Source organism: Microbacterium halotolerans (genome assembly GCF_003569805.1).
Classification (GTDB): Bacteria; Actinomycetota; Actinomycetes; order Actinomycetales; family Microbacteriaceae; genus Microbacterium; species Microbacterium halotolerans.
In genome coordinates, this window is record NZ_KZ984051.1 from 664,397 (window position 1) to 779,032 (window position 114,636).

The 114,636-nt window shown below is 67.7% G+C and carries 105 protein-coding genes and 3 pseudogenes (2 of these 108 only partly in view); 70 read left to right on the plus strand and 38 right to left on the minus strand.

What is annotated here, in order from left to right; translation table 11 throughout:
• The 6 genes from DZG09_RS03015 to DZG09_RS03040 all read left to right on the plus strand — a co-directional run.
• Nucleotides 1-24: the 3' end of a CCA tRNA nucleotidyltransferase gene (locus DZG09_RS03015; RefSeq protein ID WP_119696219.1), read on the plus strand. 1,404 nt of this gene lie to the left of the window's left edge; only the last 24 of its 1,428 coding nucleotides appear in the window; its start codon lies off the left edge, out of view; its stop codon occupies nt 22-24.
• Nucleotides 25-133: 109 nt separating this feature from the next.
• On the plus strand, nt 134-1,306 hold the full coding sequence (locus tag DZG09_RS03020) for a glycosyltransferase (protein WP_240423647.1): 1,173 nt from the start codon (nt 134-136) through the stop codon (nt 1,304-1,306).
• A 250-nt stretch (nt 1,307-1,556) separates the two neighbouring features.
• Complete coding sequence (locus tag DZG09_RS03025; protein ID WP_119696221.1) at nt 1,557-2,276, plus strand: GntR family transcriptional regulator; 720 nt, start codon at nt 1,557-1,559, stop codon at nt 2,274-2,276.
• A gap of 116 nt (nt 2,277-2,392) precedes the next feature.
• Nucleotides 2,393-3,328, plus strand: a complete 936-nt coding sequence (locus DZG09_RS03030) for a sugar phosphate isomerase/epimerase family protein (protein WP_240423649.1) — start codon at nt 2,393-2,395, stop codon at nt 3,326-3,328.
• Nucleotides 3,329-3,339: 11 nt separating this feature from the next.
• Nucleotides 3,340-4,299, plus strand: coding sequence for a 3-hydroxyacyl-CoA dehydrogenase family protein (locus DZG09_RS03035; protein WP_119696223.1), 960 nt, complete (start codon nt 3,340-3,342; stop codon nt 4,297-4,299).
• 159 nt (nt 4,300-4,458) lie between these two features.
• A complete protein-coding gene (locus tag DZG09_RS03040) occupies nt 4,459-5,673 on the plus strand; it encodes a glycosyltransferase (protein ID WP_119696224.1) in 1,215 nt (404 codons plus the stop codon).
• Between the two features lie 102 nt (nt 5,674-5,775).
• Here DZG09_RS03040 and DZG09_RS03045 read toward each other — a convergent pair whose 3' ends face one another.
• Complete coding sequence (locus DZG09_RS03045; protein WP_119696225.1) at nt 5,776-6,228, minus strand: hypothetical protein; 453 nt, start codon at nt 6,226-6,228, stop codon at nt 5,776-5,778.
• 128 nt (nt 6,229-6,356) lie between these two features.
• On the opposite strand from DZG09_RS03045, the gene DZG09_RS03050 reads away from it, so the two are divergent.
• Nucleotides 6,357-7,385 (plus strand): ArsA family ATPase, encoded by a 1,029-nt coding sequence (locus DZG09_RS03050; protein ID WP_119696226.1) that lies wholly within the window; start codon nt 6,357-6,359, stop codon nt 7,383-7,385.
• A gap of 202 nt (nt 7,386-7,587) precedes the next feature.
• On the opposite strand, the gene DZG09_RS16840 is transcribed toward DZG09_RS03050, so the two are convergent.
• Together DZG09_RS16840 and DZG09_RS17050 are read right to left on the minus strand one after the other, a co-directional pair.
• Nucleotides 7,588-8,205, minus strand: a complete 618-nt coding sequence (locus DZG09_RS16840) for a substrate-binding domain-containing protein (RefSeq protein WP_240423651.1) — start codon at nt 8,203-8,205, stop codon at nt 7,588-7,590.
• Between the two features lie 219 nt (nt 8,206-8,424).
• Nucleotides 8,425-8,607, minus strand: a pseudogene (locus DZG09_RS17050) (LacI family DNA-binding transcriptional regulator); the annotation flags it as partial.
• 121 nt (nt 8,608-8,728) lie between these two features.
• Here DZG09_RS17050 and DZG09_RS03060 point away from each other — a divergent pair.
• The 7 genes from DZG09_RS03060 to DZG09_RS03095 all read left to right on the plus strand — a co-directional run bounded on the left by DZG09_RS03060 (nt 8,729) and on the right by DZG09_RS03095 (nt 18,844).
• Nucleotides 8,729-9,967: an MFS transporter gene (locus DZG09_RS03060; RefSeq protein ID WP_119696228.1), complete on the plus strand. Its 1,239-nt coding sequence runs from the start codon at nt 8,729-8,731 to the stop codon at nt 9,965-9,967.
• Nucleotides 9,964-10,677 (plus strand): alpha/beta fold hydrolase, encoded by a 714-nt coding sequence (locus DZG09_RS03065; protein ID WP_119696229.1) that lies wholly within the window; start codon nt 9,964-9,966, stop codon nt 10,675-10,677. The genes DZG09_RS03060 and DZG09_RS03065 overlap by 4 nt, the downstream gene beginning before the upstream one ends.
• A gap of 319 nt (nt 10,678-10,996) precedes the next feature.
• Entirely contained in the window at nt 10,997-12,115 is a 1,119-nt protein-coding gene (locus DZG09_RS03075) for a Fic family protein (RefSeq protein WP_119696231.1), read from the plus strand.
• Nucleotides 12,116-12,190: 75 nt separating this feature from the next.
• Complete coding sequence (locus tag DZG09_RS03080; protein ID WP_119696232.1) at nt 12,191-13,954, plus strand: GNAT family N-acetyltransferase; 1,764 nt, start codon at nt 12,191-12,193, stop codon at nt 13,952-13,954.
• Between the two features lie 224 nt (nt 13,955-14,178).
• Complete coding sequence (locus DZG09_RS03085; RefSeq protein WP_119696233.1) at nt 14,179-16,314, plus strand: ATP-dependent Clp protease ATP-binding subunit; 2,136 nt, start codon at nt 14,179-14,181, stop codon at nt 16,312-16,314.
• Between the two features lie 67 nt (nt 16,315-16,381).
• On the plus strand, nt 16,382-17,698 hold the full coding sequence (locus DZG09_RS16500; protein WP_162893127.1) for a hypothetical protein: 1,317 nt from the start codon (nt 16,382-16,384) through the stop codon (nt 17,696-17,698).
• Between the two features lie 78 nt (nt 17,699-17,776).
• Complete coding sequence (locus DZG09_RS03095; protein WP_119696235.1) at nt 17,777-18,844, plus strand: hypothetical protein; 1,068 nt, start codon at nt 17,777-17,779, stop codon at nt 18,842-18,844.
• Nucleotides 18,845-18,908: 64 nt separating this feature from the next.
• Here DZG09_RS03095 and DZG09_RS03100 read toward each other — a convergent pair whose 3' ends face one another.
• Nucleotides 18,909-20,009, minus strand: coding sequence for an ABC transporter permease (locus DZG09_RS03100; RefSeq protein ID WP_119696236.1), 1,101 nt, complete (start codon nt 20,007-20,009; stop codon nt 18,909-18,911).
• Complete coding sequence (locus DZG09_RS03105) at nt 20,006-20,890, minus strand: ABC transporter ATP-binding protein (RefSeq protein WP_119696237.1); 885 nt, start codon at nt 20,888-20,890, stop codon at nt 20,006-20,008. The genes DZG09_RS03100 and DZG09_RS03105 overlap by 4 nt, the downstream gene beginning before the upstream one ends.
• A 232-nt stretch (nt 20,891-21,122) precedes the next feature.
• On the opposite strand from DZG09_RS03105, the gene DZG09_RS03110 reads away from it, so the two are divergent.
• On the plus strand, nt 21,123-21,683 hold the full coding sequence (locus tag DZG09_RS03110) for an NADPH-dependent FMN reductase (RefSeq protein WP_119696238.1): 561 nt from the start codon (nt 21,123-21,125) through the stop codon (nt 21,681-21,683).
• 65 nt (nt 21,684-21,748) lie between these two features.
• Here DZG09_RS03110 and DZG09_RS03115 read toward each other — a convergent pair whose 3' ends face one another.
• From DZG09_RS03115 to DZG09_RS03130, 4 genes are all read right to left on the minus strand, one after another.
• Nucleotides 21,749-22,432: a response regulator gene (locus tag DZG09_RS03115; protein WP_119696239.1), complete on the minus strand. Its 684-nt coding sequence runs from the start codon at nt 22,430-22,432 to the stop codon at nt 21,749-21,751.
• On the minus strand, nt 22,429-23,826 hold the full coding sequence (locus DZG09_RS03120) for a sensor histidine kinase (protein WP_119696240.1): 1,398 nt from the start codon (nt 23,824-23,826) through the stop codon (nt 22,429-22,431). Before DZG09_RS03120 ends, DZG09_RS03115 begins: the two co-directional genes overlap by 4 nt.
• A 65-nt stretch (nt 23,827-23,891) precedes the next feature.
• The gene (locus DZG09_RS03125) at nt 23,892-24,731 is read right to left on the minus strand and encodes an exodeoxyribonuclease III (RefSeq protein ID WP_119696241.1); all 840 of its coding nucleotides are present in this window, start codon (nt 24,729-24,731) and stop codon (nt 23,892-23,894) included.
• A 9-nt stretch (nt 24,732-24,740) separates the two neighbouring features.
• A complete protein-coding gene (locus tag DZG09_RS03130) occupies nt 24,741-24,998 on the minus strand; it encodes a hypothetical protein (RefSeq protein WP_119696242.1) in 258 nt (85 codons plus the stop codon).
• Between the two features lie 55 nt (nt 24,999-25,053).
• Here DZG09_RS03130 and pyrE point away from each other — a divergent pair, with 55 nt between their 5' ends.
• Both pyrE and DZG09_RS03140 read left to right on the plus strand, forming a co-directional pair.
• Entirely contained in the window at nt 25,054-25,632 is a 579-nt protein-coding gene (gene pyrE, locus DZG09_RS03135) for an orotate phosphoribosyltransferase (RefSeq protein WP_119697355.1), read from the plus strand.
• An 8-nt stretch (nt 25,633-25,640) separates the two neighbouring features.
• On the plus strand, nt 25,641-26,561 hold the full coding sequence (locus DZG09_RS03140) for an ROK family protein (RefSeq protein WP_119696243.1): 921 nt from the start codon (nt 25,641-25,643) through the stop codon (nt 26,559-26,561).
• Nucleotides 26,562-26,611: 50 nt separating this feature from the next.
• Here DZG09_RS03140 and DZG09_RS03145 read toward each other — a convergent pair whose 3' ends face one another.
• The 3 genes from DZG09_RS03145 to DZG09_RS03155 form a co-directional block, all read right to left on the minus strand.
• Nucleotides 26,612-26,812 (minus strand): hypothetical protein, encoded by a 201-nt coding sequence (locus tag DZG09_RS03145; protein WP_119696244.1) that lies wholly within the window; start codon nt 26,810-26,812, stop codon nt 26,612-26,614.
• Nucleotides 26,813-26,917: 105 nt separating this feature from the next.
• On the minus strand, nt 26,918-27,736 hold the full coding sequence (locus DZG09_RS03150) for an HAD-IIA family hydrolase (protein WP_119696245.1): 819 nt from the start codon (nt 27,734-27,736) through the stop codon (nt 26,918-26,920).
• An 87-nt stretch (nt 27,737-27,823) separates the two neighbouring features.
• Entirely contained in the window at nt 27,824-28,162 is a 339-nt protein-coding gene (locus DZG09_RS03155; RefSeq protein ID WP_119696246.1) for a winged helix-turn-helix transcriptional regulator, read from the minus strand.
• A 77-nt stretch (nt 28,163-28,239) separates the two neighbouring features.
• Between DZG09_RS03155 and DZG09_RS03160 the strand changes: the two genes are divergently transcribed.
• Nucleotides 28,240-28,896, plus strand: coding sequence for an FMN-dependent NADH-azoreductase (locus DZG09_RS03160; RefSeq protein WP_119696247.1), 657 nt, complete (start codon nt 28,240-28,242; stop codon nt 28,894-28,896).
• A gap of 285 nt (nt 28,897-29,181) precedes the next feature.
• Nucleotides 29,182-30,168: an SDR family NAD(P)-dependent oxidoreductase gene (locus DZG09_RS03165; RefSeq protein ID WP_205529038.1), complete on the plus strand. Its 987-nt coding sequence runs from the start codon at nt 29,182-29,184 to the stop codon at nt 30,166-30,168.
• Between the two features lie 67 nt (nt 30,169-30,235).
• Here DZG09_RS03165 and DZG09_RS03170 read toward each other — a convergent pair.
• The 7 genes and pseudogenes from DZG09_RS03170 to DZG09_RS03200 all read right to left on the minus strand — a co-directional run.
• Nucleotides 30,236-30,553: pseudogene (locus DZG09_RS03170) on the minus strand (PTS sugar transporter subunit IIA); the annotation flags it as partial.
• A gap of 85 nt (nt 30,554-30,638) precedes the next feature.
• Complete coding sequence (locus DZG09_RS03175; protein ID WP_119696250.1) at nt 30,639-31,394, minus strand: response regulator transcription factor; 756 nt, start codon at nt 31,392-31,394, stop codon at nt 30,639-30,641.
• A gap of 5 nt (nt 31,395-31,399) precedes the next feature.
• Nucleotides 31,400-32,677 carry a sensor histidine kinase gene (locus tag DZG09_RS03180; protein WP_162893128.1) on the minus strand — a complete coding sequence of 426 codons (1,278 nt, stop codon included), beginning with the start codon at nt 32,675-32,677 and terminating at the stop codon, nt 31,400-31,402.
• Nucleotides 32,678-32,792: 115 nt separating this feature from the next.
• Complete coding sequence (locus DZG09_RS03185; RefSeq protein ID WP_162893129.1) at nt 32,793-33,641, minus strand: ABC transporter permease; 849 nt, start codon at nt 33,639-33,641, stop codon at nt 32,793-32,795.
• Nucleotides 33,642-33,666: 25 nt separating this feature from the next.
• On the minus strand, nt 33,667-34,587 hold the full coding sequence (locus DZG09_RS03190; RefSeq protein WP_119696253.1) for an ABC transporter ATP-binding protein: 921 nt from the start codon (nt 34,585-34,587) through the stop codon (nt 33,667-33,669).
• Between the two features lie 227 nt (nt 34,588-34,814).
• Entirely contained in the window at nt 34,815-35,417 is a 603-nt protein-coding gene (locus tag DZG09_RS03195) for a metal-dependent transcriptional regulator (protein ID WP_119696254.1), read from the minus strand.
• Nucleotides 35,418-35,441: 24 nt separating this feature from the next.
• Nucleotides 35,442-36,881 carry an Nramp family divalent metal transporter gene (locus DZG09_RS03200; protein ID WP_119696255.1) on the minus strand — a complete coding sequence of 480 codons (1,440 nt, stop codon included), beginning with the start codon at nt 36,879-36,881 and terminating at the stop codon, nt 35,442-35,444.
• Nucleotides 36,882-37,084: 203 nt separating this feature from the next.
• Here DZG09_RS03200 and DZG09_RS03205 point away from each other — a divergent pair, with 203 nt between their 5' ends.
• A complete protein-coding gene (locus DZG09_RS03205) occupies nt 37,085-37,714 on the plus strand; it encodes a TrmH family RNA methyltransferase (RefSeq protein ID WP_119696256.1) in 630 nt (209 codons plus the stop codon).
• Nucleotides 37,715-37,747: 33 nt separating this feature from the next.
• On the opposite strand, the gene DZG09_RS03210 is transcribed toward DZG09_RS03205, so the two are convergent.
• Both DZG09_RS03210 and DZG09_RS03215 read right to left on the minus strand, forming a co-directional pair.
• The gene (locus DZG09_RS03210; RefSeq protein WP_119696257.1) at nt 37,748-39,073 is read right to left on the minus strand and encodes an MATE family efflux transporter; all 1,326 of its coding nucleotides are present in this window, start codon (nt 39,071-39,073) and stop codon (nt 37,748-37,750) included.
• A 207-nt stretch (nt 39,074-39,280) separates the two neighbouring features.
• The gene (locus tag DZG09_RS03215) at nt 39,281-40,444 is read right to left on the minus strand and encodes a MarP family serine protease (RefSeq protein WP_119696258.1); all 1,164 of its coding nucleotides are present in this window, start codon (nt 40,442-40,444) and stop codon (nt 39,281-39,283) included.
• Nucleotides 40,445-40,576: 132 nt separating this feature from the next.
• Between DZG09_RS03215 and DZG09_RS03220 the strand changes: the two genes are divergently transcribed.
• The 13 genes from DZG09_RS03220 (at nt 40,577) to DZG09_RS03280 (ending at nt 54,349) form a co-directional block, all read left to right on the plus strand.
• Nucleotides 40,577-42,544 carry a M13 family metallopeptidase gene (locus DZG09_RS03220; protein ID WP_119696259.1) on the plus strand — a complete coding sequence of 656 codons (1,968 nt, stop codon included), beginning with the start codon at nt 40,577-40,579 and terminating at the stop codon, nt 42,542-42,544.
• 159 nt (nt 42,545-42,703) lie between these two features.
• Nucleotides 42,704-43,624, plus strand: a complete 921-nt coding sequence (locus DZG09_RS03225; protein ID WP_240423653.1) for a serine hydrolase — start codon at nt 42,704-42,706, stop codon at nt 43,622-43,624.
• 203 nt (nt 43,625-43,827) lie between these two features.
• Nucleotides 43,828-45,264 carry a dihydropyrimidinase gene (gene hydA / locus DZG09_RS03230; RefSeq protein WP_205529039.1) on the plus strand — a complete coding sequence of 479 codons (1,437 nt, stop codon included), beginning with the start codon at nt 43,828-43,830 and terminating at the stop codon, nt 45,262-45,264.
• Nucleotides 45,261-46,268 (plus strand): LLM class flavin-dependent oxidoreductase, encoded by a 1,008-nt coding sequence (locus DZG09_RS03235; RefSeq protein WP_119696262.1) that lies wholly within the window; start codon nt 45,261-45,263, stop codon nt 46,266-46,268. The genes hydA and DZG09_RS03235 overlap by 4 nt, the downstream gene beginning before the upstream one ends.
• Entirely contained in the window at nt 46,265-47,026 is a 762-nt protein-coding gene (locus DZG09_RS03240; RefSeq protein WP_119696263.1) for an IclR family transcriptional regulator, read from the plus strand. Before DZG09_RS03235 ends, DZG09_RS03240 begins: the two co-directional genes overlap by 4 nt.
• 142 nt (nt 47,027-47,168) lie before the next feature.
• The gene (locus DZG09_RS03245) at nt 47,169-48,104 is read left to right on the plus strand and encodes an ABC transporter permease (protein WP_119696264.1); all 936 of its coding nucleotides are present in this window, start codon (nt 47,169-47,171) and stop codon (nt 48,102-48,104) included.
• Nucleotides 48,101-48,895, plus strand: a complete 795-nt coding sequence (locus DZG09_RS03250; protein ID WP_119696265.1) for an ABC transporter ATP-binding protein — start codon at nt 48,101-48,103, stop codon at nt 48,893-48,895. Before DZG09_RS03245 ends, DZG09_RS03250 begins: the two co-directional genes overlap by 4 nt.
• Nucleotides 48,892-49,689 (plus strand): ABC transporter permease, encoded by a 798-nt coding sequence (locus DZG09_RS03255; RefSeq protein WP_119696266.1) that lies wholly within the window; start codon nt 48,892-48,894, stop codon nt 49,687-49,689. Before DZG09_RS03250 ends, DZG09_RS03255 begins: the two co-directional genes overlap by 4 nt.
• 54 nt (nt 49,690-49,743) lie before the next feature.
• Nucleotides 49,744-50,850 (plus strand): ABC transporter substrate-binding protein, encoded by a 1,107-nt coding sequence (locus tag DZG09_RS03260; RefSeq protein ID WP_240423655.1) that lies wholly within the window; start codon nt 49,744-49,746, stop codon nt 50,848-50,850.
• On the plus strand, nt 50,850-51,704 hold the full coding sequence (locus DZG09_RS03265; RefSeq protein ID WP_119696268.1) for a nitrilase-related carbon-nitrogen hydrolase: 855 nt from the start codon (nt 50,850-50,852) through the stop codon (nt 51,702-51,704). Before DZG09_RS03260 ends, DZG09_RS03265 begins: the two co-directional genes overlap by 1 nt.
• Nucleotides 51,701-53,083: an aminotransferase class III-fold pyridoxal phosphate-dependent enzyme gene (locus DZG09_RS03270; RefSeq protein ID WP_240423657.1), complete on the plus strand. Its 1,383-nt coding sequence runs from the start codon at nt 51,701-51,703 to the stop codon at nt 53,081-53,083. Before DZG09_RS03265 ends, DZG09_RS03270 begins: the two co-directional genes overlap by 4 nt.
• A complete protein-coding gene (locus DZG09_RS03275; protein WP_119696269.1) occupies nt 53,080-53,883 on the plus strand; it encodes a carbon-nitrogen hydrolase family protein in 804 nt (267 codons plus the stop codon). The genes DZG09_RS03270 and DZG09_RS03275 overlap by 4 nt, the downstream gene beginning before the upstream one ends.
• A 25-nt stretch (nt 53,884-53,908) precedes the next feature.
• Nucleotides 53,909-54,349: a carboxymuconolactone decarboxylase family protein gene (locus DZG09_RS03280; RefSeq protein ID WP_119696270.1), complete on the plus strand. Its 441-nt coding sequence runs from the start codon at nt 53,909-53,911 to the stop codon at nt 54,347-54,349.
• A 153-nt stretch (nt 54,350-54,502) separates the two neighbouring features.
• Here the strand turns inward: DZG09_RS03280 and DZG09_RS03285 are convergent, their stop codons facing one another.
• Nucleotides 54,503-54,916 (minus strand): pyridoxamine 5'-phosphate oxidase family protein, encoded by a 414-nt coding sequence (locus DZG09_RS03285; protein WP_119696271.1) that lies wholly within the window; start codon nt 54,914-54,916, stop codon nt 54,503-54,505.
• A 145-nt stretch (nt 54,917-55,061) separates the two neighbouring features.
• Entirely contained in the window at nt 55,062-55,820 is a 759-nt protein-coding gene (locus DZG09_RS03290; RefSeq protein ID WP_119696272.1) for a LysE/ArgO family amino acid transporter, read from the minus strand.
• 74 nt (nt 55,821-55,894) lie between these two features.
• Here DZG09_RS03290 and DZG09_RS03295 point away from each other — a divergent pair, with 74 nt between their 5' ends.
• Nucleotides 55,895-56,812, plus strand: a complete 918-nt coding sequence (locus DZG09_RS03295; RefSeq protein ID WP_119696273.1) for a LysR family transcriptional regulator ArgP — start codon at nt 55,895-55,897, stop codon at nt 56,810-56,812.
• On the opposite strand, the gene DZG09_RS03300 is transcribed toward DZG09_RS03295, so the two are convergent.
• Nucleotides 56,785-57,708 (minus strand): LysR family transcriptional regulator, encoded by a 924-nt coding sequence (locus tag DZG09_RS03300; RefSeq protein WP_119696274.1) that lies wholly within the window; start codon nt 57,706-57,708, stop codon nt 56,785-56,787. The genes DZG09_RS03295 and DZG09_RS03300 overlap by 28 nt on opposite strands.
• A 101-nt stretch (nt 57,709-57,809) precedes the next feature.
• Between DZG09_RS03300 and DZG09_RS03305 the strand changes: the two genes are divergently transcribed.
• Together DZG09_RS03305 and DZG09_RS03310 are read left to right on the plus strand one after the other, a co-directional pair.
• Nucleotides 57,810-58,841: an MBL fold metallo-hydrolase gene (locus DZG09_RS03305; RefSeq protein ID WP_119697357.1), complete on the plus strand. Its 1,032-nt coding sequence runs from the start codon at nt 57,810-57,812 to the stop codon at nt 58,839-58,841.
• Between the two features lie 78 nt (nt 58,842-58,919).
• Nucleotides 58,920-60,299, plus strand: a complete 1,380-nt coding sequence (locus DZG09_RS03310) for an MFS transporter (protein ID WP_119696275.1) — start codon at nt 58,920-58,922, stop codon at nt 60,297-60,299.
• Here the strand turns inward: DZG09_RS03310 and DZG09_RS03315 are convergent.
• The 5 genes from DZG09_RS03315 to DZG09_RS03335 form a co-directional block, all read right to left on the minus strand.
• Nucleotides 60,187-61,035, minus strand: coding sequence for an EI24 domain-containing protein (locus DZG09_RS03315; protein WP_119696276.1), 849 nt, complete (start codon nt 61,033-61,035; stop codon nt 60,187-60,189). The genes DZG09_RS03310 and DZG09_RS03315 overlap by 113 nt on opposite strands.
• Before the next feature lie 113 nt (nt 61,036-61,148).
• Nucleotides 61,149-61,985: an ABC transporter ATP-binding protein gene (locus DZG09_RS03320; protein ID WP_119696277.1), complete on the minus strand. Its 837-nt coding sequence runs from the start codon at nt 61,983-61,985 to the stop codon at nt 61,149-61,151.
• The gene (locus tag DZG09_RS03325) at nt 61,982-63,025 is read right to left on the minus strand and encodes a FecCD family ABC transporter permease (protein ID WP_119696278.1); all 1,044 of its coding nucleotides are present in this window, start codon (nt 63,023-63,025) and stop codon (nt 61,982-61,984) included. The genes DZG09_RS03320 and DZG09_RS03325 overlap by 4 nt, the downstream gene beginning before the upstream one ends.
• Nucleotides 63,022-63,972 (minus strand): iron chelate uptake ABC transporter family permease subunit, encoded by a 951-nt coding sequence (locus DZG09_RS03330; protein WP_240423659.1) that lies wholly within the window; start codon nt 63,970-63,972, stop codon nt 63,022-63,024. Before DZG09_RS03330 ends, DZG09_RS03325 begins: the two co-directional genes overlap by 4 nt.
• Nucleotides 63,973-64,057: 85 nt before the next feature.
• Entirely contained in the window at nt 64,058-64,987 is a 930-nt protein-coding gene (locus DZG09_RS03335) for an ABC transporter substrate-binding protein (RefSeq protein WP_119696280.1), read from the minus strand.
• Between the two features lie 439 nt (nt 64,988-65,426).
• Here DZG09_RS03335 and DZG09_RS03340 point away from each other — a divergent pair, with 439 nt between their 5' ends.
• The 4 genes from DZG09_RS03340 to DZG09_RS03360 all read left to right on the plus strand — a co-directional run bounded on the left by DZG09_RS03340 (nt 65,427) and on the right by DZG09_RS03360 (nt 69,077).
• On the plus strand, nt 65,427-65,735 hold the full coding sequence (locus DZG09_RS03340) for a transposase (protein ID WP_119696281.1): 309 nt from the start codon (nt 65,427-65,429) through the stop codon (nt 65,733-65,735).
• 11 nt (nt 65,736-65,746) lie between these two features.
• Nucleotides 65,747-66,580 carry an IS3 family transposase gene (locus tag DZG09_RS03345; RefSeq protein ID WP_240423831.1) on the plus strand — a complete coding sequence of 278 codons (834 nt, stop codon included), beginning with the start codon at nt 65,747-65,749 and terminating at the stop codon, nt 66,578-66,580.
• A gap of 860 nt (nt 66,581-67,440) precedes the next feature.
• A complete protein-coding gene (locus DZG09_RS03355) occupies nt 67,441-68,439 on the plus strand; it encodes an amidohydrolase family protein (RefSeq protein ID WP_119696284.1) in 999 nt (332 codons plus the stop codon).
• Between the two features lie 5 nt (nt 68,440-68,444).
• Nucleotides 68,445-69,077, plus strand: a complete 633-nt coding sequence (locus DZG09_RS03360; protein WP_240423660.1) for an RraA family protein — start codon at nt 68,445-68,447, stop codon at nt 69,075-69,077.
• A gap of 8 nt (nt 69,078-69,085) precedes the next feature.
• Here the strand turns inward: DZG09_RS03360 and DZG09_RS03365 are convergent, their stop codons facing one another.
• Complete coding sequence (locus DZG09_RS03365; RefSeq protein ID WP_162893130.1) at nt 69,086-69,859, minus strand: IclR family transcriptional regulator; 774 nt, start codon at nt 69,857-69,859, stop codon at nt 69,086-69,088.
• Nucleotides 69,860-70,010: 151 nt separating this feature from the next.
• On the opposite strand from DZG09_RS03365, the gene DZG09_RS03370 reads away from it, so the two are divergent.
• The 7 genes from DZG09_RS03370 to DZG09_RS03400 are packed head-to-tail and all read left to right on the plus strand — an operon-like array spanning nt 70,011 to nt 78,423.
• A complete protein-coding gene (locus DZG09_RS03370; protein ID WP_119696286.1) occupies nt 70,011-71,840 on the plus strand; it encodes an ABC transporter permease in 1,830 nt (609 codons plus the stop codon).
• Nucleotides 71,841-71,859: 19 nt separating this feature from the next.
• Complete coding sequence (locus DZG09_RS03375; protein WP_162893132.1) at nt 71,860-72,978, plus strand: ABC transporter substrate-binding protein; 1,119 nt, start codon at nt 71,860-71,862, stop codon at nt 72,976-72,978.
• A gap of 17 nt (nt 72,979-72,995) precedes the next feature.
• The gene (locus DZG09_RS03380; RefSeq protein WP_119696288.1) at nt 72,996-74,018 is read left to right on the plus strand and encodes a DODA-type extradiol aromatic ring-opening family dioxygenase; all 1,023 of its coding nucleotides are present in this window, start codon (nt 72,996-72,998) and stop codon (nt 74,016-74,018) included.
• Entirely contained in the window at nt 74,015-75,184 is a 1,170-nt protein-coding gene (locus DZG09_RS03385; protein WP_119697359.1) for an ABC transporter ATP-binding protein, read from the plus strand. Before DZG09_RS03380 ends, DZG09_RS03385 begins: the two co-directional genes overlap by 4 nt.
• A gap of 31 nt (nt 75,185-75,215) precedes the next feature.
• A complete protein-coding gene (locus DZG09_RS03390) occupies nt 75,216-77,120 on the plus strand; it encodes an FAD-dependent oxidoreductase (RefSeq protein ID WP_119696289.1) in 1,905 nt (634 codons plus the stop codon).
• Entirely contained in the window at nt 77,117-77,782 is a 666-nt protein-coding gene (locus tag DZG09_RS03395; RefSeq protein WP_119696290.1) for an RraA family protein, read from the plus strand. Before DZG09_RS03390 ends, DZG09_RS03395 begins: the two co-directional genes overlap by 4 nt.
• Nucleotides 77,779-78,423, plus strand: coding sequence for an RraA family protein (locus DZG09_RS03400; protein ID WP_119696291.1), 645 nt, complete (start codon nt 77,779-77,781; stop codon nt 78,421-78,423). The genes DZG09_RS03395 and DZG09_RS03400 overlap by 4 nt, the downstream gene beginning before the upstream one ends.
• A gap of 136 nt (nt 78,424-78,559) precedes the next feature.
• Here DZG09_RS03400 and DZG09_RS03405 read toward each other — a convergent pair whose 3' ends face one another.
• Complete coding sequence (locus DZG09_RS03405) at nt 78,560-79,648, minus strand: amidohydrolase family protein (RefSeq protein WP_119696292.1); 1,089 nt, start codon at nt 79,646-79,648, stop codon at nt 78,560-78,562.
• A 354-nt stretch (nt 79,649-80,002) separates the two neighbouring features.
• Between DZG09_RS03405 and DZG09_RS03410 the strand changes: the two genes are divergently transcribed.
• The 6 genes and pseudogenes from DZG09_RS03410 to DZG09_RS03440 all read left to right on the plus strand — a co-directional run bounded on the left by DZG09_RS03410 (nt 80,003) and on the right by DZG09_RS03440 (nt 86,770).
• Nucleotides 80,003-81,433, plus strand: a complete 1,431-nt coding sequence (locus tag DZG09_RS03410; protein WP_119696293.1) for an NAD-dependent succinate-semialdehyde dehydrogenase — start codon at nt 80,003-80,005, stop codon at nt 81,431-81,433.
• 67 nt (nt 81,434-81,500) lie between these two features.
• Nucleotides 81,501-82,343 carry a p-hydroxycinnamoyl CoA hydratase/lyase gene (locus DZG09_RS03415; protein WP_119696294.1) on the plus strand — a complete coding sequence of 281 codons (843 nt, stop codon included), beginning with the start codon at nt 81,501-81,503 and terminating at the stop codon, nt 82,341-82,343.
• Nucleotides 82,336-84,435, plus strand: coding sequence for an acetate--CoA ligase family protein (locus tag DZG09_RS03420; RefSeq protein ID WP_162893133.1), 2,100 nt, complete (start codon nt 82,336-82,338; stop codon nt 84,433-84,435). Before DZG09_RS03415 ends, DZG09_RS03420 begins: the two co-directional genes overlap by 8 nt.
• A gap of 39 nt (nt 84,436-84,474) precedes the next feature.
• Entirely contained in the window at nt 84,475-85,593 is a 1,119-nt protein-coding gene (locus tag DZG09_RS03425; RefSeq protein WP_119696296.1) for an extracellular solute-binding protein, read from the plus strand.
• Between the two features lie 642 nt (nt 85,594-86,235).
• Nucleotides 86,236-86,337 (plus strand): annotated as a pseudogene (locus DZG09_RS17055) (hypothetical protein); the annotation flags it as partial.
• Between the two features lie 7 nt (nt 86,338-86,344).
• Entirely contained in the window at nt 86,345-86,770 is a 426-nt protein-coding gene (locus tag DZG09_RS03440) for a thiamine pyrophosphate-dependent enzyme (RefSeq protein ID WP_276116163.1), read from the plus strand.
• Nucleotides 86,771-86,783: 13 nt separating this feature from the next.
• Here the strand turns inward: DZG09_RS03440 and DZG09_RS03445 are convergent, their stop codons facing one another.
• The 4 genes from DZG09_RS03445 to DZG09_RS03460 form a co-directional block, all read right to left on the minus strand.
• Nucleotides 86,784-87,371, minus strand: coding sequence for a PadR family transcriptional regulator (locus DZG09_RS03445; RefSeq protein WP_119696298.1), 588 nt, complete (start codon nt 87,369-87,371; stop codon nt 86,784-86,786).
• 145 nt (nt 87,372-87,516) lie between these two features.
• Nucleotides 87,517-88,926, minus strand: coding sequence for a vanillate/3-O-methylgallate O-demethylase (gene ligM, locus DZG09_RS03450; RefSeq protein ID WP_119696299.1), 1,410 nt, complete (start codon nt 88,924-88,926; stop codon nt 87,517-87,519).
• Between the two features lie 39 nt (nt 88,927-88,965).
• Nucleotides 88,966-89,847 (minus strand): formyltetrahydrofolate deformylase, encoded by an 882-nt coding sequence (purU, locus tag DZG09_RS03455; RefSeq protein ID WP_119696300.1) that lies wholly within the window; start codon nt 89,845-89,847, stop codon nt 88,966-88,968.
• Nucleotides 89,848-89,857: 10 nt separating this feature from the next.
• Nucleotides 89,858-90,664: a methylenetetrahydrofolate reductase gene (locus DZG09_RS03460; RefSeq protein WP_119697361.1), complete on the minus strand. Its 807-nt coding sequence runs from the start codon at nt 90,662-90,664 to the stop codon at nt 89,858-89,860.
• A 284-nt stretch (nt 90,665-90,948) separates the two neighbouring features.
• Here DZG09_RS03460 and DZG09_RS03465 point away from each other — a divergent pair, with 284 nt between their 5' ends.
• The 7 genes from DZG09_RS03465 (at nt 90,949) to DZG09_RS03495 (ending at nt 99,203) form a co-directional block, all read left to right on the plus strand.
• On the plus strand, nt 90,949-91,932 hold the full coding sequence (locus DZG09_RS03465) for an ABC transporter substrate-binding protein (RefSeq protein ID WP_119697362.1): 984 nt from the start codon (nt 90,949-90,951) through the stop codon (nt 91,930-91,932).
• 36 nt (nt 91,933-91,968) lie between these two features.
• Complete coding sequence (locus DZG09_RS03470) at nt 91,969-92,745, plus strand: ABC transporter permease (RefSeq protein ID WP_119696301.1); 777 nt, start codon at nt 91,969-91,971, stop codon at nt 92,743-92,745.
• Complete coding sequence (locus tag DZG09_RS03475) at nt 92,742-93,566, plus strand: ABC transporter permease (RefSeq protein ID WP_119696302.1); 825 nt, start codon at nt 92,742-92,744, stop codon at nt 93,564-93,566. Before DZG09_RS03470 ends, DZG09_RS03475 begins: the two co-directional genes overlap by 4 nt.
• Nucleotides 93,559-94,359 carry an ABC transporter ATP-binding protein gene (locus DZG09_RS03480; protein WP_119696303.1) on the plus strand — a complete coding sequence of 267 codons (801 nt, stop codon included), beginning with the start codon at nt 93,559-93,561 and terminating at the stop codon, nt 94,357-94,359. Before DZG09_RS03475 ends, DZG09_RS03480 begins: the two co-directional genes overlap by 8 nt.
• A gap of 11 nt (nt 94,360-94,370) precedes the next feature.
• A complete protein-coding gene (locus tag DZG09_RS03485; protein WP_240423833.1) occupies nt 94,371-95,192 on the plus strand; it encodes a PaaX family transcriptional regulator in 822 nt (273 codons plus the stop codon).
• Nucleotides 95,193-95,351: 159 nt separating this feature from the next.
• Nucleotides 95,352-95,741 carry an SPW repeat domain-containing protein gene (locus tag DZG09_RS03490; protein WP_119696305.1) on the plus strand — a complete coding sequence of 130 codons (390 nt, stop codon included), beginning with the start codon at nt 95,352-95,354 and terminating at the stop codon, nt 95,739-95,741.
• A gap of 375 nt (nt 95,742-96,116) precedes the next feature.
• Nucleotides 96,117-99,203 carry an ATP-binding protein gene (locus DZG09_RS03495; protein ID WP_205529041.1) on the plus strand — a complete coding sequence of 1,029 codons (3,087 nt, stop codon included), beginning with the start codon at nt 96,117-96,119 and terminating at the stop codon, nt 99,201-99,203.
• Between the two features lies 1 nt (nt 99,204).
• On the opposite strand, the gene DZG09_RS03500 is transcribed toward DZG09_RS03495, so the two are convergent.
• On the minus strand, nt 99,205-100,008 hold the full coding sequence (locus DZG09_RS03500; RefSeq protein WP_119696307.1) for an ABC transporter permease: 804 nt from the start codon (nt 100,006-100,008) through the stop codon (nt 99,205-99,207).
• Nucleotides 100,005-101,033: an ATP-binding cassette domain-containing protein gene (locus DZG09_RS03505; protein ID WP_119696308.1), complete on the minus strand. Its 1,029-nt coding sequence runs from the start codon at nt 101,031-101,033 to the stop codon at nt 100,005-100,007. The genes DZG09_RS03500 and DZG09_RS03505 overlap by 4 nt, the downstream gene beginning before the upstream one ends.
• 507 nt (nt 101,034-101,540) lie before the next feature.
• Here DZG09_RS03505 and DZG09_RS03510 point away from each other — a divergent pair.
• The 5 genes from DZG09_RS03510 (at nt 101,541) to DZG09_RS03530 (ending at nt 107,905) form a co-directional block, all read left to right on the plus strand.
• Entirely contained in the window at nt 101,541-102,740 is a 1,200-nt protein-coding gene (locus tag DZG09_RS03510; RefSeq protein ID WP_162893135.1) for an aminotransferase class V-fold PLP-dependent enzyme, read from the plus strand.
• Nucleotides 102,737-103,831 carry an N-methyl-L-tryptophan oxidase gene (gene solA, locus DZG09_RS03515; protein ID WP_162893136.1) on the plus strand — a complete coding sequence of 365 codons (1,095 nt, stop codon included), beginning with the start codon at nt 102,737-102,739 and terminating at the stop codon, nt 103,829-103,831. Before DZG09_RS03510 ends, solA begins: the two co-directional genes overlap by 4 nt.
• 1 nt (nt 103,832) lies before the next feature.
• Complete coding sequence (locus DZG09_RS03520) at nt 103,833-105,335, plus strand: gamma-glutamyltransferase (protein WP_119696310.1); 1,503 nt, start codon at nt 103,833-103,835, stop codon at nt 105,333-105,335.
• Between the two features lie 63 nt (nt 105,336-105,398).
• Nucleotides 105,399-107,354 carry a primary-amine oxidase gene (locus tag DZG09_RS03525; protein ID WP_162893137.1) on the plus strand — a complete coding sequence of 652 codons (1,956 nt, stop codon included), beginning with the start codon at nt 105,399-105,401 and terminating at the stop codon, nt 107,352-107,354.
• The gene (locus DZG09_RS03530; RefSeq protein ID WP_119696312.1) at nt 107,351-107,905 is read left to right on the plus strand and encodes a hypothetical protein; all 555 of its coding nucleotides are present in this window, start codon (nt 107,351-107,353) and stop codon (nt 107,903-107,905) included. Before DZG09_RS03525 ends, DZG09_RS03530 begins: the two co-directional genes overlap by 4 nt.
• A 9-nt stretch (nt 107,906-107,914) precedes the next feature.
• On the opposite strand, the gene DZG09_RS03535 is transcribed toward DZG09_RS03530, so the two are convergent.
• A complete protein-coding gene (locus tag DZG09_RS03535; RefSeq protein ID WP_205529042.1) occupies nt 107,915-108,634 on the minus strand; it encodes a GntR family transcriptional regulator in 720 nt (239 codons plus the stop codon).
• A 142-nt stretch (nt 108,635-108,776) separates the two neighbouring features.
• On the opposite strand from DZG09_RS03535, the gene DZG09_RS03540 reads away from it, so the two are divergent.
• The 5 genes in view from DZG09_RS03540 to DZG09_RS03560 are tightly spaced (at most 52 nt apart) and all read left to right on the plus strand, a layout consistent with a single transcriptional unit that may run on beyond the window.
• On the plus strand, nt 108,777-109,721 hold the full coding sequence (locus tag DZG09_RS03540; RefSeq protein ID WP_205529043.1) for a PDR/VanB family oxidoreductase: 945 nt from the start codon (nt 108,777-108,779) through the stop codon (nt 109,719-109,721).
• A gap of 52 nt (nt 109,722-109,773) precedes the next feature.
• Nucleotides 109,774-111,111 carry a Rieske 2Fe-2S domain-containing protein gene (locus tag DZG09_RS03545; RefSeq protein WP_119696313.1) on the plus strand — a complete coding sequence of 446 codons (1,338 nt, stop codon included), beginning with the start codon at nt 109,774-109,776 and terminating at the stop codon, nt 111,109-111,111.
• The gene (locus DZG09_RS03550) at nt 111,104-112,633 is read left to right on the plus strand and encodes a glutamine synthetase family protein (protein WP_119696314.1); all 1,530 of its coding nucleotides are present in this window, start codon (nt 111,104-111,106) and stop codon (nt 112,631-112,633) included. The genes DZG09_RS03545 and DZG09_RS03550 overlap by 8 nt, the downstream gene beginning before the upstream one ends.
• Before the next feature lie 18 nt (nt 112,634-112,651).
• Nucleotides 112,652-114,118, plus strand: coding sequence for an aldehyde dehydrogenase family protein (locus DZG09_RS03555; RefSeq protein ID WP_205529044.1), 1,467 nt, complete (start codon nt 112,652-112,654; stop codon nt 114,116-114,118).
• Between the two features lie 51 nt (nt 114,119-114,169).
• A protein-coding gene (locus DZG09_RS03560) for a cysteine hydrolase family protein (protein ID WP_119696315.1) crosses the window boundary here: on the plus strand, nt 114,170-114,636 show its 5' portion. The gene runs 247 nt beyond the window's last position; the window shows 467 of its 714 coding nt (coding positions 1-467); the start codon lies at nt 114,170-114,172; the stop codon falls past the right edge of the window.

Below are 114,636 nucleotides of genomic sequence, written 5' to 3' on the forward strand. Positions count from 1 at the left end.
CAGTGGTGGGCCGAGCAGGAGTGACGGCCCCATCCGGACATCCGGGCTCGGTTTCTCTGGCTAACCCCCGTTTTCCCGCCAAATGCTCCGGTGTTGGTGGATATCTCAGATCGCGCCGGTAGCGTCGACTCTCGTGCATACCCACACGCCGAACCGGCCGTTGAAGATCCTCATCGGCTGCGACACGTTCACGCCGGACATCAACGGCGCGGCGCGCTTCGCCGAGCGCCTCGCTGCCGGGCTCGTCGAGCGGGGCCATGAGGTGCACATCGTGGCCCCGAACACCGAGTACCGCAAGAAGGCGCCGGCGATCGAGATCGTCGAGGGCCAGCCCATGACCGTGCATCGGCTGCCGTCGGTGAAGTGGCCCAAGCACGAGTGGCTGCGGTTCGTGTGGCCGTGGCGCTCGAAGCACTACGCGCGGAAGGTCATGGCCGAGGTGCAGCCGGATGTCGTGCACATCCAGTCGCACATCGTGATCGGACGGGGCCTGTCGCGCATCGCGCGCGGGAGGGGAATCCCGATCGTGGCGACCAACCACGTGATGCCGGAGAACATCGTCGACTTCACGATGCTGCCCAAGTCGATGAACAGTCTCGCGGTGAGGCTCGCCTGGGCCGACGCGAAGCGCACGTTCGCGCTCACCAGCGCCGTCACCACGCCGACCCGCAGGGCAGCGGACTTCCTCGAGCAGACGATCGACATCGCCGGCGTCGTCCCGATCAGCTGTGGAATCGACAAGGCGAGCTATACGCCGGATCTCTCGCCCCGCACCGACAATCGGATCGTGTTCGTCGGGCGCATCACGGCGGAGAAGCAGATCGATGTGATCGTGCGGGCGCTGGCGAAGCTCGACCCGGCGCTGAACGCCGTCCTGGACCTCGTCGGCGACGGCGATCAGCGACCCGCGCTGGAGCGGCTCGCGGACGAGCTCGGTGTGCGCGAGCGGATCACGTTCCACGGTCGCACGAGTGACGAGGACCTTCGTGCCGCACTCACCCGCGCGAGCGTCTTCGCGATCGCGTCGATCGCAGAGCTGCAGTCGATCGCGACGATGGAGGCGATGGCGTCGGGGCTCCCGGTCGTCGCGGCTGACGCGGTCGCGCTGCCGCATCTGGTGCATCACGGCGAGAACGGCTACCTCTTCACGCCGGGGGATGCGGATGAACTGGCGGCGCGCCTGACCGACGTGCTCGCCCAGACACCGGATGAGCGGCGCGCGATGCAGCAGGAATCGCTCGACATGGTCGAGCCGCACGACATCCGACGCACACTCGATACGTTCGAGAGTCTGTACCGGGGCTGACCCGGCACAGCCGCGGTTCGCGAACGCCCCGCAGTATCTCTTCATTTCTGGCACATCTCCGGGTGGGCACACCACCGGAGATGTGCCAGAAATGAAGACTTGTCGGCGGGCACAGCTCGGGGCGGTGGCGTCGGATCGGTTCCGGACGGCGGGCGCCGCCCCGCAGATTCGTCGTCGCGTCGATCGCGACGATGGAGGTGATGGCCTCCGACCTGCCGACCGTGGCGCTCGTCGTGACCGATAAGGTGTGATGACACGGCGCCGAGAGCGGGGGTGCGGCATGGCTGGTGGCGACATCTCACGTCGTGCTCTTCGCGATGAGGTCTACGACCGGATTCTGCAGATGCTCCTCGTCGGCGAGCTGTTCGCGGGCGAGCGCGTGTCGATCGACACGATGGCGCGCGAGCTCAAGGTATCGCCGACGCCCGTCAGGGAGGCCCTGGTGCACCTCGAGCGCACGGGGCTCGTCACGCGCGAGGCGCTCAAGGGCTACCGCGTCGCCTCGCCGCTGGACGCCGTGCAGCTCGGCGAGCTGTTCGACGCGCGCCTCGCGCTCGAGGTCGCCGCGGCGCGCCTCGCGGCGCAGCACGGCGGAGACCGGCTGGTGGCCGACCTTGCGGCCGCGCAGGCGGAGCACACCAGGGTGACCGAATCGGTGCTGTCGGCGCACCGCGAGCGGCGCGGGGTTCCGCTGAACCTCACCCAGCGGTACTTCGATGCCGATCATGCCGTGCACCGAGTGTTCTTCGAGCATGCGGACAACCGCTACCTCACTGGGATGTACGAGGATCTCGGCGCGCTCACGCACCGGATGCGCCAGGCCGCACTGCGCGGACCGGAGGATGTGCGCGAGGCGGTCGACGAGCACGAGGCGATCGTGGCTGCGTTCGCGGACGGAGCCGAGGCGGGCATCGCGGCGCTCATAGTCCACATCGAGAACGTGCGAGGGCGTTCGCTGAGCGACAGCTGACGCTGTGCCGTGCGGCCGGCTGTCCGTCATCGGGCCTCTGTGACTCGTGAGGCATCGATTTTCATGTATCCTATAGGATATTGTTCGCGGATCCACCGATGCGCACTGGAGCTGCCATGACGAAGACGTCTCCCTACACTGCCGAGACCTGGCCGATCGCCGCGTGTCTGCACGGCTTCCCCACTGTCGACCCCGACGGCACCGCGCTGCACGACGCGGCGCCCGAGGTGTGGGACGACGTCTTCGGGCAGATCGAGGACGTCGACTTCTCGCTCGTCGAACTGGCCGACAGTCACATCCGGCCCGCCGACCTCGAGCCTTCGCGCCGCGACGAGCTCTTGTCCATCGTCGCCTCACACGGCATCCGAATCCCGAGCGTGCACCTTCAGCGTCAGAGCGTGATCATGCCGGGCCACGAGGAGCGCAACCTCGAGTATGCGCACCGCACGATCGACGCGGCCGCCGAGTGCGGCATGGAGGTGTTCTCGACCGGCCTTCACCAGCCGTTCAACGAGGTGCAGCGCAGGGCGCTGTGGTTCTGGACGGCGCAGGGGCCCAAGGACCCGGACGACCCCGAGGTATGGGCGAAGGCCGTCACCCGGCTGCGCGAGCTCGGTCGGCACGCGGCAGAGGTCGGCCTCAGGATGTCCCTCGAGATGTACGAGGACACCTACGTCGGTTCGGCCGACAGCGCGGTCCGCCTCGTCGAGGAGATCGGCCTCGACAACGTCGGCATCAACCCCGACATCGGCAACCTCATCCGGCTCCACCGTCCGGTCGAGGACTGGCGCGAAGCGTTCGCGAAGACGTTGCCCTACACGAACTACTGGCATGTGAAGAACTACGCCCGCGACGAGGCTGGCGACGGATCCTGGTACACCTCGGTGCCCACCACGATGGAGGCCGGTCTGATCAACTACCGTCAGGTGGTCCGCGATGCGGTGGCCGGCGGCTTCGACGGCATCTTTCTGATGGAGCAGTACGGCGGCGACAGCCTCGGCGTCTGCGCGACCAACCAGAAATACCTCCGCAGCCTCCTCCCCAAGGAATGAAAGGCGAGACAATGACTGTTTACAAGATCGCCGTCGTCGGCTCCGGCTACATGGGAGGCGGCATCGCACAGGTGCTCGCCCTGGCCGGTCACACCGTGCAGATCGCCGATGTCTCGGCGGAGATCGCCGCGTCGAACCTCGACCGCCTCCTGACCGAGGCCGGCCAGTTCGTCGCGGACGGGCTGTTCCCGGACGACGCGGTCACGCGGATCCGGGAGAACGTCACGGCCGCCGAGACCATCGAGGACGCAGTGAAGGACGCGGACGTCATCGAGGAGGCCGTGCCGGAGAAGATCGAGATCAAGCACGCCACGCTCGCGCGCATCTCGGCCGCCGCCGGTCCCGACGCGATCATCGGCTCGAACACGTCGACGATCCTCATCGGCGAGCTCGCCGAGGCCGTCGCGAATCCGGAGCGCTTCATCGGCGTGCACTTCTCGAACCCTGCCCCCTTCATCCCCGGTGTGGAGCTGATCACGCACGACGGCACATCCGAGGAGATCATTCCGGTGGTCGAGGAGATCGTGCGTTCGACCGGCAAGCTCACCGCTCGTGTCGGCGACGCCGTGGGGTTCGCGCTCAACCGGCTGCAGTACGCGCTGTTCCACGAGGCGTCGCAGATCGTCGAGGAGGGCATCGCGACGGCCTCCGACATCGACACGATCGTGCGCACGACCTTCGGTTTCCGGTTGCCGTTCTTCGGCCCGTTCGCGATCGCCGACATGGCGGGGCTCGATGTGTACGCGGCCTGCTACGCCTCGCTGCAGACCCGTTGGCCCGAGCGCTTCGCGACGCCGGGCTCGCTGAAGGAGCTCGTCGACGCGGGCAAGTTCGGCACCAAGTCGGGCGCCGGCTACCTCGACGTCCCCGCCGAGCGCACACCCGAGCTGATCGCCTACCGCAACAGGGCCTACGTCGCGATGCAGAAGCTGATCGACGAGCTCGGCCCCGCCCCCATCCAGGGCGACTGAGCGTCCCGGCGACATCCCCCGCGTCCCCGTCCCCGCGGTATCTCTTCATTTCTGGCACATCTCCGGGTGGGCGCACCACCGGAGATGTGCCAGAAATGAAGGGTTGCGAGCCGTCATAGGTCGGCGCGGTAGCGTCGAGCGGGGAGAGCGGAGGCCGGCATGCACATCGTGATGTTCGCTGATCAGCACGTCGAGACGCTGGGCGGGGCGCAGGTGTCGACGCGCCTGCAGCGCCTCTACCTGGAGCGCGCGGGTCACACCGTGACCGTCGTCGCGCCGCGTAGGTACGGCCCGCGTGCGCGCGTGAACGGCGGCGACACCGCGTACATCGACTTGCCGTCGATCCCGATGACGCCGGATCGCGAGTACTCATTGATCTGGCCGGGATCCGGTGCCGACCGGGTCCTCGATCGGCGCATGTGCGATCGCCCAGCGGCAGACATCGTGCACGTGCAGGCCGACTTCTGGGGTGCGTTCCTCGGATACCGTTTCGCGCACCGCCACGGTCTGCCCGTCGTGCACACGATGCACAACAGGGTCGAGACCGGTATCAGGGCGACTGCGCCGTTCCCCGGTCTGGTGATGCGGGCTCTGAACGCCTGGCGCCGGATGTCCGTGGCGGGCTCGCGGCGCGGAAGAGACGGTTGGGACTACCTGCGCGAACTGTCGCGCGGCGCCGCGGTGGTGACCGCGCCGTCGACGCACTTCGCCCGCAGATTGGAGCAGCACGGTGTGCTCCCGAGGGTCGAGGCGATGTGGAACGGCATGGACGACGAGGCATTGGAACGCGTCGTCGCAGCCGTACCGGCTGAGCGTGTGGACGGACCGCCGCGGTTCGTGTGGATCGGCCGGATGAGCCCGGAGAAGCGCCTGCTGCCTTTCCTCGACGCGGTCGCGCAGTCGGGCGTCGACATGCGGGTCGAGGTGATCGGCGGCGGCGCGCAGATGCGCCGGGCGCGCCGGATGGTCGCCGACCGAGGGATCGACGCTCGAGTGACCTTCCTCGGCGGGCTGCCGTATGAGCTGACGCTGGAGCGGATCGCTCGCGCCGACGCGCTCGTGCAGACGTCGATCGGGTTCGAGACGCAGGGGATGACACCGTTCGAGGCGGCGGCTCTCGGCACCCCCAGCGTGATGAGCGACCCCGACATCGCCGACGAGGTCGGCTCCGGCGTGTGGCAGGTCTCCCCAGGGCCGGACCCCGATCCATCCGTCGACGCGCTCGCGAGCGCCCTGCGCACCGCTGCTGAGGACATCCGGTCGGGCTCGGCGCCCGTGCCGAGCCCGGACATCCGGGAGCGCTTCCGCCAGTCGACTCGCACGGCGGAGATGATCGCGCTGTACGAGCGGGTGCTGGGTCGGACCAACCCGTAGAACAGCGGCATCAGGATGCTGCTGTCCGCGGTCAGTCGCAGCAGAACCTCGCGGTTGAGCGTGCACCGCTCTGCGCACTCAGCACCGTGCGCCGCTCTCGTGTCAGAGCAGCACACCGAACAGGGCCGGCATCAGCAGTGACCCGACGAGCACCGACAGCAGGACGAGCGCATTCGCGCCGAGGCCTGCACCCGCGAGGGCCTTCGATGGGCCGCGCAGAGCGATGCCTGCGAGCACGCCGCCGAGGAGCGAGAACAGCAGCGGCAGCCACACCGCCAGCGCCCCGAGAAGCGTCATTCTGGCCACGGCGTTGGGGTCTCCGCCTTGGGCGAGGACGTTGCCCAGGGTGATGAAGGGGCTGACCAGCACGGTCGATGCGGCCAGAACGATCGCTGTCCAGGCGAGCCCCTTGCCCCCGGATGACGGGCGAGCCTGCGGAGTCTGCATCGGATAACCGGAGGCCTGAAGCGGCGCGCTGTACTGCTGCGGATACGGCTGCTGCGGCTGGCCCTGGGGCGAGTGCGGCGGCTGGTTCGGCTGCTGCGGGGTCGTCATGATGCCAACGGTAGCGGGCGCGGCGCGAGTTGTCTCGGGCGGGTGCGTGGGACGAAGGCTGCGGCAGGGCGGGCGGCCTCGTCATCGAACGTGGGTGTGAGGCGATTTCGCCGAGCACGCCGTATCTCATGCTGCTGAACGACGTCTCCGCGCGACGAGTCGTCTTCGTGGGAGGCAAGGGCGGCGTCGGCAAGACATCGATCGCCTCCTCCCTCGCGCTGGCCCGCGCCCGGCAGGGGGCGCGGGTGCTGGTGGTCTCCACCGACCCCGCGCACAATCTCGGGCACCTCTGGGAGCTGGCTGTCGGTGACGACGTGACGGCGCTGTGGTCGGCGTCGGAGGCCGGGCATCCGGATGGGCGCACCCGCGGAGGCAGCGCAGATGAGCCGGATGACGCACGTGCGGCAGGCAGCAATCCGGATGCCGGGCCGCGGGCGGGCCTGGTCGACGGCGTAGAGATCGACCCGGCCCGCACGGTCGACGAGCACCTGCGGGCCGTGCGAGGAACCATGCAGCGGCTGCTGCCGGAGCGGCTGCATCGCGCCGCGCGCGAGCACCTCGAATCCGCGCGCGATGCGCCCGGCACGCACGAGTCCGCCGTGCTCGAGCGAGTCGCCGAGACGCTCGAGACCGGGCTGGACCGCTACGACCTCGTCGTGTTCGACACCGCACCATCCGGGCACACCCTGCACCTGCTCGCCATGCCCGACCGGATGACCGGATGGACGGAGACGCTGCTCACCAATCGCGACAGGTCGGAGAGGTATGCCGTGGCGTACGGCGCGCTCGGCGGCACCAAGGACACCAGCGACCGCGACGCCGAGCTGCGGAGGGTGCTGCTCAAGCGGCGAGCGCGGTTCGCGCTGATGCGAGACGCCATCACGGACCCGGAGCGGACGGGGTTCGTGCTGGTCACCGTCGCCGAGCCGATGCCGATCGCCGAGAGCCGCGATGTGGCCGCTCAGCTGGACGCGCTCGGCGTCGGGCTGCTCGGCGTCGTGGCCAACCGCCTCTCCCCCGCCGATCTGCTCTCGGCACGTCGCGAGCGCGAGGACGAGCAGCTGGCATCGCTCGACCTGGGCGCACCGATCACGCGCGTCGAGCTGATCGGCCTCCCGGCACTGCGGCGGCTGGCCGACGCGCTCGCTGCGGGCTGACGTCGGCGAGGTGCGAGGCGGGGCCGCGAAACATCGAAGCGTGCTTTGCACACCACTCAAAGTGGCTCTTCACTATGGATGTTGTGGATCGGTTGGTCTGGTGGGCGGGTCTGACTCACGGCTCTTCTGACGCCACCGCGTGGTGGCTGTCCTGTCTGCGACGTGTCGACCGGCTCGACTCACCCAGATAGTCCCGCCTCGACTAGCTTGTTGCGCGTCGTACGATCTGGGGCGGCGGCAGCTCGTGGAGTGACTCGCCCTGTTCGACTGCTGAATCTGCGAGCAGGCTGAGGATGTCTTCCGGGGAGGGCAGTGTGATGTCGATGCTTGTGATCGCGGGGCGCGAGAAGGAGCTTTGGGTTTGGTTGTCTGCGCCGATGATGGCAACGTCGTCCGGCACGTGGATGCCTGCGTCGATGAGGCCGGCGAGAGTGAGCATCGCGTAGTCGTCGTTGAAGGCGGAAATACCGTCGAGTCCTTCCGTTGTGGCCCATGCTGCGATGCGTTCGGTCTCGGACGACGAGAGGTCCACGTCGAGCTGTGCGATATGCGAGTGCGTACCGGTCTGCAGCTCGTACGCCCACCGACGGTCGCTGATGGCGCGCAAGAGCGGGTCACGGGGGGTGACGAGACCAATCCGCTGTCTTCCGGCGGTGGCAAGGTGGGAGACGGAGAGCCTTCCGATTGCGGCATGATCCATGCGAAAGACGTGCGCGCCTGCACGGGCGGTCTCGTCAGTCATGATCACGCTGCGGATGCCGCCGCGGTGGAGGGCTTCGATAGCGTCGTCGCTGAGATCGCGTCCGCCGAGCGTCAGCACGGCCAGTGGCCGAGCACTGATCCATTTCCGCACCGCTTCGACTCCGCCAGAGTATCTGTCGCCGTAAAGCACAACGGTGTAGCCGTGTGATTCGAGGGCGTTCTCGACTTCATCGATCCAGCGTGAGACGAGAGCACCCATCTGCCCGGGCGGGCTCGGGATGAGGATGGCGTCGCTGCGCCCGCGCCGCAACGATGCCGCCTGCGTGTTGGGGACGTACCCGAGCCGAGCGGCAACCTCACGAACGCGCCGACGAGTCGCCTCGGGGATGCTGTGACCTGGCACCTCGTTCAACACCAGGGAAACGGTCGAACGCGATACACCCGCAGCGCGACCTACGTCCGCACTTGTCACCGGACGCGTCGATGAGTCGCGTGCAGTGCCTGTGGTGAAAGAAGACATGTGACAAGTATCGCTCACACGTGCTACTGTCAACTTCGCTCACACGTGTGAGCGAAGTTCGACGGAGGTCAAAGATGACACGCAAGATGCACACGTTCCCCGCGGCAGAGACGAGCAGGAGATGAACGCCGACCAGACCGCGATCGCCGCGCGACCTGCCTACGCACGCGGCGGCGAGCGTGCTCGTCTGATGATCTCGCTGCTGATCGCGAATGCGGTGGTCTACACCGTCAATATCGGTGTGGCCGGGGTGCTGCTGCCGACGCAGATTGCGATGAATGACCCCGAAGGGAAGACGACGACTCTCGGGCTGGTCACAGGCATCGGGGCGGTCGTGGCGACGTTGACGCAGCCGATCGTTGGGTCCCTATCGGACCGGTCAGGTCGGCGCAAACCGTGGATCATCGGAGGTGCGGTGGCGGCGTTGCTGGTTTTCGTGGTCGCCTCGAACGCGACGACGCTGCTATGGATCACGATCGGGTGGGCTGCTGCGCAGATCGCGCTGAACGTGTACCAGGCGGCGGTGACGGCGGTGGTCCCGGATCGGATCGCGCCGGAGAACCGTGGCACGGCGTCAGCACTATTTGGCCTCGGGTTGCCGGTCGGCATCACTGTGGGTGTGGCGGTGGCGTCCAGCTATGCCGCACAGCTGGGCACCGGTTACACGATCTTCGGCATCGTGATCGTCTGCGCTGCGGTGCTGTATACCGTGATGACGCGCGAAAGGCGGATAGCCGCTGAGGCGATCCCGCTGCGGGAGCAGGTGACGGGGTTCGCACAGGCACTGCGGACCCATGATTTCCGTTGGGCGTTCGTTTCCCGAGCGTTGCTGATCCTCGGCTACTTCTCGGTGGTGAACTTCCAGCTGTACATCCTGATGGACTACATCGACCTGCCAGCAGACCTGCCAGCAGTGGCGGCGACGGCGATCGTCACGCCGATCACGGGTGTGGCGACGGTCGTATCGACCTTGGCTGCCGGTTGGATGTCGGACAGGTTCCAGCGCCGCAAGGTGTTCGTGTTCGCTTCCGCCGTGACCTCCGGCGTAGCACTGCTGATGCCACTGCTCATGCCGAACTGGACCGGCATGCTGCTGTTCGGCGCTCTTGTGGGGATCGGGTTCGGCGCGTTCATGGCGGTGGACACCGCGATCGCCACACTCGTCCTCCCCAGCAAGGAGCATGCCGCTCGCGATATGGGGGTGCTGAACATCGCCAGCGCCGCGCCGCAAGCGCTCGCCCCCATGTTGGCGTCACTGGTGATCGGTGCTCTCGGTGGCTACCCCGCGCTGTTCGTCGCTGCGGCCGTGTTCGCCCTGCTCGGCGCCGTCGCGATCCTCCCTGTCAGAGGAGTGCGATGACCTTCCGCCAGACGAGGACAGGAGTGCACACCCGCACGTGGGGTGACGGCCCCCGGCAGGCGCTGCTGGTCCACGGCATCATGTCCAGCGCCGATACCTGGCATTCCGTCGCGCCCCGCCTCGCTGCACATGGGTATCGGGTCACGGCACTGGATCTGGGCGGGCACGGGCTCAGCCACCGTGGCCCGTACAGCCTCCAGGCTTGGGAACAGGATGTGCTCTCGGTCGCACCCGCTCGGTTGGGCCTCGCCATCGGCCATTCGCTGGGGGCGGTGGTGCTCAGCGGCATCATAGACCGACTGCAACCGGCCCGTGCCGTCTACTCGGATCCCGCGTGGCGGGGCGACCCGGCCGGGCCCGGCGCCCGGGAGTTCTTCGCCGGGTTCAAGAACAGTACAGAGGCAGATATCCGCGCTCGCAGCCCGCGCTGGAGCGACCTGGACGTGCACACCGACATCGAGTCCCTGGTGCAGTGGGATCTCGACACGCTCGACGCCATCGAGGATCTGCATAGCGTCGACCGGATGCCCGACTCAGCGAGCGTGCCATCGCTGGTCCAGCTCGGCGGGGACAGTTTCATCCGCACGCCCACGCTGGAGTCGGACGCGCGTGAGCGCGGCTTCGAGGTGCGCGTCCTCGACGGTGCCGGCCATAACATCCACCGCGACGACCTCGACGCGTTCATGGGCTCTCTGGAGGGTTGGCTGTGACCGGATGCGACGAATCCGGGCGTGGCCCCGAGGAGCTGGTTCGCGCGGACACCGCGTCGCGAAGGTGCGACTTCGAGCGCGTCCCCAGACGCAGGTTGCGGCGCTTGACTCGGTACGGAGACGTGCTGAACAGCAGACAGATGCTCAGCGATGTGATCGTCGCCGTCTTCGACGACACGATCACCGCGCTATCGATACACCGCTCTGGCGGACGCAGCCTAGTCCCCTCCTACACGCTCAAATGCGATGAGCCCTCAAACATGTAAAAAAAGTGTCTCATTTTTTACATGTTTGAGTGACGTGCAACTACACTTTGCATATGCCATGGTCGCCGGACGAACCGTACAACGAGTTGCCGCCGCTCCCTCCGGGCGTTGATTTTGAGACGAAGGCGGTGCTTCGCCAGGCGATCCGGGCGCGGGCTGCCCTCGCGGCACTCGACCAGGCCGCGAAACGAATGCAGAACCCCATGGTGCTGGTGCACTCCCTGTCGCTGCTGGAAGCGCAGGCGAGCTCCGAAATCGAGAACATCGTCACGACGACAGATGACCTGTTCCGCTATGCGTACGATCCGTCCGACTCGGCCAGCGCTGAGACGAAGGAGACCCTGCGCTACCGGGCAGCCCTCTTCTCCGGGCTTGAAGCGATCCGCAGCCGGCCGCTGTCAGTGAGCACCGCGGTGGAGGTGTGCACGAACATCCATCGTCGCGAGATGGGCGTCCGTCAGCTTCCGGGCACATTCATCGGCGACCCACAGACGGGCAAGGCGGTCTATACGCCGCCGACAGGAGAGGCGCTCATCCGTGACAAGCTCGACAACTGGGCAGACTTCATCCACTCCGCCGGCGAGATCGATCCGCTCATCGTCATGGCGATCGCGCACTACCAGCTCGAGGCGATCCATCCCTTCGAGGACGGCAACGGTCGGACCGGTCGCATCATCAACGTCTTGCAGCTCGTCGAGGCGGGGCTGCTGAGCGCCCCCATTCTGTATCTGTCCCGATTCATCATCCGGAACAAGGACGAGTACTACCGGCTGCTGCTGGCCGTCACGAGGGACGGGGCCTGGGAGGAGTGGATCTCCTTCGTGCTGCGAGGACTGTATGAGACGGCGACGACGACGCTGCGCAAGATCGATCGCATACACGAACTGCAGGAAGCCATGCGGGCCGAGATCAAGCGCCACACCACCGCGGGCAGCAACTCCGACCTGCTCGATGTGCTCCTCGAGAACCCGTACGCGCGGATCGGAAGCGTGATGGAGAGGTGTGCGGTGTCTCGCCCAACAGCGACGGCATGGCTGAACGCGCTCGTCGACAACGGCACCCTGGCAGACCTGAAGATCGGGCGCGATCGGCTGTTCATCAACACAAGCTTCATGCGGATTCTGACGCGGGACGATCCGCCGGAAGCACCTGCCGAGCAGACGCAGTTCTGACGCATCCCGGCACCGGTCCGCCGTGTGCAACGCGGCTGCCACTGTCCAGAAACACCCGCCGGATACAGTACCGCCATGCGGCTGACCAACATTGCGCACCTCCGGCTGCCGTTCGGGCGGCTGCTGGGATACGACACGTCGGTGCTCGGGCGCGGCGAGACGCTGCCGGTGTCGTTCGATCAGCGCAGGCACGTGGTCGAGGGGAACAGGCCGGGTTCGTGGATGGCGCTGTCGTTCCGGATCGACGGCGCGGTGCCGCTCGATGCTCTCGAGACGGCATGGTTGGCCGTCATCGCGCGCCATGGCACGCTGCGCACCGCGTTCGACCCCGGCGAGAACGGACCGCGGCTGCACGAGATCCGTCTCGGCCCCGGCGGTTGGGCCGAGCATCCGGTCGGCCCAGGCCAGTCATCCGGCGACGCCATCCGGGAGGTGCTCGACCGCGCATGCTCCCCGTACACGGCGCCGTCGCACCGGCTGTGCCTGCTCGAGACCGCCGAGGCGACGACGATCGTGATCGCCGCCGACCACGCCCACGTCGACATGTGGTCGATGCTGGTGATCGCCCGTGATCTGCTCACCGCGCTGGAGAGGGCGAAGGCGGGAGCCGACCCCGATCTGCCCTCCGCACCTGCTTTCGCCGAGCACACCCGCGCGCTGCGCGAGCGCACCGAGGTGCCGGATGAGGTGCGCACGAGGTGGGCGGAGGTGCTGCGGGCCAGCGGCGGCGTGATGCCGCGGTTCCCGCTGCCGCTCGGCGACGACACGGCGCAGCCGGAGCGGGTGGAGGTGCGCGACGTGCTCGGCCTCGACGACAGCGCCGCCTTCGCTGCGCAGGCCCGTGAGGAGGGTGTGTCGACGCTGTCGCTGGCGGTCTCGGTGATGACGGCGGTCACGCGCGAGGTCGCCGATCAGCCGCTGCGCGCGTTGTTCCCCGTGCACAGCAGGCACGACGAGACATGGCACGACGCGGTCGGCTGGTTCATCACGAACTCCGTGCTGGAGTCATCCGATCCGAGCCCGAAAGCCGCCTCGGCTGCCGTGCGAGAAGCGGTCAGGCTGGGGTCGTGGCCGCTCGAGGAGGTGCTGCGGCCCTGGGGCGGCATGCCGGAGGCGCCAGGGATCTTCGCGATCTCGTGGCTCGACCTGCGGCGGCTCCCCGTGCGCATCGACGCCGCCGGCCTCGAAGCGCAGTACGTCGGCGCCTCGATCCGGACCGACGGGGTGATGCTGTGGTTCATCCTCGACGAGCAGGGCATGCACCTGCGCTGCCGCTACCCCGACACCATGGCCGCACGGCGCCATGTGGGCGCATGGCTCGACGCGCTCGTGGCCAGGATGCGTTCGATCGCGCGGTCGTCGGTGAGCACGAGCATCCGGATCGACGAGAGCGTGTTCCGCGTGCAGCGGGCCGTGCGCGCGGACGTGGGCGTGATCATGGCGCTGCTGGGCGACGATGAGGTCGGCGGTGCGACGGAGAGCGCCGAGATCGAGCGCTACGAGCGCGCCTACGACCTCGTCTCGCGTGAGGGCTCGCACTTCCTGGCGGTCGTGCGGGCCGAGGACGATTCCGTCGTGGGAACGATGCAGCTGTCGGTGATGCCGGCGCTCGCCAGAGGCGGCGTCACACGGTTGCAGATCGAGGGCTTCCGCGTTGCGGAGGACGAGCGCTCGCAGGGCCTGGGCGCCGGGATGCTCGCCTGGGCGCACGAGCACGGCCGCCGACACGGTGCGGCCATAGCGCAGGTGGTGATCGACGACCGCTACGGTCGGGCGCTGGCGTTCTACCGCCAGCACGGCTACGAGGCACAGCAGGCTGGCCTGACCCGCGCGCTGTGAGGTGAGGCGTCCTCGCTCGCAGATGCCGCATCAGGTCGATGCGCCGATGCAGAATCCGGGTCATGTCGACGCCGTCGATGTGCTCGTGACAGCAGATCAGGTGGTGCCGATGCCGTCATCTGCTTCCGCGCGCACGCGTATCCTGCTAAACTTGAGCTTGTAAGACTCAAGTTTTCATTCGGATGTGTTGTCCGGAGTTGCGGGAGAAGGGCGCGGGAGGGCTCATGGCAGATCAAGAGGAACAGAAGAGTGCGCTGGAGGAGTTCGGCATCAACCTGACCGAGCTCGCTCGCAGCGGAAAGCTCGACCCGGTGATCGGGCGCGACAGCGAGATCCGTCGCGTGAGCCAGGTGCTCACCAGGCGCACGAAGAACAACCCCGTGCTGATCGGCGAGCCGGGTGTCGGCAAGACCGCCGTGGCAGAAGGGCTCGCGCAGCGCATCGTCGCCGGTGACGTGGCCGAGTCGCTGAAGGGGCGTGAGCTGATCACCCTCGACATCTCGGCGCTCGTCGCCGGCGCGATGTACCGCGGCCAGTTCGAGGAGCGGCTCAAGAACGTGCTGAAGGAGATCACCGAGTCGGAGGGCCGCGTGATCACCTTCATCGACGAACTGCACGTGCTGATGGGCGCAGGCGGCGGCGAGGGCTCAGTGGCTGCGGCGAACATGCTCAAGCCGATGCTGGCCCGCGGCGAGCTGCGGATGATCGGTGCGACGACGCTGAACGAGTACCGCGAGTTCATCGAGAAGGACGCCGCGCTCGAGCGCCGGTTCCAGCAGGTGTACGTCGGCGAGCCGAGCGTCGAAGACACCATCGCGATCCTTCGCGGTCTGAAGGAGCGCTACGAGGCGCACCACAAGGTGACGATCTCCGACGGCGCGCTCGTCGCTGCCGCCTCCCTCTCGCACCGCTATATCCCGTCGCGCCAGCTGCCGGACAAGGCGATCGACCTGATCGATGAGGCGGCGAGTCGGCTGAGGATGGAGATCGATTCCGCGCCGATGGAGATCGACGAGCTGCGTCGTCGCGTCGATCGGCTGAAGCTCGAGGAGCTCGCGCTGAAGAAGGAGAAGGACCCCGCCAGCAAGGAGCGCCTCGCCGCGCTGCGCGAGAACCTCGCCGATCAGGGGGCGGAGCTGACCGCCATGCAGGAACGGTGGGAGGCTGAGCGCAGTTCGCTGAACCGCGTCGGCGACCTGAAGTCGCGCCTCGATGCGGCAAGGAGCGAGGCGGAGCGCGCCCAGCGCGAGGGCAAGCTCGAGCGCGCTTCGCGACTGCTGTACGGCGAGATCCCGGATCTCGAGCAGCAGGTCGCCGAGGCCGAGAAAGCGGATCAGCAGGACGAGCGGATGGTCGGCGACCAGGTCACCGATGAGGCGATCGCCGAGGTGATCGCGGTGTGGACCGGCATTCCCGTGGGCAGGCTGCTGCAGGGCGAGACCGAGAAGCTGCTGCACCTGGAGAGCGAGCTCGGTCGTCGGCTGATCGGCCAGAAGGAGGCCGTCACCGCTGTCAGCGACGCCGTGCGCCGTTCGCGCGCGGGCATCAGCGACCCGAACCGGCCGACCGGATCGTTCCTGTTCCTCGGCCCGACCGGCGTCGGCAAGACGGAGCTGGCCAAGGCGCTGGCGGAGTTCCTCTTCGACGATGAACAGGCCATGGTGCGCGTCGACATGTCGGAGTACGGTGAGAAGCACTCCGTCTCGCGGCTGGTCGGCGCCCCTCCGGGGTACGTCGGATACGACCAGGGCGGCCAGCTCACCGAAGCCGTGCGGCGTCGTCCGTACTCCGTCGTCCTGCTCGACGAGGTCGAGAAGGCGCATCCCGAGGTCTTCGACGTGCTGCTGCAGGTGATGGACGACGGCCGCCTCACCGATGGCCAGGGCCGCACGGTCGATTTCAAGAACGTCATCCTGATCCTGACCAGCAACATCGGTTCGCCGATCCTGATCGACCCGACCGTCGGCGCTGACGACAAGCGCGAGCGGGTGATGCAGCTGGTGCAGGCGTCGTTCAAGCCGGAGTTCGTGAACCGCCTCGATGACATCGTGGTGTTCCACGCGCTCGGGCAGGACGAGCTGGCGCAGATCGTCGAGCTGCAGGTCGACCAGCTGCAGCGTCGACTGTCTGACCGCCGCCTCACGCTGGCGGTCACGCCGGACGCGCGAGCCTGGCTGGCCGAGCGCGGCTACGACCCCGCGTACGGCGCCCGCCCGCTGCGGAGGCTCATCCAGCACGAGATCCAGGATCGTCTCGCTAAGGCGATCCTCGCGGGTGGCGTGCGCGACGGCGACACCGTCCGCGTCTCCGCCTCCCCCGACGCCTCCCAGCTGCAGATCGACTCGGCCTCCGCCGAATAGTTGTCGCGCGGAGCGTGCCGGGCGGTAGCCTCGACGTGAGCACACGCGGTACGGGGAGGGGGCCGGGATGAGCGGCAGCGGCGCGGACGGACCTGGCGGGAACGGATGGCGGCCGCCCGAGGCGATTCAGCCGCCCGCGCTTCCTCCGCTGCCCTGGGAGCAGGAACCGGATGGCGTGCACGGCCTGCCAGCGCCAGGAGCGGTGCAGCCGCCCACGGCTCCCGCTCCTGGGTCGCGCCCGCCGCGTTTGGCGAGCACTCCCCTGTTCCAGCCGCCCGAGGCCCAGAGCTCCGGTGCTCCGCAGGGTGCTGGCGAACCGCAGCGGCTGCCTCCACGCGCCGCGCCGCAGAGCCAGCAGCCTCCGTACGGTCACGCATACGGCGCTCCGGACCAGGGATACGCATCCGGCGCTCAGGGGTATCCGGGGCCTGGCGCGCAGGGGTACGGTCCGCTCGGTGGTCAGGCGTATGCCGCGCCGTCGAGCGGCCAGGCGCCGCAGGCGTACGCGTCCCCCGTCCCTGATGGCGCGAATCCTGCGCCGCAGGGGTATGCCGCTCCCTCGGGTGCCTACGGGAGCACGGCTGCTTACGGCCGGCAGGAAGGCGCTGCACCAGGGACTCTTCCCTACGGCGGCGCGCCTGCCGCGGTGCACCAGGGCAAGCGCGGCTTTCCCGCATGGGCCGGATGGCTGATCGGCGTCGGCGTGGTCGTGCTGATCGCGGCGGTGCTGATCGTCGGCTATGTGATCAGTCTGCTGCCGAGCTTGAGCGCGAGCGGGCCCGCCGATGACCGGTCCGCTCCCGTCGAGGGCGGCGGGGCGGATGACGACCAGGCGCAGGACGACCCGGATGCGGGTGCGAGTGAGGATGCGTCAGACACCGGCGGTGTGCCGGAGGGGGCGATCGCGCTCGACGAGTCGGTGCCAACAGACCTTGAGCTGGGCTGGCTCGCGGTCGAGCCAGGCGGCGACTGGGAGGTGTACTACGACTCCCCGGAGAGCGTCGTCGGCTTCTGGGACGACGGCGAGCACTTCTGCGGCGTCACGGCGTTCTCCTTTTCTCGGTACACGTCGGATGGCGCGTCGGATGACGCCACGGCGACACAGCGCGACCTCGCGGACGAGATCGAGGCGTACGCCGAAGACGGAAAGGAAGCCGGGTCAGAGCAGGTCTCGTCGCTCGCCGTGCCGTTCGACGGCGGAGCGGTGGAGTTCCTCGGCGTCGATGTCATCGTCGACGTCGACGCCGATCTCCGGGCGACGGAGCGATGGTACTGGCGCAGCTTCGCCGAGGCGGAGACGAGGATGTACGTGCAGCTCATCTGCGATCAGGAGCCGACGGCCGACATGGTCGAGCAGAGCGTCGGGCAGCTCCGGATGCAGTAGGCCCGACACAGGGCGTGGCGACGTCATCGGATCCGGGTACGCTTTATCTGAGAATTTTCCCAGGGGGAGGAGTCCGCCATGAGCGGCAACAGCGACGACCGATCGAATCAGGGCGACCAGTCGCCGCCGGACTCCGGCCTTCCACCTGCGCCGAAGCTGCCGCCGCTGCCCTGGGAGGAGGGCGGCGACGCACCACAGCACCCGGCCGCGGCTCCCGGCGACCCGGCGGCGCAGCAGCCGAACCCGTACACCGGCACACCGGATGCCGCCCCGCAGAACTCGTATCCGGGAGCGCCGAGCGCGCAGCAGCCGGCACAGCCCGTCGATCCGTACGCGGCTCGCGCTGCTCAGACTGCTCAGGCAGGGGCGGATCCGTACGCTGCGCAGCAGCCTCCCGCTGGTGCGCAGCAGGGCTATGGTCAGATCGGCGGTCAGCCGGGGTACGGACAGCAGCCGGGCTACGCCCCTCAGCCCGGTTTTCTGCCAGGCCCGCAGCAGCCGCCCAAGCGCAAGCGCGGTTGGATCGGCTGGGCCATCGGCGGCGGCCTGGTCGTCATTCTGGCTGGCGGCTGGTTCATCGCCGACTCGATGCACCTGTTCGACGGGCGGGGCGAGGAGACGGCAGAGGGTGCGGACTTCGCGCTGAGCGATGCGGGGCCCACCGACATCGCCTACGCGTGGAACACAGACGGTGTGACGAGTGGTGAGTGGGAATTCTCCCGGCAGGACGCCACCGCCTTCGAATCGTCGAAGGAAGGCCAGACGTGCTCGTTCGTCGGGTACACCGCACCTGCTGCAGAGCTCAACCTTCCCGACGGCCCGAGCGACGCGGCGAGCGACACCGAGGCGTCCGCGGCCGACTTCAACGCCTATCTCGACTCTCTCGAGGCGAACGACCCCTCCATCGACAGCCAGACGATCGAGGAGGCCGGGACGGTCGCGCTCGAGTCGTCGGCCGGCACAATCGAGTTCCAGGCATACAACGTCGATCTCGACTGGACCGATGACACTGTGTCCGTGACGAAGGAGCGCTGGTACTGGCGCACCTTCGCCGACACGGGCACGACGATGCACGCCTACGTGTCGTGCGGTCTGGACAACATCTCCGACGAGATCGAGTCCATGCGCGAGCTCACGGTCGACTGAAGCGAGAACACGAAGGCGGGCCGGGAGTGCAACCCCACGGCCCGCCTTCGTGCATCCGGAGCCCTCAGCCCTTCAGCGCTTCGCGCACCTTGACTCTGGCGCCCATCTTCAGCAGCGAGCTCTCGTAGATCCGCGCCCCGATGGCGATGATGAGGACGCAGGAGACGGCCAGGATCCCGAGTGAGAGCACCGGCTCCCACCACGCCGCCTCGTTGAAGTAGAGGCGCACCGGCATCGCGGTCGGCGCTGAGAACGGCACATAGCTCATCACGTTCATCACGATCGGGTTGTTGCCGAACAGGATGACGAGGAAGTACGGCAGCATCACCAGATACATCACGGGCATCACCGTCGGCGAGATGTCCTCCTGGCGTGAGACCATCGACCCGGCTGCGGCGAACATCGCCGACAGCAGCAGGAAGCCCAGCGCGAAGAACACCGCGAACCAGGCGATCGGTGCACCGAAGTCGGTCACGTAGTCGCTCTGACCCGTCACCGCGAGGCCGATGATCGAAGCGGTGGCCAGCACCGCGATCTGGCCGAGCGCGAGGATCAGGTTCCCCAGCACCTTTCCTGCCAGGAGCGCACGGGCCGAGACCGTGGAGATCAGGATCTCGACGACGCGGGTCTGCTTCTCCTCCACCACTGCTGTGGCGATCGGCATCGCGAAGGTGAGCGTGATGCCCATGAACAGCACACCGAAGATCAGCCCCAGTATGTAGCGCAGGAAGAACGGCACGGCCGGGTCTTCGAGCAGCGTCACCTCGGGGTGCACGGCGAGAAGCGACATCACGTCGTCAGGCGCCTCGTCGAACGCGACGACTTCGACGCCGGTCACGGAACCGGCGCTGGGCAGCACGAGCGCATCGACTGTGCCGTCGCGGACCAGCGCCTCTCCCGCCGCGGCGTCGGCGACCTCGGTGACCTCGAGGTCCTCGGTGTCGGGGAGCACATCTGCTGAGTCCGCGGTGACGGCGACGGGCGTTCCGGATGTCGTTGCGCTCGAGATCCCCATCCAGACGATGCCGCCCACCGCGATCAGCACCAGAATCAGCGTCGAGATGATGAACGCCTTGCTGCGCAGGCGAGAGAGGATGTCGCGCTCGGCGACGAGCCATGTGGCCTGAGCGGTTGAGATCGAGCGCGCATCGGCTGCGAGAGTCATCGGATGACCTCCTTGAAGATCTGGGCGAGGGATGGCTGCTGGGGGGCGAAGCGAGTGACCTCGCCGTACGAGACCGCGCGCTGCAGCACGCGCTGTGCGGCAGCGGCGTCGTCGGCGTCGAAGAGGGCGTATCCGCCGTCGAAGTCGATCACCTGGATGCCCGGCTCCTCGCGCACCCAGCCGACGTCCTTCGCCGCAGTGAGTTCGAAACGGCTGGTGGCGTGCTCCTCGCGCAGCCGCTCGCGGGAGCCGGAGGTGCGCACCTCTCCTGCGGCGATGATCACCAGATCGTCGCAGAGGCGCTCGACCACGTCGAGCTGGTGAGAGGAGAACAGCACGCTGGCACCGGCAGCGGCACGATCCTGCAGCACACCGGCGACCACCTCGACGGCGAGCGGGTCGAGGCCGCTGAACGGCTCATCGAGGATCAGCACCTCGGGGTCGTGCACGAGAGCTGCGGCGATCTGGGCTCGCTGCTGATTGCCGAGCGAGAGCGCCTCGATGTTGTCGGCGAGTCGTTCGCCCAGCCCGAGCCTGTCAAGGATCGCGGTGGCGCGCTCTGTTGCGTCTGCGCGGCTGAATCCGTGCAGACGGGCCAGGTAGACGATGTGGTCGAGCACCTTCATCTTCGGGTAGAGGCCGCGCTCTTCCGGCATGTAGCCGAAGCGACGACGATCGTCTGTCGTGAGCTCCTGCCGGTCGAGCGTAACGGTGCCGCCGTCCGGTGCGAGCAGCCCCAGGATGATGCGCATCGTGGTGGTCTTCCCCGCCCCGTTTCCGCCGACGAAGCCTGTCAGACGGCCGGGGGCGACATCGAACGTGACGCCGTCGAGGGCGCGGCGTTCGCCGTAGTTCTTCGTGATTCCGCTCAGTCGCAGCATCGGCGGGTTCCCTTTCTCGGTGTGTGCTTCCACACTACGAAGCAGACTGTGCCGCGTGCCTCCCCCGCATGACGGATCTTCGCACTCCGCCGTTGTGCGGAGATGGCGCTGGGGGACGCGCTGGGCGCACAGCATGTATGCATCCGCATGGAATACGATCCGACGGGCGAGCGTTCCCACGCTCGTACGCAAGAACGGCCGCAGCGGCCACCACCCCTGAAGGAGATCATCCGTGCCCACCATCGGCTACATCGTCGGCAGCATCTCGAGCACCTCGCTCAACCGCGCACTCGCCGAGGCTCTCGCGAAGCTCGCACCGGAGGGCGTCGAGTTCGAAGAGATCGCCATCAAGGACCTTCCGTTCTACTCCCCCGACTACGACGCCGAGTTCCCGCAGGTCGGGCTGGACTTCAAGAAGCACATCGAGAATGTCGACGGCATCGTCATCGTCACGCCCGAGTACAACCGCTCGATCCCTGGTGTGCTGAAGAACGCGATCGAATGGGCCAGCCGGCCGTACGGCAACTTCTCGTTCGGCGGCAAGCCGGTCGCTGTGCTGGGCGGCTCGCCCGGAGCGATCGGCACGGCAGCTGCCCAGCAGCACCTCAAGGCCGTGCTCAGCCACGCGAACGCGATCGTGATGGGTCAGCCGGAGGGCTTCGTGCAGGTCACTCCGGGCCTCATCGACGGCGACAGTGACATCACCAACGAGGGCACGAAGGCGTTCCTGCAGTCCTACCTCGACACCTTCCTCGGCCTCATCGCCCGGGTCCAGAAGGCCTACGCAGCCTGAGCATTCTGACTGCGGCATGCGCCTCGGTTCTGCTTCGACGGGCCAAGGCGCATGCGAGCTCTCGACTACGCGTATCCGTGTCGATGCGCCCAGACCACCGCGGCGACGCGGTCGCGGGCGCCGAGCTTGAGCAGCACGTTCGAGACGTGGGTCTTCACTGTGGCATCGCCGATGTAGAGCTCGGCGGCGATCTCGGCGTTGCTCATCGCACGGGCGAGCAGGCGCAGCACGTCGCCCTCCCGCTCGGTCAGGGCGACACCGGTGTGCGCGGGTGACGACGGTGACCGCACCGGACTCGAGTCGGCGTCGGCCCGGTTCTGCGCGGCGAACCGTTCGATGACCCGCCGTGTGACCTCCGGTGCGAGCAGCGCCTCCCCCGATGCGGCGACGTTCGCGGCGTTGACCAGTTCCTCCGGTCCTGCGTTCTTGAGCAGGAACCCGCTCGCACCGGCCTCGAGCGCCGAGAACAGGTAGTCGTCGCGATCGAAGGTCGTCACGATGACGATGCGCGGACCGCTGTCCCCGAGTTCGGCCCGGATGCGGCGGGTCGCCTCGATACCGTCGAGGTCGGGCATCTGCACGTCCATGAAGACGACATCCGGTCGCATGCCGCGAACGGAATGTATCGCCTCCTCCCCCGTCCCGGCCTCACCGGTGACCACGATGCCTGAGGCCTCCAGGATCATCCGGAACCCCATCCGCATCGTGGCATGGTCGTCGACGAGCAGCACGCTGATCGGTTCGTTCACGCGTCGGTCTCCTCGAATGTCTGATTCTCCCGCAGGGGCACGCTGATGCGTACCAGGTACCCGGGGCGCTCCACTGAACCATCTGCATCCGCTTCTCGGTTCCCGAAGTGGAGCAGTCCCCCGATCGAGGTCGCGCGTTCCCTCATCCCGAGCTGGCCCACTCCGGGGCGGGCGCCCGCGCGCACTCTGCCGGTGTTCGTGACCTCCAGTTCGACCCAGTCGTGGCGGTAGCGCAGCCGGATGTCCGCTCGTGCATCAGGTCCAGCGTGCCGACGCGCATTGGTGAGCGCCTCCTGCGCGATCCGGTACAGATTGGTCTCGACGAGGGGCGGAAGCGGCACGGCGTCACCGATCACGGTGAAGGTCGTCGGTGTGCCGGCGGCGGTGACCTGCCGCACCAGCTGCTCTAGGTCATGCAGCTTCAGCGCGGAAGGAGCCTCCTGGTTCTCGCCGGGGTCGCGCAGCGTGTCGAGCAGGTGATGCAGCTCGTCGATCGCGGTGCGTGCGCCCTGCTCGACCTCCCTGAGAACGTCGCCGGCGGCATGCGGATCCGTCGCCATGACCGTGCGCGCGGCACCGGCCTGAACTCCCATCGCCGACACGTGGTGGCCGACGACGTCGTGCAGCTCGCGCGCGATGCGCACTCGATCGAGCGCGACGGCCTGCGCCGCGGAGAGCTCGCGCTCCTCCTCCAGCTGCTCCGCGAGGCCGCGCAGGTCCTGCCGGTTCAGCGCCGCCCTGTAGGCGTGATCGCCCAAGTAGTAGGCGCCGCCGAAGTAGGCGATATTGATCAGCCACTGGATGAGCATGTAGGCGACCAGCGGCGACATCGCGCCGGCGATGACGTCTGCCTCGTCTGCCGCGTTGCCGATCGCGAAGTAGGTGGAGATCAGCAGCCAGATCATCATGGCGACCACGAGGAACGAGCGGCCGAGGACAGCGCGACGGCGGTCGTTCATCCACGCACCGATCGTATAGATGGCGATGAATATCGACACGTTCGAGACGAAGGCCTCCGGAACGTGCAGGGTCACGCCGCAGAAGTACGAGGCGCAGACGATGACCGCGGACGCGATCGGATACCTCCGTCGAACGGCGAGCGGCCACGTGGTGCCGACCGCCAGGGGCAGCACCCAGACGAGGTCCGCCGTCTGCTCGCCGTAGAACTGGGTGATCGATGACAGCGCCCCGCTGATCATCGCCGCGACGAACAGCGCGGCGGCGAGCAAGCAGTCCTGGCGCAGCTCGCGCCGCGTCGGCGCGGCACGGGTGGGGGAGAGGCTCGCTTGTACCGGGGCGAGCTCGCCACCGGTACCGGGGCGGGCAGCCGCGTCGCGGGCGCCCTGGGTGGCGGGCCCGCCACGGAGATCCGCCTGGGCTGCTCGCGTGCTCATACCGCCACGTTACGTCGCACTCCGCGCTGGCGCCTCCGCCGTGAGGCGGAGAACCTCGCGCGGCGTCAGCCGAAGATCATCGGGATGTCCTCGTCCTCGTCGGCGACATCGAGGTCGACCACGACGGGTACGTGGTCGCTGGGCTGCTCGCCCTTGCGTTCATCGCGCTCGATGCTGGCGCCGGAGACCGCGTCGGCGAAGGCCTTCGACCCCAGGATGAAGTCGATCCGGATGCCCTGGTCCTTCGGGAACTTGAGTCGCTGGTAGTCCCAGTAGGTGTAGCCGGTTGGGATCAGCGGTCGCACCGTGTCGGTGACGCCGGCGCCCAGCAGTGCTTGGAACGCTTCGCGCTCTGCGGGGGAGACGTGCGTGGAGACGCCCTCGACGATGTCGGGGTCGCCGTTGTCGGCATCGGTCGGGATGATGTTGAAGTCGCCGACGAGAGCGATCGACAGGTCGGGCTGTGCGGCGAGGGCGTCTGCCGTGTGCTGCCGCAGCGCCTCGAGCCAGCGCAGCTTGTACGCGTAGTGGGGATCGTCGAGCGAGCGGCCGTTCGGCACGTACAGACTCCATACCTTGACGCCGTTCACGGTCGCGCCGATCGCGCGGGCTTCGAGCGGGGCGTCGTCGCCCTCATACCCCTTCTTGAACCCAGGCATTCCGGTGAAAGAATATTCGATGTCCTCGATCGGCTCGCGGCTGGCGATGGCGACGCCGTTCCACTGATTCAGCCCGTGCGCTTCGACGTGGTAGCCGGCTGCCTCGAACGCCGCGTAGGGGAACTGCTCCGGCTTGCACTTGATCTCCTGCATGGCGAGCACGTCGACGTCGGCGCGCTCCGCGAAGCCGACGATCCGGTCCACCCGAGCCCTGACAGAGTTCACATTCCACGTCGCCAACCGCATGGAACCAGCCTAACTGCGAGGATCTGAGCCCCACTTCAGATTGTCGAAGAGGTCGTCGACGGCCTGTCGGTCGTAGGCCTCGGCACGCGGAGCGGCGGGGAAGTCGAGCTTCCGGATCAGGTCGGCGTACTGGCGATTCGTCCGGAGTCTTTCGACCACCTTGTCGGTCACTTCGTCGACGGCGCTGCGGCGATATCCGTCGCGGAAGAGCCCCGGCTTCTTCAGCGGGTGCGATGCGAGCCATTCCTCGATGGGCTGATGTGCCATGGCATCAGCGTATGCCGCTTCGCGCGCCGCCGCGGGCTCTCATATGCTGGCAGTCATGGCCACCGCATCCACGCCGGCGCTCGAAGCCGACCGTCAGAACCTCATCTCCCTCATCCGGGACGAGGCCGTCTTCCACGGCGACTTCACGCTGTCCAGTGGCACGAAGGCCACGTACTACGTCGACATGCGCAAGCTCACGCTCGACCACAGGGCGGCCCCGGCGATCGGCCGGATCATGAGCGACCTCATCGCTGACATCGATGGAGTCGTCGCTGTCGGGGGCCTCACTCTGGGCGCCGACCCGATCGCAAACGCCGTGATGCACGCATCTGCGGGCACCGACGACCCGTTGGACGCGTTCGTCGTGCGCAAGGAGCCGAAGGACCACGGTCGCGGCCGCCAGATCGAGGGCGCGGACGTCGAGGGCAGACGCGTCGTCGTACTGGAGGACACCTCGACCACGGGTCAGTCCGCGCTGAAGGCGGTCGAGGCGCTGCGCAAGGCGGGTGCAGAGGTGGCGGCGGTCGCCGTGATCGTCGATCGCTCGACGGGTGCGCAGGCGGCGATCGAGGCGGAGGGTCTCGAGTGGCGCGCTGCCGTCGATCTCGACGATCTTGGCCTCGCGCCCCAGTAATCGGCGTCATGGTGTCGCAGACCTGCGCCCTCGCGCTCGACCTGGGCGGGACGAAGCTCGAGGGCGCCCTGGTCGACACGTCCGGCGAGATCATCGCAGGCAGCCGCAACCGGGTGCCCACCGGCCCCGACTCGACGCCGGGGTCGCTTGCCGCAGCGTTCGAGCAGGTCGTGCGCACGTCGATGGCGCATGTGCCCGATGGCGTGAGCTTCGTCGGGACCGGCATCGGCAGCGCCGGTCCCATCGATTTCTCATCCGGCGCCATCTACCCGGTGAACATGCGGCGGGCCCACGGGTTCGAGGTCGTCGCTCTGGTGCGCAGCGCGGTCCTGTCCGGGACAGAGGTCTCGCTGCGACTTGACGGCACGTGCCTCGCGCTCGCCGAGGACCGCTGGGGCGCGGCGCAGGGCTCCCGCGCGTCGATGAGCGTCGTCGTCTCGACCGGCATCGGCGGCGGAATCGTGATCGACGGTCGAACGGTCACCGGCCGATCGGGCAACGCTGGTCACATCGGGCAGACTCACGTGTCGACGCATGACCTGCCCGGTGGGCCGGCGGAAGCGGCCACGGTCGAGGAGCTGGCCTCCGGGCCGAACATCGTGCGCTGGGCACGGTCGCGGGGCTGGGTCGGCGAGACGGGCGAAGACCTTGCGCGTTCGGCGGCAGCGGGCGATCAGGCGGCTGCGGCGGCGATCGAGCGATCGGCGACCCTCGTCGGGCGTGCGTTCGCCGATGCCGCCACTCTGCTCGACCTCGAGACGATCGTGGTCGGCGGCGGCTTCTCGCACGTCTCGCCCGACTACGTCGATCTGGTGGGGGAGTCGCTGCGCTCGTGCGCCCCGCTCGACTACGCCCGCCGCGTATCGATCGTGCGCAGCGCGCTGCATGGCGACGGCCCCCTGCTGGGTGCCGCAGCCCTCGCGCTGTGATGGTCGGCGCGCACGGGTGAACGCCGCCTCTTGGATGAGACGGTCGGTGCTCAGCGACGTCCCTGCGCCGGCTGCGCGCGTCGTGCGGCGTTGAGCGCGCACACCAAGGCGACTGCGAAGCAGACCCCGCCGAGCGCCCAGCCGAACGCTGCGAAACCGGTCGGCAGGAGCAGTGCCGACAGAATGAGCGCGGCGCCGAGCAGAGGAAGCGCAACGGCGAGCCGCTTCGCGATGGGACGAGCCTCGGTCATCGGATCACTTCCCGCGCCCGCGCCACCACTGCACGGCGAATGCCACCATCGCACCGGTGATGCACAGGGCGGCCACGGCGAAGACCAGATCGCGCTCCATCCGGATCAGACTCCCGAGGTGAGCTCGGCTTCGCCCTCGCCCTGGGTCTCGGCGTCTATGAGCTCGGCGACGGAGGGGACGACCTCGTCGGGTCGGAACGGGTAGCGCGAGATCGAGGACTCGTCGCTGATGCCGGTCATCACCAGCACGGTGTGCAGTCCGGCCTCGATGCCCGCGACGATGTCGGTGTCCATCCGGTCGCCGATCATCCCCGTCGTCTCGCTGTGTGCGCCGATCCGGTTCAGTGCCGAGCGGAACATCATCGGGTTCGGCTTGCCGACGATGTAGGGCTCGCGGCCGGTGGCCTTCGTGATCAGCGCGTTGATGGCACCCGTCGCCGGCAGCACACCTTGCTTGCTCGGGCCGGTGGCATCCGGGTTCGTCGAGATGAACCTCGCTCCGTCATTGATGAGCCGCACGGCCTTGGTGAGCGCTTCGAACGAGTAGTTGCGGGTCTCGCCGACGACGACGTAGTCGGGGTTCGTCTCAGTCATGATGAACCCCGCCTCGTGCAGTGCCGTGAGGATGCCGGCCTCGCCGATCACGAACGCCGTCCCGCCCGGGTTCTGCTGCTTCAGGAACGCCGCCGTGGCCAGCGCCGAGGTCCAGATGTTCTCCTCCGGCACGTCGATTCCGGATGATCGCAGCCTGGCCGACAGATCGCGCGGGGTGAAGATGGAGTTGTTGGTGAGCACGAGGAACGGGGTGCCAGTCGCGCGCCACTGCTCGAGCAGCGCTGGTGCGCCGGGAATGGCGGATTCCTCGTGCACGAGCACGCCGTCCATGTCGGTGAGCCAGCACTCGATGTCATCGCGTCGCGTCATGCGGCCAGCTTAGAGGTCGTGCAGGCAGCTCGTCTGACCCGTGTGCCGCAGGTGCCGCTTCGGCGGGGCGTTCACGCGGTGAGCATCTCAGAGTTCCGGGCTCTCGAGATTGGCGGAAGCCCAGGAACCGAGCTGGTCGAGGATCGGCAGCAGCCCCTCGCCCCTTGCGGTGAGTGCATAGGACACGGTGACCGGAGGGCCCGGGTCGACGGTGCGTGCGACGAGCCGGGCCTGGCCGAGCTCGGCCAGGCGGTCGGAGAGCACCGTGTCGCTGATGCCGACCACTGCGCGACGCAGCGCGACGAAGGTCGAAGGACCCCCGCCGAGCGAGGAGACGATCATGCCGTTCCAACGCTTGCCTAGAACGCTGAATGCCAGTGTGACCGCTGCGTCACAGGCACGGAACTCTGCGTCATGGTCCGCCATTCCTCCATGCTACTCGTGCTACGCTGATGCGAGCCACTAAGAAAAACAAAGTGACTCCGAAAAAGAAGGGTGAACTCATGTCTCTGTTCCGTCTGGACGCCAGCATCATGCCTGCGACGTCTTCCAGCCGTTCGCTCGCCGACCTGGTCGAAGCGGAGTGGCGCGCCTCTCACCCGGACTCGGCGGTGACCCGTCGTGATCTGGCCGCCGATCCGGTCCCGTCGACGGCGTGGGCGGATGCGGTCACTTCCGGATTCGTCGAGGAGGGTCAGCGCACCGCCGGGCAGAGCGAAGCGCTGGCACTCGCGCGCGGCTTCGCCGACGAGCTCATCGACGCCGACGCGTTGCTCTTCGCCGTTCCGCTGTACAACTACGGCGTCTCCCAGCACTTCAAGACCTGGTTCGACCTCGCCTACACTGATCCGCGCATCGACCCGACCGGAACCGCGCTCCGCGGCAAGCCGGCGACCCTGGTCACCGTGCTCGGTGGAAACTACGCGGCCGGAACGCCCAAGGACGGATGGGACCACTCCACCGGCTGGCTTCGACGCGTGCTCGAAGACGTCTGGGGGCTCGACCTTCGCGTCGTGCAGCGCCCCTTCACTCTGGTGGGTGTGAACCCGGCGCTTGACGCCTTCACCGACACTGCACGCGAACTCAAGGAAGCCGCGGAGGCGTCTGCGCGTGCATACGGTCGTGAGCTTGCGGCCAGGCGGGCTTCGCAGGGCGTCTGAGCCGCATTGATCGAGAACGTCCGTCAGCGGTTCTCGGGATGGAACCGCTGACGGGGTCGGGCGTCCTGTGGCGGGCCCGGGCGTTCTGCGACGGGGCAGTCATCCCCGATCAGAAGAGCACTTTCCGTGCAGGCCGCCGACCTCGACCATCCTGAGGTCGGCGGCACCGGGCTCAAGGGAGGTCCCGCTGGCGAGATCGTGCCGCTGGACCGATCGGCGCTCATTTTATGCGCGTGCGCGCCGTGCCGGGCGGGATTCCGAGAGATTCGGCGATATGGTCAACGCGTGAACCCTCGCCCGCGCCAATCGTGGGATCCGTTGCGCCTTCCCGATCTGAAGGGGCGCACGTACCTCATCACGGGGGCGAACGCGGGTCTGGGGTACTTCGCGAGCGAGCAGCTGGCCCGCGCGGGCGCGCATGTCGTGATGAGCGGGCGGCACCCGAACAGGCTGCACGCGGCGCACGATGCGATCGAGGCTCGTGTGCCAGGCGCATCCGTCGAGACGCTGATCCTCGACGTCGCCAACCCCGGATCGGTGCGTTCGGCGGCCGCGTCGCTGAAGGGCGGCGTCTTCTCTCGACAGAAGCTCGACGGCGTGCTGCTGAACGCTGGCATCGTGCACACCCCGAAGCGACGTCGGATCACGCGCGACGGTCGCGAGCTCGTGCTCGCGACGAACGCGCTCGGTCACTTCGTGCTCGCGGGAGAGCTGCTCACCACGCTTGCGAAGGCGGCGTCCGGATCGCACACCGCCCGGATGGTGTGGCTCGGCAGCATGTCGACTCGGATGGGCGCATACGAGCCGAAGGACATCCAGCTCGAGAAGAACTATGCCGCCTGGAAGGCGTACGTGCAGTCGAAGGTCGTGGTGCAGTCGCTGGCGCTGGAGGCGAATGCTCGTCTTCGTGAAGCGGGCGTCCCGGTCGACAGCGTGCTCGCCCACCCCGGGTACTCGATCGGCGGACGCAGCCCTATGGTCGCCGGTGTGAATCAGCCGAGCCGATGGAAGCGTCTGCGCGACGCGATGCAGGCGCCCGTCGCGCAGAGCAAGCAGCACGGTGCCTGGGCTCCGGTGCGGGCACTGGTCGACCCCGAAGTGACCGGGGGCGAGTTCATCGGACCGAGGTTCCTCACTCGCGGCGCACCCGTACGGGTCAAGCCGTCAGGAACGTCGAACGACCCCGAGGTGCGCGAACGGGTGTGGGAGCGGTGCGAGGAGCTCACCGGTGTGCACTGGCCGTTCGCCAAGGCCGCACGCTCCCGGCGGTAGATCTGCGTCGGCAGCTGAGGCCCGCAGCATCGCCGCGCCGGTCAGGCACGGCCGGTGAGCAGGTGGGTCAGCGCAGGCCGATCACGGCATCCGGGGCGTTCAGCACGACGATGGGCGTCACGGTGGGATGTCCGGCAGCTCGTACCTTGGCGAAGTCGACCTTCACCAGCGGCGTGCCTTCGTCGACGACGTCGCCTTGCACCACCAGGGTCTCGAAGCCGTCGCCTGCCATCTCGACCGTGTCGATTCCGACGTGGATGAGCACCTCGGTGCCGTCGTCGAGCGCGAGCCCGATGGCGTGACCGGTGGGGAACATCGACTCCACGCGCCCGGGACCAGGCGCGACGACTGTGTCTCCGGTGGGTTCGACGGCGATGCCCGGGCCGAGCGTCCTCTGTCCTCACTCAATCCCGTGCGGGAAAGCGCCGCTTGCACTGCGACTTGGCGGCACTTCGTCCCACCTGAGCGGCTCATGCGGGCGCCAGACCGGACTCGTAGGCGAGGATCACGAGGTGCACGCGGTCGCGGGCGTCGAGCTTCTGCAGCAACCGGCCGATGTGGGTCTTGATCGTCGACGACGACAGGAAGAACCGCTCGGCCAGCTCGTCGTTCGACAGTCCCTCGGCGATGGCGACAAGGATCTCCCGTTCGCGGGGCGTGAGCGTATCCAGCCCCTGATGGACAGAACGCAGTCGATCTGCGCCCTGTGGGCCGGAATCGACCGAATCCGGGGTGTTCGGCGTCGATTCGACTGCGTCGTGCTGACGCACCTGTGCGGCCAGTTCGACAGGCCCGCCTGCGAAGCGCTCCATCAGCTTGCGCGTCACGCTCGGCGCGAGCGCCGCGTCGCCGGAATGCACCGACCGGATGGCGCTGAGCAGCTCCTCGGGGCGGGCGTCCTTGAGCAGGAACCCGCTGGCTCCCGCGCGTATGGCTGCGAAAGCATATTCGTCGAGATCGAAAGTCGTCAGCACGAGTATGCGCGGAGCGTCCGGGCGGCCGACGATCTGCTCCGTTGCGGCGATACCGTCCAGGCCGGGCATCCGGACGTCCATCAGGATGACGTCGATCGCTGTCGGGTCGAGGCGCGTCGCCTCTGCACCGTTCTCTGCCTCCGCGACCACCTCGATGTCCGGATGCACGTCGAGCACCATTCTCAGGCCCATCCGGATGAGCTCCTGGTCGTCGGCGAGGGCGACGCGGATCGGACTCGACGGGGCTTCCATGTCATTCACGGCATGTCCTTTCTCAGTACGGCGCGCAGGCGCCAGCCACCGCGCGGCGTGGGGCCGGCCTCGATGGTGCCGCCGTGCAGCGCGGCCCTCTCGCGCGCTCCGATGAGCCCTCGACCGGCACCGCGCATCTCCGGCACAGTGGTCTTCCTGTGATCCGGGCGGCCGTTCTCGATCGTGATGGCGAGCTCGTCGTGGCGGTTGTCGACGGTCACATCGACGCGCGAAGTGCCTGGCGCGTGCCGGAGCACGTTGGTCAGGCCCTCCTGCATGATTCTGTATGCCGCTAGTGGAATGTCGGGTCGGCCACCGTCGTCCGCCGCGAGAGGAGCGCCCGAATGCGTCCAGCGAACCGGCATGCCGGCCTCGCGGAACCCCTCGATCAAGTCGTCCACATCGTTCGCCGTCGGCTGCGGCGCCAGGTCCGCCGGTGCATCCGGATCACGGAGCAGACCGAGCAGGCGGCGCATGTCCGCCAGGGCATCTCTGCCGGCCGAAGCGACCCTGCGCATGGCGGCCGGAGCGCCCTGCGCACCGGCTTCGGCTCGTGCGGCAGCCCCCTCCGACAGAGTGACCATCACCGTGAGACCGTGCGAGACGATGTCGTGCATCTCTCGCGCGACGCGGGCGCGCTCCTCGGTGACGGCGAGCCTGGCGCGCTGATCACGTTCGCGGGCGAGGTCCTCTGCCCTGGCGATGATCGCGGCGATGTAGCGGCGGCGACCGCCGACCGACATGCCGAGCAGGGTGGGCACGAGGTAGAAGACCAGCATCGGGATGCCGACCGCTGCGGGAATGAGAGGGTTCTCGCTGGCGCCGGACTGGGCGATGACGGCCGCGGCGATCGCGCCCAGTGATGCGATGCCGTAGCCGATCCACATCCGGCGGGTCGTCGAGTGCACACCGAGCGAATACAGCAGCACGTACACGTCGATCCAGCCGTTGACGTCGTTCGACAGCGGCAGGAGGGTTCCGATCACGGGCAGGGCCGTGACGGCGATGGTGCCCTCGAGGGGGAGACGTCGGCGGAGAAGCAGGGCGACGAAGCCGACGACCACGGTGAGCAGCGTCCACGTGACGTCGAGTGCGCCCGCGGTTCCGGTCGCAGGCAGCACGATGGCGATGACCAGCAGCGGAGCCTGGCAGGCGACCGCGATCGTCCAGTCGACCGTTCGGGGGTGGCGGTCGAGCCAGCGCTGGATCGCGCCGGGCGGCCGGGGCAGAGCGAGGTCGGCGCCCGGATCATCCGGGGCCTTCGTCTGCTTCGGGTTCGCCATGTCCTCGACCTTAGAGGCTGCGCGGACGGGCCGCCTGGTTCGTCTCCGGTCAGATGCGTGCGCTCCGCGGATCCCTCTCGGGCGTCGGCGGAGCGCACGCATCCGGTGGGCCTGATCAGGCGTCGCGGCCGCTCTCGACGGCCATGCCGAGCCCGAGCGCCGCGACGGGCCATGCGACGGTGAGCGCGAGGTCCGCGGCCAGTTCGCCGGTGAAGCCTGCGAAGGGCGCGGCCAGCTGCGGGCCTGCGCTCGCGAGCAGGTACTCCGCCGTGGTCGGTGCCCAGTCGAACGGCAGCAGCATCAGCACCGTCGGCAGCATCAGCAGATACACGAGCACGAGCAGGATGCCCCACGTCTCGCTGCGCAGCAGCACGGAGACTCCCAGCGCGAACACTGCGCACGCCGCGACGTAGAACGCTCCTCCGAGGATCGGCAGCACGACGCTGTCGAGGAAGGACCCGGTCAGCACGGGGCTGCCGAACCCCGCGTAGACGATCGAGACGGCCGCGAACGACAGCACGAGTGCGACGACCGCGGCGACGAAGGTGCTCACCGCGACGACGACGGCCTTCGCGCCGATCAGAGCGGTGCGGCGGGGAGCGGCGGCGAGCAGCGTGCGATGAGCGCCCGTCGTGTGCTCCTTCGCGTAGTGCGAGACGGCGACGAGCACCGCGACGCACATGGCGACTGTGATGGTGTTCGTGCCCATCGTCGTGAGGTCGGGGAGCGGGGCCGCGCCATCTGACCACTGATTGCTCAGTGAGATCATCAGGCCGAACGCGCCGGCGAGGCCGACGGTGAGGCCGACGCCGAGGAACAGCGAGACGAGAGTGCCTCGCAGGCTCGACAGCGTGATCCACTGTGCACGGACGAGGTGCGGGAAGGTGATGCGCGCGTCGGCATGAGTGCCGCTGCGCGCGGCGGACTGGACGGGAGCTGCGGGCTGTGCGGTTGCGGTAGTCATGTTCATCTCTCCAAGGAAGTCGCGGTCACGCCGCGATCGCGGCCTCGTCGCTGTGGTATTCGGTGGCGTCGCCGGTGAGGGCGAGGTAGGCGTCTTCGAGCGAGGCGCGCATCGGAGTCAGCTCGTGCAGTTCGAGCCCCGCGCCGACCGCCGCGTGCGCGATCTGCGAGGCGGCGAGCCCTGCGACCTCGACGACGTCGGCGCCCGTGGTCGTGACGGCGACGCCGTCGGCCTCCAGCAGGGGAGCCAGGCGCGCCGCGTCCGAGACGCGAACACGGGTGCGCTCGCTGCCCGCACTGCCGATGAACTCGCTCACCGGTGCGTCGGCGAGCACGCGGCCCTTGCCGAGAACGATGATGTGGTCGGCCGTCTGCGCCATCTCGCTCATCAGATGGGAGGAGAGGAAGATGGTGCGCCCCTCCGCTGCGAGCGAGCGCACGAAGCGGCGCACCCAGTGCACGCCCTCCGGGTCGAGGCCGTTGACCGGCTCGTCGAAGATCAGCGTGTGCGGGTCACCGAGCATGGTGGCCGCGATGCCGAGGCGCTGGTGCATGCCGAGCGAGAAGCCGCCGACCCGCTTGCGCGCCACCTGCTCCATGCCCGTCATCTCGAGCACCTCGTGCACGCGTTTGGTGCCGATGCCGTGGGTCGCGGCGAGCATCTTCAGGTGCGATTCAGCCGTGCGCCCCGGATGGAGCGCCTTCGCGTCGAGGAGCGAGCCGACTTCCGTCATCGGGGCGGGGGAGTCGGTGAACTTCCGGCCGGCGACCGTGACGCTGCCAGCGTCGGGTCGATCGAGTCCGACGACCATCCGCATCGTGGTGGACTTGCCTGCGCCGTTCGGCCCCAGGAAGCCGGTGACCTGTCCAGGGCGGGCCACGAAGGTCGCCTGGTCGACCGCCGTCTTCGAACCGAAGCGCTTGGTGAGGTTCTCTGCTGTGATCATGCCTCCGACGCTACGGCGTGCCCGTACGTCGCACATCGGCCCACGGGATGATCCGGATCGGACCTGGGTACTAGGACCGGGATCGATGCCCGGGCAGGCCCGCACGGTGGCGCGGGATCGGACCAGCGCACAGGTCGGTTCGGTCGAAGGGGCGACGCGAGATCAGCACGTGGCTCAGTGACTGGCCTGACGTCGACCCGGCTTTCCACTGAGCACCGGACTCCTGCCTACGCGCTCAGCCAGACAGCGTCCTCAGCGCCGGGCGGCACGGGGTCGCCCGCTCGGTGCTCGGCCCCGACCGTGAGCCCCGACTCCTCGATGGCGCGCAGCAGGTCGGGGTCGCGGTCACTCACACGCAGCACGCGGCCTGTGTGACCGGGGGCGGCGTCGGCGAGCAGAACGAACGGCACCCGCTCGACGTGCCCGGCGGCATCCGGAATCGCGTCGCCGTGCGGGTCGAACCTCGGCCTGCCGAGCCGCTCGTCGATCTTCTCGAGCAGCCGGTCGCTGATCGAATGCTCGAGGATCTCGGCCTCGTCATGCACTTCGTCCCACGAGTAGTCGAACTCGCTCACGAGCCACGTCTCTATCAGGCGATGCCTGCGCGTCATCTCGAGCGCCCGACGTTCGCCCGCCTCGGTCAGCCGCACCGCGCGGTACGGCTCGTGCGCGACGAGGCCCTGCGCGGCGAGCTTCTTGACCATCTCGGTCACGCTCGACGGCGCCACCCCGAGGTTCGCGGCCAGCACCGACGGCGTGATCGACGCGTCCTGCCATTCGGTGTGCGCGTAGATGGTCTTGAGATAGTCGTCGATCGCAGGCGAAGCCACGCCCCAAGGTTACGCGGTCGCCGGTCACGCCCCCGCGAAGGTGAGCACCAGCAGTACGACGTTCAGCGCGATCAGGAAGGCGCTCGACGCCCAACCGAGTGCGGTGGTCCACCAGCGATTGCGGTGTTCGCCGAGCGTGCGCCGCTGCGCGGTGAGCACGACGAGCGGGATCAGCGCGAATGGGATGCCGAACGACAGCACCACCTGGCTGAGCACGAGCGCCTGGGTCGGATCGAAGCCGACGGTGAGGATCACGATCGCCGGGATGAGTGTGATGAGGCGTCGCGCGAGAAGCGGCAGTCGGATGCGCAGCAGTCCCTGCATGATCTCAGCGCCCGCGTATGCGCCGACAGAGGTCGACGCGAGCCCGCTGGCGAGCAGGCCGACGGCGAACAGCGTCGCGATCACCGGGCCGAGCCCCGCGCTCAGTGCGGCGTGCGCGCCCTCGAGCGAGTCGGTGCCCTCCACGCCCGGCAGATTCGCCGCGCCGAGGAGCAGGATCGCGAGGTTGACCGTGCCGGCGATCACAAGCGCGATCGTCACGTCGAGGCGGGTCGCGCGCAGCAGGCGCCGGATGAGGTGGGGCCGAGGGGCGAGCGCGGCGGCGGCAGAGAGGATCCCGGCGCGATGGGGCGGGTCTGTGGAGTGCTCTTCGAGCGCGGCGGCCGGGCCATCCGGCGTTGGAGTCTCTGAGCCGCGGCCTTTTCGCTGAGATGCGGCGATCTCGTGGTGATTCTGCCGCGGTTCGGGGATTGTGCCGCGGCTCGGAACCGCCGTGGACGCGGGGGCCGCGGCCACATCGCCGCCGAAGCGATCGCGGGCGAGCGCGCTGTGCGCGTAGATGGCGTGGGGCATCACAGTGGCGCCGAGTATCGACGCCGCCAGCAGCACCGACTGCGTTCCCTCGAAGCGGGGGAGCAGCCCGGATGCCGCCTCAGCCGGATCGGGCGGCCCGATGAACAGCCCGACGGTGAACCCGAGCGAGATGATCGCGAGCAGGGCGATGATCACCGCCTCGAAGGGTCGCGCCCCGCTGCGCGACTTCACGGCCAGCAGCACCATCGATACGGCGCCCGTGATGAGCCCGCCGACCAGCAGGGGAATGTCGAACAGCAGCCAGAGGGCGACCGCGCCCCCGATGATCTCGGCGATATCGGTGGCCATCGCGATCAGCTCCGCCTGCAGCCAGTACGCACGGCGGGCCCACGGGTTCCGGATGCGCCTCCCGAGCGTCTGCGCGAGGCTCTGCCCGGTGACGACGCCGAGCTTGGCCGAGAGGTACTGGATCAGCCACGCCATCCCGTTGGCGAGCACGACGACCCACACCAGCAGGTACCCGAACTGGGCACCGGCCGACATGTTGACGGCGACGTTGCCGGGGTCGAGATAGGCGACGCCTGCGACCAGCGCGGGACCGAGCAGTGCGATGAGACGCGCGTTTCCTGTGTGTGTGCGGCGCTCCATCCGGCTAGTGTGCCAGAGTTTTAGGTGCACCGAAAAACTGCTTCTGCACTGAGGTTCATCTGTTTGTCTGCGCGGATGCCGGGAGTGCCCGGTGTGCGAGGTGCCGCGCATGCGATAACGGATCGCGCACTGGCGAACATCGTCTGGCCGAGAACGCGCCTTCTGTTGAGCCATGCGCGGCGCCGCCCCGCTACCCTCGATGGGTGACAGACGCAGCCTCAGACCCCGGCAACGAGACGCCGACGCACGGCGTCGGCCCGTGGCAGGGGGAGCGGCCGACCGGCGATCAGTACGATCCCGAGCTGTTGCGCGACGGCGATTCGCGCAATGTCGTCGACCGGTACCGGTACTGGCGGATGGACGCGATCATCGCCGACCTCGACACGAAGCGACACGGGTTCCACGTCGCCATCGAGAACTGGCAGCACGACATGAACATCGGCTCGATCGTGCGCAGCGCCAATGCGTTCCTCGCCGACACGGTGCACATCATCGGGCGCAGGCGCTGGAACCGACGAGGCGCGATGGTCACCGATCGCTACCAGCACGTGATCCATCATCCGGATGTCGCTTCGTTCCGTGAGTGGTGTGAGGGCGAGGGACTGCCGATCGTCGCGGTCGACAATGTCGGGGACGCCGTTCCGGTCGACGTGGCGGAACTGCCCGAGCGCTGTGTGTTCCTGTTCGGACAGGAGGGGCCTGGCGTGAGCGACGAGGCGCTCGCCGCGGCGACCAGCCGCATCGAGATCGCGCAGTACGGCTCGACCCGCTCGATCAACGCGTCGGCCGCCGGTGCCGTCGTCATGTACGAATGGTGTCGGAGGTGGGCGTAGCCCGCCGGAGGCACCCGCTGTGCGGAGCGCGGATCACGCTTCCTGCTGCAGCCACTCCTGGCCTCTGATGCGCCGCGCCAGCGTCACGAACCGCATGCCCATCAGGATGACGAAGAATCCCGCTGCGAGGGCCGCCAGACCCCAGGATCCGGATGGCATCAGCCACGCCAGCAGGGCGAGGTACGGCACGAAGGGGACCAGATTGATCGCCCCGACGATGGCGAGATAGCGCGCGTCGTTCGCACCCATCAGCACGCCGTCGAGCACGTATACGAGTCCTGCGAGCGGCTGCGTGATGCCCATCAGGACGAGCGCGGGCACCAGAAGGCGCGCCACTTCCTCGTCTCCGGTGAACAGCAGGCCGATCACGCCGCTGGTCGCAGCGATCACTGCGCCGCACAGCACGCCGAACCACGCGCCCCACGCCAGCGTGCGCCGCACCACCTGTCGCACATGGCGTTCGTCGCCTTCGCCGAGGGACTTGCCGATGAGCGCCTGGGCGGCGATCGCAAGCGCGTCCATCGCGAAGGCGGCGGTCGACGAGATCGTGAAGACGATCTGCCACCCCGCCAGCTCGTCGGTGCCGAGCATGGTCGCCACCCCGACCGTGAGCAGCAGGCTCGCCCGCAGACTGACGGTGCGCAGGAACAGCCAGCCGCCCGAGCGCGCCGAGCTGCGCACGGCGCCGGGCTGCGGGGCGATCGCGGCGCTGTGTCTGCGCGCGAGGCGCGCGACGATGGCGACGTACACGGCCACCATGCCCCACTGTGCGACGACCGTTCCCATCGCCGATCCCGCGATGCCCCAGTCGAGGCCGTACATGAACACCCAGTTCAGCCCGGCATTCGCGGCGAAGCCCAGCACCGCGATCCACAGCGGCGTGACTGTGTCCTGCAGACCGCGCAGCAGGCCGGTCGCTGCGAACACGATCAGCATGGCCGGCAGCCCCCACATCGAGATGCCGAGGTAGGTCGCCGCCGACGCCCCGACCTCGTCCGGCGCACCGAACGCCGCCACCAGCAGCGGAGTGGCGAGATAGCCGGCGACCGACAGCACCGCTCCGATCGCCAGCGCCAGCCACATGCCGTTGATGCCGGCCGTCACGGCGCCGGGAACGTCGCCCGCCCCGACGCGACGCGCGACCGCGGGCGTCGTCGAATACGCGAGGAACACCATCAGCCCGACCACGGTCTGGAGCACGGCACCGCCGATGCCGAGCCCCGCGAGCGGTGTGATGCCGAGATGCCCGACCATCGCCGAGTCGACGATGAGGAAGATCGGCTCGGCGATGAGCGCTCCCAGCGCGGGCACGGCCAGCGCCAGGATGCGGCGGTTGAGCGTGCGAGGCGAGTCGGTCACCCCACGAGCGTATTCGGCGTGAGGGCGTCCGGCGTCCGTCGGGGCCTGCGGCGGTCGATGACGCGGTGTGCACCGGAGTGAGGGGAGCGTGCCGGTACGAAGGTCATCTGCCCCGATGCGGCCGGATCTCGCGCAGTTCTGCTCGTCTCGGACCAGCTGTGGGTCGCGGCCGAATCATCCGGATGGTCTCTCGCCCGCCGGTCTCCGCTATGAGGTGCAGGCGCCCGTCGAGACGGGCTCGGAGCCCGCGCCGCCGAGTGCTGGTATGAGCTCGGTCGTCGTCATGGCGTAGCCGATGCGATCGTTGCCCTCGTCGCGGGCGAAGACGACCCCTGCGACATCGCCGTCGGCGGTGAGCAGCGGCCCGCCGGAGTTGCCCGGTCGCACCTCGGCGGCGAGGGTGTACACCTCGCGCGCGTTGCGCTGCCCCTCGTAGATGTCGTTGACGGGCATGTCCGCCACGTTCATCACGGTCGAAGGCGACGCCGTGAACGGCCCGCCGTACGGATACCCCTGCACGGCGCCCTCGGCGTCGACGCCGACGGGGGCGACGATGTCGAGCGGTACGGCCTCGACGTCGGCGGAGATCAGTGCGAGGTCGTCGATCGGGTCGAAGTACACGACGACTCCGTCGACGGCCGGCTCGTTCGGAAGCTCGACCATGACCGTGTCGGCCCCGGCGACGACGTGGGCGTTGGTGACGATGAGATCGTCGTCGGCGACGAAGCCCGTCCCGGTCGCGCCGGTGCCGCACGAGTAGGCGACGCCGGAGATGCGCGCGACGGAGGCTGCCGCCTCGTCGAGGGCGGCGCTGCCCGTATCGATGTCGGTCGTCGGCACCTCGGTGCCCTCTGCGATCACGCCGCCGAGGGCGGGAAGCGCATCATCGACGACCACCGAGCGCAGTTTGGCGAAGGCTTCGATCACCGGTTCCGGCGTGTACCGCTCGATCGTGCGCAGCACCGTCGACGACGCGATGGAGGAGGAGACGACGGGTACGCCGGCCGAGGCGATCGCCGAGCCGACGGTGACGAGCACGACCGAGGTCGCGGCGGCGGCGAGCAGCCCGCCGGTCAGGCGCTCGAAGAAGCGGAGCTTGATCCTGTCGGCGCCGCGCCGAACGATCGACCCGATGGCGGCGCCGATGCCCGCGCCGATCGCGAGCAGCGCGACGACCGTGCCGACGACGGCGACCCCGCGCCACTCGCGCGCCGTGACGAGCGAGCTCACCAGCGGAACGACCCATGGAGCCGCGATCGCGCCTGCGGCCAGCCCCGCCCACCATCCGATGCTGGCGAACAGTCCGACCCGGAACCCGCCGAGCAGGGCGAACAGCACCAGCACGACGATGATGACGTCGACGATGATCATGCGGCCTCCGATCTGCGATCACGCTACGGGTCGTTCCTCTGCGCCAGCGGTGAACCACGGGTCACGGTGCCAGGCACGACCGACGTCCGGACCGTTCGCCCGGATGTCGGACAGGGTCAATACGATGGGTCCATGGCTCTTCCCTCTGGCATCGTCGTCGACGAACTGAACTCCGATATCCGTGTGCAGGACGACCTCTTCCGTCATGTGAACGGCAGATGGATCGAACGCACCGAGATCCCCGACGACAAGGCGAGGTGGGGTTCGTTCCATGCGCTCGCGGAGCGCGCCGAGGCCGATGTGCGCGCGATCGTCGAGGAGATGCGCGAGGCGGAGCCCGGCAGTCAGGCGCGCAAGATCGGCGACCTCTACTCGAGCTTCATGGACGTCGACCGGATCAACGCGCTCGGCGCAGAGCCGCTGCGATCGCGCTTCGCGGCGATCGATGAGCTCGCCGACATCCCCTCGTTCCTCCGATTCGTCGGCAAGCTCGATCGCGAAGGCGTCGCGAGCGTCTTCGGCCTGTACGTCGAGCCCGATCCCGGCGACCCGCAGCGCGCTGTTCCGTTCGTCGCGCAGGCCGGCCTGTCGCTGCCCGACGAGCAGTACTACCGCGAAGAGCAGTTCGCCGAGGTGCGCGACGCGTTCCGTTCCCACGTGGAGCGGATGCTGGCGCTCGCCGGCATCGACGGTGCCGCTGATCAGGCCGACAGGCTGGTGGCGCTCGAGGCCGAGCTGGCCGGGCACCACTGGGACAACGTCGCCAGCCGTGACGCGGTGGCGACGTACAACCTCAAGACCTGGGCCGAGGTGCAGGAGCTTGCGGGAGCCGACCTCGAACCGTGGCGCGACGAGGTTGTGCCGGACGCCGACGCGTTCGCCGAGATCGTGGTGAACCAGCCCTCGTTCGTCACGGGTCTGGGGTCGATGCTGGTCGAGGAGCGGCTCGACGACTGGAAGGCATGGCTGCGCTACGCGGTCGTGCGCGGAGCGGCGGCGTACCTGACCGACGAGTTCGTGAATGAGAACTTCGGCTTCTACGGCACGGTGCTCACCGGTGTGCCTCAGATCCGCGAGCGCTGGAAGCGCGGGGTCGGCTTCGTGGAGGGTGCCATGGGCGAGGCCGTAGGCAAGATCTACGTCGAACGCCACTTCCCGCCGCAGGCGAAGGCCGAGATCGACACACTCGTGAAGAACCTCGTCGAGGCGTACCGGCAGAGCATCACGGCGCTCGAATGGATGAGCCCCGAGACCCGTGAGCGTGCACTCGAGAAGCTCGATCAGTTCACGCCGAAGATCGGCCATCCGGATGTCTGGCGCGACTTCTCGGCGCTTGCGGTCGACGCGGGCGATCTCGTGGGCAATGCGGCGGCCGCTGGCAGGTTCGAGCACGATAGGCAGATGCGCAAGATCGGGCAGCCGATCGATCGCGACGAATGGCTGATGAGCCCGCAGACAGTGAATGCGTACTACCACCCGCTGCAGAACGAGGTCGTCTTCCCCGCGGCCATCCTGCAGTACCCGTTCTTCGATGCGGAGCGTGACCCTGCGGCGAACTACGGCGGCATCGGCGCCGTGATCGGGCACGAGATCGGCCATGGGTTCGACGACCAGGGGTCGCAGTACGACGGCACGGGTGCGCTGCGGAACTGGTGGACCGAGGCGGACCGCGAGGCGTTCGAGAAGCGCACCGCATCGCTGATCGCTCAGTTCGACAGCCTCACACCCGTCGGTCTCGATGCCGAGACGCATCATGTCAACGGTGCGCTCACCATCGGTGAGAACATCGGAGACCTCGGTGGTCTCGGTATTGCGCTGAAGGCATACTCGATCGCGGTCGAGAAAGGTGAGGCTGGTGAGCCCGGCGAGATCGATGGCCTCGACGGCCTGAAGCGCGTGTTCCTGTCGTGGGCGCAGGTGTGGCAGCAGAAATCGCGCGATGCCGAGGCGATCCGACTGCTGGCGATCGATCCGCACTCGCCGAATGAGTTCCGCTGCAATCAGATCGTGCGCAACATCGACGCGTTCTACGAGGCGTTCGGCGTCGCCGAGGGGGATGCGCTGTGGCTCCCTGAAGTCGACCGGGTGACGATCTGGTGACGGATGCCCGGGCACTCTGTTCATGCAAAGGGAAGGCGCCTAGGCTGTAGCTCTGTGTGATGGCGTGCATGATGTGCGCAATCGCGTTGTAGGGGCGGGAGGAGACTCCCCGGGGAGCCAGCGCGCCACTGTCCGATTCCGAGTGCCCTGGAGAGCCCTGTGGTCCCCGACCCCGACCAGTCGATCGTCGCCACTCGCCGCCAGAGGCGCCACTCGGGCTCTCGCACGTCACGTCGCCGCACCGACCGCCGACCGGGGTTTCCGCTCACCCTCGCCGCGCTGGAGGGTCTCGCCGTGGCCGGTGCGCAGGTGTCTGTGCACATCGCCGACCTCGACCGCGGGTCGACGGTCCTGACCGGCGATGATTTCGTGACCTTGCCGGTCGGCGGGCTCGGGGTGATCCCGCTCCTCATCGAGACGTCGGCAGGCTTCGACGCAGGCACCCTCGACCCTGCCCGACTGGTGCGGCGCGACGACCTCGAGCCGGTGTCGGTCTCTGGAATCTGGCGTCACCTCGCAGTTCCAGAGCTTTCGTTGGCCGACCTCGCGGTGCTGACCGCCGCGCAGGGAGATGCGTTCGCGACGAACGCACTGCTGGGAGCCACAGGCATCGAGGCGATCACGCGGCGAATGGTAGATCTCGGCATGCGCAGGTCGGCCGTCCTCGACCGCGTGCGGGACGAACGGGGGCCGGATGACGCGCCGCACGTATCGCTCGGAACGACCCGCGAGTACGCCACGCTGATGAGCGACCTCGTCGGAGGCCGGGCCGTGAACCCCGCGGTCAGTGCACAGGTGTCGGAATGGCTCACGATCGGGCAGGATCTGAGTCTCGTCGGCGCTGCGACGAACCTGCGTGCCTTCGGCCACGACGACGACGCGCACGGCCTGCTGTTCCTCAATCGCACGGCGTACGACGACACCGGCGTGCGCGCCGAAGCGGGTGTGATCGCGGGTCCGCGCTTCGGCCTCGCCTATGCGCTCACGGTGTGCTTCGACGACGTGTCCCCGCTGCACCGCGACCGCGCGCACCACGCCTTCCGCACGCTCGGCACCGAGCTGATGGAGAACGTGCACTGACGCTCCCTGTTCTGCGGCGATGGGTGGAGGGCATCCGAGCCGAGTACGAGGATCTCTCGCTCGTGGCTGACCGGGCTGCGCCGCGCATGGCTGCTCGGCAGCTCTTCACGTTGCACGAGCGCAACCTGCTTGCAATGTGCGGTTTTCCGACATGAGTACACTGAGCGGACCGTCAGTCCACTGAGTGAAATGGGGCCCTGCCTGTGCGGAAGATCATACGCGGCGGAACGGTGGTGTCGGCGTCCGACGAGTTCCGAGCCGATGTGCTCATCGTCGACGAACGTATTTCCTGCGTCGGCACGGACATCGACGCCGAAGGGGCAGACGTCGTCGACGCGGGCGGTGCATACGTCATTCCCGGCGGTATCGACACGCATACGCACTTCGAACACATCGTCGCGAGCCGTGCCACACGCACGGCGGACGACTTCGCGTCCGGATCGGTCGCTGCGGCCGTCGGCGGGACGACAAGCGTCGTCGACTTCGTCCGCGCACCCGTGGGGACAGGAATCGAACAGGCCTTCCTCGAGCGGCGCGAACGTGCTGAGTCCGCGATGGCCGTTGATTTCGGTCTGCACCCGATGGTGCCGAGTTGGGCCGGGGAGGACGATTCCTTCGACCAGCTTTCGCGGCTCGCGGAGCGCGATGGGGCGGCCAGTTGGAAGTTCTTCATGGCATATGCGGGTTCGATGGTCGACGACGGAGTGCTCCTGCGCGGCTTCCGTCGGTGCGCCGAGCTGGGCGTGCTGCCGATGGTGCACGCGGAGAACGGCCACATGGTCGCCGACGCCACCGAACGCCTGGTTGCGAGCGGCCGCACAGCGGTCGAAGATCACGTGCACGCGCATCCGGCTGATTCGGAGGCGGAGGCCGTCGACCGTGCTATCCGCCTTGCGCGGCAGGCGGGCACGCCGCTGTTCATCGTGCACGTCTCGGCCGCGGAGGCGATCGAAGTTCTCCGCGACCATCAGCGCGCAGGGGCCTCGGTGGTGGCCGAGACCTGCCCGCAGTACCTCGTCGCCGCGAGCGATGCGCCGGAGGTCAGGGGAGCGCTCGCTGCCGGCTATGTCTGTTCTCCGCCGATCAGGGAGAGGGCGAATCAGGAGCCGCTCTGGCGCGCGGTCCAGGACGGCACGATCTCGACGATCGGCACCGATCATGCCGCCTTCACGCTCGGCGAGCAACCGGACCTTCCGCCGCAGAAGGGCGCGGGCGGCGGCGACTTCACTCGCACCCCGAACGGTGTGCCCGGCGTAGAGGAGCGGCTCATGGTCATGCATCACCATGGTGTCGTGGCCCGCGGAATGCGGATGACGCGATTCGTCGAACTCACCTCTGCCGCCCCGGCGCGGACCTTCGGGCTCACAGGCAAAGGGGCGATCGTTCCAGGATCTGATGCCGACATCGTCATCTGGGACCCCGACGCCACCAGAGTGCTGAGGGCCGCCACTCTGCACAGCCGCTCGGACTACTGCGTCTACGAGGGCCTCGAAGTCACCGGCGTGCCCCGCGTGGTGTTGGGACGTGGAACGACCCTCGCAGTCGACGGTGAACCGACCGGTGCTCTTCCTGGACGCGGCCGCTACCTGCGTCGCTCCCGGCGCGCACCCCACACGACCAGTACAAGGAGCGGCACATGACTCTGAAACTCGGTATCCACCTCGGTGAGCGTTTCACTCTGGCCGAGACGATGCGGGCAGCGGATATCGCAGAGGAGAACGGCTTCGACTCCCTCTGGGTTGCGGAGGGCCGACTCACACGCGATGCCGCGACGATCATGGCACTGCTGGCTGATCGCACCGAGACTGTGCGGATCGGCTCCGGCGTCGTGAACAACAAGTCTCGGAATGCGGCGCTCATGGCGGTCACCTTCAAGACGCTCGATGAGATCGCTCCGGAGAGGATCATCCTCGGTGTCGGAGCCTGGTGGGAGCCCCTGGCCAGCAAGGTCGGCACACCGCTGCGCAAGCCCGTCGCGTCGATGCGCGAGTACGTCGACGTGCTGCAGCGCTTCTTCCGCAATGAGGAGGTGACGGTCGACGGCCAGTTCGTGCAGATGGACGGAGTGCGCTTCGATCGCATGTATGCCGAGAACGCACCTGTGAACATTCCGATCTACGCCGGCGCCGTCGGCCCGCGCATGCTCGAGCTCGCCGGCGAGGTGATGGATGGCGTATATCTGGATTTCCTGCTTCCGGTGTCGTATCTCGATTTCGCCAACGCACAGATCGGGAAGGGCATCGCCAAGCGGACGGACGGCGTCGGCGAGATCGACATCACCCAGACGATCGCGGTGTCGGTCGATGATGAGGACCCGCGCAGGGCGATCGACGCGTGCAGGCACTTCCTCACGATGTATCTCATGCAGCAGCCGCATATCGCCGAGCACGCCGGCGTCGACCGTGAAGTGGTGGCGCGGATCCAGGAAGTCGCCGGATGGCCGGCCACTCCGGACGACATAAGCCGTGCCATGGTGCACGTGCCGGATGAGGCCGTGCTTCGCGTAGCTGCGGCGGGCACCACGGACGATGTGCTCGCGCAGCTCGAGGCCTACCATCGCGCCGGCGTCCGTGTCACCGTGCTGAACCCGCTCGGTGATGACAAGCTGGGTACGATCGAGGCCGTGGCGAAGGGGTTGAGGTGACCGAGTCGCGAAAAGAGAGCGGGCTCGTCCAGAAGACGGTGCACGTTCTGCGCACGATCGCCGCGCATGCTCAGGGAATCGGCCTGTCCGAGCTGGCGAGGGAGACGGGGATCTCCAAGCCGACGTGCTACCGGATCATCCGTTCGCTCGAAGACGAGGGATGGTTGACCGCCGACGCGTCCTCGCGTCATGTTCGCCTGGCCAACGACCTCGTGCTGACCATCGGTGCGCACCGCGCCGGTCTCGACATCGGCATGCTCGTCGACGATGTGCTCCGCGACGTCGCGAAGGAGCTCTCCGAGACGGCTGGGCTCGACAGACTCGATCCGCCGGGGGTCGTCGTGCTTCGTGAGGTGCAGGGTCCGCATCACATCGGACACGCGCCGAAAGATGTCCCGAGGAGGCTCAGCGCCACCAGGACGTCCACCGGGCGCGTGCTGATCGCCTCCGCCCCGGACGACGTGGCCCACGCGCACCTCGCCGCAGAGACCGACCCCGGTCTGGACGTGGCGGGTCTGGAACGCGAACGCGCGGCGCTCGCCGACCGTGGGTACACCGCCACGCGCAACCAACTGGAGAACGGCTTGGCAGCGTACGCCGTGCCGGTTCCGATCGACGGAGCGGTGCGCTACGCACTGTGGATCTCCGGACCGACCTATCGTGTCGATGAACTCGATGCACGCCACGTGGTCGCGACGCTGACGGCGGCCGCCGAGCGTCTCGGCAGGATCCTCCAGAATCAGACCGTCTTCGACTGAGAGTCGGACGCCGCTGCGCGAACGGCGCTGGAACTCGTAACGAGCGCGAAACGGTTCGGTCTTGTGCTCGACGCATCTCCTTGTCACACTCGTTTCATCCAAAAAGTGAACCGACGGTTCACTAGATGAACCGAGGAGATGCATGACGCTGCTCGTCCGCTCGAGGCCCGCCGCGCTGTCGGCGACCGCTGGAGTGCCCGCGCCGCGCCGTCGCCGTGCCGCTCGTACCTGGCGGTCGGTCAGGCGCGGCGTGCTGGCCACGGTCGTATTCGTTCTGGCGGCCGCTCTGCTGTGGGAGGGCTACAAGCTTCTCGGCGCGCTCACCGGCGGCCGTATCCCCGGCACAGGGCTGCCGCTGCCCATCTCTGCGAGCGATCAGGCGATGCCGCACATCCTGTCGATTCTGAAGGCCCTGGGCGCACCGGCATCGGCTGTCTCTGATCAGGCGCTGTTCGTGTACCTCCTGCAGGAGACGAGTATCACCATGCGCGAGGCCGGCTATGGTCTTCTCCTCGGGGCGGCGATCGGGGTCGTGCTCGCAGTGGCGCTGCGCGAGATCCCCGTGCTGGCCCGCGGCGTGGTGCCGTGGTTGGTCGTGTCTCAGACGATCCCGCTCGTCGCGCTCGCTCCCGTGATCGTCATCTGGGTCGGTCGCGCCGACCTGCCCAGCTGGGTCGCCGTGACGATCATCTCCGCCTACCTGTCATTCTTCCCGGTCACGGTGAACATGCTGACCGGGCTCAATGCCACTGAGTCCGTACACGTCGAGCTGATGCGCTCGGTGAACGCCAGGCGTTGGCAGACCCTCGTCTGGCTGCGTCTGCCGGCGGCCGTTCCGTCGCTGTTCAGCGGGCTCCGTCTGGCGGCGACCGCGTCGGTCATCGGCGCCATCGTGGGCGAGCTGTCCGCCGGCACCGGCAGCGGCATCGGCCGTGCGATCCTCAGCGCCGCCTACTTCTACTCCAACGCCCCGGAGACGCTGTTCGCCGCGGTGCTCGTCGCATCGCTCGCCGGTGTGCTCTTCGTCCAGATCATCGCCGTGCTCGAGATCATCGTGCTGCGCAGGAGGAACGCATGACCACCACCCCCGCCATCTCACTCTCCGACGTCAGCCAGGTGTTCGACACCGCCAGCGGCGCCGTGCACGCGCTCGACGGCATCGACTTGGACGTCCCCAAGGGCGCCTTCGTCTCGCTGCTCGGGCCGTCGGGGTGCGGCAAGAGCACGCTGCTGCGCGTCATCGGAGACCTCATCCAGCCTTCACACGGAACCGTCGCAGTGAACGGGCACTCCGCCGTCGAGGCGCGGAAGGGCCGGGAGTACGGCATGGTCTTCCAACAGCCAGGGCTGATGGATTGGCGCACCGTGCGCCGCAACATCGAGCTGCCACTGCAGGTCCAAGGAGTGTCGCGCGCCGAACGCAGTGAGCGGGCGCGACAGATGCTCAAGCTCGTGCGCCTGGAGGCGTTCGAGGATCACCGCCCTCGCCAGCTCTCCGGGGGAATGCAGCAGCGCGTGGCGATCGCCAGGGCGCTCGCGTTCCAACCGCAGGTCCTGCTCATGGACGAGCCCCTCGGTGCGCTCGACGAGATGAACCGTGAGCACCTGCAGCGCGAACTGCTGCGCATCTGGCGCTCGACCGGCACGACGATCGTCTTCGTCACTCATTCCGTCGCCGAAGCCGCCTTTCTCTCCACCGAAGTGGTGGTGATGAGCCCCCGCCCCGGACGAATCGCCGAACGCATCTCCATCGACCTGCCGGAAGAGCGCACGGACGCCACTCGGATGTCGGACGCCTACTTCCACACCGAGGCGAGCGTTCGCGAGGCGCTGCACGGCGTGCTCGCCCCCGAGGGGACCGCGGCATGACCTCCGCTTCGGCAGTCAGCGCGTCGCGACGAGCGGTGTGGTCGGCGGTGCTTCCTCCACTCGTCGTCGGCATCGTCATCCTGCTCTGTTGGCAACTCTTCGTCGTCGTCCTGGAGATCCCGGCGTATCTCCTACCGGCCCCGACCGCAATCGGCGGGTCGCTCGTCGAGGACGCCGCAGTGATCCTCAGTGCCGCACGGATGACCGGTGTTTCGGTTCTCGGTGGAATGCTCCTCGGCGGGGTGCTCGGTCTGATTGCGGCATTCCTCGTCAGCCTCGTCGAACGTGCCGCCTTCACGGTGCTCGGACTCGTCGCCGTGCTCAGCTGCGCTCCCGTCGTCGCGCTGGCGCCCATCTTCAACCAGTGGTTCGGTGCTTCGAACCTGATGTCCAAGATCGCGGTGGCCGCCATCATGGTGTTCTTCCCTGTTCTCGTGAATACCGCACGCGGGCTGCTGCGGGTGGATCCGCTGCACCGCGAGCTGATGACTTCGCTTTCGGCCGCCGGGATGCAGACCATGCGCTGGGTTCGCATCCCCGGAGCACTCCCATCCCTGTTCGACGGACTCAAGATCGGCTCGACGCTCGCCGTGATCGGCATCATCGTGTCCGAGTACTTCGGAGGCACGACCGATGCGCTCGGCGTGCTGATCGCCAACTCCGCCGCCCTATCGCAGTTCGACCAGACCTGGGCGGCCGTCGCCGCCGCCAGCCTGATGGGTCTCGTGCTCTATGGCGGTGTGGTCCTGATCGAGCGGCTCACGACTCCCTGGAGTCACGACAAAGCGTCGTGACCGACCCGACAAGAGAGGGGATCCTTTCCCATGCACAAGCGACACAGTTGGGGCATGACCGCGGCCCTTGCCTCCAGCGCGCTCCTGCTCACAGGCTGTGTGGGCATGGACGGCGCGAGTGACGGCGAGGCCATCAACGACAGCTGCGAGACCGTCGACGATGTCACCGTCGTGCTGCAGTGGGTCACGCAGGCACAGTTCGCCGGGTACTACGCGGCGGAGGAGAACGGCTACTACGCCGACCGCTGCCTCGACGTGACCATCCAGGAGGGCGGCACGAACGTCGTTCCACAGCAAGTCCTCGCCTCGGGCAACGCGGAGTTCGCCGTCGCCCATGTGACGAAGGCGATGGTGTCCCGCGCGGAGGGCGCCGATATCGTCAACATCGGCCAGGTCTTCGAGCGCGGCGCATATCTCCAGGTCGCCTGGGCGGACACGGGCATCGACTCGCTCGACGACATCGCGGGCACCTCCATGGGCAGCTGGGGCAGCGGCAACGAGCTCGTGCTCTACGCCGCGCTGCAGGCCTCAGGGGTGGACCCGGCCACGGACGTCGATGTCGTGCAGCAGCCGTTCGACATGTCACTCCTGCTCAATCGGGAAGTCGACTCCGTTCAGGCCAAGACGTACAACGAGTACGCCCAGCTCCTGGAGACCGTCGATCCCGACACGGGCGAGCTCCATCAGGAGGACGACTTCTCCCTCATCAACCTGCAGGACGAGGGATTCGCCTCGCTGGAGGACGGCATCTACGCCGCAGACGGATGGCTCGCCGAGGAGGGAAACGAGGACATCGCGGCGCGCTTCCTCGCCGCTTCCTACCAAGGGTGGATCTCCTGCCGGGACGATGCGGACGCCTGCGTTCAGGCCGTTCTGGCGCAGGGCAGTGCCCTCGGCGCCACCCACCAGGAGTGGATGATGAATGAGGTCAACGCCCTGATCTGGCCCGCAGGCGATCAGATCGGCGTGATGGACGAGGCGGCGTGGGACCAGACGATCGACATCGCGATCGACGGCGAGGTCCTTGCCGAGGAGCCGACCGACGGATACCGCACCGACCTCACCGAGGCGGCGCTTGCGCTGCTCGCCGTGGACGGCCTCGACACCGTCGGGGCGGACTGGCGGCGCGCCGAGGTCGAGCTCACCGAGGGCGGGGCCTGATGTCGGCGACTGCGGTGACCGTCGCCTGTGTGCAGACGGATCCGGTGATCGGCGATGTCGCGGCCAACACGGACGCGACAGTCACCGCAGTCGCCGAAGCCGCCGATGTCGGGGCGAGCCTTGTCGTCCTCCCGGAGTGCGCGTCCGCGGGGTGGGCCTTCCGCGACGCGGACGAGGCGCGTGCCAGCGCGCAGTCGCTCGAAGGCGGAGCCACCGTCGACGCTTGGCGGCAGGTCGCGGCCGAGCGCGACGTCTGGGTCTGCGGAGGGTTCAGTGAACTCGGGCAGGACGGCGAGGTGTACAACTCCTCCGTTCTCATCGGCCCGCACGGAGTGGCGTCTCTGTACCGCAAGGTCCACCTGTGGAACACCGAAGCCGATGCCTTCACCCCCGGTGACCTCGGTTTCCCGGTCGTGGACACGCCGTTCGGCCGGATGGGGATGATCATCTGCTATGACGCGTGGATCCCGGAGAGCATGCGATCGTGCGCGCTCGCCGGGGCGGACATCGTGCTCGCCCCGAGCGACTGGGTGCCGAATCCGCGGCAGGACCCGGCACTCCCACCGCTCGCCCATGTCGTGACCATGGCGGGCGCCCACCAGAACCAGCTCTATGTCGCAGCGGCCAGCCGCGTCGGTGCGGAGCGCGGGCAGAACTTCATCGGCTCGAGCATCGTCATCGACCCCTTCGGCTGGCCACTCGCCACGGGAGGAGACGAAGTGGGGATGGTGCTCGCCGAGATCGATCCGATCGGGTCACGGCCCGCGCGTCGCAACGATCCCTTCAACCGCCCGCTCGCCGACCGCCGTCCCGATCAGTACACCATCGATACCCCTGCAGAGGAGCAGTCGTGAGCACCAGCGTAGAACCCGCGATCGATCGCATCTGGAGTGCGGAGCGCACGCTCGCATCCGACCGTGACCATGTGATCCGCAGCTGGTCGAAGCAGGGCCAAGCGGCTCCTGCGACCATCGCGGGAGGCGAAGGCTCGTGGTTCTGGACGCCAGACGGCACCCGCTATCTCGACTTCCAGTCGCAGCTTGTCAACCTCAACCTCGGCCACCAGCACCCCAGGCTCGTCGAGGCCATCCAGCGCGCCGTCGGGGAGATGGCCTACATGGGGCCGGGCTTCGCAGTGCGGTCGAGGGCCGAGCTCGGCGAACGTCTCGCCGAGGTCACCCCCGGTGACCTCTCCATGTCGTTGTTCACGACAGGCGGTGCGGAAGCGAACGAGAACGCCATTCGGCTCGCCCAGCACGTCACCGGCCGGCAGAAGGTCGTCGCCAGGTATCGGTCGTACCACGGCGCCACGCTCGGAGCGCTGGCCGTGACCGGTGATCCCAGACACAATGCGGGCGGGCAGAACGTCGCCGGCGTGGTGCGCGTGCAGGACCCTGACGTGTATCGGCCGCCGAGCGGGCGGCCCGCGGCTGAGTGTCCGGTCTGCCAAGGCGCGCCTCACATCGAAGAGATCCTCAAGCACGAGGATCCGTCGACGGTGGCCGCGATCATCTTGGAGCCGATCACCGGGACCAACGGCCTCCTCGTGCCGCCGGACGAATATCTGCCGTCGATCCGAGAGCTGTGCGACCGGTACGGGATCATGCTGATCGCCGACGAAGTGATGGCCGGTTTCGGGCGGACCGGTGAGTGGTTCGCCGTCGATCACTGGAACGTCGTCCCGGACATCCTCTGCACTGCGAAGGGACTCAACTCCGGATATGTGCCGCTCGGAGCGATGACCGTCGGCTCTCGTGCCGCGGAATGGCTGCGCGAGAACAAGTTCTGGGGCGGGCAGACGTACGCTGGCCATCCGCTGGCCTGCGCGAGTGGCGTCGCAGCCATCGAGATCATCGAGAAGGAGGGTGTGCTCGACAACGTGCGCGAACGCGGCGCGCAGCTCGAGACGGGGCTGCGAGCCATCGCCGATCGATATCCGATCATCGGCGACGTGCGCGGCAGGGGCCTCTTCTACGGTGTGGAGTTCGTCGCCGATCGCGACACGAAGGCACCGCTGGTTCCCTTCAACGCGATCGGCCCCGCTGCCGCCCCCATGCAGCGGATCGTCGCGGACGGCTGGGCGAGGGGGCTGTATCTGTCGGCGAACAGCAACGTGCTGCGGCTCACGCCGCCGCTCATCGTCACAGAAGGCGAGGTCGACCTTGCGCTCGGCATCCTCGACGAGATCATCGGGGCAGCGGATGAGCGGCTCCGTGAAGGAGGTGCAGCATGAGGGCTGCGGCCGTGCAGATCGGCGTCGGGCGAAGCGTCGAGGAGACGATCGCCGCAGCGAGGGAGCTGGTCGACGTGGCGGCGTCCGATGGCGCCGAGCTCGTCGTCCTTCCCGAGCTGTACGCGGTGCCCTTCGTGCAGCCGGAGCCCGATCCGGAGTACTTCGCCTTCGCTGAAGCGCTCGACGGGCCGTCGAACACGATGGCCAGAGAGGCCGCTGCCCGCCACGGCATCACCGTCGTATCGTCCGTCTTCGAGGCTTCGACGACTCCGGGCGTGTACCACAACACCTCGTGTACCTACTCCGGGGGTGAGCTGGTCCAGGTCTACCGCAAGTCGCACCTGCCGTACTCGAACGGGTTCCCGGAGAAGTACTACTTCCGTCCAGGCGATGAGGCGCCTTCCGCCGTGGACACCTCGGCGGGTCGGATCGGCACCATCATCTGCTACGAGCGGCACTTCCCCGAGCTCGCACGCACGGTCGCCCTCGATGGCGGTGCCGTGCTGTGCCTTCCCGTCGCGTGCGCGAGTCAGCCCATGCGCGAGGTCTTCCAGGTCGAGCTTCGGGCGCACGCCATCGCGAACGGGATGTTCGTCGTCTGCGCGAACCGCTCCGGCCAGGAGATCGAGAAGGACTACTTCGGTACGAGCGCGATCTACGGACCCGACGGCGAAGTGTTGGCGCAGATCGATGACGGCGAGGGCGTCGCGATCGCCGATGTCGATCTCGATCGAGTCGCGGCTGCGCGTCGGAAGCGGCCGTTCCTGCGTGATCGCAGGCCTGAACTCTACGCACGCTGATAGATCAACGAAGAAGGAGAACAGCATGTTCGCATCAGGAACCCACGCAGAGACCTTCGAACAGGGTCTCGCGATCCGCAAGGAGGTGCTCGGCGCCGAGCACGTCGAGCGTTCGATGGCCAAGGTCAGCGGCTTCTCCGCTCCGGTGCAGGACTACGTCACGGAGCTCTGCTGGGGGGCGATCTGGTCGCGACCCGGACTCGAGCGCAGCCAGCGCAGCATGGTCAACCTGGGAATCCTCACGGCGCTCGGTCGGTCGCATGAGCTCGGCGTGCACGTGAAGGGTGCGCTCCGCAACGGGGTGAGCATCGAGGAGATCCAGGAGGTTCTCCTGCAGTGCGCGATGTACGTGGGCGCACCGGCAGCGCTGGACGCGTTCCGGGTTGCCGAAAAGGTCATCCGCGAAGAACTCGGTGACGACGCCGCGGAGGGGTTCGCCGCCGAGACCTCCGACACCGGAGCCTGAGTCTCAGCGCTCGACGCGGGCACCGCTGGGAATGCCGGTGCCGTCCGATTCCGGGCGGGGACGAGTACGCCGTAGGTCGGGGCGCGCTGAGTGGAAGAGATTCGGATGATCGGTGGCGAAGAGCGAGCCGCGTGAGACGAGAGCTCCGGCGCGCTACTCCGAGATCTTCGGCATGTGCCAGGCGTGCCAGCTCGAGATCCGGATGACGACGCTCCAGCTGTCGCGCTCGCGGTCTGCATATGGAGCGCCGGTGTAGTGCTCGGCGATCCGGTCGATGTCGACGAGCCCCTCGTCCTTGCGGAACTCGACGACCTCGCCCGAGATCGACACGTGCGAGTACCAGTCGTCGGCGGCGAAGATCGTCAGCGCGACGCGCGGGTCTTCGCGCATGTGCCGCATGCGCGCGCGGGTCGCGTCGAGGTTGAGCAGGATGTGGCTGTCGTCGGTGAGCTCGTACCAGGTGGCCGCGGTGCTCAGCTCGCCGGTCGGGCGGATCGTCGCGACGACGCACTGGTTCGGCTTGCGGAGCGCGTCGAGGTACTCGGAGGGCAGCGGTGTGCGGGGCATGGTGACTCCTTCTGAGGGCGGTGCATCCAGCGTACGTCGACGCCCGCGACCGAACCTCAGCTGACGAGTCGTTCCCTGTGATCGCCGACTCGGACGACCGTGATGTTCAGCACCAGGGTCGCCTCAGTGCCGGAACGGTCTGCCCTCACCCCAGCGCCAGGGCGGAGGCCAGGCCGAGCATGGTGACGGCGATGATCGCGTCGAGGACGCGCCACGAGCGCGGGGAGCGGAGCCAGCGGGCGGCGAACCGGGCGGCGAAGGTGAGGAACGCGAACCAGACGGCGCTGCCCGCGATCGCTCCGAGACCGAACAGCCAGGCCGCGTCTCCGTAGGCGGTCGAGATCGAGCCGAGCATGAGCACGGTGTCGAGGTACGTGTGCGGGTTCAGCCAGGTGATCGCCAGGCAGGTGAGCACGGCGGGCAGCAGGACGTGCTTCGGGCTCGTGCGCGTTCCGACAGCAGTGAGCGTCGCTGTCGCGGTCGATCCTGACGCTGTGGGGGCGCCGTCCGAGTGCTGAACACCGTCCGGATGAACCCCGCCGGTGCCGTCGGATCGACGGCCGGTCGAATGCGTCGATCCATCCGTCGCGTCGATCGCCTCGCCTTCGCCGCGGACCGCGCGCCACGCGGCGAACAGGCCGTAGCCGGCGAGGAACGTCACGCCGGCCCAGCGCGCCGCGTCGAACAGCCACGGCATCGCTTCGACCGCGGCGCCGAAGCCGGCGACGCCCGCCGAGATCAGCACGATGTCGCAGGCGAAGCACACCAGCGCCAGTACGACCGCGTGGCGACGGCTGCTCGTCGCATGGCGGATGCCCTCGCGCAGCAGGAACACGTTCTGCGCGCCGGGTGCGACGATGAGGGAGAGGCAGAGGCCGAAGCCGGCGAGGAGAGCGATGAGCACCCAGCAATGCTCCGCTCGTCCGTGCGAGAATCAAAAGCAGATGTGGCCAATCGAAAGTTGGTGAAGCAACGCTTATGTGGATCGCTCCCGAGCTGGCGCAGACGGTGGCCGCGATCGTCGATGAGAAGTCGTTCGACGCGGCAGCCAGGCGGCTGCGCATCTCGCCCTCTGCCGTCAGTCAGCGCCTGCGCGCGCTCGAGGCGCAGCTGGGCCGGGTTCTGATCATCCGGTCGCGCCCCGTGCGGCCCACCTCGGCGGGCACCACGATCGTGCGGCTGGCCAGGCAGTACGACGTGATCGGTCACGAGGCGTCCGTCGCGCTGGGCATGGAACGGCGGGACCGGATGCACGTGCCGATCGCCGTCAACGCCGACTCTCTCTCACTGTGGCTGCTGCCGGCGCTGGAGGCCGTCACGCGCGAGCACGACGTCACCTTCGAGCTGCTCCGTGAGGACGAGGATCGCACGGCCGCGCTGCTGGAGTCGGGTTCGGCGCTGGCCGCCATCACCTCGCAGGAGCAGCCGATCGCCGGCTGCACCGTCACCTCGCTCGGGGCGACGGAGTACGTCGCCTTCGCGACCCCCGGGTTCGTGGACAGATGGTTCGTGCGCGGTGTGACGGCCGATTCGATCGCGGCCGCCCCCGTGATCGAGTTCGACCGCTCGGACGACCTGCAGGCGCAGTGGCTGCGCGCGAACGGTGTCGACCCGGAATCGCCGCCGCGGCACTACGTTCCGGCGTCGGAGGACTACGCCGCCGCGGTCAGGCTCGGCATGGGATGGGGCATGCTCCCGCCGACGCAGGCGGCCGCGGCGCTGGAGCGCGGCTCGCTCGTGCGGCTCGGCGCTCCCGACATCGCCGAGCCCCTGTTCTGGCAGCAGTGGAACATCGCCTCACCCGCTCTCGCAGCCATTCGGGAGTCCGTGGTGCGCGGCGCTCGCGCGGCGCTGCAGCAGGGGGCCCTTCAGACGTCGCCGCGCCCCAGCGCCTGATCCGTCGCGGCCCAGTGCTCGCGGACGGCGGTGAGCACTTCTGCCATGAGCGCGGTCGGCGTGAGGCCGCGCGGGAGCGCGGCGGCAACAGGGTTGTCCAAGTCATGCCCCGCGAGTTCGCGGAACAGCAGCGGACGCCCCTCAGGGCTGTGCGACCGCGTCTGCATCAGGATGGAGTAGGCCGACCCTCGGCCGACGACGTTGTGGATCGCCTCGACGCTCGAACTCCGCCACGGCACGAGCGGCTCGACGCCCTCTGCGGCGAAGGCCGCCAGGGTGCGATTCAGCGCCGGCTCCTCGTCGAGCAGGATAGCCGGATGCTCCGCGAGGGCCCGCAGATTCAGATCCGGATGATTGGCGAGCGGGTGGTCAGGACTCATCACGGCCGTGCGCCGACTGCGGCGGAGCACGGTGGCGGCGCATCCGGATGACAGCTGGGCGCGGTAGATGATCGCGACCTGAGCGCGACCTGCCATCACCTCCTCCTGCACATGTGAGCCGGAGCCCTCGATGAATCGCAGGTCCACATCCGGATGCCTGGTGCCGAACCACTCGATCAGGGCGGGGATCGTGTGAGGGGAGAGGGTCCGGTACACCCCGATGGAGAGTCTCCCGCTGAGGCGTCCCCTCGTCTCGGACACGATCGACGACACTCGACCGACGCCGTCGATCACGCTCCGTGCGTGCGCCGCGACGGCCACCCCCTCCGTCGTCAGCGCGATGCCGTGGCCCGGATGTCGGATGACCAGCCGGGTCCCGACGGTGCGCTCGAGCTGGGCGAGCGCCGTGCTCACCGCAGCCTGAGTGACCCGGCACGCCGCGGCCGCGGCGGTCACCGACCCCGAGTCGGCGATCGACACGAAGTACTCGAGCTGTCGGAGCGTGATGTCGGCCATTAACTCACTTGATAGCACAGTTAACAACAATCAGCTGGACACATGGAGGGCGTGCGAGAACGATGGAGGCGTACCGAAGGAAGGAACACGACGACGTGACCATGACGACTGAGCCCCGAATCGTGACACTGGGCACCGCAGGCGGCCCGCGCTGGTGGGCAGACCATGCCGGCGCACCGCGCTTCGGCATCGCGACGGCCGTCGTCGTCGGCGACCGCTGGTACCTCGTCGACTGCGGAGACGGAGCGGGACATCAGGCGAGCGCCGTCGGTCTGCCGATGCCGAAGCTCGGCGGCATCTTCCTCACCCATATGCACTCCGACCACCTCGTCGACCTGCCGGGCATCGTGCTGTTCGGCGCGTTCGAGCTGAAGAGCCGCTCTGCGGGGCCGATCCCGATCGTGGGCCCCGGCGACAGGGGAAGGCCGACCCCGTTGTCGCCTCAGGCAAGCGCGATACCGGAGCAGGTCGCCCCGCACAGCCCTACGCCCGGTGTGGCGGGCCTGCTCGACGGGCTGCTCGCCGCCTTCGCGACCGACATCAACGACCGGATCTTCGATTCGCTCGCCAAGAGCCCGCGCGACACGTTCGAGGCGCGCGAGATCGACCTCGGCGACGTGCCGGGGTTCGACCCCGACACTGCCGTCTCGCCCGACATGGAGCCGATCGAGGTGTTCCGCGACGATCTCGTGACCGTGACGGCCACACTCGTGTCACATCACCCCATGGCGCCAGCGTTCGCCTACCGCTTCGACACCGAGCACGGATCGGTCACGATCTCGGGCGACACCGCTCCCTGCGACAATCTGGTGCGCCTGGCCCGCGACACCGATCTGCTGCTGCACGAGGCGATCGACCTCGACATCCTGGCCGCTCAGTACTCCGACACGGAGATGCTCAAGGCGACGATGGACCACCATCGCCGCTCCCACACGACGCCCGCTGACGCGGGCCGGATCGCGGCGCGCGCCGGGGCGCGACGCCTCGCCCTGCATCATCTCGTGCCGTCCCACGCACATCCCGAGGTGTGGCGAGGTGCGCAGCAGACGTTCGACGGCCCGCTGACGATCCCCGACGATCTCGACACGCTCAGCTTCGCCCGCCTGCCTCAGCCGGCTGGTGCCGCGACCTGACAAGAAGCAGCGGCGACGCCTGGAGCCCGCCCGCACTCATCCGGCCCCCGGCCGACCATCCGAATTGAGGAGTCAACGATGACCAACTCGTCCCAGACCCAGGCGGTCGATACCGCCTATTCCGCGTCCAAGCGCGATATGCGCCGAATCCTGGCGTCCAGCCTGATCGGCACGGCGCTGGAGTACTACGACTTCATCCTGTACGCCACGGCTGCCGGGATCGTGTTCAACCGCATCTTCTTCACGAACCTCGACCCGACAGCCGCGCTCGTGCTCTCGTTCGCCACACTGGCGGCCGGCTACGTGGCGCGCCCGCTCGGCGGCGTGATCTTCGGCCACCTCGGCGACAAGGTCGGCCGCAAGACCGTGCTGATGGCGACGATCGTCGTGATGGGCGTGACGTCGACGCTGATCGGACTGCTGCCAGCCACAGACCAGATCGGAATCTGGGCGCCAGCGCTGCTGGTGACCCTGCGCGTCGTGCAGGGCATCGCCGTGGGGGGCGAGTGGGGCGGCGCCACCCTCGTCGGCTTCGAGAACGCGAAGAAGCGTTCGCGCGGCTTCGCCTCGGCCTTCTCCTACATGGGGGCGCCGACGGGCACGCTGGTGGGAACGCTCATCCTGGCCGGCATGGCGACTATGCCGGATGAGCAGTTCCTGTCGTGGGGATGGCGAGTGCCGTTCATCCTCTCTGCGGTGTTCATGATGATCGCCGTGTTCATCCGTCGGAAGGTGACGGAGTCGAAGGTGTTCCTGGAGGCGGCAGAGCGTGCGCCCCAGCACCGGAAGACGCCGCTGGTCGAGCTCGTCCGGCATCATTGGCGCCCGCTGCTTCGCGCCTTCGCCGTCGGAATCTCCGGCCAGGGAGCGCAGGGCCTGATGGGTGCGTGGGCCGTGGCCTACGTGGTGCAGCAGGCCTCGCACGAGCAGAGCCTCGTGCTGGTGCTGAAGGCCTCGGCGGCCGTGACCACCATCCTGTTCATCATCATCGCGTCCCGGATGTCCGACCGCTTCGGCAGGCGCCGCATCCTGATGTTCGGCAACATCCTCGGCATCGCGCTGGCCTTCCCGATCATGATGATGCTGCAGACCGACAACGTCGTGCTGTTCTTCTTCGCGGTGTTCCTGGGTCTGTCGGTCGTCCAGGGCTTCTCCGCCGGCCCGTACGGGGCATATGCCGGTGAGCAGTTCCCGACCTCCGTGCGCAACTCCGGCGCTTCTGTCGCCTATCAGTTCGCCGCGACCGCGGGTGCCGGCTTCACGCCCATGATCGCGACGGCGCTCGCCGCCGCGGGTGGCGGCAGCCTCTGGCTCGTGTCGCTGCTGTGGATCGGATTCGCTCTGATCAGTCTGGTCGGCCTGATGACGGGCAAGGACCGTTCGAACCTCGATCTGACCGAACTGGACGGGAAGCCTGCGAAGGCGGCTCCTGCCGAGGCGGTCGCGGCGACGCGCTGACCTCGCTGTCGCCGGTCGAGTGAAGGAGGCGCTGGCTCAGCAGCGTGGAGCCGGCGACGGCTGCGGGCATCACGAGCACCGCCCCGAGCGGGATCAGGAAGCACAGGTACGTCGCGACACCGAACCCGAGCGCCGTCGACCGCTGTGTGCGCAGCAGGCGACGGCGCTCGCGGCGGTTGAGCCCGCGTGCCGTCAGCGCTCTTGAGGCGAGTTCGTCCGTCAGCAGCAGGCCGGAGAGCACGGCACCCGTGACCGCGCCGAGCACGGTGCCGACGAACGGGATCAGCCCGATCAGGCCGACGGCGACGGCGACGAGCAGGCCGCGCAGGATGAGTGAGAGCCCGTCGCCGGCCGCACGCCAGAAGCCGTAGCGCGCATCGGGAGCCTCGCCGGCCGCCGACTCGACGGAGCGCCAGATCCGCTCGTAGAACGGCTCGCCGACGGCGAGCGTCACGGCCGTGAACGTCACGGCGGCGGCCACCGCCGTTCCGGCTACGAGAGCCAGGCCGATCGCGACGCGGAGCGCCCCCGCCCAGAACGGATGCCAGCCGTCGGCGAACGGCGTCAGCGCGGACACGAGCGCCGGCGCGAACGCCGCCAGCGTCACGATCGCCGCCGTGGCGAGCGCCGCGACGATGACGGCCGGCACCAGGCCGAGCGCCATCGCGCCTGGAGCCTGTCGCCACCACCCGAATCCGTCGAACAGCGTCCGCACCCCGCGCCAGAACCCTCGCATCCCGCCCAGCCTATGGTGATTGCCGCGCGGTGCGCCGTGCGTCAGCCCGATACGCCGCGCATTGCTCCAAGGCCCTGATCACGAAGCGGCGCGCGCCCGGCCGCCTGTCGGCCTCAGCGAGTATCGCGAGGGATGACCAGCGGCGTGCCGGTGGCAGGGTCGGGGATCACGAGATTCGGCAGGGAGAACACGTCATGCACGAGCTGCGAGGTGATCGTCTCGCCGGGCGACCCTTGTGCGACGATGCGCCCATCGGCCATCGCCACGATGTGACTGGCGTAGCGGGCGGCCTGATTGAGATCGTGCAGCACGGCGACGACGGTGCGTCCGGATGAGTTGAGCCGGTGCAGCAGGTTCAGCACGTCGATCTGATGGGCGACATCGAGGAAGGTCGTCGGTTCGTCGAGCAGGATCATCGGCGTCTGCTGAGCCAGCACCATGGCGATCCACACACGCTGCCGTTGGCCACCGGAGAGCTCGTCGACCCTGCGGGCCGACAGCTCGCGCGTCGCCGTCTCGTTGAGCGCCTCGGCTACGGCGGCCTCGTCAGCCGGCGACCACTGCCGCAGCATGCGCTGGTGGGCGAAGCGGCCGCGGGAGACCAGTTCGGCGACGGTGATGCCGTCCGGGGCCGAACTCGACTGCGGCAGCAGACCGATCCGCGCGGCGATGCGCTTCGGCGACAGCTTCGCGATGTCCGCGCCGTCGAGCACCACAGAGCCGGCCGTGGGCTTCAGCAGCCCGGATAGGGCGCGCAGCAGCGTCGACTTGCCCGAGGCGTTCGGGCCGATGATCACGGTGAACGAGCCGGGCGGCACATCGAAGCCGAGGCTCTCGCTGATGATGCGCTGGTCGTAGCGCAGTGTCAGGCCCTCCGCAGACAGTCGGACGTGATCCGGCGAGGCGGCGGATGCGGGGTGAGGGGACGCAGGTGTGCCGGGTGAGGTCATGGCGCCTTCCTGATCTCGTGGGCGAGCAGCCAGATGAGGTAGGCCCCGCCGAGGACGACCGTGACGACGCCGACCGGCACGGTGAGGGGAATCAGATGCTGCGCGATCAGGTCGGCGGCGATCAGCAGCATCGCTCCGGCGGCACCTGCGGCTGCCAGCGGGATGGTCGCGGTGCCGCAGAGGCGACGGGCGATCTGCGGCGCCGACAGCGCGATGAACGAGATCGGGCCGGCCACCGCGGTCGTCACACTCACCAGCGCCACGGCGAGGGCGATGGCGGCCCAGCGCACCACGGAGGTGTTCGCGCCTGTCGCTCTGGCGGCGTCATCGCCGAGGTCGAGCTGCCGGAGGCCGCGCGCAACCGGCACCACGGCCACGAGCAGCACCGCCACGGCGACGACGGCAGGCCAGCCGTTGTCAGCCGTGGCGCTGTTGAGGGTGCCAGCACCCCACGCGGCGGCGAACAGTGCGGTGTCGAGCTCTGCGCGCAGCAGAAGCCACGTGTTGAACGCCGACAGCATCGCGGAGACGCCGATGCCGACGACGATGAAGCGGAACCCTTGCAGACCGTCCCTGGAGGCCAGGAGCAGGATCGCGGCGGCCGCGGCGAAGCCGCCGATGAGCGACCCGGCGGTCAGCGCCGCCCATCCGCCTCCCGCTATCAGCACCAGGATCATGCCGGTGTACGAGCCGCTGGCGAGACCGATCACGTCGGGGCTGGCGAGCGGATTGCGTGTGAAGGTCTGGAACACGGCTCCTGCCGCACCGAGCGCCGCGCCGAAGGCGAGCGCCGACGCAGCCCTGGGCAGGCGCCACTCCAGCACGGCGGTGCGCTCGAGACCGTCCGTTGCACCGGTGAACGCGCCGATCATCTGCGCGACCGTCACCGGGTAGTCGCCCAGTGCGAGCGCGGCGCAGCCGAGCAGCACGGCGATGACCGCGAGGACGGCTGTCACCGCCGCGGAGCGCACGCGCACGACGGCGGCGCCACCTGCCAGGACGACGCGCCGGTGCCCGAACTCGACCTTCGCGCCGCTCACAGTGTGCTCGCCCGTCGACGGCGCACCAGTGCGATCAGCACGGGGGCACCGATGAACGCCGTGACGATTCCTGCCGGCATCTCGCCTGGCACGGCGACGCGGCCAGCCACATCCGCGATCAGGACCAGTGCAGGCGCGGCCAGCATCGACACGGCGAAGATGCGCCGCTGATCGGTTCCGACGCACCAGCGCACCACGTGCGGAACCATCAGGCCGACGAAGGAGATCGGCCCTGCGATCGCCGTGGCCGCTCCGGCGAGCAGGGTGATGGCGACCACGGCTGCGATCTGCACGCGCGCCAGGCGCACCCCGTGCGAGCGTGCGACGTCGGCGCCGAGGGCGACGGAGTTGAGCGCGGGCGCGGCCGTCATGGCGAGCACCAGGCCGATCAGCAGCAGCGGAGCCGTTGCGAACAGCACGTCCGGTCCGCGCTCGAGCAGCGTGCCCGCATTCCAGCCGCGCATCCTGTCGAAGGCATCCGGATGGGTGAGAGTCACGCCCGTGGTCAGCCCGGACAGCACGGCGCCTACGGCGACACCTGCCACCGTCATCCGGATCGGGTCTGCGGGCCCTCGTCGGGACGAGCCGAGCAGATACACGGCGGTGGTGATCACGAGCGCCCCCGCGCAGGCGAGCCAGACGTACTCGGACGGGCGAGTGACACCGAGGAAGGCGATGCCGACTGCGATGAAGAACGCCGCACCGGCGTTCACGCCGAGCACACCGGGGTCGGCCAGCGGGTTGCGCGTGAACGCCTGGATCAGCGCTCCGGCCACGCCGAGCGCCATGCCCACCATCACACCGGCCACGATGCGCGGTGCCCGCTGATCCCACACCACGAACTGCGCTTCGTCCGATCCGGCTCCGGTGAGCGCGGCCCATATGTCGCCGGGCGGAATCGGATTGGCGCCGACGAACAGCGACGCCGCCGCGACGACGGCGAGCACGGCCGCCAGCCCGGCGATCCACGCGCGGGAACGCCGGGCGGCCGCACCTGTGACCGCCCGGCGTCCGCCGACGAGAGCGGTCAGCTCAGTCCTCCTGCAGGATGCGTTCGAGGTCGTCGAGAACGACCCCGCCTCCGTAGTAGCCGACGCCGGTGATCCAGTACCCGAAGTCGACTACGTGCATGCTGCCGAAGGCATCGGCGTTGTCGGTGATCGCGTCGGGAACCGTACTGGGATCATCCGGATCGTTCGACGTGACCAGCACGAGGTCTGCCGCACCCTGGCGCGCCTGCTCGGGCGAGATGTCGAGGGAGATGTCCTCCCAGTCGTGCTCGGGGATCGTGAACCCGGCGCACTCGAGCGTGCCGCCGGCGAAGGAGGTCGGGCCGTACAGCGTCAGCCGGGTGTCACGCGGGCGGATCAGCTGCGCCGTCGTGTCCGCGGTGTCGTACTCGTCGGCGATCTCGGCGCATCGGGCCTCGTAGTCGGCCTGCAGCGACTCCAGCTCCTCCGAGTCGCCGAGCGCCTCGGCCACCAGTGCGGCGTTCTCCTGCCACGGGTCGGCCTGCGTGGCCATGAACACGGTCGGCGCGACGTCGTCGAGCTGGTCGTACAGCGCCGAGTGGCGCGATTCCGTGCCGATGATGAGATCCGGTTCCAGCGCGGCGATGCGCTCGACGCTCGGCTCGCTGATGGTGCCGACCATCTCGATGTCCGCGGCCTCCTCACCGAGGTACGCAGGCACACCGACCTCCTCGCTGGCGACCGCTGTGCCGACCGGGGTCACGCCGAGGGCGACGGCCGTGTCGAGCTGCACCGGTTCCAGCACGACCACGCGCTGCGGATCATCCGGAACGTTCGTCTCGCCGCGCGCATGCGTGACGGCGTGCGTCGAGCCTTCCGACTCGGTCGAATCGGCGGACTCGGCCGGAGAGCAGGCGCTCAGCAGAAGCGCGGCGACGGCGACGGCGCCGAGGGCCGCTGCAGGGCGCTGCAGCGCGCGGGAGTTGGTCATCGGGATCCTTCGGGTCGGGAGAGCAACGTTGAAGGTAGGTTAGTTGAGCCTAACCTAAAAGTCACATCCGCCCGTGTCAGCGACTGCCGCGGAGGCGGCGCTGGAACGAGGCCGCGAAAAGCGAGAATCGCGCGGCCAACTCCTTGACGGCGTCCTGCGTCGGATAGTGGGCCGCGTGGTGCGGTCGTGTTGATCGCGGCGCGGGGATCGCCAAGGCCGTCGAGCGGGAGCATGAACCCGATCGAGCATGACAGTCGCATCTTGTTGAGCCAATCGACAAGTCCTTCCTTGTCCGCGCTATCCACGCGGATAAGGAAGGACTTGGTTGGACGTGACGCGTGATTGAACCGTCCTGGGTTTTGTTCCGTCTTGACGTGTACTGAGTTTCGTGCCGCTCTGTTGTGAGAATCTGGGCTCGTCAGAGAAGGCCGTTCACCTCATGCCACGTCAGTACTCATCTCAGTTCCGCGAGCGTGTGCTCGCGCTTGTTCACGACGGCCGCGACGCCGGGGAGTTGGCCGCAGAGCTCGGGATCGCCTCAGCGACGATCTATCGATGGCGTCGCCAGGAGCGCATCGATGCCGGAGAGATTCCTGGCATTGACAGCACGTTGGCCGCGGAGCTCACCGATGCGCGCCGGCGTATTCGGGAGCTGGAAGAAGAGCTCTCCGCGACCCGTCTTGCCGCGTCAATGTTGAAGGACGAGGGGATTCGCCCAAAAGACGGTTCCCGGTCGTCGCGGCCCTGACCGGGCAGGGCATCAGCACCCAGGTCGCCTGCCATGTGCTGCGCGTCACTGAGCGTGGCTACCGGGCGTGGCGCGACCGGCCGATGAGCCAGCGCACGATTCGACACGAGATGCTCGCAGAGACGATTGCGAACATCCACCGCGCCTCCCGCGGCTGCTACGGCGCCCGCCGGGTGCACGCCGAACTCGTGCACGGACTGGGCATCCGCGTCGGTCGGGACCAGGTGGCGCGGGTTATGGCACGCACGGGCCTGCGAGGGCTGGCTGGCACCCGCAAACGGTACGTGAATCGCGAACATCTCGTGACGACCGAGGACCTGGTCAACCGGGACTTCACCGCGACCGCTCCAAACCAGCTGTGGTGCACGGACATCACCGAGCATCCCACCCGTGAAGGGAAGATCTACTGCTGTTGTGTCATCGACGTGTACTCGCGGAAGATCGTCGGCTGGGCGATCGACATGCGCCAGACCACCGACCTCGTCTTGAACGCGCTCGATATGGCCGTGGAAGCACGCAAGCCCAGTCAGACCGTGGTTCATTCCGACCACGGCCAATTCCGGGCCAGGCGCTTCCGCAGGGCGCTGCGTAGGCACGGGCTGGTCGGGTCGATGGGCAGAGTTGGCGCGGCGGGCGACAACGCGGCGATGGAGAGCTTCTTCTCCACGCTACAGACCAACGTGCTCGACTCGCGTCGGTGGGCGACGATGGCAGAGCTGCGGCTCGCGGGTACCCACTGGATCGAAGCGACCTATCACCAGCGCCGTCGTCAGCGGCGGCTGGGGAGGTTGACCCCGGTGGAGTACCAGGACATCATGAGACCGGTCGTCGCTCTGGCGGCATAGGGAACGGAGCCAACCGAACTTTCAGCAGGCCCCGCCGTGATGAACGTCGCATCCAGATCGATGACAGCTGGGTCGCGAGCTAAACAGGTATCGTTGGGCGAGGGTGGCACAGCGAGCGACCAGGGTGCTTCCTTCGCGGATCGACGAGCTGCACTGATCGCGACTTTGACGTTGGTGACGTCTCCGGCAAGAGCCGGGAGGGCGTGCGCGACCGTCGGATCGGACGCGACCTGCCCGTAGACAGGCGGCTTCGCGCGGAGCGTGTCGACGTCTGCGAACGCGTCGCCACTGAGCGTGAGACCAAGAACCGCGTCAAGGACCACCTTGCTGGGATCATGCTTGGCGAGTGGCTTCCGGGATGGTGAGAGCGATTCCGACAGTGCTCGATCCGGGTCGGTGCGCGGGCCGTGTCGGCATGCAGGCGCAGGTAGTCCTCTACCTTGCAAGTGTTCCTTGCCTACGAAGAGTCATTCACTCAGTAGGATCAGTATTCCCAGATTAGAACTACTTTTTGCATCTACCGCACTGCAGTCTGGGACTCGAACGATGAAGGCGTGACGGTGAGTCCGGGGCCGCCCCGTTTCACAATCTGAACAGTGAGGCCAGCCTTATGGCCGGTGTCCCTGGGCCATGAGGCTGGTTCTGGAGCGGTCGATCGATGCAGCAACCGGGCCCATGCCGCTCCTAACATGGCTGGCGCGCACTTCCTGTCGCAGGATGAGGTTCCGCCCCACGGAACAACGATGTGAATGTATTGCGGTTGCCGCTCAATGCCAGTTGGGTCGATGGAAGCATAGATGCGCGCGGTATTGAGAGTGCGCACGCGCATTGCCACGTCACGACGAATCGGCTGGAGAACAATGAAGATCGACATCCATGGGCATGTCACGGCGCCTGAGTCCCTCTACGCCTACAAGGCAGGCCTTCTGTCTCACCGCGGCGCACACGGCCGTGGCGGGGCAGGAACCACCGACAGTTCTCTCCGCGCCGCGTTGGAGGCACCGAACAAGAGCTTCGGAAACGTGTCTCACCTCGAACATCTTGACAACGCTGGCATTGACCTGCAACTGATCTCGCCGCGGCCATATCAGATGATGCACAGTGAGCAGGCCAAGCTCGTCGAGTGGTTTACCGAGGAGACGAACGACGTCATCGCGCGCTCAGTCGCGCTCGAACCGAATCGGTTCCGCGGTGTGGCCGGTCTGCCGCAGAGCATGGAGACCGACCCGAGGCGGTGGACAGCGGAACTGCGTCGCGCGGTCACTGAGCTCGGGTTCGCCGGTGTCATGCTCAACTCGGACCCTTACGAGGGTGCCGCCCAACCACCGGCCCTAGGGGATCCCTTCTGGTACCCGATCTGGGAGACTCTTGTAGAGCTCGACGTGCCGGTGCTTCTCCACTCGGCCGGGTGTCGTCCTCCGGCTCGCGAGTCGTACTCTCTCCACTTCGTCCAGGAGGAGACGCTCTCGGTTATCGGTCTGATCAACTCCACGGTATTTGACGACTTTCCCGACCTGAAAGTCATCGTCTCCCACGGTGGGGGGGCAATACCCTACCAGCGTGGCCGCTTCTTTCCGTCGGCTATGCGCAAGGGCACGACGTTCCGCGAGCAGATGCGCAAGCTCTACTACGACACGTGCCTGTATACGCAGGACTCGATCGAGTTGCTCATTCGTGCTGTCGGGACGGATCGTGCGCTTTTCGGATCCGAGAAGCCCGGGACCGGTTCGCACATCGACCCCGAGACCGGGCGCTGGATCGACGACATCCACTTGCTCATCGACGACATCGAATGGCTCAGCGACAACGATCGTAGCCGAGTATTCGAGACGAACGCCCGTGCGCTTTTCAGGCTGTGACGCTCGTGTCCGGACAGCACAACGTGAATCTCGATGAGCTTCGTACGGAGCTGCTGGAACTCGGCACGGCGACACTGTACGAGGCCGCTGGGTTCGAATGCGTCCTGCCCAGCTCGCTCCATCCTGCATGGCCCGGTGCGGTGCTGGTCGCCCGGGCGTTGCCCGTGAGTACCGTCGCCGGCGACAACCTTGCTCTGCATCTCGCGGTAGAGCAGGCCCAGTCTGGCGAGGCACTGGTCGTAAATGCGCAGGATTCCGCGTACGGGTGCTGGGGAGAGGTGCTCACGGTATTTGCTCAGACCCGAGGCGTCGCGGGACTGGTCATCCTCGGCGGGGTGCGAGATGTCATCAGGCTCGGCGCTCGCGGCTTCCCCGTGTTCAGTACGAGGCTGGCACTGCACGGCACGGCGAAGGGCGACGCGGGGACAATCGGTCAGCCCGTGCGCTTTGACCGTGTGACTGTATGGCGCGGCGACATTATCGTCGCCGACGCGGACGGTATCGTTTCGATTCCCGCAGCCGAGTTCGCGGGAGTGCTTGATCGCGCCCGAGACCGGGCGCAGAAGGAGATCGAGTTCATGGAGCGACTTGCGCGCGGGGAATCGAGCGTGGACCTCTACGGATTCGCGCGGCCCTGAGGTGGCGGCTACGGCAGATCGTTCCGGATCAGGGTGGATGTGTCGGTCAGTGCCGCGTAGAGCGCCGGCACCCGCGATTTCGGCATGCGCGAGGCGGGGGAGGAGATCGCAAGCGCGGCGATCGTCCGACCGATCCGGTCGCGGACGGGCACTGCCATCGCCCGCAGCCCGTGTGCGCTCTCCTCGTCGTTGAACGCATAGCCCTTGAGCTGCACGTACGCGAGCTCCTCCCGCAACATAGCAAACGTCTTGCGGGTCTGCGCCGTCACCTTCTTGAGGCCGCGCGGGTACAGCTTGCGGATCTCATCCTGCCCTAGTGCGGCCAGCAGGACCTTTCCACCGGAAGAGGCATAGGCGGGAAGCACGAGCCCGGTCGCGACACGAGTGCGGACGACGCCCGGCCCTTCCACGCCGCCGATGAAACGTGCATCGCCCTCGTCGAGCACGATGATGTTCACCGTCTCGCCTAGCTCCGCCGCGAGCGCGTCCATGTGTGGTTCCGCCGCGCGGCGCAGGTCGTACTCGCTCACGGACCGGAGCCCCAGCTCGATGAGCGCTGTACCGGCGCGGAATGCCCGAGTGACGCGGTCCTGCACGAGGAACCTCCGCCACGCCAGCGTCGCCAGTAGCCGGTGCGCCGTGGACCGCGCCACTCCCAACTGCTCGGCCACATCGGAGACGCGCAGTTCCGCATTCGTCTCCAGGAGGATCAGAACACGGAGTGCGTGGTCTACCGACTCGATCAGGTCGGGCGGAGGCGGAGTTGCAGGGTCATCAGTCATACCGACATTATGCACAGAGGACCACGCTTCCCGATTCCGTCCAGCGGAACAATAGGCGATCGAGTTCCCATTGTGGGGAGAACACCGATCAGATAGTTCCCACCCCTCTGGGTGCCACCGACTCAACGAAGAGTGAGGTAATCCGCACGTGATGAAGATTCGTCGACAGCCGAGCAATGGCGCATTCAGCACCTCGCGCAGCATGTTGCCGTTGGTGGTGATCGCCGTTCTCCTGTTTGCGCTCCCGGTGATCATGCTTGTGATCGGCGCGTTCCGCAACGCGCCTCCCGGACAAGCCGCGCAGTGGTCGTTCGACGCGTTCGGCCGCACGCTCGCCAATCCGGCCACCTACAGTACCTTCGCCGACTCCGTCGTGATCGCCGTCGTGTGCGCCGCCTGTTCAGTGATTCTCGCCCTGGTCCTTGTGTTCTTCGCCGTGCGCAGCACGGCACCTCTGCGGCGCATCGTGACTCCGGTGACGGTGCTTGTGCTCGCGCTGCCGCCGCTGTTCTATGCGATGAGCTGGGGAATGCTCTGGAATCCACGGCTCAGTTATGTCAACCAGTGGTGGATGAGCGTGACGGGCGGCGAAGAACCCCTCTTTTCGGCGTACTCGTGGCCTGGCCTGGTGTCGGTGATGATCCTCAAGGGCACATCGTTCTGTTACCTGCTGCTGCTCGGGCCGTTCCGCGCGATGGATCGCAGTCTCGAGGAAGCCGCGCAGATGTCCGGAGCGAGCCGCCTGCGCACGATCTTCAACATCGACCTCGCCGTGTTGCTGCCCGCTATCTCGGGCGTGGTGATCCTGAATCTGATCATCGGCCTCGAGGCCTTCGAAGTTCCCCTCTTCCTCGGCACTCCAGCCGGCATCGACGTCTTTTCGACGGAGATCTACGGCTATATCTCCGATCAAACCCCGGCCGACTACGGCGGGGCGAGCGTGCTCTCCCTCCTCCTCGTCGGGCTCGTGCTGCTCATGGTCGCTCTGCAGTGGGTCATGCTCGGGGGGAAGCGCTACACCACCGTCACGGGCAAGAGCTACAACACGACGCCCTGGGAGATCGGTGCGTGGCGCTGGGTCGGCACTGCCGTGATCGCCCTGTACGTCCTCTTCGGTGTCGTGCTGCCCATCGCGCAACTCGTGCTGGGCAGCCTCCAGCCTTTCTTCGGCGGCGGCGTCTATGCCCTCACCAACTACGAGGCGCTGCTCAGTGATCCCATGACGGTCGAAGCGATCCGCTCCACCATCATCGTGGCGATCGTGGGCGGCCTCGCTGCTGTCGCGCTCGCGTTCCTCACGATGTACGCGGTCACGCACAACGAGACATGGATGCGCCGGGTGGTCGAGATGCTCACCTGGCTGCCGTTCACGTTGCCGGGCATCGTGCTCGCGCTCGGTCTGTCATGGACGTATGTCAGCATTCCGGGCTTGCGGCAACTGTACGGCTCGATGATTCTCGTGGGGCTGGGGCTTGTGATCGCGGCGGTGCCGATCGCCACCCGCGCGATTCAGCCAGCGCTGATGCAGATCAACCGCGAGCTTGAGGAAGCGTCGCGCATCAGCGGCGCTCGTCCTATGCGCGTAGTGCTCGGCGTCGTGCTGCCGCTGATCGCGCCGAGCTTCTTCTCGGCCTGGTTCGTCGTCGCGATCGTGATCGCCGGCAATCTCTCGATTCCGGTGCTCCTCTCCTCCGCGCTCACGCCCACCGTCCCGTTGCTTGTGTACGACCTGAACACACAGGGCTACGCATCCCGCGCAGCGGCGCTACTGGTGCTCCTGCTCGGCACGCTCACCATCGGCATGCTCCTGCTCTTGGCGCTCCAGCGCCTCGTGACAGTCGCGCTACGGCGCCTGCGCACCGGAGCGTCATCTCGGCAAGGGCACTCCGTCGAAGAGCCCTCCGCCGATCCCGTGCGAACCGGAAGTGCCGAGCGCGCCCTCGGGCAGCACCCTTCCGATGCACCTACGAACAAGAGATAGGACGGACTTCATGCGCCCCATGACCAAGATCGCGAGCGGGTTACTCGCACTCACGTTCCTGCTGTCGGCTTGTAGCATCGACGGTGCGCCTGGAGACGGCGCCACCCCCGGCGGAGACGTCCCTCCCATGGACGACGTTCAGGCTTTGGGAGGCGACGCGGCTGTCGACGCGATTGACGAGCTCTACGAGGCCGCGATCGAGGCTGGGCAGACTACGGTGACGGTCTACGGCCCAGGCGAGACCGACAAGCAGTCGATCTACGATGAGCTCTTCTTGGCTCGGTTCCCTGAGATCTCAGTCACCGGCGTGTACCTGCTCGGACCGGACTACGCCGCCCGGCTGGAGGGCGAGTTCGCCAGCGGCCAGCACGTCGCCGACCTCGTGCAGGCGGGTGACACTTCCATCTCGCCCGGTCTGCCGCAGGACTACTACGAGGCCTTCCGGCCCGTCACCGCGAGCGAGATGGACCAGTCGTCCTACTCCGACGCGAACGGCATGGTGTGGGCCGCGAGTGGTACGGCGTTCGGCCATATGTACAACACCACGCAACTCGCCCCGGCGGACGCCCCGCAAGGCTGGGAGGATCTGCTCGACCCGGCGTTGGCAGGGCGGATCACTACCGATGACGTGGCCCGCAACGGCGCAGGCTTCGGCACCCTCTCGCACTTGCTCTGGGATGGCACAGCCGACACCGAGTACATCGAGGGGCTTGCCGCTCAGGACATCGTGTTCCAAGCATCCTCGCCCGCCTCCGGAAACGCCGTAGCCACGGGCGAGTACGCGCTGCAGAGCTGGTACCCGATGCCGTTCTACATACGAGACCAAGCGGCGGGTGCACCAGTCGAGTACGTCTTCCCGACAGAAGGCGGCGTGCACATCTCTCCCCACTACCTCGGCGTCGTCAACGGTGCGCCGAACCCTGAGGCCGCCAAGCTCCTCATGACCTGGTTGTTCACCCCCGAGGCGCAGCAGGCGATGGCCGAGATCGGCTACTACCCGCTCGTTCCGGGGCAGCCCGGTGTGCCGGGGTACCCGCCCATCGACGACCTGGATCTCCTCAAGCCGTTCAGCCTGACAGACCTCAACGCCATCAACGCGGAGAACCTGGAGATCATCCAGTCCGCCTTCGCCAACTGACCCGAAAGGCAGAGAATATGGCATCGCTCACCATGGCCTTCGCGACTTCGCACGCCCCGCAGCTCGGTACGCCGCCGGAGAACTGGGACGGCCGCGCTGCCGCGGACAAGAAGAACCAGAGTCTCGCCTTCCGGGGGGAGACGCACCCCTACGACGAGTTGAACAAGCTTCGACGTTCCGCCTTCGGGGGAGAGCTCGCTGTAGACATCTATCGCGAGAAGCACGATCGCTGCCGTGCCGCGATCGACCGGCTGGAGGACTTCGTCCGCTCGTCCGAGGTCGATGTGCTTGTGATCGTCAGCAGCGATCACAAGGAGACGTTCAACGACGAAGAGCTCGCGCCGTTCGTCATCTACTGGGGTGACAGGGTGCAGCACGAGCCCCTCACGCAGGACGATCTCGACGCGATGGCGCCGGGTCTCGCGATCGCCGAGGTGAAGAACGTCCCCGCCGTGAGCTCGACTCGCCAGTGCCACAGCGACCTCGCACTCCACCTGATCGCGTCCGTGCAGTCGAGCGGCTTCGACCCCGCCGCGTCGCAGGTGCTCCCCGCAGGGAAGTTCGGCGACCACGGCATCCCCCACGGCTGGGGCTTCATCATGCAGCAGGTGCTCAAGGGCGACGTTCCCGTGCCGATCGTGCCGATCTTCGTGAACACGTTCTGGCACCCCAATCCGCCGAGCGCGGCGAGGTCATATGACTTCGGGCTCGCTCTGGCCGAGGCGATTGCGAGCTACCCAGAGGATATCAAGGTCGGTGTCGTCGGATCGGGCGGTCTCTCGCACTTCGTGATCGACGAGGACCTGGACCGCACGGTGCTGGACGCGTTCGCCCAGGCCGAGTCCGCCCCTCTGCGTGAACTGCCCGACGACGTACTCGTGGCGGGCTCCTCCGAGATCCGCAACTGGATCGTTGCGGGTGCCGCAGCCAACGCGTCGGGGCTGCGCGCCGAGGTGGTCGATTACGTGCCCGCTTACCGGACCGAGGCCGGCACGGGGTGTGGCATGGGTTTCATGACATGGAAGGCGGCCACCGCATGAGCGCCGTCTCACTGAGGAACCTGACGAAGCGCTACGGAGCCGCCTCGACAGCAGCGGTGGATGATCTGTCCCTCGACATCGCCGACGGCGAGTTCGTGACTCTGCTTGGACCGAGCGGGTGCGGCAAGACCACTACGTTGCGCTGTCTCGCGGGGCTCGAGGTCCCGACCGACGGTGAGGTCACTATCGGCGGCCGTACCGTCTATTCCGCCGCGAGCTCGAAGTTCGTGCCCCCGGAGAAACGCGCTATCGGCATGGTGTTCCAGAGCTACGCGCTCTGGCCGCACATGACCGTGGGTCAGACGGTGAGCTACCCGCTCAAGCTCGCGAAGATCCCAGCCGCCGAGCGTCAGCGTCGCATCGACGAGATGCTCGAGCGGGTGCACCTGCTCGCCCGGAAGGATGATCAGGCGGTCGCGCTCTCGGGCGGGCAGCAGCAGCGTGTCGCGCTCGCGCGCGCGATGGCGAATCGCTCTTCGCTCGTGCTCTTCGACGAACCTTTGTCGAACCTCGATGTGAAGCTCCGCAATTCCATGCGCACACAGATCCGAGAGCTCCACAATGAGCTCGGTACGACGTCGGTCTACGTGACGCACGACCAGGAGGAAGCCATCGCGCTCGCCGACCGGGTTGTCGTGATGAACGCCGGTCGAGTCGAGCAGGTGGGCACGCCGCGTGAACTGTATGCGCGGCCGGCGAACGCGTTCGTCGCCGACTTCATGGGCTTCCAGAACATCCTTCCCGCCACGGTCGTCAGCGTCGGCTCGCACACGGCGGTCGTGGAACTCGACGGGATCGGAGCGCGCATCGAGATGTCCGCGCCGGGATCACGTAAGGCAGGGGACACGCTCCTCGTCGCCTTTCGTGCGAGCCATCTGGAGGTGTCGTCGGCAACCGAGGGCGCTGAGGGTGCGATCACGGGGCGCATTCGCAGCGTGACCTACCTCGGCACGTCGCTTCGCGTGCTCGTCGAGACCGCGAATGGCGTGGTGCGGACGCAGATCGACGAGCGCGACTTCGATCGCTACGGTCCGGACGACTTGAACAGCGGCAACGACGTATCGCTCATGATCTCGCCAGCTCGCCTCGTCGGCCTTCCTTCGCCCGAGGACGCCGCCCACTCCGAACCCGCGGCGTCGACCATCACGACTCGCGTGCCCGCCTGAGGGCGGCCGCTTCATTCCACGAGGAGAACGCATGCCCCTGTCTGCCGTCGATCGGCCACAACTGCTCCCCCCGCTCGCTCCGGACGAATGGCCTCAGGAGATACCCGTCATCGTCGTCGGGGGTGGTCCCGTCGGCATGTCGTGCGCGCTCCTACTCGCGCAGCGCGGCGTCGAGGTGCTTCTCGTCGAACGCCGCGACTTCGAGTTCCGGCTGCCACGGGCCCACCTGCTTAACGTGCGCACTATGGAGATCTTCCACACGATGGGCGTCGCGGACGACATCTACCGGATGGGTCCCGACCACGACCGCTGGCACAAGGTCGCGTGGTACACCTCCGTCGATGCCCGCACGCCCTACGAGGGTCTCAAGATCGGCGAGGTTCCGGCGTGGGGCGGTGGTGACGACCGCGAGCGGTACGCGCAGGCCAGCCCGCGCAGATACGCCAATCTCCCCCAGATCCGCCTCGATCCGCTGATCCATGCGCACGCGTCGGCCGCGCTTCCCGGCCGGCTGCGCGGAGGTCAGGAGGTCCGGGGAATCGGTCAAGACGAGCACGGCGTGAGCGTGACGATCGTCGACCTGGAGTCCGGCGCCATCCGCGAGCAACGCGCGAAGTACGCCATCTTCGCCGACGGCGGACGAACGAGCAACGATCTGCTGGAGGTCGAGTTCGACGGTGTCACGGCGATCCGCAACGTCACGACGTATCACGTCAGTTCCGACTTGTCGATGTGGTCGGAACCCGACGCCATCCTTGCCCACTTCGTGCACCCATCCGGCCATGGCCGCCGGATGGGGACGATGCAGGCGATCGGGCCGATCAACTACAGCCGCGACTCGGAGGAGTGGCTCGTGGGCGTCGCCGGTTGGATGCTGGAAGGCGATCCGGAGGATCACGCGACCCATGACCGCGCGATCCGGCGCCTGTTGAATCTGGCGGACGACCACCCGCTCGAGATCCACTCGATCAACGCCTGGACCTACAACGGAGCGGTCGCGCAGAAGTACCGAGCGGGCCGAGCGTTCCTTGCGGGCGATGCCGCTCACCGGCATCCTCCGACGGGTGGCCTCGGGCTGAACGGTGGCATCCAGGACGCGGCGAACCTCGCGTGGAAGCTGGGTGCCGTGCTCGACGGCAGGGCGCCGGAGTCGCTGCTGGACAGCTACCAGCAGGAGCGCCGCCCGGTCGCGGCCTATTACACGGCGCACTCTCTCGAGAACGCGAACCGGCACCCTCCGATCGCGGAGGCGCTGGGGTTCTCGGATGCCGCCACCGTCGAGGACGAGCACCGTTCCCTCGACGTGTTCCTCGGCACCGGCCCGGAACCGGAAGCCATGCGGGAGCGGGTACGCACGGCTGTCGCAGCCAACGCGTTCGACTTCAGCCAGCTCAATGTGGAGGCGGGGTACCACTATTCGGCGGGCGCGCTCTTGCCGGACAACTCGCCCCTCCCCGAGGGATACGAATCGCCAATCGTCTTCCAGCCGGTGTCGCGCCCCGGCCATCACATCCCCCACGCGTGGCTCCGCCGATCGAACGGCGGCACGGAAGCCGACCCGGTATCCACGGTGGACCTCGTCGCGCACGAAGGGTTCACGCTCTTCGTCGGCGACGAGGCGAGCGACACCTGGCGGCGGGCGGTGGATGGCGTCGAGACCACGCTGCCGATCACCGTGGTCTCGATCCCCCACAGCGAGGACGCGTGGGCGGCGGTGCGCGAGGTCGATTCATCGGGGGCGATCCTCGTGCGCCCCGATTGGATGGTGGCGTGGCGCGTGCTGGAGTCGCCGCCCGATCTGCGCACGGCACTTCAGGACGCGATCGATCTCATCCTGCGCGGAGGCGCACGGCCGGCGGAGGACCCCGCGGATCCCTTCGTGGAACGGATCCGGGTCGCGGCCGAGCGGATCGCGGGGCTGGAGATCCGACGATGACGGCCGACAAACTGCTGCTGCGGCTACGAGCCCTCGACACGTGCGCCGTCTCCGACGCTCTCGACACGCTGTCCCTTCCCGGGGCGACCACCGGGGTGCGCGCCCTCTGGTTCGCATCCGTCGTAGTCGGCCGGGCCCGGACGATCCAAGCCGGACCGCGCCCGTCCGACGGGTCCGCGGCCCATATCGCGGCGGCGGCGATCGACGATTCCGGCGAAACCGACGTCCTCGTGATCGCCAACGACGGCCGGCTCGACGTGTCCTGCTTCGGCGGCATCCTCACTCGCGCGTCGGTGCGCCGCGGCGTGCGTGGCGTCGTGATCGATGGTGCGTGCCGCGACATCGCTGAAAGCCGCGAGCTCGGCTTCCCGGTGTTCGGCCGTGCAGTTGTGCCAGTGAGCGCGCGCGGAAGGATCGTCCAGCTCAGCATGGACCAGACGATCGAGTTCGCAAGAGTCCGGGTCGACTCAGGCGATCTGGTGATTGCGGACGGCAATGGGGTCGTGTTCGTGCCGGCGGCCCGCGCCGAGGACGTGATCGGGATGGCCGAGCTCATCGCCGCCCGGGAGTGGCGCATGGCGACCGCCGTCGATGTGGGCGAGCCCGTGACTGACGTGATGCATGACAGCAAGTTCCCGACCTTGGAGGACCTGGACCGATGACCGAAGACATCCCGCTCGCCCGCTTCTCCACGGCTACGGTCTCCGACGCACTCGACAAGCTTGGGCGGGCTGGGTCGATGCTCGGCGTCGCACCGCTCGTCGACAGCGCCCGGCTCGCGGGGCGCGCGTTCACGGTCCGGTACGTCGCAGCTGGCACGCCCGCCGGCACGGTGGGCGACTATCTCGACGATGTGGCACCGGGCGAGGTCGTGGTGCTCGACAACGGCAGCCGCACGGACTGCACAGTGTGGGGCGACATCCTGACGTCGATGGCGGCCGACCGTGGCGTGTCCGGCACCGTGATCGACGGCGTCAACCGCGATGTCGAGCGCGCGCTCGACCTGCAGTACCCGATCTTCAGCCGTGGGCGGTTCATGCGTACAGGCAAGGACCGCGTCGAGGTCGCGGATGTAGGGAAGCCCGTGACGATCGGTGGCGTGCAGGTCAGAGCAGGGGACGCGATCATCGGCGACGCAGACGGCGTACTCGTCGTCGCACGCGAGATCGAGGACGAGGTGCTGGAGATCTGCGAGTCGATCCATAGCCGCGAGAGCGCGATCCTCGAGGCCGTGCTCGCGGGCTCCTCTCTGGCGGAGGCACGCTCGGCGCAGGGGTACCACGTGCTGCAACGCCCTAACTGAGGAGGAGAAGGCGCTTCGTCTCGCACCTTCTTCACTCCAACGGTGGCGCTCTCCCGGAACTCCGAGAACACGGCCCACGACCAAGAGCCGGATGCGAGATCGTGCGAGATCGATTGCGCCGCTTCGCGGCGACCGCTCACCGGGATAGCAGCTTGCTCTCCTCAAGTCGGAAGACGTCGATCGCGATGTCTTGGAAGAACGACTTCTTCTCGGCGGGAGTAAGAGGAAGCGCATCCTGCATGCGGACTTCGTCGGGAACGTACTCGTACGGGTAATCCATGGCGTACATGACCCGATTGTTGCCGAGAACCTTGCGGCTGAAGAGGATCGGTTCGGGCGCCGGCATGCCGCTCGTCGTCATCCAGACGTTCTCCCGGATGTAGTCGCTAATCTTACGCTCGAGAGGCCGGATCGCCGGATAACGCCCAGCCGCCACCATTCCCGCGTGCATATAGTCGAAGCGGTACAGCCAGAAAGGCAGCGCCTCTCCCATGTGCCCCAACACGAGGCGCAGCTCCGGAAAGCGGTCGAAGACACCGGACGTGATCATCTTGAGCGCATGCATCGAGGTCTCGACCTGGAATCCGAAGACGGACCCATCCAAACCGGAATCGTGGAGCGTGCCTATCATTGAGTCGTTGGGTGTGTTCGGGTGCAGGTACAACGGTACGTCGAGCGCCTCCACTGCCTCGAGAATCGGCCAGAACTCCGGATCCGACAGATATCGACCTCGGATGTGCGAGTTGACGATCAGCCCTCGCAGCCCCAGTTTCGCGACCGCACGTTCGAGCTCAGCGACCGCGCTGGGAACATCCTCCAAGGACACCGCCGCGAGGCCGGAGAATCGCGTGGGGTGGCGTTCGACCGCCTCTGCAAGGATGTCGTTCGCGTTGGTCGCGATAGCCCTACCGCGACTGCCGTCGAGTGCCTGCGTGCCCGGAGCAGTGAGCGCAAGGATCGCATGGTCAATGCCAGCAGCGTCCATGTGCCCCAGCCTCAGTTCATCGGAGTCCACAAGACCCGCACGGACGAACCGAGGCCGCTCTGCGTCACTGGTCATGTAGTGACCGACGAGACTATGGAATCCCCTGCCGCCTTCGCCGGCCTCGATCATCCGCTTCCACTCGTCGACGATCTCCTGGGTGGCCCAGGCCTCCTCTGTCGCAACGCGGAGGTACCCCACGTCGCCGCCGGTCGTGAGCGCTGCGGCTTCGATATCAGTCATATGGCGTTCCCCTCGGGCGGTGTAGCGGTCTCGACCGCTGATCTAGTTGCGCTAAACCGTAACTACGCCGTTCCTCCCAGAAGACGAATGCGTGTGCCCTTTTTCCGGAGGACAGAATCTGTGGCAGGAATCGGCGTCGTCCCTCATCGACCACGCCCCTCAGGTTAGGTCGCCAGTCGCTACCTGTCGCGCGGATGGAAGTACCTGCACTCTCCAGTCCAAACGACCGCATCCAACCCTCGAAGTTCTGCTGGACGGAACTCCGCGCGCGTTGCTCAGGGCGTGACCACCACCTCCCGATAGCCTCCGAAGGCGACGACGAGGTCGCTCGAACTCGAAGCGAAGGAGCGATCGATGCCATACCCCCCGCTCGCACAGTTCATCGCAGGAGAGATGCGCAGGCAACGACGGCAGACACGGCCCGTCGTAAACCCCGCGACGGGAGATGTACTCTCCAAGCTCCCCATCGCGAGTAGCGGAGACGTGGACGACGCGGCAGCCGCCGCCGCTGAGGCCTTCCCAGCCTGGCGGACCACCTCCGCCTACGACCGGTACCGGATCCTGCGCCACGCCGGCGAACTTCTGCGCAAGCGCGCGGCGGATATCGGGCGCGCTACGACGCAGGAACAGGGCAAGCCGGTCACAGAAGCCACAGCCGAGGTGCTGGCCGCCGCCGATATCTTCGACTGGTTCGCAGAGGAGGGGCGGCGGGCCTACGGTCGCATCGTGCCTGCACGGCGCGATGATGTCCGCAACATGGTGCTGCACCAGCCGGTCGGGCCTGTCGCTGCCTTCACTCCGTGGAACTTCCCGATCACGATCCCGGCGCGCAAACTCGCGGCTGGCCTCGCGGCCGGCTGCACTGTCGTGTTTAAGCCAGCCGAGGAGACACCCGCGACGGGACTCGCTCTCGCACACGCCCTTGCGGATGCGGGGCTTCCAGCGGGAGTGCTGAACGTGGTGATGGGAGAACCGGCGGAGATCTCGACGCAGCTGATACGCGACCCACGCATCCGGAAGGTGTCTTTTACGGGCTCCACGGCTGTCGGCCGCGAGATCGCGCACCTCGCAGCAGAGGGGGTCAAGCGGGTCACTCTCGAACTCGGCGGGCACGCACCCGTGTTGGTGTTCGACGACGCCGACATCGAGACAGCGGCCGCCATGGCCGCGAGATCCAAGTTCCGCAATGCGGGCCAGATATGCATTGCTCCTACGCGGTTTCTCGTGCAGGAGCCGGTGTACGAGAGATTCACCGCGGCCCTCGCCGAGCACGTGCGCGCGCTGAAGGTCGGCAACGGACTGGACGAGGGCACCACCATGGGGCCGCTTGCCCACGAGCGGAGGCCGCCGGCCATCGCGGCTCTCGTCGACGACGCACGAGACCGGGGTGCGCGAGTAGTGGTCGGGGGCAAGCCCATCAACGGCCCCGGCCACTTCTGGCAGCCAACCGTGCTCGCCGATGTCGACCACGATGCGCGAATCATGCTCGAAGAACCGTTCGGCCCCGTTGCGATCTCCGTGCCGTTCACCGATCTCGACGATGCGCTCGTACGCGCGAATGCCCTGCCATATGGGCTCGCCTCGTACGCCTTCACCGGCTCAGCAGCCACAGCTCACGCGATCGGCGAGCGGATCGAGGCTGGCATGCTTGCCGTCAATCACTTCATGCTGACCAGCCCGGAGACGCCTTTCGGCGGAGTGAAAGAGAGCGGATACGGCTCCGAGGGCGGTTCGGAAGGCATCGAAGACTATCTGGTCACAAAGCTCGTCAGCGAAGCATGGTGAGATCCGACTTTCTGCCTTTCGACCTCCGAAAGATCAGCAGACGAACAATCGAGACGGAACGAGGACGATGACGATGACAGACAACTATGAGTGCATCGCGGTCGCGGTCGTTGACGGCGTGGCGACGGTCACACTCAACCGCCCGCAGAAGCGGAACGCGATGAGCCCTCAGCTCAATCACGAGATGCGTGATGCTCTGGGAGAGATCCGCTACGACAATGACATCGGCGTCGTGGTCCTTACCGGCGCCGGGGACGCGTTCACCGCCGGAATGGACCTCAAGGAGTACTTCCGAGACACGGAGGGCGACCCGGTCGCGTTCGAGCGCGTGCGTGATATCGCGTGGGAGTGGCAGTACAACATCCTGCGCAAAATGCCTCAGGTGACGATCGCGAAGGTCAACGGGTGGTGCTTTGGTGGAGGGTTCACTCCGCTGACCTCCTGCGATCTGGCAATCAGCGCCGACGAGGCAACGTTCGGACTCTCGGAGGTCAACTGGGGCATCATCCCGGCAGGACTCGTCACGCGCGACGTCGCACTCGCCATGGGCTATCGCAACTCGCTCTACTACATTCTCACCGGCGAACCGTTCGATGGAAAACGCGCCGTTGAGACCGGTCTCGTCAATGAATCCGTGCCCCATGACGAACTCGATGCTCGCGTTGACGCGCTCGCCGCGCACCTCAAAGGGCTGAATCCCGCAGTGCTTCGCACCGCGAAGGAGACATATCGGCACTCTCTTGACATGGATTACGCCCAGGCCTGGGACTACACTGCGGCAAAGGCGCTTCAGCTCCGCTCCCGTGACAAGGAGGGTGGCCGCCGCCAGGGAATGACGCAGTTCCTCGATGAGAAGACCTTCAAGCCGGGCCTCGGGGCCTACGCGCGTGGGACGGAAGCCGATGCGTAACCTCGCACCGCTCCTGCGCCCGCGTAGCGTCGCGGTCATCGGCGCATCGAGCACACCGACGTCGCTGTCTGGACGCCCAGTCAAGAACCTGCTCGACAGCGGTGCGGACGTGGAGATCTATCCCGTCAACCCGCGTCGATCCGAGATCGCGGGGCTACCCTGCTACCCCGACATCGAGTCCGTGCCGAGTGCCCCTGACGTCGCGCTCGTGCTGACTCCGGCCACGGCCGTCGCCGATACCCTCGCCGCCGCGGGGAAACGAGGAACGAAAGCCGCGATCGTCATCACGGCCGGGTTCGCCGAGCTGGGCGAGGTAGGCGAGACCCAGCAGCGCGACTTGGCCCGGATCGCGCGCGAGCACGACATGCTGCTTCTGGGGCCGAACACGATTGGCACCCATGACTACCGCCGGGGTCTGCCTCTCAGCTTTGTCTGGTTCGGGCGTCGCCCTCCCACCGACGCGGGCAGCATTGCAGTTGTCACGCAGAGCGGGTCTGGAATGGCGGCGCTGTGCGATCGTCTGAACGACGAAGGCCTTCCTCTCGGCTACGGCGTGGCCACAGGGAACGAGGCCGATGTCTCCGTCGCTGATCTGCTCGATAACTTCGCCGATGACGACGACGTCCGGGTCGTGGCCACCGTCTTCGAGGGCATCAAGGACGGCCCCGCCTTCCTGCGCGCGGTTGGACGGTTGCGTGACGCGGGCAAGCCCGTCGTAGCACTGAAGCTCGGGCGCACACCCTCGGGTACCGCGATGACCGCATCCCATACGGGATCGCTCGCGGGAGAGTACGCAACGGTCAGTTCGGTTCTTCGACAGCACGGTGTCATAGAGATCGACGACTTGGACGAGTTCGGATCCACGCTCGCAGCGGCTCTCGGAGGCAAATTCCCAGAGGGGACGCGGATCGCGGCGATCTCGAGTTCAGGCGCAGCTACTGTCATCTGTGCCGATCGCGCTGACGAGCTTGACATGGAACTGCCGGACTTCTCGGCCGAAGCACAGAAGCGGATAGCGCCGTACCTGCCATCGTTCTCGCCCGAGGCGAGCAATCCGCTTGATCTGACGGCTCAGGCGATGGAGCATCGGAACGCGTTGAGCGACGTTCTCGAGATCGCGCTTGCCGAGCCGGACATCGACGCCGTGATCGTCGGCACGCCCAGCAGTACCGGTCCGAAGGGACTCGAGACGGCCGACAGGTTCGCCGACATCGCTCGCCATAATCAGAAGCCATTCTTCCCGTTTCTCCTCACCGGGGAAGAAGCCGCGGCGGCGCGCGCACGACAGCGCGCTCATGGGTTCGTCTCTTTCACCTCGCCAGGGAAGGCCGTCCAGGTCGTGGAGCGCTTGAGCCGATTCGCTCGTGCCCGCCGTCGCTTCGCGTCCCTCGCGACAGCCGTTGACCCCCCGATTCGCGAGCAAGGACTCGAGCCGATGTCCGAGTTTGATGCCTTGCAGTGGCTCAGCACCCACGAGGTCCCGGTTGTGGCCCAGGAGTTGGCACGATCGCCCGAGGAGGCGAGCGCCGCGGCCGAGCGAATCGGGTATCCCGTGGTGCTCAAGATCAACTCCCCCCAGATCGCCCACAAGACCGAGGTAGGCGGTGTAATTCTCAGCCTTGACACGGCCGAGGCCGTCTCGGCCGCATACGACAGCATCGTCGCGTCGACAGCAGCCGCGCGCCCTGATGCAACTGTCGATGGGGTCGTCGTTGCCCCCATGATCGATGTCGCGTTCGAGCTGATCGCGGGCGTGCACCACGATGCGACCTTCGGTCCTGTGCTGGCCTTTGGCCTCGGCGGGATCTGGGCGGAGGCGCTCGGGGACGTCGCGCTGCGCGCGGCGCCCATCACCGCGGCCGACGCTCGGGAGATGGTCGGGGAGCTACGCGGTGCCGCACTTCTGCAGGGCTCTCGCGGCTACCCTGCGGCGGACCCCGACGGCATCACCACACTTCTGATCGCACTGTCGCAGATCGCGCTCACGCATGGTGCGGAGCTAGACAGCATCGATCTTAATCCGGTCGCGGTCACTCGCGATGGCAGGATCCTCGCGCTTGATGCCGCAGTTTTCACCCGCGACCTGCGATGAAGCAGGTCGCCTCGCACGAGAGAAGAGGAACGAGACACCATGAGAAATGCACTCCCCCGGCTCGCCCTGATTGCGTCGACGGCGCTCCTGCTCACTGCCTGCGGCGGGACAAGCACTACCCCAACTGACCCTTCAGACCAGGGCTCGGGCGCCGATGGCAGTGTGGAGGTACTCGGCGGTGAAGAAGCGGCGAAGCAACTCGACGAGCTGTACGCGTCTGCACAAGGAGCAGGGCAGACGGACGTCACAGTCTACGGCCCTGGGGAGAGCGACAAGGAGGCTATGTATGAGGTCTTCTCTGAGCGCTTTCCCGGTATCACCGTCAACCCTGTCTACATCCTCGGTCCCGACCTTACTGCCAAGCTCGAAGCGGAGTTCGCCAGTGGGCAGCACGTTGGCGACTTGATCCAGAACGGAGACGCGGGAATCGCGGGCAACCTGATTGCTGACCAGCTCGAACCGTTTGAGCCGGTGCTGGCGCGCCAGTTGGATCCCGTCGCGTACTCCGAGCCGAGCGGTACTGCGTGGGCAGCCACCGCCGCCACGTTCGGATTTGCCTACAACACCAATCTGCTGAGCGAGGATGAAGCACCGAAGAGATGGGAAGATCTCCTCGACCCGTCGATGGAAGGGCAGATGGTCTCGGACGACGTCACACGCAACGGCGCGGGCCTTGGGACCCTCTCGCACTTGCTCTGGGATGGCAGGTACGAGCCCGGATGGCTTGATGACTATTCGACCCAAGGGGTCACTTTCCAGGCTTCGACGCCCGCGGCCGGGTCGGCCGTCGCAACCGGAGAGTTCGCCGTGCAGCCGGCGTATCCGATGGCCTTCTACCTGCGTGATCGCGACAACGGTGCGCCGATGGCCTGGAACCTCCCCGAGGAAGGCGTGCACCTTTCTCCGCACTACGTCGCGCAGCTCAAGAACGCCCCCAACGCCGAGGCTGCCAAGCTCCTAATGGCGTGGCTGTTCACGCCGGAAGCCCAGCAGGCCGCCGCCGAGCTCGGATACTACCCACTGCTGCCCGGCGAGTCCGGTCCGGAAGGCCTGCCCGCCGCGAACGAGCTCGATCTGCTGAAGCCGATTAGCTTGACGGAGGTCCTGAGTGTGCACTCCGACAATCTCGAGGAAGTCAATACTGCTTTCGAAGAATGACGCAAGCCGTTCGGTGGCCCGAGTTGCTCACGAGCGGACTCGCCGGTTCCGTTTGGCGCCGCTCGGCGAATCTGTGCTGTTCCCCGAAGTCGATCGGGGCTATGTCGGCGAAGCGTAAGTAGTGCGCCTGGAACGCGACCTCGATGTCGGCGGACGGGCCGTTGCGATGCTTGACGACGATGAGGTCGCTCGCCTGAGGACGCTTGTCCGTTCGCTTCTCGTGGCCGCGGTTCAGTTGCGATAGTGCGCCCCGATTCATCGACAGCGTGTGACTACCAGCCGCAGAAGCGACGACTCCCACTCTCGAAAGAGGGGGATTCTTTCCACGATGACCCGCGAGATCCGTCAACAACGTCGCGACTCGGGGCAAACGGCGAAGACTGTGGTTCACCCACGTCACTACCCGGCCCCATACTCCGGCTGGGTGGTGAGCGTGCGCTGACTTGGTGAACATGCGTCCACCGACGATGGATGCCTCGCCCTCGAACAACTGCGTCGATATCGTCGCGGCCTCCGTGGACCGGGTCGGGCGCGATGGGTTCGATTTATCCCTGAGACGTTCCCGCGAGCTTCGGAAGCGACCATCCGGCGATCATCGAGGCGCTGGCGAGGGACAGGGAGAACGGCATCGACTTGCCGCGGGTGATCGTCTGCCCGCACGAGTACAGCGCACTCAGCGCGGCGCACGCTTGCGCGGCCGCGACGGGAGAGGCACAGGCGGTGTTCGTGCACACCGACGTCGGCACAGCGAATCTCGGGGAGCCGTGCACAACGCCGCGCGCTCGAGGGCGCCCGTCGTCGAGATCAACGCGGCGACGGCACGTTCTTCTTCAGCGTGCCGTCGTCCACGTACTGGATCGCCGCACAGCACGCCGTTCCCGTGCTCACGGTCGTGCTCGACAACGGCGGCTGGAATGCGACCAAGCGCAACGTGCTGCGGCAGTACGAAGCCGGAGCCGCTGCCAGGGGCGATGCCTACTGGTCCTCCCTGCAGCAGAGCGCCGACTTCGGCGGTATCGCAGCGGCAGCGGGCGATGCGACGAGCGCCGAGGTGACGGCCATGGAGGAACTGGAGCCCGCACTGCGCGAGGCGATCTCCGTCGTCGAATCGGGCAGATCAGCCGTGGTGACAGTGCGCCTGGACACGATCTCCCATCAGCGGCCCGAGCGGCTGTGAGCCGACCGGCGGACTACTGCGCGTAGCCGAGGTCGTCGAGCAGGGCCAGGCCGCTGGAGGCCCATTCGATCTCGGCGCGGGCTCGGGCGACGAGGTTCTCGTAGCCGAGGCGTTTGAAGGCGACGACGCGGGCGTGGTCCTCCAGAGGGGTGACCTCGAGGCGGTCTCGCAGCATCGGCGTCGCCCGTGCCTGGACGCGCTCGAGCTCCGCCTCCCACTGGGCGAGCTCGCCCCTCCAGTGCTCGATGTGGTCGCGGAAGAACGCCCTGGCCGCGCTTTGATCCGCGGCCTCCAGGTACGACGCCTTCAGCGTCGCGGGCTCGCGCACGCGGGAGTAGGACAGGGGCCCGTTCATCCAGGTGAGATAGTCGCGCTCCCCCGTCGGCGTGACGTGGTACATCCGGCGCCTGCCGCGCTCGCCGCGGGTCTGCTCCTCGGCCTCGACGAGACCCGCCGCCTCCATCTTGCGCAGCTCGGGGTAGATCTGGCTGTCAGGCGCGTGCCACAGGTGTCCGACCGAGGTGTCGAACATCTTCTGCAGGTCGTACCCCGACTGCGGCCCGACGCGGAGCAGCGCGAGAAGAGCGTATCGAAGGCTCATGGGTGGGAGAGGGTCCTTTCTGCTGCCGGTCGCTTCGCTGCGGCACCGACCGATGTGCGAGGGGGCCCGAGCGACTTGCGTCACCCGGACCCCCTCGAGCTTATTGACTCGGACGTCCGTTTCCGATCATCCGGAGCTCACCGCGTCACTTGGTGTAACCGGTGCGCCATCCGCCGTGGTAGGTCTCGCGGGCGACCGACGAGAACGGAACGGGGCTGACGACCGCGCGGACCTCGGTCTGCTCGTGCTTCTCGACCGACGCCTTGCTGGTGCCGCCGTTGGGCTCGCCCCAGACGACCTTGACCTCTGCGCCCTCCGGCACGTCCGGGTTGACCGTCGCGAGCGACAGGCCGCGGCGCTCGTTCGAGCTGTAGCCGGTGAACATCGAGAAGCCGACGTTGCTGCCGTCCGCGTCGACGACCGAGTCGTAGTTCGCTGAACCGTAGTTCGCCAGAGGCAGGTCGAAGAACTTGTAGTTCGGGCCGTCGACGTTCAGCAGCGACGTCCACACCTTGCCGAGGTCTTCGGCGTTCCACTCCAGCGTGACCTTGCGGCGCTGCGTGGCGGGGTCGATCTTCTCGAGGGCGTCGCGGCCGATGAAGTCGTGGTCGAACTTCACGAACGGGCCGTAGCCGAGCTCCCACGGGGTCAGGTAGTAGTCCTCGATGTTGTCCGAGACGAACGAGCCGGCGAGCGTCCCGGTCGCCTCGTAGCTGTCGGCGCCGAGCCACTTGCGGTAGCCGGCCTCGGCCTCACCGCTGTAGACGGCGGGCAACGGCGAGGGGATCCAGCCCGACTCGAGCGTGTTCGACGGGTAGGCGCGCGAGCCGACGGGAACCAGGCCGAACTCGGCGCCTGCCTCGACGATCGTGTCGCGGATGAGGTCGTGGTCCTCGTACGGGCCCCAGATCTCGAGGCCGGGAGCGCCGGCCATGCCGTGGCGCAGCGTGCGGACCGACTTGCCGGCGATCGTCATCGTCGACATGTTGAAGAACCTCAGCTGCTCGAGCGGGCCGCCGTTCAGCTTCTCGATGACGTTCCAGGCCTGCGGGCCCTGGATCTGGAAGCGGTAGTAGCGGCGCTCGACGGCGTGGCCGTAGGGGCGCGAGGGCGAACGACGGTCGACCGTGAGCTCGAGGTTCTTGTAGTCGCCGGTCTCGCCGTGGTACCACAGCCAGTTCGAGGCGGGGGCGCGACCGACGTAGACGTACTCGTCCTCGGCCTCGCGGAACAGGATGCCGTCGCCGATGACGTGGCCGGATGCCGTGGTCGGCACGTACTGCTTGGCCTTGTCGACGGCGAAGTTCGCCACGGAGTTGATCGCCGTGTCACTGATGAGCTTGATCGCGTCAGAGCCCTTCAGGAACACGTTGTCCATGTGGTGCGACTGGTCGTAGAGCACGGCCGTGTTGCGCCACGCCTGCTGCTCCTTGATCCAGTTCTGGAAGTCGGCCGGAACGACCGGGTAGATGTACGAGCCGATCTGCGAGTTGCGGAGCAGTTCGACGGAGTTGCCAGCGGCATCGATGGCCTGCTGGAGATTCTGAGGTGCCACGGTGAACCTTTCTGTGGATCTCGTTGTGGTTTGTTCGGATCAGGAGTTGAAGACGATGGTGTGGTTGCCGTGTCGGATGACGCGGTCTTCTGCGTGCCATTGCACTGCGCGGGAGAGCACGGCGCGTTCGACGTAGGCGCCGCGCTTCTGCATGTCGAGGGCGGTCATGGCGTGGTCGACGCGTGCGACGTCCTGCTCGATGATGGGACCCTCGTCGAGTTCTTCCGTGACGTAGTGCGCGGTCGCGCCGATCAGCTTCACGCCGCGTTCCTTGGCCTTGCGGTAGGGGCCGGCGCCGATGAAGGCGGGCAGGAACGAATGGTGGATGTTGATCACCGGCACGCCGACCTTCTCGAGGAACGAGTCGGAGATGACCTGCATGTAGCGGGCGAGGACGACGAAGTCGACGTTCCCGTCGAGCAGCCGCAGGATCTCGGCCTCGGACTGCGACTTGTCCGCGCCCTGCTGCGAGGGCACGTGGAAGAACGGGATGCCGAAGGTGCGCACGTCATCGGCGACGTCGGTGTGGTTGGAGATCACCATCGGGATCGACACGGGCAGCTCGCCGCGGCGGTGGCGCCACAGCAGCTCGAGCAGGCAGTGGTCGCTCTTGGAGGCGAGGATCGCCATCCGCTTCCGGATGGACATGTCCTGCAGCTTCCACGTCATGCCCAACGGTTCCAGAGTCGCGGCCAGGTCGGCTGCGATGTCGGGCTGGGCGGCGACGAAGTCGGCGCGGTGGAACACCACGCGCTGGAAGAAGTGCCCGTCCTGAGGGTCGGTCGAGTGCTGATCCAGCGAGATGATGTTGCCCTTGTTGCGGTTGATCAGGGCGGAGACCGTCTCGACGATGCCCGGATGATCCGGACCGTCCACGACGAGGCAGGCGTGGTCGATGAGCTGGGGAATGTTGTCGGTCATAACGCCATCCTTACGCAACCTTGGCGGCGAACTTCTCGGCCCACTCGGCCGTGGCCTTGAGGCCGCCGAAGGTGTAGAAGTGCAGCTTCACGTCGCCCGCGGCCGGGTTCGCCGCGTTCCGATCGGCCAGATCCGTGATGAAGCGGTCGGGACCGGCCGTTCCCATCAGGTTCGTCAGCGAGAACCCGTACTTCTTCACGATCATCGCGTTCGCTCCGATCCCGAAACGACGCGCGAAGTTCAGCAGCCGTTTGATGCCCGCGGGCCCCGGCGTGCCGATGCGGATCGTGGCATCGATGCCCAGTCCGCGCACCCGGTCGATCCAGTTCTCGACCGGCTCCGTGTCGAAGCCGAACTGCGTCAGGATGACCGCACCCAGTCCCTGCTCCTTGAGCGAGGACGCCTTCTTCTCCAGATGCTCCCAGAGCAGCTCGTCCGAGATGTCTGGGTGTCCCTCCGGGTAGCCGGAGATCGACACCTCCTTCACGCCGTACTCCGGAAGCACACCGCTGCGGATCAGGTCGTAGGCACTGTCGTAGGGGCCCTCGGGAGTGGCGGGGTCGCCGCCCACGGCGAACACGTGCTCGCTGGCTCCGACCTCCTGCAGGGCGGAGAGGAACTCGCGCAGCTGAGCTTCAGAACCGATCCGGCGCGCCGAGATGTGCGGGACCGGCACGAATCCGGCCTCCTTCACGGCCTTCGCGGCCGCCACACGCATCTCCAGGTCTTCGTTCCCCAGGAACGTCACATTGATGCGCGTTCCCTGCGGAATGGCGTGCTGTGCCTCGAGCAGACCAGGCACGTCCTTGCCGGTCATCTCGAGCGAGAAGTCGTCGATGAGCTTCGCCTGAGCAGTCACAGGGTTTCCTTCCGGGTAACGACGCCACCGCGGCGTGGCCGTCAATGAGGACGATACCTATGACCATAGGGATTGTCCAGAGGGAGTCCGAGGAAAGTTCCGTGAGTTGGAAGCGGGCGGGATCTCATCAAAGTTTCACATTTTCATCACGCACGGATGAAAGTCTTTGACTTTGGTCCGTGCTGACATGCATGATGAATCTCACACAACAGCGTGTACCCGAGCCAATGGAGGCCCGCATCATGAAGAAGACTCTGCCCGTCATCGCCGCCCTGGGCGTTGCGGCACTCGCATTCACCGGCTGCACCGACTCCGCGGCCGATCCCGAATCCAACGGATCAGGCGACGGCGGTGACGCGGGCGAGCTGCGCACCGTGCGCGTCGCCGCGCTGCCGATCGCCGAGACCGGCGCCATCTGGGCCGCCGAGACGGAGGGAATCTTCGCCGACCACGGTCTCGAGCTGGAGATCATCCCCTCGCAGGGCGGCGCCCAGGCGATCCCCGCGCTGCAGAACGGTGACATCGACATCGCGATCGCCCAGCCTTTCGGTGCCTTCCGCGCCAACCTGGCCGACCTGCCCATCCGGATCATCGGCAACTACGCGAACAGCAACGCCGAGGGCGAAGACGTCAACTCGGTGGTCGCCGGCGCTGACTCCGGCATCACCGACCTCGCGGACCTCAGCGGCAAGCGCGTCTCGGTGAACTCCCTCGGCGCGGCAGGAGACGTCACCATCATGAAGGCCGTCGACGACGCGGGCGGCGACTCGTCGACCATCGAGTTCGTGGAAGTCGCCTTCCCCGAGGTTCCTGCCCAGCTCGACGCGGGCAACATCGATGCCGCGTGGGCGCCCGACCCCTTCCGAAACCAGGTCGTCGAAGCCGGCGGCGCCGACCTCGTCTACCCGTACCAGGCGACGATCCCTGGTCTGACTGTGCTCACCAACGTCACCTCGGCCGAGGTGCTCGACAGCGATCCCGAGCTGATCGAGGACTGGTCGGCTGCGCTGGATGAGGCGCTGCAGTTCGCCGCGGAGAACGAAGACGCCGTGCGCGAGGCGATCGCGAGCAACCTCGAGATCCCTGCCGAGGTCGTCGACGGCATCGTGCTGCCGGAGTTCACCAGCGAGATCGACACCGCCGACCTGCAGTCGCTGATCGATCTCGCCGTCGACTACAGCGTGCTCGACGGCGAGCCCGACCTGAACGAGCTGGTCACCGAGTAGCGCGCGCACTCCTCCCCCAAACCGAAAGGAGCCGGTGTGCGCCAGACGCGCAAGATCGTGCTCGGCACCCTCGGCGTCGTGCTGTTCCTGGTGGCGTGGCAGCTGCTGCCCGTGGTCGGCCTGGTCGACCCGCAGTACCTGCCGTATGCCACGGACACTCTCGTCAGGCTCGGCGGCGATGCCCTCGACCTCGAGTTCTGGCGCAACGTGGGCCGCACGCTGCGCGGCTGGATCATCGGCCTGGTGATCGCCACGGTCGCGGCGGTCGTGCTCGGCACCCTGATCGGCCTGGTGCCGTTCCTGCGGCGCGCGACCCACACGACGGTCGAGTTCCTGCGGCCCGTGCCGTCGGTCGCCCTGATTCCGATCGCCGTGCTGGTGTTCGGGCTCCAGCTGCCGGCCACGCTGATGCTGATCGTCTACGCCAGCTTCTGGCAGATCTTCGTGCAGGTGCTCTACGGCGTCGCCGACGTCGACACCGTCGCCCGCGACACGGCGCGCAGCTTCGGCCTCACCCGCAGCGAGCAGATGTTCCGCGTCGTGCTGCCGACGGCACTGCCCTACCTGTTCACCGGCCTGCGGCTGGCGGCATCCGTCGCGCTGATCCTGTCGGTGACGGGCGAGATGCTGATCACCGCGACGGGGCTGGGCGGCCGGCTCGTCGTGCTGCAGTCGTCGGGCGACTGGTCAGGCGTCTACGCGGTCATCGTCGTCACTGGCCTGCTCGGGCTCATCATCAACATGGTGTTCCGGATGATCGAGCGCCGGTCGCTCGGCTGGCATCAGTCGGTAAGAGGGGAGGAAGTGCTGTGACGCTCTACACGACGACCGTCGTCACACCCCGCCGCGGTGCCGAGCGGGCCCGCAGGTTCTTCGAGAGCGCGGGCTTCGCCCTCGGCCTGCCGATTCTGCTGTTGGCGATCTGGGGCGTGTGGGGCACGGCGGCGCCTGCGCAGTTCTTCCCGTCGCCCATCGTGATCGCGCAGGCCTTCGTCGACACCTGGATCGGTCCGGCCTTCGTCGAGGACGTGCTGCCGAGCCTCTGGCGCCTGGGGCTCGGCATCGTCCTCGCCATCGTGGTCGGCGTCGCGCTCGGCACAGTGATCGGTCTGGTCAGGTGGCTGCGGGAGCTGTCGGAGCCTGTGCTCGAGTTCTTCCGCGCCGTGCCGCCGCCGGTCCTGATCCCGGTGGTGACGCTGCTGTTCGGTCCGTTCGACACCGGCAAGGTGATCCTGATCGTCGCGGGCTCGATCTGGCCGATCCTGCTCAACACGATCGACGGCATCCGGAGCGTCGACTCCGTGATGACCGAGACCGGACGGTCGTACTCGCTGACCGCGACGGAGAGGCTGCGCTACCTGCTGCTGCCCGCCGCGAGCCCGCGCATCATGGCCGGCATCCGCCAGGCGCTCTCGGTCGCGCTGATCCTGATGGTGATCAGCGAGATGTTCAACTCGTCATCCGGATTCGGGTACCGGATCCAGTACTTCCAGCGCAACTACCTCATCCCCGAGATGTGGAGCGGCATCGTGCTGCTCGGCCTGATCGGGGTGGTGCTCGCGGTGCTGTTCGGCTTCGCCGAGCGCCGCGTGCTGCGCTGGTACCACGGTCTCAAGGAGGTGGAGCGTGCCTGAAGCGCTTCTGAAGGTCTCGAGCCTTCGCAAGGTGTACGAGTCGGCGACCGGTTCGGTCGAGGCGATCGGCGACATCGGCTTCGAGATGGGCACCGGCGAGCTGATCTGCATCGTCGGGCCGTCCGGATGCGGCAAGACCACGCTGCTGAAGTGCATCTCGGGGCTGCTGGCGCCGACATCCGGCACCGTCGAGCTCGACGGCAAGAAGGTCGTCTCGCCGCCGCCCAACATGGCGCTCGTGTTCCAGGAGTACGGCCGCAGCCTGTACCCGTGGCTCACGGTGCGCGGCAACGTCGAACTGCCGCTGCGGCACAAGGATCTCACCCGCCAGGCGCGCGGGGAGCTCGTGATGGACGCGCTCACTGCCGTCGGTCTCGACCACGCGGCCGACACCTACCCGTGGCAGCTGTCCGGCGGCATGCAGCAGCGCGTGGCGATCGCCCGCGCGGTGGCGTATCAGCCGGAGGTGCTCATCATGGATGAGCCGTTCGCCGCCGTCGACGCCCAGACGCGCGCCGACCTGGAGGACCTGGTGCGGCGTCTGCACCGCGAGCGCGGCATGTCGATCCTGTTCGTCACGCACGACATCGACGAGTCGGTCTATCTCGGTGAGCGTGTGATCGTGCTGTCGAAGTCGCCGACGTGGGTGCAGGAGGATCTGCGCATCGATCTCGACGACGAACGCGACCAGATCACCACCCGCGCCCTGCCGCGGTTCACAGAGCTGCGTACGCACGTGTACGAGCAGATCCAACGGGCTAAGCGCGGCGAGGCGGTGCGGCCGACAGCGTGAGCGGCGTGACCATGCGGAGTCGGAAGCCGAGGCGCCTGCTGCTGTCGCTGCTGGGTAACCACGTCGTCGACGGATACGACGAATGGGTCAGGGCGGCGGCCTTCCTCGAGGTGCTCTCCGGCGCAGGAATCGGGCAGGCGGCGGCGCGGGCGGCGCTCGATCGGATGGTCGTGGTCGGCATGCTCGAGCGGCGCAAGGACGGCCGTGAGGTCGTCTTCCGCCCCACGCCGCACGCGAGGCGGGTCATCCAGGGCGCGTCGGCGCGCGTGCACGGGCCGAGGCCGTTCGAGCCGACCGGTGACGGCTGGACGCTGGTCACGTTCGCGCTGTCGGAGAAGCACCGCCAGACCAGGCACAAGCTGCGCGCAGCCCTGCTGTGGGAGGGCTTCGGAGCGGTTCGCGACGGGCTCTGGATCGCGCCGGGCGAGGTCGATCTCACCGCCGCCCTGGAGCGGCTGCAGCCGGATCTGCCCGCCGGTGCGGTCGTCGCCTTCCGGGCGCACGAGCTGACGGCTTTTCCTGTCGCGCCCGCCGTCGCCGACGCGTGGGACCTCGCAGCGATCCGCGCACAGCATGAGCTGTTCCTGCGCGAGTGGGGAGGCGAGCCGTCGCTGGTTCAGCCGCTCGTCGACCAGACGGCGCTGGTGGCCGACTGGCTCACGCTGCAGCGCACCGATCCGCGTCTGCCGCAGGAGTTCCTCGACTCCGACTGGCCCGCCCCGTGCACCGTCGAGGCTTTCCGCACCTGGATGGACGCGCTCTCCGCCCCGGCCGCCGAGGAGTTCGGCTCGCTTGTGGGGAAAGCGGTCGCGCCGAGGGGATCGGGCGTCTGACGAGCGCCTGGCGCGCCTGAGATCGTTACGGGGAGACTCCGAGAAGTACCGCTTGGCGGGAGCAGGACGCCGATGCGGCCGCGCAGTTCCAATCCAGGAACCTGATGGTGCCGAATCAGCAGTGAGCCGTTGATCGCGGCTCCCGTCTAAGGAGGAATCATGCGTTTCATCCCCACCAAGGTCCACGGCGTTCTGGACTATCTCGTCGGCATCGCGCTGATCGCAGCGCCGTGGCTGTTCGGCTTCGCAGGCGTCGGCGGCGCAGCGGTGGTCATCCCCATCGTGCTCGGCGTCGGCCTGATCGTCTACAGCCTGTTCACCCGCTACGAGTGGGGGCCGTTCGGTCTCATTCCCATGCCTGTGCACCTGGTGTTCGACATCGTCGCCAGCGTCTTCCTTGCGGTGTCGCCCTGGTTGTTCGGCTTCGCCGACAACGCGGTGAACGTCTGGCTGCCGCACGTGGTTGTGGGCGTCGCGGTCATCGTGGTCGTGATCTTCACGCAGCCCCAGCCCGAACCGAAGCGGTCTCACGATTCCGGTAGCGCCTGATCGTTCGCACGATCCTGGGTGTCCGGGCCGTTCTGGTCCGAGAGATGCGGCGTGAGCATGCGCCAGTGGAACACCGGGCCGTCGACTCGGGGGAGGGGGCGGCTCAGCCACGTTGAAGGGACTCCCGGCATCTCGGCTGCGCGCACGCGGTGGCGATGGCTTCATCGCGCGGCGCGTGGGCGGGTAGGACCGCTTCCCACGGCTCCGGTGCCGGATATCGACTTTCTGAAGGCCGGTTCGAGGTCGATGTTCGGCACAGGAACGGTTGTCGTGATGTCAAGGCGGGGGATGCCGAGGCTGAGCGCGGGGGCGGCCGTGCGGCCTAGGCTGGGAGTCGCGGCGGCCGCGTCGCCGCTTGGACATCCGGAGGACGACGTGACCGAACCGCGCCTGCGCCTGATCGACGGCGTCGCGTGGGCAGACGCACCCATCCGAGGGGAGCGCACCAGGGCCCTGCTGCTCGCGCTGGTGGATGCGGGCGGGCGAGTCGTATCGGAGGAGCGGCTCGCGGACGAGATCTGGGCGGATGCGCGGCCGGAGAATCCGGTCGGAGCCCTGCAGGTCGTCGTATCGCGCGCGAGGAAGGCGACCAGCGCTGATGTCGTTGCGCGCACCGACGGAGGGTATCGGCTCGCGCTCGATCGCGATGACGTCGACGTGTGGCGCGCAGAGGCGGCGGCGGAGACAGCACGCCGCGCGCTCGCCGCTGGAGACGCCGAGGCCGCGGAGCGCGCCGCCCGAATCGTCCGCGACGCCGGGCGCGACGACGACTTCGTTCTCGGGCGGGCACTCGAGGCGCAGGGTCGGTACGCCGAGGCGCTGCCGCTGCTTCGAGAAGCCGCGGGCGATGCCGATGCGATGGCGCTGCTGCGCAGCGTCGCCGCAGTCGATGGCGTGCCTGCCGCACTGGCGCGGTATGAGCAGCTGCGCGACGATCTCGCCGATCGACTGGGTGTGGACCCGTCCCCAGAGCTGCAGGCACTGCATCGCGAGCTGCTGGCCCGCGACCGGCCCGTCAGATCCGGCATCCGCTATGAGACCAGCTCCTTGGTCGGGCGAGGGCGCGATATCGAGGCCGTCTCGGCGCTGCTGCGGCGCTCGCGGGTGACGACGCTGCTGGGGCCCGGCGGTCTCGGCAAGACGCGCCTGGCGAATGTGCTCGCGCGGGAGGCCGATCAGCCCGTCGTGCACGTCGTGGAGCTCGTCGGCGTCACAGCAGCCGATGAGGTCGTCGCGGCGGTCGGATCGGCCATCGGCGTGCGTGATTCCGTGTCATCGCGGCATGCGCTCACTCCTGCCCAGCGCTCGGACATCAGGGGCCGGATCGCGGAGCAGCTGGCGCAGGCGCCGACGCTGCTCGTGCTCGACAACTGCGAGCACGTCGTCGAGGCGGTCGCGGAGCTCGCGGCGTTCCTGGTCTCAGCCGCCTCCAGCCTCACGATCCTCACCACGTCCCGCGCGCCGCTGGCGATCGCGGCCGAGCGCGTGTACCCGCTCGGCCAGCTCGGGCAGGGCGACGCCGCCGCGCTGTTCGCGGAGCGCGCGACGGCGGCCAGGCCAGGCACCGTTCTGCGCGATGAGGTCGTGCGCTCGCTCGTGACCAGGCTCGACGGGCTCCCTCTCGCGATAGAACTGGCAGCAGCGAGGATCCGCTCGATGTCTGCGGAGGAGATCCTTCGGCGCCTGGACGACCGGTTCGCGCTGCTGCGCGGAGGCGACCGTTCGGCGCCCGACCGGCACCAGACGCTGCTCGCAGTCATCGACTGGTCATGGAACCTCCTCTCCGAGCGCGAACGGCGAGGCCTGCGCCGGCTGGCGGTCTTCCAGGACGGCTTCGCGCTCGACGGCGCACAGGCGCTGCTGGACGACGATGCGACAGACGCGGTGGCGGAGCTCGCGGCACAGTCGCTCCTCACGGTTGCCGACGCGGACGGCGCTGTGCGATACCGGATGCTCGAGACGGTGCGCGAGTTCGGGCTGATCCGACTGCGGGAGTCGGACGAGGAGCCGCAGACCCGGCTGGCACAGCGCGGGTGGGCGGTTGCGCTCGCCGATCGCACGTCGCCGCGCCTCTACGGGCCGGACCAGCTCGCGGCGATCGACGCGCTCTCCGCGGAGGAGGCCAACCTCGCCGACACCCTGCACCGCGCCCTCGGCGACGGTGACAGGCCGTCCGTCGTGCGGGTGTTCGCGGCGCTGGGCGGCCTCGGCGGCATCCGTGGCGGAATGCCCCGCATCCGTGCGATCACGGAATCGTTCGCCGAGGTGATCGACGGCTGGGAGCCGCCGGATGATCTCGTCGACGTGACGCGTGCGGCGATCGCCCTCGCGCTGTTCGCGAGTCTGATGCGCCGCACGACGCGCACTGAGCACCTGGAGCGCATGCTCGTGGCGCTCGGCGACCAGCCGGAGCCCCCGCTTCTCAACGCGATGATCGCGTTCGTGCAGTCGTTCTCCTCCACAGGGAGCTTCGCCGCCCAGCAGCGATGCGCCGCGCTCGTCGATTCGCCGCATCGGGCCGTGCGGGCGCTCGGCTGGCTGTACGTGACGCAGGAGCGGGAGAACGCGGGGCACACGGCTGAAGCACTGGAGGCATGCCGCACAGCGTTGGAGCACGTGAGTGACGACGACGGGCCGTGGGTGCGTGCGAGTGCCCTGACGATGCTCACCAGCCTGCATGGTCAGGAGGGAGACACGGTCGCGGCCGCGCGATGTGCGCGCGAGGCGCTGCCGCTGCTCGAGCGGATCGGCGCGGGTGAGGACTCTGTCCATGCCGCGGCGACGATCGCCCTCGCTGAGATCGAGCAGGGCGATCTCGAGCAGGCGGGGCGCGACGTCGAGCGGCTCGAGGGCATCGCGGGCGAAATCGGCGGCGCCGACAGGGGCTCTGCGCTGCTGAGTCGTGCGCAGCTCGCGATCGCACAGGGTCGTATCGACGAAGGCCTTGAGCTGCACCGCCGAGCGGTGGCCCGCAGCCGCGTCGACCCGTGGGATGCGTCAGGCCCAGGATCCGATGCGGTCACGCCCTGGGTCCTCGCCGCCGAATCCAGCGGGCTCGTTGCCGAAGCGCGCTACGCCGAGGGCGAGGCCGGACGCGACCTGTTCGACTCTCTCCTGACCCGCCTGCGATACCTGGTCGGTCGCGAACCCAGCGTCGGCATGTTCCCCGGTGGGTCCATCGACTTCCCGATCACCGGTCTCGTGCTGTTCGGTCTGGGGCTGTGGGCTCTGCGGCGGCAGGCTCTTCCCGCGGAGGATGCCATCCGGCTGCTCGTGCTCGCCGAGGGGTTCGGCTATCCGAGGCTCGGTGCGCCGCTGCGCTGGAAGGACGCCGTCGAGGATGCGGAGCGGGCCTCACCCGGCACGCTTGCGGGGTTCGCGGCCGAGTACGACGGTCGGCGCGGCGCGGACCTCCTGGAGGAGGCCCGCGCCGCGATCCTGCGAGTATCCGCCGATCGGTGACTCACATCTTCCGGCTGTAGGAGCGCACGGCGAGCGGTGCGAAGATCGCGACCACCACGACGCAGCCGAGCAGCGCCCAGCCGACCTCGCCGGTGATCCGGCCCTCGTTGATCAGGTCGCGGCAGGCCGTGACGACGTGCGAGACCGGGTTGACGGCGACGAAGGTCTGCAGCCAGCCCGGCAGCGTCTCGGCGGGGACGAACGCGTTCGACAGGAACGTCAGGGGGAACAGGATCATCATCGAGATGCCCTGCACGGCCTGTGCGGAACGTGCGACCGTGCCGAGCCAGCAGAAGATCCAGGCCAGCGACCAGCCGGCGACGATCGTGAGCAGCCAGCATCCCAGAACGCCGAGGATCCCGCCGTCCGGGCGATATCCCATGGCGAGGCCCGTGAGGATCGTCAGGGTCGCCGCGAGCCCGTAGCGCACGAGGTCGGCGACCATGGGGCCGGCGAGCGGCGAGATGCGCGCGATGGGGAGCGCCTTGAAGCGATCGAACACGCCCTTGTCCATGTCCTCGCGCAGCTGAGTGCCGGTGGCCATCGAGGCGGTCAGCGCCGTCTGGGCGAGGATGCCCGGGATGATCACCGGCAGATACTCTGCGACGGATCCGGAGATCGCCCCGCCGAAGATGAACGTGAACATCGCGGTGAACAGCAGCGGCTGCAGCACGACGTCGAACATCTGCTCCGGGTTGCGGCGCATCTTCATCAGTGCGCGCCATGCCATCGAGAGGGTCTGACTGATGGTGTCGCCGAGGCGAGGGCGCGACGACAGCTGGATGTCGAGGGAAACGGTGGTCATGCGCTGGTCTCCTGAGTGCTCTGGGCGCGTTCGGCGTCGTCCGCGTCGTCGGTCGGATGGCCTGTGATCGCGAGGAACACCTCATCGAGCGTCGGCTGCTGCACGGATGCCGAGGCGATCGACAGACCGACCTCGCGCAGCCGGATGAGGATGTCTGCCGCGTCGTTCGCGTCGGGCAGCGGAACGCTGAGGCCGCCGGATTCCGGGGTGGGAACCGGCTCCTCGCGTGCGACCTCCGCGACGGCGCGCAGGGCTGCGTCGAGGTCGTCATTGGATGTGAGGCGCAGGTTCAGCGTCGACGTCCCGACCGAGCGCTTGAGCTCATCCGGAGTGCCCTCTGCGACCTTGCGGCCGTGGTCGATCACCGCGATCCGGTCGGCCAGCTGGTCCGCTTCGTCCAGGTACTGCGTCGTCAGCAGGATGGTCGATCCGGATGCCACGAGCTCGCGGATCGTGTCCCACATCTGGCCGCGGGTGCGCGGGTCCAGGCCGGTGGTCGGCTCGTCGAGGAAGATGAGCGGCGGGCGGGCGATGAGTGACGCTGCGAGATCCAGGCGCCTGCGCATACCGCCCGAGAAGTTCTTGATCTGGCGCTTGGCGGCGTCCTCGAGACCGAACTTGCCGAGCAGTTCTGCGGCGGTCTGCTTCGCGTGCCGCGAGCTGAAGCCCAGCAGCCGGCCGAACAGCCAGAGATTCTCCGCCGCGGTGAGGTTCTCATCGACCGACGCGTACTGCCCCGTCACGCCGACGAGCTGTCGGATCTTGTGCGGTGCGCGCTTCACATCGACGCCGAAGATCTCGGCCTCGCCGTCGGTGATCGGAAGCAGCGTCGCGAGCATCTGGACGATCGTGGTCTTGCCCGCGCCGTTCGGACCGAGCAGCCCGAACACCTCGCCGCGACGGATCGTCAGGTCGACGCCGTCCACGGCGCGGAAGTCGCCGAAGTCCCTCACGAGCCCGCGGGCGTCGACGGCGTTCCCGCTCGTGCCCACGCGCTGCGCGTCTGTGTGCTGAAGTGTGGTCATGCCATGAGTCTGGCGGACGTCGCTTTCACGTCGCTTTCACATCGGTTTCGGCGCGTGCACGCTCGGCGGGTCGTGCTGCTCCGATGCCGGATCTCGATCACATCGCCAGCGAGTGGACCCCATCGGCGCTGATGTGCGTCACGCTGTCGACCGGGAGGGTCGTCCACCCGTGCTGATCGATGCCCGTCGACGATCCGGTCCACGCCACCGGCTGCGTGGATGCCGTGCGTCACGGGAATCGAATCGTGCAGTGCCCCAGCCATCGGAGTGGATCGCCGCCAGCGCCGCGAAGTCCGTGAGCCGGGCCGTTCCGCATGCGTCGGCCGCGGTGACTGCGGACGCCGCCGCATAGGCGATCATTCTGGACATCCTCGGCCTCGATTCCCGCGCACTGACAGTATGGATCCACTTATGATACTTTTGGATCCTGTTTGAGAGACTCGGAGTTCTATGAGATCGGTGCCGGCGGCGGTCGCCGCAACATACGCGGCGGTTGACTCGCGTGCGATGAGAATGATCGACGTCGCCCACGAGCGCAGCCGAACTCTCGGCGCGCCCAACTCGCACCACTTCAATGCCGCGGGTGCGGCGCTTCCGACGAGTTCGGTCGTCGAAGCGGTCGTCGAACATCTCCATCGCGAAGAGGCACTGGGCGGCTACGAAGCGGCGGCCCGCGTCAGGGACGACGTCGAGGGCATCTATGCCGCCGCCGGTGACCTGCTCGGCTGCGCAGCCGATGAGATCGCGCTCTTCGACAGCGCCTCCACGGGACTCCGCGTCCTCATCGACGCCGTGCGCCCGGCCGCGGGCAGTCGCATCATCGCCTCCCGCAGCACATATGTCAGCCACGCCCTCCACCTCATGACGATCTGCCGTGAGCGCGATGTCGAACTCGTGATCGTCCCTGCCGACGAACAGCGTCGCGTCGATCTGGTCGCGCTCGAGGCGCTGCTCGCCGACGGCCGGCCGTCCGTCCTCACGGTTTCGCATGTTCCGACGTCCTCCGGTCTCGTCGAGCCCGTGGCCGAGATCGGACAGCTTGCGCGCAGATACGGCGCGACGTATCTGCTGGATGCCACGCAGTCGGTCGGCCATCTGCAGGTGGACGTCGCGGCTATCGGCTGCGACGGCCTCGTCACGACCGGGCGCAAGTTCCTGCGCGCACCCAGGGGGACGGCGTTCGCCTACGTCAAGCGCTCCTTCGCGAGCGCGCTGCTCCCCACTGCCCCCGACGTGAGGGGATCCGAATGGCAGAGCGAAGGGGGGTGGGACACCACCAGCCTCGCCAGGCGCTTCGAGACCTGGGAGGCGAGCGTCGCCGCCCGGCTCGGTCTGGGCGTCGCCCTTCGCGAAGCGAACGAACGCGGCATGGCGGCGACGGAGGCATGGCTGACCGCGGCGGGTGACGACATCCGTCGCCGGGTCCGTGAGGTCCCCGGCGTCGTCCTGGCCGATCCGGAGGGCTCCCGATCCGCGATCGTCACGTTCGTGATCGACGGCATGACTTCGGCTCATGCAGCGTCGCGACTCTCCGAGAGCGGCGTGCGGGTGGTCTCGGTCCCCGCAACGCACGGACAATGGGATCTCGGGGATCGCCGGATTCCCGCAGTCGTGAGGGCGTCACCGCACGTGTACAACGACGAGGGCGATGTCGACGCACTCGTCGAGGGCATCGCGCGCATCGCCGGAGAGGTGCGCGCGTCGTGAGATCTTTCGATGCCGAGGTGATCGTCCTCGGGCTCGGCGTGCACGGCAGCGCCGCCGCCGCCGCCCTCGCGCGTCGGGGCATCGACGTCATCGCGATCGATCGCTTTGCGCCGGGTCATCGGCGCGGGTCGTCACATGGACGCACCCGGATGATCCGTCGTGCCTACCCCGACCCCGTCTGGAACGATCTCGTCCTGCGAGCCTTCGACGGCTGGCGGGCACTCGAGGAGGAGTCAGGAGCGCAGCTCGTCCATCGGACAGGGGGACTCTACGCGCATCGAGGAGAGGCGCAGCTTCAGGGGCCCGGATGCGTCGTCGTCGAGGATCCGGCCGAGATGGCGGATCTCATGCCGGGCCTCGCCGTTCCCGACGGATACCGCGCCGTCCACGATCCATCAGCAGGGGTCATCGAGGCGGAACAGGCGATGGCCGCGTTCCACGGCGTGGCCGCGGAACGCGGCGCGGACGTGCGCTGGAACACCGTCGTCGACGGGTGGGACAGCACGGGCGACGGGGTCTCGGTGCGCACCGATGCGGGAGACCTGCGCGCGCGACGGCTCATCGTCGCGGGGGGAAGCTGGATGGGAGGGCTCGTGCCGGAGCTGGCACCACTGCTGGAGGTCTGGCGCATCCTGACCCTCACCGTCCCGGCCGACCAGCCCATCGGGGAACCGCCGAACCTCGGAGCGTTCTCAGTCGATCATCCCGACGGACTCGTGTTCGGCGTTCCGGATGCCGCAGGAAACGGCGTGAAGCTCGGTATCGATGCGGGGCCGCTCTGGGATCCGGAGACGCCCGTCGAGGCCCAGACGGATGCGGAGACGGCCCGTCTGCAGGAGCTGCTGGGCGGATTCGTCCCAGGTCTCGACACAACGTCCGTCGAGTCGGCCGCGTGCCTCTATACGATGACAGCGGACAGACGCTTCATCATCGGTCCGCTCCGGCGCGCGCCGCAGGTGATCGTCGCATCCGCGTGCTCCGGCCACGGGTTCAAGTTCGGCCCTGCCATCGGTGAGGCGCTCGCCGACATCGCGACGGGCGTCATGCGCGACGACCTCGCCTTCATCTCGACCACCCGCAGGGAGCTCTGACATGACGATCGCCGTCGCCGCCCCGCACCCGGAGGCCGCCGCTGCCGGGGAGCGCGCCGCCCGATCCGGGGGGAACGCCCTCGATGCGGCTCTCGCCGCCGCCGCCATGCTCACGGTCGTCTACCCGCATCAGTGCGCGCTCGGCGGTGATCTGATCGCGGTGGTGCGTTCGCCCGACGGTGCGACGACCGCGATCCTGTCCGCCGGCACCGCCCCGGCAGCCATCGCCGAGGTCGCAGGCGGATGGACGGAGGTGCCGCGCCAGGGCGCGCACTCCGTGACCGTTCCCGGCATCATCGCCGGATGGCGTGCGATCGCGGATCTCGGAGCGCAGCATGGACTCGGCGCTGCCCTCGAGGGGGCCGCGGAAGTCGCCGATCACGGCACCTCGGTCAGCGCCGGGCTCGCCCGGGCGCTCGTGTCCCGAGCCGATGCGGTGCGCTCCGATCCCGGCCTGTGCGACATCTTCACGGCGTCGGGGGAGCTCTTGGCAGAGGGGGAGCTTCTCCGCCAGCCGGCGCTGGCTCGCACGCTTCGGGTGCTCATGGGAGATCCGGACGACTTCTACACGGGTGCCACCGCGGCATCTCTCGTCCACGCCCTGCGATCTGCTGGCGGAGTGCATACGCTCGAGGATTTCGCCGGTTTCGTCCCGGAGGTCGAGGATGCCCTGACTCACCGGATCGGCTCCACGACGTGGTATGTCGCTCCGCCGCCATCGATCGGCGCCGTGCTGCTCGGTGTCGTACACGCCGCTTCCGATGGCGCGGACTCGATCCCCTCCGGGAGCGGACTCGTCGATGCCGTGCTGCGCGGCGTCGCGACGCGCGCCGCGCTGCTCGGAGACCCCCGCACGGGCGCGGTCGACCTCGATGGGCTCCTCTCGCTCGAGACCGCGGGGTCCGGCGCCGCCTTCACCGAGCCTCGCCCCCTCGGCGACACCGCCGCGGTCACGGCGCTCGACGACGAGGGCTGGGGAGTCACCATCGTGCAGAGCGTCTACCAGACCTTCGGCGCTGGACTGCTGGATCCGAGCACGGGCGTGATCTTCCACAACCGAGGGAGTGCATTCTCCGTCGACCCGGCCTCACCGGCTGTGATCCGGGCCGGCTCACGTCCCCCGCACACCCTGTGCCCCGTCATCGTCGACGCGCCGGACGCGCTGGTCGTCGCCGGGTGCCAGGGCGGTCGTGCGCAGGCCTGGATCCTGGCGCAGACGATCCCCGACGGCACGATGCCGGAGCGACGGCTGCCCGAGATCCTCTCCCGGCCGCGCTGGGTGGTGGGCGATCGCGATCTCGGTCAGCCCGAGCTGTCCCTCGTCGCCGAACCGGGGGTCGCCTCTGACGTGATCGCGCGCGCCGAGAGGCTCGGGCTGCCGGTGGTCCGGTTCCCCGGGCCCGCAGACGAGGCAGGACATGTGCAGATCGTCAGGCTGTCCGCCGATGGGCTGGAAGCCGCCAGCGATCCCAGAGCCGACGGCGTCGGCACAGTGATCGGCTGAGAGATGACTGATATACGGGCCGCGAGGCTCGCATCCGCTACCGCAGACAGAGGAGAACCCGCTATGTCCGTCGCCAGGAACTGGACCGACCCACTCACTCCGGAAGAGATCGGCGAGATCGCTGAGCAGGTGCGGGCGGATGAGCGCATCGGCGACAACCCCCGCTTCTGGGGCATCGCCGTCGAGGAAGCACTTGCCCGCAACCTCGCTCCGGGCCAGGGTCGCCCGGTGCGCCTCGTCGTGATGAATCCGGATGCGCACGCCGCATGGGAGGTGACGGCCTGGACGAGCGGTACCGATCGCGTCGCGTCCATCTCGTCGTGGGCATCGGTGGATGCGAAACGTCCGGGAGTCTCGTCCGACGAGGCGCGCATGTTCGCGCAGGCCGCGCGCAACCATCCCGCGCTTCAGGAGGCACTGGCCAAGCGCGGCATCACAGATTCCTCGCTGGTGTGGGTCGATCCGGAGTCGATCACGGGCTTCGAACCGGAAGGCATGGAGGATCGCAGACTCTCGTGGGGCTCGGTCTGGTACCGCGAGTCGGTCGATGACAACGGCTATGCTCGCCCGATCGCCGGTCTGGTGCCGATCCTCGACCTCGAGACTCTGGAGCTCGTGAAGCTCGAGGACCACGGCGTCATCCCGCTCACAGATGAGGGCGGCAACTATCGCAGCGGCACCTGGGGGCCCGATCGCGAGGTTTCGCGTCTTGACATCGCGCAGCCGGACGGTCCTGGCTTTCAGGTCGACGGCCATCACGTGACGTGGCAGAACTGGTCGTTCAGGGTCGGATTCACTCACCGCGAAGGGCTCGTCCTGCACGATATCGAGTACCGCGACGGCGGAGCCGTCCGGCCCGTTCTGCGCCGTGCCGCGGTCAACGAGATGTACGTGCCGTATCTCGACTCCGACCCGACCGCGTACCGGAAGAACTTCTTCGACTGGGGCGAGTACGGCGCTGGGCCCCTCACCGCGTCCCTGGAACTCGGATGCGACTGCCTGGGTGAGATCCACTACTTCGATGCCCATGTGCTGGACGGGTTCGGACAGGCGAAGACGATCACCAACGGTGTCTGCATGCACGAGGAAGACGACTCGATCCTCTGGAAGCACGTGAACACGAGGACCGGCGAGGCGGATGTGCGCCGGTCGCGCCGCCTGGTGATCTCGTTCTTCGCAACCGTCGCGAACTATGACTACGGCTTCTACTGGAGCCTCTATCAGGACGGGTCCATCGAGCTGGAGATCAAGCTCACCGGCATCCTGTCGGTGTCGGGCATCGCGGATGGTGAGTCTCCTCGATACGGCCGGATGGTGAGTCCGCGCGTCCAGGCGCCGACGCATCAGCACTACTTCGCCATGCGCCTCGACACAGCCGTCGACGGTCCGCTCAACCGTCTCGTAGAGGTGCACGCAGAAGTCGAGGAGGATGACGAGCTGAATCCGTACGGCAACGCCTGCAAGATGGTGGGTACGACCGTCGCCTCCGAGCGCGACGGCGGGCGCAGCGTCGACCCGTCACGCGCCGTGCACTGGCGCATCGAGAGCGCTGAGAAGACGAACCGCTTCGGCGAGGCGACCTCCTACCGGTTGACGATGCCCAACACGACGCGCCTCTTCGCGAAGCCCGGCAGCATCGTCGAGCGGAAGGCGCCGTTCGTGTCGAAGCAGCTGTGGGCCAGCACGTACGACCCGCAGCAGCGGTACATCACGGGCGACTACCCGAATCAGGCGACGCTCGAAGCAGAGGGCATCACCGACTGGTTGACTGCCGACCGGTCGCTCGACGGAACCGAGCTCGTCCTGTGGCCGGTCATCGCGTCGCACCACCACCCGCGCCCGGAGGAGTGGCCGATCATGCCTGTCGCACGCATCGGCTTCCGGCTCGAACCCGACGGATTCTTCACCAGGAACCCGTCACTGGACGTCCCGCCGTCCGACAGCGGCGCCGGCTGCCATACGTCGGGGAGCGCGTCCTCTCATGCGCATCACGATCACGGTCAGCATCACGACCATTGACCGGTGCTGATCTCCTGCACGCGGGTGCCCTCGCGCTGACCGGTCTCGGCGCGTGCTGCACCGCGATCGGCCGACCGCGGCCGCGAGTGTGGGAGCTCGTGCTCGGCGTCCTCTCGTTTCTGGCCATGGGCGACATCGTCATCTGGCAGAGCGTCGCACCCGTGTGGTGGTGCACTGCGCTCATTGCGGGATCGTTGCTCTCGGTCGTCGCTGCCCCTGGTCGTCGCTCCCTCGCGGGCGATGAGCGGGGAGCACGGGCCATGGATGCTCTGGGCGGCGTCGTCATGGGCATGCTGGTGCTGCTGATGACCGATACGAGCGGTCAGGCACCGGGTGCGCACTCCGGCCATGGCGTGTCGGCCGGAGCCCTGACGACGGTTGTCGCGGGGGCGGCGATCGCCTATGCGGCGGCATGCGTGCTGATGGCGTTCCGGACGTCGCAGCGGATGCCGACCGCTGGGCGTCAGGCGACGACGGTCCGGCTGCGCCGAATCGCACCGCTGGCGATGGTCGCATCGATGCTGCTCATGGTGGCCGTCGTGCTGTCCTGAACCCGCCGATCAGCCTCGGAACACGGTGGAGGAGCGACGTTCGTACCAGCGGGCGATCTGTTCTCCGGCCTTGATGACGTGCTCGCGCATCTCCGCCCTCGCCGTCTCCGACTCGCCGCTCTCGAGCGCGTCGATGATCCGCTGGTGCTCGTGGAAGTTCTCCTCACGATGACGGCCGTCTTTCACCAGCAGCTGTGCGGACACGTTGCGGGGGAAGGTGTCATTGATCTCCTCGATCGACCGCGCGAGTCGAGAGTTGCCCGACAGCTCAGCGATACGGCTGTGGAAGGTGTCGTTCTCCTGACGGCTGTCCGGACCGGCTTCGGCGCCGCGCTCGCTCTCTGCCAGGGAACGCTCGTACATCGTCTGGTTCGCGACACGCAGCTCATCGATGTCGGGCTTCGCGACGCGGGACACAGCGCGCGCCGCAGCCAGCGACTCGAGCTCCGCGCGCACCTCGTAGGCGTCGCGCACCTCCCACGGCGCCGGCACCCGCACCACGGCGCCGCGATTCGGCACCACTTCGATGAGCCCACCGGTCTGCAGCTGGCGCAGTGCCTCGCGAATCGGCGTCCGGCTCACACCGAAGTCGCCTGCGAGCTCCGCCTGTCGCAGCTGGGAGCCGATGGGAATCGTTCCCGACATGATCCGTTCGCGAATCGCCGCGGCGATTCCGTCGACGAGCGCGTGTCCCGACATATCGGAAGGGAACGTGTCCTCGCTTGCCATGCCTAACCTTCCCCGCCACCCGGACGGGTCACGTGATGCGATTCGGACCATAGCAGAACGCCAGGCGCAGGAGGGCGACACACACTCATGTGTGGACAATCTCGTCATCTTGGATCCAAAAAACGTATGTTAGGATCCAAGAATGGTCGCGAATGAGGAGGCGGAGTTCACCGCCCTTGTGCGCTCGATGACCCTGGAGGCAGATGACGTGCTCTCTGTCGAACTGGAGGCCGTCGGGGGCGCAGCGCGTGCATGGGAAGCGGGGGCGCACATCGATCTCGTCCTGCCTGATGCGCCCGTCCGGCAGTACTCGCTGAGCGGCGAGCTCGGCAGCGACCGCTATCGCATTGCGGTTCTCCGGGAAGGGCACAGTCGCGGCGGCTCGAAGGGCGTGCACGAGCGACTGCGTCCGGGGGACGTGGTCACTGTGCGCGGACCGCGCAACCATTTCACGCTCGAGCCGGCGGAGGAGTACCTCTTCCTCGCCGGAGGGATCGGCATCACTCCGATTCTTCCCATGCTCCGCGCCGCCTCCGACAGCGGTGTCCTCTGGCACTTGGTCTATCTCGGCTCTGAGCGAAGGAGGATGGCCTTCCTCGACGAGATCGAACAGATCGAGGGCGGTACGGTCTCCGTGCTTCCCGGCGACGAAGGAGTGCGTGCGAACCTCCCTGAGATCGTCTCCGCGCACCCCGGCGCATCCGTCTATGCGTGCGGGCCTGAGCGCATGCTGACGGAGCTTCGGGAGCTCCTCCCCGAGGAGTCGGGGCGCCTGCGCGTCGAGTACTTCGCCGCTCCTGAGGTCGAGTACGAGCCGGGAGGAGCCTTCACCATCCGGCTCGCACGCAGCGGCGCGGAGCTCCCGGTCGAGCCGGATCAATCCGTGCTCGAGGTCATGCGCGCCGCCGGTGCGGACGTGCTGACGGACTGCGAGGAAGGGATATGCGGCAGCTGTGAGACGCGGGTGCTGGAGGGCGATGTGGAGCATCGTGACTTCGTTCTGACCGCTCAGGAGCGGTCTCGGATGGACTGCATGATGGTGTGCGTCTCCCGCGCCGCCTGTCCGCTGCTTGTTCTCGACGCGTGACGTCAATGTGGATACAATCACACAAAGATCGGATGCCAAGGGGTAATTCACGATGCTGAAACAGGAAGACAACGAGAAGATCACCCGTTCAGGCCCTGGCACCCCGCTGGGAAACCTGTTGCGGTCGTACTGGCAGCCGGTGGCGCTGGTCTCGGAGATGCCGGGCGAGCGGCCGGTGAAGGCCGTGCGCATCATGAGCGAGGATCTCGTGCTGTTCAGGAAGCGCGAGGGGTGGGGGCTGATCAGCCGATACTGCGCGCATCGCGGCGTGGACCTCTCCTACGGCCGCCACGAGGAGAACGGGATCCGTTGCCTCTACCATGGCTGGCTCTACGACGGCGAGGGCCGCTGCGTCGAGCAGCCGGCCGAACCGGAGCACAGCCAGTTCCTGGGCAAGATTCGCATCGCGAACTATCCGTGCGTCGAGAAGAACGGGCTCATCTTCGCCTACATGGGGGCAGGCGATCCGCCTCCGTTCCCCGACTACGACTGCTTCGTCGCGCCGGATGAGTACACGTTCGCTTTCAAGGGACTCTGGGAGTGCAACTGGCTGCAAGGGCTCGAGGGCGGGATCGATCCGAGCCACGTCTCCTTCCTCCACCGCTTCATCCAGGAGGACCCGCGTGAGATGTACGGCCAGCAGTTCGCCGAGGAGGTCGAGGGGACGGGCAAGAAGCTCTCGATGCTCGTCGGCGAGAGCTACCGTCCTGACATCGAAGTGGAGAGCGCCGACCACGGCCTGCGCGTGTACGCCGTTCGCCAGCTGACGGAGGACGTCAAACACGTCAGAGTGACCAACCTGCTCTTCCCCAACGCCTTCGTCGTGCCGTTCGGCAACTCGAAGGTGTTCACCCAGTGGCACGTGCCGATCGACGACGAACATCACTACTGGTACATGATCTGGTACGACTTCGCGGAGACCACGGACAAGGACGCACTTCTCCAGCAGCGGCTCGAGGGCGTGTCCCTCCCCGACTACCGCCCCGTGCGCAATCGCAGCAACAACTGGGGCTTCGACCCGCAGGAGCAGAACGAGCTCACCTACACGGGCATGGGCCTCGACATCAACGTGCACGACCAGTGGGCCGTCGAGAGCATGGGGCCGGTGCAGGACCGCACCGTCGAGCGTCTCGGCGTCTCGGACCGTGCGGTCACGGCCAACCGCCGCCTCCTGCTGCGGGCGATCGAAGCATTCGCGGCCGGAGGCCAGACGCCATCGCACCCGGTCAGCGCTGAGGAGGCGGCTGCCCTCACCGGCCCGATGGCGATGGACACGATCGCGGCCAACGAGGCATGGCAGACGCGCTGGGTGGAGCGCGAGCGCGAGCGCCGCGAGGCCTCGCCGTGGGCAGGCCCGCTGATGCGCGCGGAGGAGGCCGTCGATGCGTGAGCGCAACGTCGACGAACGCCCCGTCGCGGAGAGCGGCGGAGGCGTGTCGGCCCGTCCCATGCTGGCGACTGATCGTGATGGCTTCGTCGCTCGGCACGGTCTGTGGGACGAGTCCCAGTACGCGGCGGCGGGGCAGATGCGCCGTGTCGTGGACGAACTCGGCATCGAGATGGTGCGCTTCTCTTTCGTCGATCAGCACGGCATCCTGCGCGGCAAGACCATCACGCGCGGCGGCCTGTCTGCGGCGATGAGGTCGGGCGTGACCGCACCCAGCTCTCTTCTGCTGAAGGACACCTCGGGGCAGTCGGTGTTCTCGGTGTTCTCGGCCGACACGGGCGTCGGCGCCGACGGCTTCACGGGAGCCGGCGACATCGTGCTCGTCCCGGATCCGACGACCTTCCGTGTGCTGCCATGGGCGCAGCGGACCGGGTGGATCCTCTGCGACGTGCACTTCCCCGACGGCCCGCCCGTACCGTTCTGCACGCGCACGATCCTGCGCAACGAGCTCACCACGCTCGCGTCGCGCGGCTATGGGATGACGGTGGGCGCCGAACTCGAGTTCCACGTCTACCGCACGGAGGGCGAACCGCTCTCCGCGGAGCACATCGGCGTTCCGGGGCGGCCCGGCGCAGCGGCGAGCAGCGCCCCGACGACCAGAGGGTCCCAGCTGCTGCTCGAAGAGGGTCTCGATCGTATGCAGCCGCTTGTGGACGAGCTCTACCGCGGTCTCACGCAGCTGGATCTCCCGCTTCGTTCCATCGAACTGGAGTTCGGTCCGAGTCAGTTCGAGATCACGATGGAGGCAGGCAGCGCCGCCGAGATCGCCGACGCCATCGTGCTGTGCCGCTCAGCCGTTCGACGCATCGCTTCGGGCCAGGGTCTGCATGCGACCTTCATGTCCCGTCCGCAGGGTGCCGAAGCCGCGTCGACGGGGTGGCATCTGCACCAGTCCCTCACCGAGCTGTCCACGGGGGCGAACGTGTTCATCCCCGATGCTCCAGGCACCTCGATGTCGCTGCTGGGAGCGTCCTACCTCGCCGGACTGCTCGAGCACGCACCGGCGGCTGCCGCGTTCACCACGCCGACGGTGAACGGCTACAAGCGCTTTCAGCCGAACTCGCTTGCGCCGGACCGCATCGCCTGGGGCATCGACAACAAGGGCGCCATGGTGCGCGCCGTCGGCGGTGGCGGCGACCCCGCGACTCGCCTTGAGAACCGTTCAGGTGAGCCGGCCGCCAACCCGTACCTCTACATCGCGTCCCAGCTGATCAGCGGTATGGACGGCGTGGAGAGGGGACTGGTGCCGTCGGCTCCCACCGATGATCCCTACGGCGCGCAGGCGCAGGCCTTGCCGCAGTCACTGGGTGCCGCCGTCGACGCGCTCGACGCGGATGCCGCGTTCCGCACCGCGCTGGGGGAGGTCGTCGTCAACTGGTATGCGACCATCAAGCGAGCCGAGTTCGCGCGCTATCTTCGCCATGTCTCCGACTGGGAGCAGCGTGAGTACTTCGACATCTTCTGACCGAAAGGCGATGACTCCGTGAGCATCAGAGGCACCGTGCAGGCCCTGCCCGACTACGAGCCGTTCTTCCTCGCCGGAGAGTGGATCGCCCAAGAGGGACGGGAAACCCATGAGGTGACGGATCCCGCGACCGGGGAGGTGCTCTCCACCGTCGCGCAGGCATCGTCCGCCGACATCGATCGTGCCGTCGCCGTTGCGGCGCAGGTGCACGCAGACGGCACGTGGCGGGGCATGGCACCGCTCGAGCGCGCCAGGATCCTCCAACGGGTCGCCGACCTCATCGAGGAGGAGCTGGAGGAGATCGCGATCCTGGAGACCCGTGACAACGGCAAACCGATTGAGCGCTCTCGCGCAGACGTGGCGAACGCAGCTCGCACCTTCCGGCACTTCGCCGGAGCGCCTTCGCGCATCGGCGGCACGGTGATCCCGATCGACGGAGGTGCGCACCACGTCTACACGACGCTGGAGCCGGTGGGACCGGTGGCCGTCATCCTGCCGTGGAACTTCCCGTTCATGACGGCGTCGTTCAAACTCGCCCCGGCGCTCGCCGCAGGATGCCCGGTGATCGCCAAGCCCGCCTCGTACACGCCGCTTTCGATCCTCAGGCTGGCGGCCATCCTGGAACGTGCAGGGGTGCCGGAGGGCGTGGTGAGCGTGCTGACGGGTGACAGGCGGATCGGTGCGGCGCTCACCGAGCACCCTGGCATCGCGAAGATCACGTTCACCGGCTCGACCGAGGTGGGGCGCACCGTGGCGCACGCGGCGGCAGAGGAGTTCACGCGGGTGACGCTGGAGCTCGGCGGGAAGAATCCGAACATCGTCTTCGAGGACGCCGATCTCGATGCCGCTGTGGTGATGGCCATGCGTGCATCCTTCGGGCACTCGGGGCAGATGTGCACGGCAGGCAGCCGGCTCCTGGTGCAGCGCTCGGTGCTCGCCGATGTCAACGAGCGTCTGGCGGCCGCGGTGCGCAAGGTGCCGATGGGCGATGGTCTCGACGGCGGCATCACCGTCGGGCCTGTCGTGTCCGCCCAGCAGCGCGACAGTGTGCTGGACTACATCCGGACGGGCGTCGACGAGGGCGCGACGCTCGTCGTCGGCGGGGGCACGCGCGCACCCGGCTACTACGTGGAGCCGACGCTGTTCACGGACGTCACCAACGACATGACGATCGCGCGCGAGGAGATCTTCGGGCCGGTCGTGGGAGTCATCCCCTTCGATGACGAAGCGGACGCCGTCCGCATCGCGAACGATACGCCGTACGGCCTGGCCGCGGGGGTATGGACCAGGGATCTCGGCCGGGCTCACCGCATGGCGCAGGCGCTCGACGTCGGAACGGTGTGGGTCAACACCTACAACGTCTTCGACCCTGCGCTGTCGTTCGGAGGCGTCGGAGTCTCCGGCGTCGGCCGCGACCTGGGCGACGAGGGGCTGCGTGGCTTCCTGGAGCCGAAGAGCGTCGTGATGGCTGTTCCGGAGGTCTGAGCCGTGCACGCAGTCGAACGTGGTCGGCAGAGGACCGGAACCGGTGCGGATATGGCCGAACTCTCGGAAACCGTCCCGGCACGCATCGTCGGTGCGCCCGTCCTCATCATCGTCGACCTCCAGGGCGGCACCGGACAGGCGCCGCAGACAGAGGGCGGGATCCCGATCGTCACGGAAGGGCGCGAGGCGCGCCGTCTCCGAGTCCGGCGCCTCGTCGACCGGTGCCGTGAAGCCGGCGTTCCGGTGGTGTGGATCCAGGAGGTGCACAAGCGATCCCTGATCGACATCGGACGGGAGCTGGACGGTGCCGAGGGCCCGCACTGCATCGAAGGCGACGACGGCACCGAGATCGCTGCGTGGCTCGACCCGCGACCGGAGGAGTTCGTGATCCGGAAGCGTCGCTATTCGGCCTTCTTCGGTACGGAGCTGGAGATCGTGCTCAAGGCGTACAGGGCCGACACGGTTCTCCTCGTCGGAGGGCTCACGGACGTGTGCGTCCACTACACCGCCGTCGATGC

Excerpts from the sequence above, each read along its gene's own strand:
- DZG09_RS03370 (WP_119696286.1), top strand. The coding sequence starts at position 70,011 with ATGAAGATTCGTCGACAGCCGAGCAATGGCGCATTCAGCACCTCGCGC.
- DZG09_RS03060 (WP_119696228.1), top strand. The coding sequence starts at position 8,729 with ATGAACGCCGACCAGACCGCGATCGCCGCGCGACCTGCCTACGCACGC.
- DZG09_RS03405 (WP_119696292.1), bottom strand. The coding sequence starts at position 79,648 with ATGACTGATATCGAAGCCGCAGCGCTCACGACCGGCGGCGACGTGGGG.
- DZG09_RS03395 (WP_119696290.1), top strand. The coding sequence starts at position 77,117 with ATGACGGCCGACAAACTGCTGCTGCGGCTACGAGCCCTCGACACGTGC.
- DZG09_RS03235 (WP_119696262.1), top strand. The coding sequence starts at position 45,261 with ATGACTCTGAAACTCGGTATCCACCTCGGTGAGCGTTTCACTCTGGCC.
- DZG09_RS03300 (WP_119696274.1), bottom strand. The coding sequence starts at position 57,708 with ATGGCCGACATCACGCTCCGACAGCTCGAGTACTTCGTGTCGATCGCC.
- DZG09_RS03315 (WP_119696276.1), bottom strand. The coding sequence starts at position 61,035 with ATGCGAGGGTTCTGGCGCGGGGTGCGGACGCTGTTCGACGGATTCGGG.
- DZG09_RS03420 (WP_162893133.1), top strand. The coding sequence starts at position 82,336 with ATGCGTAACCTCGCACCGCTCCTGCGCCCGCGTAGCGTCGCGGTCATC.
- DZG09_RS03525 (WP_162893137.1), top strand. The coding sequence starts at position 105,399 with ATGTCCGTCGCCAGGAACTGGACCGACCCACTCACTCCGGAAGAGATC.
- DZG09_RS03410 (WP_119696293.1), top strand. The coding sequence starts at position 80,003 with ATGCCATACCCCCCGCTCGCACAGTTCATCGCAGGAGAGATGCGCAGG.
- DZG09_RS03285 (WP_119696271.1), bottom strand. The coding sequence starts at position 54,916 with ATGCCCCGCACACCGCTGCCCTCCGAGTACCTCGACGCGCTCCGCAAG.
- DZG09_RS03185 (WP_162893129.1), bottom strand. The coding sequence starts at position 33,641 with ATGACTACCGCAACCGCACAGCCCGCAGCTCCCGTCCAGTCCGCCGCG.
- DZG09_RS03140 (WP_119696243.1), top strand. The coding sequence starts at position 25,641 with ATGGTGTCGCAGACCTGCGCCCTCGCGCTCGACCTGGGCGGGACGAAG.
- DZG09_RS03540 (WP_205529043.1), top strand. The coding sequence starts at position 108,777 with ATGGTCGCGAATGAGGAGGCGGAGTTCACCGCCCTTGTGCGCTCGATG.
- DZG09_RS03215 (WP_119696258.1), bottom strand. The coding sequence starts at position 40,444 with ATGATCATCGTCGACGTCATCATCGTCGTGCTGGTGCTGTTCGCCCTG.
- DZG09_RS03390 (WP_119696289.1), top strand. The coding sequence starts at position 75,216 with ATGCCCCTGTCTGCCGTCGATCGGCCACAACTGCTCCCCCCGCTCGCT.
- DZG09_RS03025 (WP_119696221.1), top strand. The coding sequence starts at position 1,557 with ATGACACGGCGCCGAGAGCGGGGGTGCGGCATGGCTGGTGGCGACATC.
- DZG09_RS03340 (WP_119696281.1), top strand. The coding sequence starts at position 65,427 with ATGCCACGTCAGTACTCATCTCAGTTCCGCGAGCGTGTGCTCGCGCTT.
- DZG09_RS03425 (WP_119696296.1), top strand. The coding sequence starts at position 84,475 with ATGAGAAATGCACTCCCCCGGCTCGCCCTGATTGCGTCGACGGCGCTC.
- DZG09_RS03355 (WP_119696284.1), top strand. The coding sequence starts at position 67,441 with ATGAAGATCGACATCCATGGGCATGTCACGGCGCCTGAGTCCCTCTAC.
- DZG09_RS03275 (WP_119696269.1), top strand. The coding sequence starts at position 53,080 with ATGAGGGCTGCGGCCGTGCAGATCGGCGTCGGGCGAAGCGTCGAGGAG.
- DZG09_RS03460 (WP_119697361.1), bottom strand. The coding sequence starts at position 90,664 with ATGACCGGCAAGGACGTGCCTGGTCTGCTCGAGGCACAGCACGCCATT.
- DZG09_RS03500 (WP_119696307.1), bottom strand. The coding sequence starts at position 100,008 with ATGACCACCGTTTCCCTCGACATCCAGCTGTCGTCGCGCCCTCGCCTC.
- DZG09_RS03365 (WP_162893130.1), bottom strand. The coding sequence starts at position 69,859 with ATGACTGATGACCCTGCAACTCCGCCTCCGCCCGACCTGATCGAGTCG.
- DZG09_RS03380 (WP_119696288.1), top strand. The coding sequence starts at position 72,996 with ATGGCATCGCTCACCATGGCCTTCGCGACTTCGCACGCCCCGCAGCTC.
- DZG09_RS03030 (WP_240423649.1), top strand. The coding sequence starts at position 2,393 with ATGACGAAGACGTCTCCCTACACTGCCGAGACCTGGCCGATCGCCGCG.
- DZG09_RS03375 (WP_162893132.1), top strand. The coding sequence starts at position 71,860 with ATGACCAAGATCGCGAGCGGGTTACTCGCACTCACGTTCCTGCTGTCG.
- DZG09_RS03150 (WP_119696245.1), bottom strand. The coding sequence starts at position 27,736 with ATGACGCGACGCGATGACATCGAGTGCTGGCTCACCGACATGGACGGC.
- DZG09_RS03505 (WP_119696308.1), bottom strand. The coding sequence starts at position 101,033 with ATGACCACACTTCAGCACACAGACGCGCAGCGCGTGGGCACGAGCGGG.
- DZG09_RS03550 (WP_119696314.1), top strand. The coding sequence starts at position 111,104 with ATGCGTGAGCGCAACGTCGACGAACGCCCCGTCGCGGAGAGCGGCGGA.
- DZG09_RS03145 (WP_119696244.1), bottom strand. The coding sequence starts at position 26,812 with ATGACCGAGGCTCGTCCCATCGCGAAGCGGCTCGCCGTTGCGCTTCCT.
- DZG09_RS03040 (WP_119696224.1), top strand. The coding sequence starts at position 4,459 with ATGCACATCGTGATGTTCGCTGATCAGCACGTCGAGACGCTGGGCGGG.
- DZG09_RS03280 (WP_119696270.1), top strand. The coding sequence starts at position 53,909 with ATGTTCGCATCAGGAACCCACGCAGAGACCTTCGAACAGGGTCTCGCG.
- DZG09_RS03080 (WP_119696232.1), top strand. The coding sequence starts at position 12,191 with ATGCGGCTGACCAACATTGCGCACCTCCGGCTGCCGTTCGGGCGGCTG.
- DZG09_RS03295 (WP_119696273.1), top strand. The coding sequence starts at position 55,895 with ATGTGGATCGCTCCCGAGCTGGCGCAGACGGTGGCCGCGATCGTCGAT.
- DZG09_RS03045 (WP_119696225.1), bottom strand. The coding sequence starts at position 6,228 with ATGACGACCCCGCAGCAGCCGAACCAGCCGCCGCACTCGCCCCAGGGC.
- DZG09_RS03075 (WP_119696231.1), top strand. The coding sequence starts at position 10,997 with ATGCCATGGTCGCCGGACGAACCGTACAACGAGTTGCCGCCGCTCCCT.
- DZG09_RS03160 (WP_119696247.1), top strand. The coding sequence starts at position 28,240 with ATGTCTCTGTTCCGTCTGGACGCCAGCATCATGCCTGCGACGTCTTCC.
- DZG09_RS03155 (WP_119696246.1), bottom strand. The coding sequence starts at position 28,162 with ATGGCGGACCATGACGCAGAGTTCCGTGCCTGTGACGCAGCGGTCACA.
- DZG09_RS03100 (WP_119696236.1), bottom strand. The coding sequence starts at position 20,009 with ATGACTCTCGCAGCCGATGCGCGCTCGATCTCAACCGCTCAGGCCACA.
- purU (WP_119696300.1), bottom strand. The coding sequence starts at position 89,847 with ATGACCGACAACATTCCCCAGCTCATCGACCACGCCTGCCTCGTCGTG.
- DZG09_RS03490 (WP_119696305.1), top strand. The coding sequence starts at position 95,352 with ATGCGTTTCATCCCCACCAAGGTCCACGGCGTTCTGGACTATCTCGTC.
- DZG09_RS03130 (WP_119696242.1), bottom strand. The coding sequence starts at position 24,998 with ATGGCACATCAGCCCATCGAGGAATGGCTCGCATCGCACCCGCTGAAG.
- DZG09_RS03310 (WP_119696275.1), top strand. The coding sequence starts at position 58,920 with ATGACCAACTCGTCCCAGACCCAGGCGGTCGATACCGCCTATTCCGCG.
- DZG09_RS03535 (WP_205529042.1), bottom strand. The coding sequence starts at position 108,634 with ATGGCAAGCGAGGACACGTTCCCTTCCGATATGTCGGGACACGCGCTC.
- DZG09_RS03220 (WP_119696259.1), top strand. The coding sequence starts at position 40,577 with ATGGCTCTTCCCTCTGGCATCGTCGTCGACGAACTGAACTCCGATATC.
- DZG09_RS03125 (WP_119696241.1), bottom strand. The coding sequence starts at position 24,731 with ATGCGGTTGGCGACGTGGAATGTGAACTCTGTCAGGGCTCGGGTGGAC.
- DZG09_RS03120 (WP_119696240.1), bottom strand. The coding sequence starts at position 23,826 with ATGAGCACGCGAGCAGCCCAGGCGGATCTCCGTGGCGGGCCCGCCACC.
- DZG09_RS03175 (WP_119696250.1), bottom strand. The coding sequence starts at position 31,394 with ATGGAAGCCCCGTCGAGTCCGATCCGCGTCGCCCTCGCCGACGACCAG.
- DZG09_RS03335 (WP_119696280.1), bottom strand. The coding sequence starts at position 64,987 with ATGACCAACTCCCGCGCGCTGCAGCGCCCTGCAGCGGCCCTCGGCGCC.
- DZG09_RS03200 (WP_119696255.1), bottom strand. The coding sequence starts at position 36,881 with ATGGAGCGCCGCACACACACAGGAAACGCGCGTCTCATCGCACTGCTC.
- DZG09_RS03255 (WP_119696266.1), top strand. The coding sequence starts at position 48,892 with ATGACCTCCGCTTCGGCAGTCAGCGCGTCGCGACGAGCGGTGTGGTCG.
- pyrE (WP_119697355.1), top strand. The coding sequence starts at position 25,054 with ATGGCCACCGCATCCACGCCGGCGCTCGAAGCCGACCGTCAGAACCTC.
- DZG09_RS03035 (WP_119696223.1), top strand. The coding sequence starts at position 3,340 with ATGACTGTTTACAAGATCGCCGTCGTCGGCTCCGGCTACATGGGAGGC.
- DZG09_RS03105 (WP_119696237.1), bottom strand. The coding sequence starts at position 20,890 with ATGCTGCGACTGAGCGGAATCACGAAGAACTACGGCGAACGCCGCGCC.
- DZG09_RS03465 (WP_119697362.1), top strand. The coding sequence starts at position 90,949 with ATGAAGAAGACTCTGCCCGTCATCGCCGCCCTGGGCGTTGCGGCACTC.
- DZG09_RS16500 (WP_162893127.1), top strand. The coding sequence starts at position 16,382 with ATGAGCGGCAGCGGCGCGGACGGACCTGGCGGGAACGGATGGCGGCCG.
- DZG09_RS03520 (WP_119696310.1), top strand. The coding sequence starts at position 103,833 with ATGACGATCGCCGTCGCCGCCCCGCACCCGGAGGCCGCCGCTGCCGGG.
- DZG09_RS03095 (WP_119696235.1), top strand. The coding sequence starts at position 17,777 with ATGAGCGGCAACAGCGACGACCGATCGAATCAGGGCGACCAGTCGCCG.
- DZG09_RS03265 (WP_119696268.1), top strand. The coding sequence starts at position 50,850 with ATGTCGGCGACTGCGGTGACCGTCGCCTGTGTGCAGACGGATCCGGTG.
- DZG09_RS03415 (WP_119696294.1), top strand. The coding sequence starts at position 81,501 with ATGACGATGACAGACAACTATGAGTGCATCGCGGTCGCGGTCGTTGAC.
- DZG09_RS03545 (WP_119696313.1), top strand. The coding sequence starts at position 109,774 with ATGCTGAAACAGGAAGACAACGAGAAGATCACCCGTTCAGGCCCTGGC.
- DZG09_RS03190 (WP_119696253.1), bottom strand. The coding sequence starts at position 34,587 with ATGATCACAGCAGAGAACCTCACCAAGCGCTTCGGTTCGAAGACGGCG.
- DZG09_RS03385 (WP_119697359.1), top strand. The coding sequence starts at position 74,015 with ATGAGCGCCGTCTCACTGAGGAACCTGACGAAGCGCTACGGAGCCGCC.
- DZG09_RS03445 (WP_119696298.1), bottom strand. The coding sequence starts at position 87,371 with ATGAGCCTTCGATACGCTCTTCTCGCGCTGCTCCGCGTCGGGCCGCAG.
- DZG09_RS03485 (WP_240423833.1), top strand. The coding sequence starts at position 94,371 with ATGCGGAGTCGGAAGCCGAGGCGCCTGCTGCTGTCGCTGCTGGGTAAC.
- DZG09_RS03260 (WP_240423655.1), top strand. The coding sequence starts at position 49,744 with ATGACCGCGGCCCTTGCCTCCAGCGCGCTCCTGCTCACAGGCTGTGTG.
- DZG09_RS03180 (WP_162893128.1), bottom strand. The coding sequence starts at position 32,677 with ATGGCGAACCCGAAGCAGACGAAGGCCCCGGATGATCCGGGCGCCGAC.
- DZG09_RS03245 (WP_119696264.1), top strand. The coding sequence starts at position 47,169 with ATGACGCTGCTCGTCCGCTCGAGGCCCGCCGCGCTGTCGGCGACCGCT.
- DZG09_RS03085 (WP_119696233.1), top strand. The coding sequence starts at position 14,179 with ATGGCAGATCAAGAGGAACAGAAGAGTGCGCTGGAGGAGTTCGGCATC.
- DZG09_RS03050 (WP_119696226.1), top strand. The coding sequence starts at position 6,357 with ATGCTGCTGAACGACGTCTCCGCGCGACGAGTCGTCTTCGTGGGAGGC.
- DZG09_RS03250 (WP_119696265.1), top strand. The coding sequence starts at position 48,101 with ATGACCACCACCCCCGCCATCTCACTCTCCGACGTCAGCCAGGTGTTC.
- DZG09_RS03400 (WP_119696291.1), top strand. The coding sequence starts at position 77,779 with ATGACCGAAGACATCCCGCTCGCCCGCTTCTCCACGGCTACGGTCTCC.
- DZG09_RS03305 (WP_119697357.1), top strand. The coding sequence starts at position 57,810 with ATGACGACTGAGCCCCGAATCGTGACACTGGGCACCGCAGGCGGCCCG.
- DZG09_RS03510 (WP_162893135.1), top strand. The coding sequence starts at position 101,541 with ATGAGAATGATCGACGTCGCCCACGAGCGCAGCCGAACTCTCGGCGCG.
- DZG09_RS03320 (WP_119696277.1), bottom strand. The coding sequence starts at position 61,985 with ATGACCTCACCCGGCACACCTGCGTCCCCTCACCCCGCATCCGCCGCC.
- DZG09_RS03065 (WP_119696229.1), top strand. The coding sequence starts at position 9,964 with ATGACCTTCCGCCAGACGAGGACAGGAGTGCACACCCGCACGTGGGGT.